Source organism: Micromonospora palomenae (assembly GCF_007829925.1).
In the GTDB taxonomy this organism is placed as follows: domain Bacteria; phylum Actinomycetota; class Actinomycetes; order Mycobacteriales; family Micromonosporaceae; genus Micromonospora; species Micromonospora purpureochromogenes.
Map to the genome: position 1 here is coordinate 57,672 of NZ_VIXA01000005.1, position 111,949 is coordinate 169,620.

The following is a 111,949-nucleotide window of genomic DNA, read 5'->3' on the forward strand; positions in this document are numbered from 1 at the left end:
CAGTAGCTGCTCCGGCCGGGCGCCGGTGGGCCGCCTCGGCCCGTCCGGAAACGGGGCGTGCGGGCCGCAGACCGGGTGCCCACTTTCGCCGGCTGGTACGTACGATCGCACGGTGCGAGAGTTGACTTCCAAGATCGCGGGGTCGGGGCGCGGGCTGCTTGTTCTCAGCGTCGGCCTTGCCGTCCTGGCGGCCTGGTTCCTGGTGACGGGCAGGTGGGAGTGGGCGCTCGCGGTCGGCGTCGGTGCCCTGCTCGGCTGGGCGATGACGGAACCCACCCGGATCGTGTGGGCCATCTTCGTCGTCGCCTTCGCCGTCCCGGTGACCATCGACTTCGGCTACCCGACCAACCCCTCGTACACGCTGCTGCTGGTCCTGTTCATCCTCGTCTGCTGGGGACGGGTGCGTCGCGCCGAACGCGACGGGTGGCAGCGGCCGATGGTCGTCGGGGCGCTCCTCCTCCCGGCGTGCGCGGTGCTCGCCGGGATCGTCCACTGGCACGGAGCCAAGCCGGTGGTCGTCGGTGTCGCGCCCCTGCTGTGCTTCGGCGTCCTGGGCTGGCACCTCATCGAGGAGGCGCGCCGTGACCCGTGGACGATCAGTCGGGTGGCCGAGGCGCTCACCTGGTTCAGCGTCGCCGTTGCCGTCTTCGCGAAGTACCAGACCCTCTCCCGCACCTGGCCGATCTTCGACCAGTTGGCGTACGACTGGACGTACACCTCCGCCTTCGACAACACCCGGGCGGTGGGCCTGTCGGGGCATCCCATCATCTACGGGACCTTCGCCATGGCGATGGCGCTCGTCGCGCTGACCCTCCGGGGCAGGTTCTGGTACGTCCCCTTCACCGCCAACCTGGTGGGTCTGGTGCTGTCGGGTACGCGCAGCGCATGGGTCGGCATGATTCTTGCTCTCGCGACCTGGCTGTTCCTCCAGTGGCGGAAGGTCTCCTGGCGCGGTGTGGGCAGCGCGGTCGCCGTCGCCGCGATCGCCTACGCGGTCGTGGCGGTCAGCCCGTCCTTCCTCCCACCTGCCACTCCCATGCCGGCGTCGAGCGAGGCCGCGCTCGCGCCGACGCCAGCCGCTGCCGACCCTGCCTCCGCGGCTCCCGCCCCGAGTTCCGGGGCCGCCACCCCCGCCTCCGGGGCCGCTGCACCGAGTCCCGCGGCTGCCGCCCCGAGTTCTGCGGCTCCTGAGCCGAGTTCCGCCGCTCCGGCCACCAGATCCGCCGCTCCCGCGCCCACGTCCGCCGCTCCCGCCCCCGGCACCGTCGATGCCGTCGACGTGGCGGGATCACGGTTCTCCGATCCGGCCAGCGCGGACGCGCGCTTTACCCGGATCAGTGTCGTCTGGGACGGCATCACCCGGGACTGGTCCACGGTCGTCTTCGGTAACGGGCCGGAAGCCAACGTGCGGTACCTGGAGCACGTCGGCATCGGCGACGGTCAGGCGCAGGTTTTCGACAACACCTACCTGACCTTCTGGTACAACTACGGCCTGATCGGACTGGCCTGCCTGCTGTCGCTCCTGGTGGTGCTCTTCCGGTACCTCCGGTCGGTGGCCGCCCGTGTCCTGCTGGTGGGATTCGCCGCGCAGGTCTTCTTCTTCGACGTGTGGCTGTGGCTGGGAGCGGTGGCCGTGCTGCTCCTGGCGGTGGCGTTGGGCGCCGCGGACCACCCGTCGCTGTCGGCCCGGCCGCTGGGGGCACTCGTCCCGGGGCCGTGGCGCCCTCGTACGTCGGAGCGCACCCCCGAGGAGAACGGAGTCCCCTCGGGCGTGCGCTGAGGTGTGTCCCGGAGCTCGTCAGGCGCCGGTCGCCGGGCCGGGAACCGGCACAGGCCCGTCCGCGCCGTTGGCCGCCGGGCGCGGCACCGGCGATCCGATCAGGCGCGCGGCCTGCCGGTGCCGTCGGGCGGCCGGCGGCAACCCGACCAGGAACTCGGGGAACAGGCCGAAGAAGGTCCGGGCGCTCCGCAATTCCAGGGTGTGCGCCTTGGACCAGCGGAACGAGTTCGTCGCGCGGCCCCAGTGGTGGATCCACCGCACGTCACCGAGCAGCGTGACGGGAAGGCCGTGCCGCCAGGCGCGCAGCCCGAGCTCGTGATCCTCGTAGTAGAGGAAGAACCGCTCGTTCCAGCCACCCAGCTCGCTGACGTCCGCGGTGCGGCCCGCGACGGCCGCACCCATGACCCAGGCGACGTAGCGCGCCTCGCCCGGTTCCGCCACCATCCGGTACGAGGCGTGCAGCCGGGACAGCGGCCAGACCTTCCGGTTGCCAAGCTTCGCGGTCGCGTACGGGAAGCCACGCCCGTTGGCCTGCGGAACCCCGTCCGACGAGAGCAGTTGGGGCGCTACTAGGCCGCCGTGTGCGTCGAGATGCCGCCGCAGCACGTCGAGGCCGTCCGGACGGATCTCGAGGTCCGGGTTCGCGAACAGGATGTACTCGCCCGCCACCTCGCGGAGAGCGACATTGTTGGCCCTGGCGAAGCCGACGTTCTCCGGCAGCCGGATGACCCGCGCGCCCAGTTCCTCCGCCACCGTCGCCGAGTCGTCGGCGGAACAGTTGTCCACGATGATCCACTCGTACGGCTTGGTCTCACCGTGCCAGCACCGGCGCAGCGTGTCCGCCGAGTTGTAGGTGACCGTCACGACACTCCACCGGTGTCCTGTCATCACGCTCTCCGAACCGTCAGGTAGCTGAGCAGGGATGCGAAGCCGAACCGCCTGCCGTTCCACTGCCGGCGGGCGGCCGGCCCCTCCACCAGGCCACGTCCCACCCCCCGCAGGAACGGTCGCAGCAGGCCCTGACGCATCCGTCGGGCGGCCAGCGCGACGTGCGCCAACGCGAGGACCGGCACCGCGACGAGCATCAGCGGCCAGGTGAGGGTCCGAGCCGCGACCAGAAGCCGGTTGCGGGCCAGCAGGAAGGCACGGAATCCCTGAAGCTTCTGGTCGCCGTCGACGCTGTGGCCGCCGGCATGCGGCAGCACGAGGTCCAGCCCGTGCGTACGCAGACCCGAGGCATAGAGCCGGAAGGCGAGGTCGGCGTCCTCACCCCAGGCGAACAGGTGCTCGTAGAACCCACCGAACCGGCGGAACAGTTCGGTGGGGAAGACCGCTGCGCCGCCCGACGGACCCAGTGGGGCCCGCGACACCGCCGCCGACCGGTCGATGAAGAGCGAGATCGGGTTCAGGTCGATGCCGACGTACTCGCCGCCGTGCATGGCCAGGCCGACCGCCACAGGGGCGTCGGGGTGCTCCGCGACGGCGGCGCAGATGCGGGCCAGCGCGTCGTCGGGCAGCCAGACGTCCGGATTCAGCAGCAGCACGTGGCTCGTGGTGGCGGCCGCGACCGCCCGGTTGCAGCCGGCCGCGAAGCCCGGGTTCGACGAGTCGGCAAGGTACTCGTACCGGTCATCCTCCAGGCAGCCGACGATGACCTTCTCGCACCCGTCGTCGGGCCAGTTGTCGGCGAAGATGAACCGCACCGGGAGCCCCGCGGCGCTGCGTGCCCAGGTCGGGAGCGTTTCGGCGAGCATGTCCCCGGACCGGTAGAGCACCGTGACGATGGTCAGCTCTGTCGCCACTCGGGCACCACTCTCATCCGATCACTGATCAGGTAGATGCTGCTCACAGCAGCGACCGGTACAGGCTCTGCCAGCGCGTCACGCACCGGTCGAAGGCGTATTCCTCGGCGTACCACTCCGCCACCCGTTGTCGATCGTCCGAGGACCCGGCGCGGCCGAGCGCCTCGCGGACGGCCCCGGCCAGCGCGGTGGGTGTGAGGTCCGCCCGGATCGCCAGGGTGTCGGTGGCGTGCCGGGTGACCTCGGCCAGGCCGCCGGCCCCGGTGTGCACCACGGGAACGCCCAGGGACAACGCTTCGAGCGCGCTGAGCCCGAACGACTCGACCCGGGACGGCACCAGCAGGCAGTCGATCTGCCGCAGGAACTCCGCCGCGGTGACCCGCCCGACGAGTTCGAGGTTCGGCCGGGCCGCGATCGGCAGCGAGCCGGCGCCGGCCACCTTGAAGTCCGCGTCCGGCAGGCACGAGGCGACCTCGGGGAGCAGGTCAGCCCCTTTTTCCTTCTCCAACCGGCCGAGATAGCCGACGACCGGCCGCCGGTCGGGTCTCAGCGTGCCGGCCGGTTTCGGACCGGGCCAGGTGGCCGGCAGTGGGTTCGGGATCAGGTGGACGTCCCTGACCCGGCCACGGTCGCGCAGCTCGGCGGCCTCGAACTCGGACACCGCGACGGTCGCATGCGGCCGTAGGCGGCGCATGGCCAGATCCAGTGTGATGTTGGACTGGACGGCGGCCTTCCGCTGAAGTGATTCGGCGGTGTCCCGGTACTGCCAGAGGCTGTTGTGCAGGGTGACCACGAGGGGTGTTCGCGGACGCTCCGTGCTCAGCGCGGCCCGCGAGTGCATAGCCGCCGACAGCAGGTGGGCGCAGACCACATCCGGCCGTACCTCGCGGACGAGACGACGGATCTCCCGGGCATAGGCCAGGTCCATCCGGCTGGCCGCGCTGAGTCCGATCCAGGGCACTTCCGCCTCGCGCAACGCCCGGCCCACCTCGTCGTCCGACGTGGCGGCGACCACCTCGACGCCCGTCCTGGCGTGGGCGGGGATGATTTCCGTCAGGATCCGTTCGGCGCCACCGAGTTGCCGACGTCCGGAGCCACCGGTGGTGCAGACGAACAGCACCTTCACGAGGCACGCAGCCCCTCGACGGCGCCGCGCGCGATGGCGCGGCGAACCGGGTTGCCGCCCACGGCCGCCCGCAGCACCGTCCCGCAGACGTACGCCGTCGCGGCGACGTGGCCGCGCCTGCCCCCCATGTCCCGGCTCGCCCGGATGAACTCCCGGGTACGCCGTTGGGAGATTTCCTCCTCGGACCAGCGGCGCTTGGCCGTCGCGTCGTCCTCGTGCGTGATCACGGCGTCCCGCACGTACGCCAGCCGCATGCCCTGCTGGCGCACGGCCCAGCACAGCCGCATGTCCTCCGAATAGAAGAAGGACGTCTCGTCGACCCCGCCGATGGTGTCGAAGGTGCTCCGGCGCAGGGCGACGAAGGGCCCGGTCAGCCAGTCCGCCTCTTCCGGCGGCGCGACGATCCGCAGGCGCGGCGCCACGAGGCTCAGCCCGGTGGCGTGGGCGAGCCCGACCCGCATGGTTAGGAACCGCCCGCCCTCCGTCTGCGGCACGCCTTCCGGTGTCACCACCGCGGGGAAGGCCGCGCCCACCGTGGGATCGGCGAGGGTGGCCACCAGACGGGCCACGGCATCAGCGTGCACGATGATGTCGTTGTTGGAGAGGATGACGTTCGCCCTGCTCGTGTGGCGCACGCCGAGGTTCATTCCCCTGGCGTACCCCAGATTCGAGCCGGATTGGACGTACCTGACGCCCTGCTGGGCGCAGAACCCGCTCAGCGCCTGCCGGATCTCCGCGGAGCTGCCGTTGTCCACAACGACGATCTCCGCCTCACTCGGCAGCGACCGGACGCACGCTCGGGTGCGCTCGAAGTCCTCCCAGGCGAGGACCACAATCGAGACATCCATCTCACACCGTCCCATGGTTCGGCGGCTGCGCCCGGCGCAGGCTCGCTCTCGACGCGAAAGCGTGTACGGCGTAGGCGAGCGAGGAGGCGATCGCGGCACCGACCACTCCGGCCCAGGGAATGATCCCGAAATACGCGGGAATCGCCACCGCGACCGTGACCAGGGCGACGACGGTGGTCGCCTTCTCGCCCCGTCTCTTCAACAGCAGGGCACTCCAGCTCTTGCCGGCCGCCGTGGCCAGTGAACCGGGCAGGAGAAGGAGACCGAGAATCCACGCGTGCCGGTACTCCGGCTGCAGGAAGCCCAGCACGGCGAGTCCGACGACGGCGGCCAGGGCCACCGGTAGGGCGGCCTTGACCACGGCTTTGGTCGGGTCCGGCCCGTCCGCGCCGTTCCGGTCGGCGAGAATCCGCTGCGCGCGCACCACGGCACCGGCCTGTGCGAACTCCAACGCCGCGACGGCCAGGGCGTAGACGCCGAGCGCACCGGCGCCGACGAACCTGGCCACCAGGATCTGGTTGAACCGCAGCGTCATCATCTGCGCGAAGATTCCGACATGCAGGTTTCCCACCGCGAGCGCGTCGGCCCGGTAGTCCGATCCCGTGGCCGTGGCTGCCGGGGCTGACCCGAACCGCCGGACCATTCCCAGCACCAGGCCGCACACGACCAGCGCGCTGAGCCACTGAACGCCGAGCCAGGCCAGGCTCCACAGGCCGCCGTCGAGCCGACCGGCGGCATAGAGGGCGGCGTAACCGCCGACCAGGACCGCCCCGCTCGCGGCCCGGATCGCGTAGACGAGTCGGAAGCTCTTCTGCCGCAGCGCGATCGACGACACCGTGTTGAAGACGGTCAGGCCTGCGGCGGATCCCACGCCGACGAGGTAACTGCCGACTCCGGCCACCGTCGTGAGCAGTGCGGCGGCGACCCCGGAGAGCAGCACCGAGATCCCGAGGATCGCGAGGACCCACGTCCGACCCCGGGAGAAGACCCACCCGGCCGGGCGGGACAACAGGAACGTGTCCAGCGACAGTCCGCCGATGGCGGCGCCCAGCGTCGCGCTCACCATGTTCGCGGCGAGCTCGCCGCGCTCCGCTGCGGGCAGTGTCACCGACGTGACCGCGGCCAGGCCGGTCAGGCCGAGGGCGGCGAGGTAGAGGTGTTCGGGTGCGGCGAGCCGCCGGAGCAGCTGTGGCACCCGGGGCCGGCGGGGAGGGTCCGGGTCGAGGTCCGGCGACGACTGAGCGGCGTCGACCAGCGGAACGCCTGTCACTCGTCTCCCCCAAACGGTGCCGCACGGGGACGGGTACGACCAGTTCCATGGTGCTGGCACTTTTTACCCGAACGATGCTTCACCCGCAATCGCCCTCGGCAGCCGAGGCCGGTCAACGCCCACCACCGCGGAGCACCTGCGCAACGGTGCGCAGCACGATCTTGATGTCGAGCCAGAGCGACCAGTGCTCGACGTAGTAGTTGTCGAACCTCGCCCGGTCGGAGATCGGCGTGTCGCCTCGGAGGCCACTGACCTGCGCGAGTCCGGTGAGTCCGACGGGGACCCGGTGGCGCATCGCGTAGTTCGGATACTCGACCGAGAACTTCTCGACGAAATACGGCCGTTCCGGCCGCGGCCCCACCACGCTCATCTCGCCGCGCAGAATGTTCCAGAGCTGAGGCAGCTCGTCCAGCGACGTACGGCGCATGAACCGCCCGATCGGCCCGACCCGCTGGTCGTGCCCGATGGACCAGTTCGTCTGCGACTCGTGCTCGTCGACCGGGCGCATCGAGCGGAACTTGATGACCTTGAACGGCTTGCCGTACCGGCCGATCCGTTCCTGACGGAAGAAGATGCCGCGGCCACCGTCGAGGAACGTCGCGATCGCGCAGAGCAGGAGCACCGGACTCAGTGTGATCATCGCCACCGTCGCGAAGACCACGTCGGAGGCACGCTTCGCGGTCCACCGTGGACCGGCGAGCGTGGTGTCACCGATCTTGACGATGGGGATGGCTCCGACGTGGTCGGGGTATCCGCCTTGTGACCGGGAACCCCAGAGGCGCTGCGCGACCCAGAGGTCGCAGCGCGAGCTGGCGGGCCGGAGCAGGATCTCCATCAGGGTGGACTCCGGGCAGTCCGGGTCGGCGACGACCAGGACCTCGCAGTCCAGCAGCCTGGTGAGTTGTTCGAGTTCGTCGAGGGTGCCGATCAGTGGAAGCGATCCGACGCCCTCCCGCGACGAGGCGTCGACACAGCCGACGAACCGCAGTCCGTACTGCGGGTAGCGCCGGAGCAGCCGGGCGAGTTCGACGCCGATCGGACCGCTGCCGATGACGATGGCGTTGTGCTCCACCCACCGACGCTTGCGCGCGAGGATCAGGAAGTTCCGGCTGAACGCACGGCCGACGATCACCAGACCGGCGGAGAGCGCCATGCCATGCATGAAACCGCTCACGTACGGCACCGAGTCGTGACGCTCGGCCGCGATGATGGCCACTACGGCGCCGGATGCCAGCAGCCGGCCACCGAGGCTGGGCAGTTCGTCCAGGAAGCTGACGTGCCGGCGGGGCCGATAGAGCCCGCCGGCCGCGAACAAGGCCACCGTGAGGCCGGCGTTGACCAGGGTCGCGCGCCAGTAGTTCTGGGTCACCAGCAGCGGGGTGAGCAGCGCGACGACGTCGATGGGGACCGTCATCATCCAGGCCCGGAGCCGGCGGGTGCGCTTCGAGGCCCGGGAGCCGGCGTACGGCAGCACCTTGGTCGTGTCGAGGCCGGCGCGCGTCTGCGTCGTGGCGGGCGGTTCGCCCGCCACTCGGACGGAAGGGACTTCCGCAGGAGTTTCCTCGCCGCGGGCCGAGTCACCTCGCGGTGCCGACTGCTGCTGCGGTCCACCGAGGTGCGTTGCGGTCGCAGCATCGTGGCCTGTCCCCGGTGGGCGTGCCATGGTCGTTCCTCCCCGTGAACCCCCGGCAAGATGTGAAAGCGCCAAGGGCGATCGAAGGATACGAGCGAGCCCGTTGCGCCACCAGACCCGGCGAGGTGATTCGACGTCCTACGATCCGGCAGCCACGATCTCGGACACCGAGTCGCGGCGGACCGCGTCGAAAAGGGTCTTGGCCTTCGCCGTGTCCGCGAAAACGACGCTTTCGGTGCCGACCCGGCCCGTACCCTTGCTCGGGCAGGTGAAGAACTTGAGGTTGCCGCTTCGCAGGTGACGAAGCTTCATCGCCAGGTCCACCAGGGACAGCGACTCGTCCACCGCCACCGCGTCCGCAGTGGCCTTGACGAACGAGTTCAGCTTGCCGGGGCTGGCCAGCACACCGCCGGAGGCCGCCTTGTCCAGGATCGCCTTGATTACCTGTTGCTGGTGTCGGATCCGAGCGAAGTCGCCGTCGGCGAAGGCGTGCCGCTCGCGCGCGTAGTCCAGCGCGGCCGCCCCGTCCAAGGTCTGCCGACCCCCGACGAAGGTCCGGCTACCGCTCGGATCGAGCGAGTACTTCGTGGTGAAGCTCTTCTCCACATCGACCTCGACGCCACCCAGCGCGTCGACGATCTCCTTGAAGCCGGCGAAGTCGACCATTGTCACGTGGTCGATCCGGACCTTCGTGAACTCTTCCACCGTCTGAACCATCAGCGGGACGCCACCCCACGCGTAGGCTGCATTGATCTTGGCGTCCCTGCCACCGCGTCCGCTCTTCGACCTCGGTACGTGCACCCAGGTGTCCCGAGGAATCGAGATGAGCTGGGCGCTCGACCGGTCCTTGGTCAGGTGGGCCAGGATGATGGTGTCACTCCGAGAACCCGAACTGTTCTCGTGGTCGCGGGAGTCGCTGCCCAGAATCATGATGTTCATGGCGCCCTCAGCCTCTGCCACGGGCTGGGGCCGGGACGCCTGGGGCACGTCCTGGAACGCGTCGACCCGCTCGATGGAAGAGTTGATCGAGCGGTAGTACAACCCACCCGCGAGGAGACCGCCGCCGGCCAGCAGCGCCAGCACCAGCAGCACAATCAGGGCGATACGCCGGCCGCGACGGCGACGCGGAGTCGGAGCGGACGGCTGGCCCGTAGCGTCGACATCCTCTTCGGACGCGAAAAAGCGCGGTTCGGAGTCGGCGAGCTGCTGGCGATCTGACATGGCCGCGATGCTACTGACTCACGTTTGCCTCCGGGGACCCTCGTCCGGACGGTCAGCCCCCGTCAGCCGGTCGGTGAATCCAAAACTTTCTTCGCCACTCTTCACCTTCACCTGGTACAACCTCGACGTGGACGCAACGACGCTTCGCCGGGCCATCGCCCGCACCCGCCTCGCGCCGGTCGCCGCCTTCCCGAAGCGGCTCGGCCGCGTCGCCCGGCACGACGCCAGGGTCATCCGTACCTCCGCCCGCTGGTTGTTCACCTCCCGTGAACACCACAACTACACCTACGAGCTGACCAAGCTGAGCCGCCAGCACCTGACCTGGTTCGTCAGCGTCGTCTGCGACACCCCCGTCAAGCAGGTCCGCGCGTACGTCGAGGAGATCGAGTCCGACGACACGCTGCGCGGCCACATCGAGCGGGCCACCGCCGGCGCCGCCCGCCGCGGCCTGGCCGACAAGCAGGTCCGGTACGCCCGGCGCGTCGGCTGGTACGCCATCGTCCGCGCCACCCGGCCCAGCCACGTCGTCGAAACCGGTGTCGACAAGGGGCTGGGCAGCTGCGTGCTCGCCGCCGCGCTGCTGCGCAACGCCGCCGACGGGCACCCCGGGCGGCTCACCTCGCTGGACATCAACCCGGAGGCCGGCTACCTCGCCCGTACCGCACCCTGGTCCGATGTGGTCGACCTGGTCATCGGGGACTCCATCGCCTCCATCGCCGCGCTGGACCGGCCCGTCGACCTGTTCCTGCACGACAGCGACCACAGCCGGGCCCACGAGAAGCGCGAATTCGAGGCGGTCGAGCCGAAGCTCGCCCCCGGCGCGTTGCTGCTCACCGACAACGTCACCCACACCGACGTGCTCGCCGCCCACGCCGAACGCACCGGCCGGCGCTTCCTCGCCTACCGGGAGACCCCGCGCGACCACTGGTACCCCGGCGACGGCATCGGCGCGGCTTGGTGAGGACGCTCCGGGCGTTGAGGCCGCCGGCTTAGCTTTCGCTTAGCCGGCTTGTCGCCCGCGTACCGGTCCGGCAACATCGACCGGCGTGACCGACGGCAGCGCTCCCGGCGACCCCGCCCCCCGTCCCACGGCGGGCCGCCGCCGGGCCCTCCGCTCCGCCCGTACCCGCTGGCTGGTCGCCGGCGGCGTCGCGGCGCTCGCCACCGTGCTGGGGCTCAGCCTCGCCCTGCGCTCCGGCGCCGCACCCGCCTGCGCCGCGCCCCGGGCGCTCGCCGCGCCGCCCGCCGGCACCACCGTCCACAAGGGAAAGGCCACCTTCTACGACTCGAAGGGCGCGGGCGGCAACTGCTCCTACCCGTCCGCGCCGGCCAACCGCCGCTACGTCGCCCTCGGCCCGTCCGAGTACGCGGCCGGCGCCGCCTGCGGCGGCTTCCTCGACGTCACCGGGCCGCGCGGGACCGTCCGGGTGCTGGTCATGGACCAGTGCCCGGAGTGCGAACCCGGTCACCTCGACCTGTCCCGGGAGGCGTTCGCCGAGATCGCCGACCCGGTGCAGGGCGTCGTCGGGATCAGCTACCGCGCGGTGGTCGACCCGCCGCTACCCGGCCCGCTGACCTTCCGGATCAAGGAGGGCGCCTCGCAGTGGTGGTTCGCCGTGCTCGTCGGCCAGCACGGCAACCCGCTGCGCTCGGTCGGGGTGCGGCAGGGCAGCTCCGGCGCCTGGCGCGGTGCCGCGCGGCAGGACTACAACTACTGGCTGATCGAATCCGGCGCGGGCCCCGGGCCGTACGCCATCCGGGTGACCGACGTGTACGGCCACCGCGCCAGCGCCACCGGCATCCGGATGGCGCCGGGCCAGGTGCAGCGCAGCACGGTCAGGATGTACGGCGGTGCCGCCCCCGCCAGGGCCACCACGCCGGTACGGACGCCGTCGGCGCGCCCCAGCCGGTCGACCTCAGCGTCGGTGTCGGCGTCGCCCGGCCTCGCGGCGGCCGCCTCCCCGCGGGCCGTGCTCGACGCGGCGGTGACGCCGGCGGAGCCCAACCGGGCGGCCGGTTGCGGTGGCTGACCGTCAGCCCGCCGGCTCGTCCAGGTCCCGCCACATGAGGATCTCGTCGCGGTCGTCGCCGGGCGCCACCCGCAGCGCGCCCGGCAGCCGCCCGATCTCCCGGTAGCCGAGCCGGGCGTAGAACCTCTCCAGGCCGAGCCCGCCCCGCACCGTCACGTGCAGCGCCCGCCAGCCCAGCTCCGGGGCGCGGCGCGCCGCCTCCCGCATCAGGTCGAGGCCGTAGCCCCGGCCCTGGGTGTCCGGGTGGACCATCACCCGCTTGAGGATGCCCCAGTGCGTCTTCAGGCGGAACCGGTTGTCCGCGAAGATCAGCACGGCGACGAGGCAGTCGCCCTCGTACCCGACGAGCAGCCGGTCCGGCCCGTCAGTGATGTCGGCGAGGGTCCGCTCGGCGACCGGACGGACCTCGGCGGCGCCGACCGGGGCGACGAAGCCGACCGCGCCGCCGGCGTTGGTGACGTCGACCCAGAGGTCGACGATCCCCTCGCGCAGGTCAGGGGTGAGATCGGGGTCGAGGACGAAGCGCAGACTCACGCCGGCAATCCTGACGAACAGGCGCGGCGTGAGCCCGCGATGGTGACGCGCCTGACAGTGCCGCCTGGTGCGGGAGAGGGGATTCGAACCCCCACGTCCTCTCGGACACGGGCTCCTAAGGCCCGCGCGGCTGCCGTTACGCCACTCCCGCCGACCCGCTGAGTCTAGAGCGTCGCGCCGAAACGGTGTGCAGTCCCGCTCGCCGGAGGATGTTCGACACCGTGCCGTGGCTGACCACGCATTCGCCGCCGGACGACTCCCGGATGAGATCGGCCAGCTTTCGCGGGCCGAGTGCGGGGTTCGCCAGGGCGTACCGCACGACCGTCTCGTGGTGAGTGGGCCGTGGTGCTGGTCCGGAAGGCCGTCGGGGTGCGGGAGTAACCGTGCCGGTGGTGGCGAGTCGTCGGCGAAGACGCGGGAGGTGGTTGCGGTGACAGCCGATGCTTCTCGCCGCGTCGACCGGGCGGAGGACGCCGGCTTCCACCTGTCTGATCAGCTCCGCCACGGCGTCCGGCGCGAGTGGTGCCGGCAGCCGGGGTGGCGTCCACGGAACTTCAGTGGGCGGCGTTGCGGGACCTCGATTGCGGCCGGCGTAGGTGGCTGTCTGACTGTGGCAGTTCGGGCAGAGCAGCCGCAGGTTCGGCGGGCGGTTGTCGAGGAAGTCACCGTCGATGTGATCGACGTGCAGGATCAGCGGGCGACCCCGCCACGTCGGCCCGATGGCGCACTCCTCGCACTCCTCGGGGACGCCGATGTCCCGTAGTGCCCACTTCAACCGGCTGCCCGGTGTGCGGCGGGCACCCTGCGGCAAGCGCACCAGCAGTTGCGAGGAAGTGGTCCGCCGTTCGCCCCGGCGGCCCTTGTTGGGTGCGTTGCCGGTGAAGTGCGACGTGTCGATGCCGAACCGCTTCAACTGCCGGCTGATGTGCGCGTGAGACCCACCGCTGATGCGGACGCCGAGCAGCCGCATCACCCCGGCGATGGAATGTGCGGCGGCGGCCGCCTCGGCGAGCGCCTCGGGCGTGTACCGGTATCGGACCACGTACGGACCGTACCGGCCGGGTGTGACAGCCTCAGTCGAGGCCGAGGTCCCGCCGCAGCTTCGCCACGTGCCCGGTGGCCTTGACGTTGTAGAGGGCCCGCTCGATCTTCCCGTCCGGGTCGATGACGAACGTGGAGCGGATCACCCCGGTCACCGTCCGGCCGTACATCTGCTTCTCGCCGTACGCGCCGTACGCGGTGAGCACCGCCTTGTCGGCGTCGGCGACCAGCGGGAAGGTGATGGCGTCGCGCTCGCGGAACTTCGCCAGCTTCTCCGGCTTGTCGGGGGAGATGCCGACGACCTCGTAGCCGGCGGCCTGGAGCGAGGCGAGCGAGTCGCGGAAGTCGCAGGCCTGCTTGGTGCAGCCGGGGGTCATCGCGGCCGGGTAGGCGTACAGGATGACCCGGCGGCCGCACAGGTCGGCCAGGGAGAGCGTCTCGCCGGTGTCGGTCGGCAGGGTGAAGTCGGGGGCGGGGTCGCCGGGGTTGAGGCGGTCGGGCGCGGTCATGGCAGCGACCTTACCGCCGTCCGGGACGGCGTCGGGCGACGCGCGCCGGGCCGGGTGGTGATCAAGACCATGGCTTGTTGCCAAGTCTTGGCAACAACATGGTCTGCCAAATAGGCTGCGCGGTGTGGACACCCTGGCGATGCACATCTCGAACGGGATCATCAACGGTCCCGTGGCGGGGATCTTCGCGGCCGTCGCGCTCGCCGCACTGACCTTCTGCGTGCTGCGCGGCCGGCGCGACCTGGACGATCGGCTGGCCCCGATGGCCGGCCTGGTCGCCGCCTTCATCTTCGCCGTGCAGATGCTCAACTTCCCGATCTTCACCGCCGGGGTGAGCGGCCACCTGCTCGGTGGCGCGCTCGCCGCGCTGCTGGTCGGCCCCTGGGTGGGCGCGCTCTGCGTGGCGGTGGTGCTGGTCGTGCAGGCACTGGTCTTCGGTGACGGCGGCGTCGCGATGCTCGGCCTGAACATCACCAACATGGCGATCCTCGGCACCGCCGCGGCGTACCTGCTGATCGCCGGGCTGCTGCGGGTGCTGCCCCGCACGCCGGCCGGGCTGGGCGTGACCGCGTTCGTCTCCGCGCTGCTCAGCGTGGTGGTGGCGGCCCAGGGCTTCGTCTTCCAGTACTGGCTGGGTGGCACCACCGACCTGGGCGGCAACATCACCGGCCTGGCCGGCACGATGGCCGGGGTCCACCTGCTGATCGGCATCGGCGAGGGCCTGATCACCGCGACCACCGTGGTCACCGTCGCCAAGGTCCGGCCCGATCTGGTGTACGCGCTGCGCGCCCTGAAGCCGGCGACGCCGGCGCCCGTCCCGGCCGTCGGAGGTGTCCGGTGAGGAAGCGTTCCTGGGGTTTCGTGGCCGTCGGCCTGCTGGTGGCGCTGCTGCTCGCCGGTGTGGTCAGCAACTACGCCTCGTCGCACCCGGACGGGCTGGACTCGTCCCTGCTCAAGGGCTGCACGGTCGACGCCGACGGCGAGATCACCGGTGGCTCCTGCCCGGCCCAGCAGGCGAAGGACCACGAGCTGGCCGACAGCCCGCTGGCCGACTACGGCATCCGGGGAGTGGACAACGGCTTCCTCTCCACCGGCCTGTCCGGGGTGCTCGGCGTGCTGCTGACCTTCGCCGTCGGCGGTGGCGTCTTCTGGCTGCTGCGCCGGCGCGGCCCGGCCCGCCCCGACGACGCCGGCGACGCCCCGCGCGAGGACCGGCAGCCGGCCGGCACCGCCGGCTGAGCAGGGGTACGCGGATGGGCGCGGGACACGCGCACGTGCTCTACCGGGACGCGACCTCGCCGGTGCACCGGCTGGCCCCCGAGGTCAAGATCGCGGCGATGGTGCTCTTCACGCTCGCCGTGGTGGCCACCCCGCGCGAGGCGTTCTGGGCCTTCGGCGGGTACGCCCTGCTGGTCACCGGGGTCGCCGTGCTGGCCCGGGTCGGGCTGCGCTGGCTGCTGCTGCGCGCCACGATCGAGCTGCCGTTCGTGCTGTTCGCGTTCGCGCTGCCGTTCCTGGGCGCGGGGGAGCGGGTGCAGCTCGTCGGGCTCAGCCTCTCCGTCGACGGCCTCTACGGCGGCTGGAACATCCTCGCCAAGGGCACCCTGGGCGTACTCGCGTCGCTCCTGCTGGCCGGGACCACGACGACCCGTGACCTGATCCTCGGCCTGGACCGGCTGCGCTGCCCGGAGATCCTCACCCAGATCGCCACGTTCATGCTGCGCTACCTGGACGTGCTGGTCGGTGAGGCCCGCCGGATGCGGGTGGCCCGGGTGTCCCGGGGTGACGACCCGCGCTTCCTGTGGCAGCTGCGCGGCTTCGCTGCCGGCGTGGGGGCGCTGTTCCTGCGCGCCTTCGAGCGCGGCGAGCGGGTCTACCTGGCGATGCTGTCGCGGGGATATTCCGGGCGGATGCCGGCGGTCTGGCAGGGCGCGGGCGCGGCGAGCGCCGGGCAGTGGCTGGCGGCGGCGACCGTGCCGCTGGCGGCCGTCTTCATCGCCGCCACCGCCGTCGTCCTGACATGATCGGGTACGTGCAGACCGCTGTCTCCCTCGACGTCCGCGGCGTCCGGTACGCGTACCCGGACGGTCACCTCGCCCTGAACGGGGTGGACCTGACGGTGCCGCGCGGCGAGCGGGTGGCGCTGCTCGGCCCGAACGGCGCCGGCAAGACCACCCTGGTGCTGCACCTCAACGGCATCCTCACCCCGACCGAGGGGACGGTCAGCGTCGGCGGGCTCACGGTCAGCCGGGACCGGGCTGAGCTGGCCGAGGTCCGGCGCCGGGTGGGCATCGTCTTCCAGGACCCGGACGACCAGCTCTTCCTGCCCACGGTGGCCGAGGACGTGGCGTTCGGCCCGGCGAACCTGGGGCTGCGCGGGGCGGAGCTGGCCGAGCGGGTCGACGAGGCGCTGGCCGCGGTGAAGATGAGCGAGCACCGCGACCGGGCCCCGCACCACCTCTCCTTCGGCCAGCGGCGTCGGGTGGCGGTGGCCACCGTGCTCGCCATGCGCCCGGAGATCCTGGTGCTCGACGAGCCCTCGTCCAACCTCGACCCGGCCGCCCGGCGGGAACTGGCGGAGATCCTGCGCGGCCTGCCGGTGACCCTGCTGATGGTGACCCACGACCTGCCGTACGCGGCGGAGCTCTGCGAGCGCGCGGTCATCCTGGACGCCGGCCGCATCGTCGCCGACGCCGCCACCCGGGAGATCCTCGGCGACGCCGACCTCCTGGCCCGGCACCGCCTCGAACTGCCCTACGGCTTCACCCCGCACTCCCTGCCCCGCCCCTGACGCCCCCGCCGTGATTCCGACCGGCGGACCGGACCGGGCGAGGCCGGGGACCGGAAGGACGCGGGCGGTTCAGGCGGACACTTCGGTGTGGGTCGTCGCCGTCGGGGCGGTGCGGGAGGCGGCGTGCAGGCGGAGGATCCCCGCGCCGACCGCGCCGGCCCCGCCGACCAGGACCGCCAGGAGCAGCAGCCGGGCGTACTGCCCCGGCCAGGGGACGGGGGCGACGGCGCGGGAGAGGACGCCGAGGTTGGCGACGCCGGCGAAGAGCGCCAGGCAGGCGCCGGAGAGCGCCAGCGCGAAGTCGGCCGCGGCCGGCCGGCGGGCCAGCGCGTAGCCGCCCGCGGCGATCGCCCCGAGCCCGGTGAGCAGCGGCCAGATCTGCCCGCTGAGCAGCCCCGCCAGCACCCCGCCGACGCCCGCCGCGCCGGCGTCCAGCTCCCGCCCCACCACCAGGACCACCGCCGCCGCGCCGCCGAGCGCCAGCAGCGCCCCGACCGCGCGCAGCGCGCGCTCCCCGGCGACCGAGCCGGCCGGCAGCAGCCCCGCCGCCGCGACGGCCAGGAAGCCGAGCGTGGCGGCCACCCACCAGGGGTACGGGTCCGGCGGCGGCACCCAGTCCAGGGTGCCCCGGATCTCCACCTGCTCCGCGCCGTCGCGCATCGGCACGGCCCAGTCGCGTACCCGGTGGGTCCGGTTCGGGTCGGCGACGGCCTGGGCCGGCGGCCCGGACTCCCGCCACTGGGTCCGCTGGTCGTGCCAGCGCACCCGCGGCTCGTCGGCGATCCGCCGCCACTGTGGCGGCGCGGCCGGGTCCGCCTCGGGCGGCAGCGTGGTGTCGCCGGCCAGCGTCCGGTTCAGGTACGTCGCCGGGGAGCGGCTGTTCTCGTACGCGCCTGCCGGGCCCACCCGCAGGTACGGCTCACCCGAGTAGCCGATCACCTCGACGTCCCGGCCGGTGCGGTTGACCAGCTCCAGCCGGGCGCCCGCCTCGACGGCCCGTACCGTCAGGCCTGGTCGGGCCGGGGTGAGGCCGGTCGCCTCGGTGCGGTAGTCGGTGCCGTCGGGGGCGTCCGCGCCGTGCGCGGCGGCCGGCGTGGCGAGGGCGAGCAGGGTGAGCAGCGCGGCCGTGGCGACCAGGCCGGCCCGCCGGAGCAGGGCGAGGATCACTTGCCGGCCGCCTCCACGGCCGCGGTGATCCCGGCCGGGGTGCGGTCGGCGACCTCCCTGCCGTTGACCTTGATGGTCGGCGTGCCGGTGACGCCGGACCTGCTGGCGTCCTCGGTCACCTTCTCGGTCCACGGCTTGTACGTCCCGTCCTTCACGCAGGAGCCGAACTCGTCCCGGTTCAGGCCGACGCCCGCGCCGATGTCGATCAGCTCGTCGTTGCTGAGCCCGGCGCTGCCCTCCGGTGGCTGCCGCGCGAAGAGCGCGTCGGTGAACTCCTTGAACTTGCCGCCCTGGGCGGCGCAGCCGGCGGCGGCCGACGAGCGCGTGGAGTATTCCGTGGTGGAGAAGCGGTTCAGGTAGGCCACCGGGTGGAAGACCACCCGGGCCTTGCCGTCCTTGACCAGCTGGTCGATGGTGGCGCCGCTGACCTGCTGGAACTGCTTGCAGGCCGGGCAGAGGTAGTCCTCGTAGAGGTCGATGGTGACCGGACCGCCGCCGATCACGATGCCGGTGCCGGCGTCGTTGGCGCCGGGCGGCGCGGTGAACTCGTCGGCGCGCTGGCTGGACCAGACGCTCCAGCCGATCAGGCCGGCGATCACCAGTACGACGACCGCGGCGACGGACGCCCAGAGCGTGCGCCTGCGCCGGCTCTCCCGGGCCAGTTGCTCGCGGACCACCCGGGCGGCGTCCCGCTGCCCCTTGCGACTACTCATCGTCGTCCTCCACGGCGGGTTCGCCCGTCAGCCAGCCGTCCACCGAGACGGGGGTGCGGGGCCAGATCAGCAGGAACCCGGCCAGCGCCAGGAATCCCAGGTCCCGGAGGATCTCCGGGAGGTAGCTCGGGGCCTGCCCGGCGGCGAGCTGACCGCCGCTGCCGAAGCAGCCGCAGTCGATGGCCAGGCCGCGGCTCCAGGCCGAGACGATGCCGGCGACGAAGACCACCAGCAGCGCGGCGGAGACGCCGGCGGCGAGCCGGGTGGCCAGTCCGAGCAGCAGGATCGCGCCGAGGGCCAGCTCCACGAAGGGCAGCGCCGCGCCGACCACCGTGGCAACGTCGTACGGCAGCAGCTGGTAGGCGTTGACCGCACGCCCGGAGGCGGCGAGGTCACCGACCTTGGCGGCGCCGGCGACGAGCCAGACCGTGGCCAGGCCGAGCCGGGCGGCCAGCCCGATCCAGGGGAGGACGGCGGGCCAGCGGGCGGCCCGCATGCGGGGTGCGGTCACGATCATTGGTCGTCGCGTCCGGCCGATTGGTTCCACCGGTCAGCCGGCCAGCGCGTCGCCGACCGCGTCGACCAGGTCGTGCCGGGCGCGGGCCACCCGGGAGCGGATGGTGCCGACGGGCACCCCGGCCACGGCGGCCGCCTCGGCGTACGAGAGGCCGAGCAACTGGGTCAGCACGAACGCCTCGCGGCGCTCCGCCGGCAGCCGGCGGACCAGGTCGGCGGCGCCGAGGTGCCCGGCCGGGTCCGGGTGCGGGCGGCCGGTGTGGGCGTCGGCGGCGAGCCGCTCGTCGAGCCGGCGCCGCCGCACCACGATGCGCAGGTGGTCGGCGCAGGCCCGCCGGGCGATGCCGAGCAGCCAGGTACGCGCGCTGGCGCGCCCCTCGAAGCCGGCCAGCGCCCGGAACGCCCGCAGGTAGGTCTCCTGGGTGAGGTCGTCGGCGGTGTCCGGGTCGACCAGGGCGGCGGAGAACCGCCACACCTCCGCCTGGGTGGCCCGGACGAAGGCGGCCTGGGCGCGGGGATCACCCTCGCGGGCGCGCAACGCCCAGTGCGTCGCCGTGTCGCGCGCAGCGCCGGGTGCCGCGTCGGGGCGGCCGGCGGTGGTGTCGCGCGGGGCGGGGATCACGTCACCCGAGGTTACGCGGCGTACCCGGGGCGAGCAGGGTCGTTCGGCCCTTTCTATGGCCCGGCCCACGTCGGGAACTTTCCCGCTCCGCCACCCGACTACCTGCTCATGAAGTGCGACGACGTACGCGTGGCGCTGTCGGCGCGGCTGGACGGCGAGGACCCGCAGGCACCGGCCGCGGCGCTGGAGGCGCACACCGCGTCCTGCGCCGACTGCCGGTCCTGGCTGGCCCGGGCCGAGCAGGTGACCCGGCTCACCCGGGTCCGTTCCGTGCAGGTGCCGGACCTGACCGCCCGGGTGCTGGCGGCGGTCGCCGCCGACCCGGTGCTGGCCGCGCGTTCGCCGGCGGCCGTCCGGGCGGCCCGTCGTCAGGTGCTGCGGGTCGCGGTGGCGGTGGCGGCGGTGGCCCAGCTCGCCATCGCGCTGCCGATGCTGCTGGCCGGGCTCGGCGTGGCCGCCGACCCGCACACCAGCCGGGAGATGGCCTCGTTCGACGTGGCCCTCGCGGTGGGTTTCGCGCTGGCCGCGTGGCGACCGGAGCGGGCCCGGGCGTTCCTGCCGGTGGCGCTGGTGCTGGCGCTCTGCCTGGCCGGCACCAGCGTGGTCGACATCGCCAACTCCACCACCGCCCTGGTGCACGAGGTCGGCCACCTGGCCGCCGTGGTGCAGGCCGGCCTGCTCTGGGCGCTCGGCCGGGTCAGCGGCGAGACCGACCGGCCCTGGTCGCGCGCGGTCGTGGCGGGGCGCGGGTGAGGCCGACCGTCCCGGGGCCACCCGCCGCCGCCCGGCCGGGGTCGCACCGGTCCGGCGCCGGTACGGGGTCGGGTCGGCGCGGGGGCGTCGCGTCGGCGAGCATGGCCGGCATGAACGTCGTCGATCGTCGTTGGTTCGCGCGGCTGGGTACCGCCGCCGGCCTGCTGGTCACCCTCGTCGCGCTGCTGCTCGCCCCGGCCGCCCCGGCCAGCGCCCACGCCGTGCTGGCCAGCAGCAGCCCGGTCGCCTCGGCCGTGGTGCCGAGCGCCCCGGCCGAGGTGGTGCTGACCTTCAGCGAGTCGGTGCGCAAGGTCACCGGCAAGATCCGGGTGATCGCCCCGGACGGCTCCCGGGCCGACCGGGGCGAGCCCACCTTCGAGGGTGCGCTGGTGACCGTGCCGGTGGACCCGTCCGGGCCGCGCGGCACCTACCTGGTCAGCTACCGGGTGATCTCCGCCGACAGCCACCCGGTCTCCGGCGCCTTCACCTACTCGGTCGGCGCGCCCTCGACGCCCCCGACCGACTCGGGGGTGGAGAGCCGGGCGAACCCGGTGGTGGAGAACGCGGTCAAGGTGGCGAAGTACCTGGGCTACGTGGGCCTGCTGCTGGTGGTGGGTCCGGCGCTGGTGCTCGCCGCCCTCTGGCCGCACCGGCTGTCCCGCCGGGGCCCGGCCCGGCTCGCCTGGGCGGGAGTCGGGCTGCTCGCGCTGGCCACCCTGGCCGAGCTGTGGTTGCAGGTGCCGTACACCGCCGGGGGTGGGCTGACCGACGTCACCGGGGCCGGCTTCAGCGAGATGCTGGGCAGCACGTACGGCACCGCGCACCTGGTCCGCCTGGGTCTGCTCGCGGCGGCGGCGTTCCTGCTGCGCCCGCTGACCCGGGGCCCGGTCGGTCGAGCCGACGCGCTCATCCTGGCCGTGCTGGGCGGGGCGGGGCTGCTCACCTGGCCGCTGGCCGGGCACCCGGCGGCCTCCCCGGCGCCGGCCGTGTCGGTGGCCGTCGACGCGGTGCACCTGGGCAGCATGGCGGTCTGGCTGGGCGGGCTGGTGATGCTCGCGGTCTTCCTGCTGCGCCGCGCCGACGAGCGGGAACTGGGGGCGATCCTGCCGATCTGGTCCCGCTGGGCGGCGCTGGCGGTGGCGGCGCTGCTGCTCGCCGGGATTGTGCAGGGGCTGATCGAGGTGGGCGGCGTGCGGCCGCTCGTCGACACCACGTACGGCCGGCTGCTGCTGGCCAAGGTCGGGCTGTTCGCGCTGGTGATGGCGGTGGCCGCGTACTCCCGGTGGCTGGTGCGGCGGCGGACCGCCGCGCAGCGTCCGGTGCCGGTGCGGCGGGCCATCTGGGCCGAGCTGGCGATCACCGCGGTGGTGCTCGGGGTGACGGCCACCCTGGTGCAGACCACCCCGGCCCGGGTCGCCGCCGATGACGTGGCCGGCGCCCCCGCCGGCTACTTCTCCACCACGCTGACCAGCCCGATCTACTCGCTGCAGGTGGAGCTGGATCCGGCCGAGCGGGGCAACAACTCGCTGCACCTGTACGCGTACACCAGGGACAACCGGCCGCAGCCGGTGGCCGAGTGGAAGGTGACCGCCGCGCTGCCGTCGGCGGGCATCGAGCCGATCGACATCCCGCTGCTGCCGCTGACCGACAACCACGTGACCGGGGAGATCAACTTCCCGAGCGCCGGCGAGTGGCAGCTGCGCGTCACCGCCCGCACGTCCGACATCGACCAGGCCACGGTGACCGCCACCGTGCCGATCAGGTAACGAGAAAGGCTCTCCCACAGATGATCCGTCTCCGGCGCCCCGCAACCGCCGCCGCTCTCGCGCTCGCCGCCGTCACCACGGCGGTGCTCGGCTTCGCCGGGCCCGCCTCGGCGCACGTCACCGTCAACCCGAGGGAGGCCACGCAGGGTTCCTACGGCCGCTTCGCCTTCCGGGTGCCGAACGAGAGCGACACCGCGTCCACCACCAAGGTGGAGGTGGTGCTGCCGGAGAACGCGCCGGTCGGCTCGGTCTCCACCATGCCGGTGCCCGGCTGGACGGTGGCGGTGGAGAAGCGCAAGGTGGACCCGCCGATCGAGGTGCACGGCAGCCAGCTCACCGAGGCGGTGTCGAAGCTGACCTGGACGGCCACCGGCGACGCGGCGGTGAAGCCGGGCCAGTTCCAGGAGTTCCCGGTCTCGATGGGCCCGCTGCCGCAGGTCGACCGGATGGCCTTCAAGACCTTGCAGACGTACTCCGACGGCAACATCGCGCGGTGGATCGAGGAGCCGACGCCGGGCGCCGAGGAGCCGGAGAACCCGGCGCCGGTGCTCACCCTGGCCCCGGCTTCGGCATCGGCCTCGGCCACGCCGGGGGCGGCGCCGGCCGGGCAGGCCGCGGCCGACGACGACGATGACGACGAGGACTCCGATGGGACGGCGACCGGGCTGGCCATCGCCGGCCTGGTGGCCGGGCTGGCCGGTCTGCTCCTCGGTGGACTGGCCTTCGCCCGGACCCGCCGGGAGGCGACGCCGAAGGCCTGACCCGCTCCGCCCGCCGGCCCGTCGGAGTTGCTCCGGCGGGCCGGCGGCTGTCCGTCCCGAGCGATATGCGCAGATCACGGCGGTCTCGTCGGTAAGGTCGGCCGGGTACCCGGTCACCGAAGGAGACGGAACGGATGCGGTTCGTGCGGTCGCTCGTCGGAATGCTGCTGTTGGTCGTGGGGATCCCCGCCCTGCTGGCGGGAGGCGGCCTCAGCCTGGTCGCCCGGCACGCGAGCACCGACGGCACCTTCAGCGCCCGCTTCGAGCCGGTGCGCAGCGCGGGCCGGGCGGTGGTGGTGCAGGACGTCGACGCGCTGCTGCGCGCGGAGGCGCCGTTCACCCGGGTCGGCGAGGCGAGGCTGCGGCTGACGGCCCGTACCGCCGACGGGCCGGCCTTCGTCGGTCTGGCGCCCGCCGACGAGGTCCGCCGCTGGCTCGCCCCGGTCCCGCACGTCACGGTCGAGAGGATCGCGCTGGCCCGCGGGCCGTTGCCGGTCCGGTTGACCGACGCCGGCGCCGCGCCCACCGCCGGGCCCGCCGGCGCGGTCCCGGCCGCCCCGCTCGACGCGCCCTTCTGGGTACGCGAGGGAATCGGCGCGGTCGAGTGGACCCCGGGTGAGCTGGCCGGCCGCCGGTTGAGCCTGGTGGTGATGCGCCCCGACGGCGGCGCGGACCTCGCCCTGGACCTGCGGGCCGAGGTGCGGTCGGACTGGTTCCGCCCGGTGGCCTGGGGTGCGCTGGCCGGCGGGCTCCTGCTGGTCGTGCTGGCGGTGCTGGTGCTGCTGCGTCCGGTACGCCCGCGCGAGGTGGTCTTCGTGGTCGAGCCGGACCAGGTCCCGGTGCTCGCCGGTCGGCTGGGCGTCAGCTCGCTCAGCGGCCTCGGCACGGCGCCCGAGCCGGAGCGGCAGTTGGTGTCGGTCGGGGCGCCCGAGCGGTCCCGGGCCGCCATCGGCGCGGTCCCGGCGCGCCGTCCGGCCACCCTCGCCGACCTGCCGCCGTGGCCGCCGGAGCGTCCCGAGGAGACGGCCGAACCGGTGCCCGGGAGCCCCCGGCCCGCCGGTACGGACTGACCCGCCACGGCGAACGGCCCGCCGCGCTGCCGACGCGGAGGGCCGTCCTCACCGGGGGATCGGTGCTACCCGACAGACGTCTGCGGTAGGTGTCGCCAGATTAGCGGCGAAAGTAGGCCGGTGGAAGATCTGTCCATTTGGCGCAACTTATCCGTGGGTCGGCTCCGCCCGCCGGCGCACCGGGAGCGTCACCAGCAACAGCAGGGCCAGCAGCACGTAGGCGTTGCGCACCAGGAACTCCGCCGGGGTGTCGGTACGCGCCGGGGCCACGCCCCAGTCGAAGAAGGACACCACCCCGTAGATGATCACGAACGCCGTGCCGACCGCAAGCGCGAGCAGGCGACGCCGACGTCGCGCCCCCGCCACGCTGTCCCGGTCCGCGCGCAGCGCCGCGTCCACCAGCACCACCACGGCCGGGATGAACCAGTAGATGTGGTGGGTCCAGGTGATCGGGCTGACCAGGCCGCCGACCAGCCCGGTGAGGGTCAGCCCGGCCAGTTCGTCACCGGCCCGGGCGGCGCGGGCGGCCCGCCACAGGCCGTACCCGGCGACGACCGCGACCAGGGCCAGCCAGAGCAGCTGGTTCGGTTTGGCCGGTGCGTCGATCCGGCTGAGCAACCCGAACAGCGACTGGTTGCCGGTGTAGTCGGTGCGTCCGACCCGGTTGGTGGCCCACAGCTCGTGCGTCCAGAAGCGCCAGGAGTCCCCGGGCGCGAACGCGGCGGCCAGCAGCGTCGCCGCCGCCGCGGTGACACTGGCCACCACCGCCGCCCGCCACCGCCGGCTCACCAGCAGGTAGGCGATGAAGATGCCCGGGAAGAGCTTGAGCGCCGTCGCCAGCCCCACGCCCACCCCGGCCCAGCGCCGCCCCCGGGGTACGGCGAAGAGCAGGTCGGCCAGGATCAGCACCACCAGCAGCATGTTGATCTGCCCGAAGGTGATCGTCTCCCGGGTGCTCTCCACCGCGAACACCAGCAGCACCGCCACGGTGAGGGTGAACGTCCGGGGCAGCCCGTGCCGTTCGATCACCGGGCGGACCAACCAGCGGGTGGTCACGATCACGCCGATCGCGGTCAGGACGGTGAAGACGGCGATCGTCACGCCCAGCGGGAGCATCGCGAACGGCCGCAGCAGCAGCGCGCTGAACGGCGGATAGGTGAAGTACAGCTCGCCCTGGACCCGGTCCGGCTGTACGTAGTCGTAGAGCGGGTGCCCGGAGGACCACCAGTCCATCGCCCGCATGTAGATCTTCAGGTCGAAGAAGTCGTGCACCATGCCGGGCAGGTAGAGGGCCGGCAGCACGGCGGCCAGCGCCAGCACCGTGACGACCCGACGGACCGTCCGGCCCCCCTGGTCGTCGGAGCTGACGGCGGGTGGCGCGACCGGTTCTGCTGGCACGGGGAAACCCTAGCGGTCCGGTCCGCCGCCGGTGCCGAGGCGCGACACCTGGGCTGCGGCTAGTCTGTCCCGGTGGCTGACCTTCTCGTCTGGATCGACTGTGAGATGACCGGGCTGGATCTCGCCGGTGACGCGCTGATCGAGGTCGCCGCGCTCGTCACCGATCCCGACCTCAACGTGCTGGGCGAGGGGGTCGACGTGGTCATCCACGCCGACGAGGCGGCCCTGGCGGCGATGCCGGAGATCGTGGCCACGATGCACGGCAAGTCGGGGCTGACCGAGGAAGTGCGGCGCTCGACCGTCACCCTGGCCGAGGCCGAGGACATGGTGCTGGAGTACGTCACCAGTCACGTCAAGGACCCGCGTAGCGCCCCGCTGTGCGGCAACTCGATCGCCACCGACCGGGGTTTCATCGCCCGGGACATGCCCCGCCTCGACGCCCACCTGCACTACCGCATGATCGACGTGTCCTCGATCAAGGAGCTGACCCGGCGCTGGTACCCCCGGGTGTACTTCGGCCAGCCGCAGAAGGGCCTCGCCCACCGGGCGCTGGCCGACATTCGGGAGAGCATCCGCGAGCTGGAGTACTACCGGCGGACGATCTTCGTACCCCTGCCCGGACCGGACGTGGAGACGGCCAAGGGGATCGCCGCCCAGCTGTAGACCGCGGCGCCGGCCCCGCGCGGGCGGGCGGTGCGCAACCCGCTGGACGGGGGCGGCCGGGGTGTGGCTATTATTAGTCCGCACCGCCCGGGCGACCGGCGCGGAAGGCATGGTGGCTGTAGCTCAGTTGGCAGAGCACCGGGTTGTGGTCCCGGTTGTCGTGGGTTCAATTCCCATCAGTCACCCCAGACACGAAGGCCCCCTCCTCGCGGAGGGGGCCTTCGTCGTGTCCGGGCCGGTCAGGGGGTGGGTTCCACGCTGGGAGCCTCGTCGCCGGGGGTGGCCTCCGGGCTCGGGGTGGCCTCCGGCTCCTCGTACGGCAGGGCGCTGCCCTTGACGTAGTCGTCCCAGCTCATGTTCCAGTCGGTCCAGCCGTTGCCGTTCTGGAGCTTGCGCTCGGTGCCCTTGACCGTGATCGGGTCACCGATGCGGGTGTTGGCGAAGAGCCACGCGCCGTTGGCCATCGACACGTTGACGCAGCCGTGCGAGACGTTGACGCTGCCCTGCTTCCCCTCCGACCAGGGCGCGGCGTGGATGAACTCGCCGCCCCAGGTGAGCCGCTGGGCGTAGTCGATCTTCGTCCGGTACCCCTCCTCGGGGCCCAGCTCCTCCATGGTGTCGAAGACGGTCTTGCGCAGCTTCTCGATCACCACCATGGTCCCGCTGGACGAGGGGGTGCTCTTCTTGCCGAGGCTGACCGGGATCGTCTTGACGACCTTGCCGTCCCTGGTGACGGTCATCCGCTTGGTCTTGTTGTCCACCTGCATCACCAGTGACGGGCCGATCTTGACGTCGACGGTCAGGTCGGAGCGGCCGTACCAGCCGTCGCCCATCGGCAGCCCGCCGGCCTGCACCCGGTACGACACGGTGGTGCCCGACTGCCAGAACTCCTTCGGGCGGTAGCGGACCTCGGTGGGGCTGGACCAGTGCCAGATCCCCTCCTGCGCCGGCGTGGACGTGACGGTCATCCGACGCTGGACGTCGTCGCGGTAGTCCTCGGGGATGGCCCGGCCGAACCGGACGATCAGCGGCATGCCCACCCCGACCACCTGGTTGTCGCCGAGGAAGCTGGTGATCCGTACCTGCTTGTCGGGCTTGGCCATCACGGTGAAGGCGCTGGTCGCGGTGGCCGGCTTGCCGTCGTCACCGGTCGCCGTGACGGTGGCGGTGTACTTCTCGCCGTACTCCAGGGCGCCCGCGGGGAGCCAGCTCTTGCCGTCCGCGGCGAGCTCGCCCTCGACGGCCTTGCCGCTGGCGTCCGTGAGCTCGACGCTGGTCTCCTTGGCGTCCTTCGTGGTGAAGGTGATGCCGGTGGAGGCCGGGACGTCGGTCGCGTCGGCCTTGGGCTCGGTGATGGTGGCCGCGGCCTTCGGGGCGCTCTCGCCGCTGCCCTGCCAGCTCGACGGCTTGTCGTCGCCGGAGCCCGTGCAGGCGGAGGTGAGCGCCAGCGTCGCGGCGAGGAGCCCCGCCGCGAGTGCGCGGCGCCGCCCGGCGTGCCGGGTCAGCCGGTGGTGGGTAGCTCGCATGATTCCCTCACAGTCGTGGTCCCCGATGCCCCATCCTCTACCACTGACGCGAGAGAGCGCCGGTCGGTTGCCGGCCGTGAACAGAAACACGCCGATGGGGGAGTGCGAATACCGGTAAAATGTGGGGCTTTCGTGAGGGCTGCTCGGTTCCTCTGGCCCCCACGCACCAGTGACCGGCGCGGGCCGGGCCCGCTCCGGTCGGGCCGGCGTGACCGCCGACCCGACCGGGTGGGTGTTACAGCAGCGGGCCGGAGCCGCCGTCCGGCACGGGCAGGGCGCTGCCCTTGACGAACTCCGACCAGCTCAGGCTCCAGGCCGTCCAGCCGTTGCCGGGGGCGACGCGGCGCTCGGTGCCCTTGATGGTGATCGGGTCGCCGATCTTCGTCTGCTCGAAGAGCCAGCGGCCCATCGCCATCGAGACGTTGACGCAGCCGTGCGAGACGTTCTGCCGACCCTGCACCCCCTCGGACCAGGGCGCCGCGTGGATGTACTCGCCACCCCAGGTCAACCGCTGGGCGAAGTCGATGTCGGTGCGGTACCGGTTGTCCGGGTCGGGGTCGTCCATGGTGTCGAAGACCGTCTTCTCCTTCTTCTCCATCACCACCAGGGTGCCGCTGGAGGAGGGAGTGCTCTTCTTGCCCAGGCTGACCGGCAGGGTGCGGACCAGCTCGCCGTCCTGGTACACGGTCATCTTCTTGGTGTTGTTGTCGACCTTCATCACGAAGGACCGGCCGATCTTGGCGGTCGCCGTACGGTCGACATTGCCGTAACGACCGTTGCTCAACGGCATGCCGGCCAGCGCGATCCGGACGTCGAGGGTGGTGCCCGGCTTCCAGTACTCCGGTGCCCGGTAGTAGGCCTGGGTGCCGTTGTAGACCCAGTGCCAGGCGCCCGGCTGCGGCGGGTCGGTCTTGACGAACATCCGCTTCTGCACCGCCGCCCGGTCCTTCTTCGGGATGCCCGGGTGGAACTCGACGACCACCGGCATGCCCACGCCGTACGTCTTGTCGTCGAAGAGGTAGAGGCCGGAGCTGATCATCGACTTCGGCTTGGCCATGGTGGTGAAGGTGCTGGTGCCCTGCCGGGGCTCGCCGCCGGCGCCGGTGCCGGTCACCGTGGCGGTGTACTCGGTGCCGTACTTCAGCGGGGCCGACGGCACCCAGGAGGAACCGTCCAGCCGCATCCTGCCCGCGATCTGCTTGCCGTCGGCCGAGGCGAGGGTGACCGAGGACACCGTGCCGCCACCCGGCAGCTTCGCGCTGATCTCGGTGCTCACCGGCTTGTTCTTCGCCCCGTCGGCCGGGCTCACCGTCAGGCTCTCAGCCGGCGCGGAGGTCTCGGCCCCCTGCGCGGCCGCGGGTGCGCCCGTACCCGGAGCCGCGCCGCCGCCGACGAACTCGGCGGCCTTCTTCTGGTCGTCTCCGCACCCGGTCAGTGCCAACGACGTCACCAGGGCCAGGGCACCCAGCATCGCCCCGGCCCGCGTGAACCTGCCCATTCCCACCTCAGTTCTCGCGTGCCTGGCGACATGGTGCCGTATCGACGCCGCCGTCCTGGTCCCGCGAGCGCTCGGCGCAGCGATTTGGGGGCCTTTGCCCGTTAAGCTCGCCCGAACAGGTGAGCTGGGTATCGGATTGGAACCGGGCTCAGGGACCTGCTAATGTTCTCTCCGTTGCCAACGAGCGCCGCTAGCTCAACTGGCAGAGCAGCGGACTCTTAATCCGCGGGTTCGGGGTTCGAGTCCCTGGCGGCGCACCAGCAATTATCTGGGCATCCACCCCTTCCGGGTGGGTGCCCAGATGTCGTTTCGGGGGTCCTGACAGCAACGGCCTCAGTCGTGAGCGTCATCACCCAACTCCGGTTCCGGCTCAGTGAGGGCCGCATCCATGTGGCCGGCCGCCTCCTGCTGCATCGCCGGCATGACGTGCCCGTAGATGTTCATGGTTCACGTCGAACCACGCAACCTGAACACCGCCTTCGGCCGGTTGATCGCGCGAGCCGGTGTGCGGCCGATCCGGTTTCATGACCTGCGGCACACCTGCGCCACTCTTCTCCTGGCCGCTGGCGTGTCGCCCCGGGTGGTCATCGACATCCTCGGTCACTCGCAGATCGCGGTGGCGACCGGTGGCGGTCGTAAAGACAAGTCCTGTCTCCTGCCGTTGCCCGTCGGCGAGTTTGCGCTCCTGCCCCTGGGCGTTGCGATGGCGTTTCAGCGCTTGCACCACGACGGCCGGCATTGTCAGCACCCGTCGGGAGCGGCGCGACTTGGGCGGGCCAAACACCACCCCGTCGCCGCGAACCCGCTGCAATGTCTGCCATACCCGCTGCTGGCCGGTGTTCAGGTCACGAGATCCGACCATCGCAGCGCGAGAAGTTCACCACGGCGCAGACCCGGGGCCAACGCGACCATTCGATCGGGTAAGCCGGCCGAGGCGTCGTTGGCGTCGGCGGCGGTGGTAGGTGCGTTCGATCCAGGTCACGATCGCCAGGCGTAGGTCGTGGCGGGTGTGCCAGCGTTGCCGGGGGTCCATAGCCCGCGCATCGGTTTCCGCCCGGTTAAATCAACCGGACAGGGGTAAGTAGGCGCAAGCGCAATTCAGGGCGTCTCGGGTCGAACCACTCAGGATCCGCCCCGTCAGCTAACACGGCTATCACCCAACATGGCAAGGATGATCGCTAGGTGGCTCAGCTACTGGGAACCGACCAGTCCGGGGTTGCACGCCGTGTGCGCCGGTCGGATTGAAGACTACGGCTACCTCGCCGACGGCCGATCCGGAGCGCTGGTCGGCCGCGACGGTTCCGTGGACTGGTGGTGCCCGTCTCGGTTCGACGCGCCGTCGATATTCGCCCGCCTGCTCGACGACGACGGCGGACATTGGTGGATCCGGCCCGCCGGAGACTTCCGGGTCGAGCGGAGCTACCTGAGAAACACGCTGGTGCTGCGGACGGTATTCACCACCCGGGACGGATCCGTGGCGGTCACCGACGCCCTGGCCATGGACTCGAATGTCCGCGGACACGAGATCGGCCGGAATCCGCCCGGCCTCCTCCTGCGGCTGGTGGAAGGGCTCTCCGGACACGTTCCAATGGTGATGTCCTACGCGCCCCGCTTCGAGTACGGCCGCGTGCGGGCCCATCTCGATCTGCGCGGCGAGACTCTCGTCGCGAGAGCCACGGGCACCACGCTCGGGATGACCGCGACGGTGCCGGTACACCGCCAGCGGACCGAAGCGTCAGCGTCGTTCACGGTCTACCCGGGACAGCGGGAATCCTTCTCCCTGTCCTACTCGTCGACCTATCACGAACGCGAGCCAATGCCGGTCGACGTACCAGGGACCCTCGCCGAGACAGCCGAGGGGTGGCGCTCCTGGATATCGGAGCACAACTACCCAGGGCAATATCCGGAGTTGGTGCGCCAGAATGTGATGATCCTGGGGGGGTTGACCTATCAGGCAAGTGGTGCGTACGTCGCCGCGGCGACCACCTCGCTGCCGGTGCGGCCGGAGGGCCACGACAACTACGACTATCGCTACGTGTGGTTGCGCGACTTCAGCCTCGCCATGCGGGCCCTGTACAAGGCGGCCTGCTCGTTAGAGGCGGAACGGCTCTTCCGCTGGTTGGCCGAGGCGATCGGCGATGTGGGCCGGCAACCCGTACCGATCATGCTCGGCGTCGAGGGCGAGCACGACCTGACCGAACGTGAGCTCGACGTGCTAACCGGGCACCTTGTCAGGGGTCCAGTGCTGATCGGCAATGACGCCTGGCGCCAGCGGCAACAGGACGCACTCGGCCAGGTGATCGACGCCGCGTGGGTGCTGCGTGACAGCCTCGAACCCATGCCCGACGACGTACGGCGGTTGCTGCGTTCCCTGGCCGAGCAGGCGGCCGAAACCTGGCGGCTGCCAGATTCGGGAATGTGGGAGGCACGGGGCGAGGAGCGGCATTTTGTCACGTCCAAGGTGGGATGTTGGATGGCGTTGGACCGAGCCGTACGGTTCGGCACCGTCCTCGGCAGTGCGGCGGACCTGGAGCGTTGGGCGGCGGCCCGCGACGAGATCCGTGCCGCGATCCTGCAACAGGGCTGGAATCCCAGCGTTGGCGCCTTTACCAGAGCCTTTGGATCCGACGTGCTCGACGCATCGATACTCGTCCTGCCCATCATCGGGTTCATTCCCGCAGCCGACCCGCGGATGCGCGCGACTATCGAACGGATTGAACAGGAGCTGACCACCGATGGGCTGGTCCGCCGCTGGCCCGACGAGTCGGCGGGCTTCGTCATCTGCTCTTTCTGGCTGGTCGAGTGCCTTGCGCTGGCCGGCGAGCGGGATCGGGCCGCCGCGCTGTTCGAGCGCCTCGCCGGGCGGGCCAACGACCTCGGCCTCTTCGCCGAGCAGATCGACCTGCGTACGGGTCAACAGTTGGGGAACTTCCCGCAGGCGTTCTCACACATCGGCCTGCTCTCCGCCGCCTTGCGCCTGACAGAGGCCAGCACGCCAGCGCCATGAGGCCTTCACAGCGGCCCAGACGGCGTGGCGAGATTGATAACACTTCTGGCTGGTTCGTTGACGAAACGCATGGTCGATGGCCCGCCGGGTCCGATCCTCGCTCGACGGCATCAGATGCGTGCAGGTGCGCAGAGTGAACCCCGGATCGGCGTGGCCCAGGTAATCGGACAGGGCCTTGACGCTCTCTCCGGCATTGAGCAGGACGGAGGCGTAGAAGGGTCGCAACGCTGCACTTCGGTAGCGCGCTCAGGACGGGGCGGCGTTGGCCAGGCGGCGACGGCGCCGCGCGAGCAGCCCGGCCTGGATGACGAAGTAGATGCCGCCGCTGGCCGTGTAGAGCGTGATCATGCTCAGCGTCCAATGACCGACGGCCGCCGCGATGAGGTAGGCGATACCGCCGATGACCGACAGTCCGTTGGCGAGCAGCAGCGGCCACTGGTTGCCGAGCTGCGCCCGGCGGCGGAGGGCGACGACGAGCTGCACCGCACCGCTGACGACGGCCCAGACGCCGAAGGCCGCGAAGACGCTCGCGACGCTTCCGGTCGCGGCCACGCCGAGGGCGACGGCGGCGATGGTGCTGGTCCCGGTGTTGACCAGCAGCAGCTGCCGAGCGGATCCGCGCTGGCTCCGCGCGTCGATCAGCGAGGCGACCGCGTCGATCAGCGGATAGAGGACGAGCAGGATGCCGGCGCCGACCGTGACGTCGGTCGTCAGCGAGTGCGATACCGCCACGAAGACGGCGGCCCATGCGATGGCGATGACGCCACGGGTGAGGAAGACGTACAAGGTCCTCGTGTCGGGTTGCGGTGAAGTGTTCATGCCGACCTCCGAAGTTGCGTTGGGTGACACAACGGTTGCGCTTTCGGCCGTGCGTGGCCCCGGGTAGTTCCCGTCGTGCCCGGGTAAATCGCTGGTGGGTTCCCGGATCTGCCCCCGTGCCCCACTGCGGCCTCGACGGCGCCATACGCGAAAGAGACATGTCGTGAAGATTGAGAACTCTGTCGTGCTCGTCACCGGCGGCAACCGCGGCCTGGGTAAGGCGCTGGTCGACGAGGCGCTGGCCCGAAACGCCCGCAAGGTGTACGCGGCGGCGCGGGACCCGAAGACCGTGACGAACCCGGACGCGATCCCGCTGCGCCTGGACGTCACCGATCCGGAGTCGATCGCCGCGGCGGCCCGGGAGGCGGGCGACGTCGCCGTGCTGATCAACAACGCGGGGGTGACCGCCAACGCAAACCTCCTGACCGGGGACATCGGTGAGATCCGCAGCGAGTTCGAGATAAACTTCTACGGCCCGCTGTACGTCACCCGCGCGTTCGCGCCGATCATCGTCGGCAACGGCGGCCACCTGCTGAACGTGCTCTCCGTGATGTCCTGGCTCGCGACTGGCAGGTCGTACAGCGCCACCAAGGCGGCATTCTGGTCGATGACCAACGGACTCCGCCTCGACCTAGCGCCGCAGGGTGTCGGGGTGACGGGCCTGCACGTTGGTTACATCGACACCGACCTGGCCGCGCACATCGACGCCCCGAAGATCAGCCCGGAAGACGTCGCCCGGCAGGCGATCGACGGCATCGAGAACGGCGCGTTCGAGGTGCTCGCCGACGAGGTCACCCGCAAGGTCAAGCGGGGCCTCTCGGCCGACCCGTCCGCGCTGTACCCACAGCTAGCCACCGAATAAGGGCCGCGCGCTGTGGAAAACAAGGGCGTCCGTCAGGACTGACGGACGCCCTTCGCCGCTTCCGAAGTGAGAAGGAGCCAAATCGGCCAGCTCGGTCAGCGCCAGGTGGGCGGTGAGGCAGCCCGCTCCGGTGGTCAGCGCGGCGGCGGCCTCGTCGTCCACTGCGTCCGGGACCGGAACGAGGTGCGCCGGGTCGGCGCCGATGTACTCGGCCCAGCTGCCGTCGGCGCTGACGCCGTAGCGGGCCGCCGCTGATCACGACGTGGGTGCCGGGTGAGCCCGGACGAGCCGGGCTGCTCGACGACCCCGGTCCCGGCGCCGCCGGGCCGTTTGAGCACGTCACAGCTACCGAGACTGTGGTACTCGATCACGCGCATGGCGTGGCTGCCTGTCTGATTCGTTAGACCGAGGCCGGGTGCTGTACCGCTAGTCGACGTTGTCGTCGTACCGCGCGACGTGGTGGCCGAGGTTGCGCTCCACCTCGCTGTCCTGCTGCATCCCGTTCTCGAGCAGCGTCGCCATGCGCGTACGTCCAGCACCCGGCCGCGCCGTGGAGACGAGGTACGCCTGCGTCGCGGCCAGCCACTCCTCGTCCGGCGGGAGGCTGGCGCGATTGACCAGCCCCTTGATCTCCACGATCACCTCCTTGTCGTAGCCGACGATCCGACGGGCGAAGGAGTCGACGAACGTGTCGAGTTCCGCGTCGGGCAGGGCGCGGTTGATCCATCCGTACCGTTCGGCCAGCTCGGCCGGGAAGTCGCCGCCGCCGAGCAGCGCCTCGAGCGCCCGTCCCCGGCCCATCAGGCGGGGCAGGTGGGCGGTGGAACCACCGCCCGGTACGGCGCCGACACCGATCTCGAACTGCCCGAAGACCGCCCGCTCCCGGCTGGCGAATCGGATGTCACAGGCGAGGGCGAACTCGCTGCCGGCACCGCGTACCCGCCCACGGATCGCGGCGATCGTGACCACCGGCAGACGGCCCAGCCTGGTCTGTACGTCGACGTACGGGTGCATGCCGCGTTGGGTGGCGCCCTCCGTCTTCATCCCGACGACCACGTCCCTGGGTGTCGTCACGTCCCAGTGGGCGATGAAGAAGTCGGGGTTGGCGCTGTCGAAGACGATCACGCGGACGTCCGGGTCGGTCTCCAGGCTGGTCAGGAGTTCGTCGAGTTCGTAGACGGTGGCTGGATTCATGAGGTTCACCGGCTCGTTGTCGAAGGTTGCCGTCCAGTACCTGGCAGTGTGCTTCCGCACCCTGATCTGGGACATGGCTCATCCCTTTCTGATTCGTTGGACCGGGGTGCGCTTCGGCGCGACCCTGGCTTGCGATATCCAAGCTAGCACCAGACTTGGAAAATCCAAGACAGGGGGTATGCTGGGGTTGTGAGAAAGCACACCGGCCTCGACCCCGCATACCCCACCTGCTCCATCGCCCGGAGCCTGGAGATCCTCGGCGAGCGGTGGACCTTCCTCGTCCTACGCGAGGCGCTAGGTGGGGCTACTCGGTTCACCGATTTCAGCACCCGTCTCGGGGTGTCCACCGACATCCTCACGGATCGTCTGGCCACCCTGGTCCGGGCCGGGGTGCTGGAGAAACGGCCCTACCAGGAACCCGGCGGGCGCGCGAGGTTCAGTTACCACCTCACCCCGGCGGGTGAGGAACTGAGTGTCGTGCTCGGCGCGCTGCAGCAGTGGGGCGACCGCAACTGCCCGCCGGCTGGGGGTCCGACCGTTCAGCGGCGCAGTCGGGTCAGTGGGCAGCGGCTGAGTGTGGCCTACATCGACGAGTCCGGCCGCGCGGTCCCGCTGGAGGATGTAACCTTCGTGCCCAACCCGCAGCACATCGCCCTTGATGGCACATGAAGTGCGAAAACATCTCTCGTGTCCGGGCGGGACTAGCGCGCCGATTCCGACAGCAACAGTGACAGCAACCGAGCCGCACGCCATCGCTCGCAGGCAAGGGACAACGGCCATCGCGGCCGAGGCTGAATGGCTAGAACCAGGACCGAGGCCGGGCCTCTTAATCCGCGGGTTCGGGGTTCGAGTCCCTGGCGGCGCACAGGTGATCAAGGCTCTGGCCTGGTGGTTCTCCACCAGGCCGGAGCCTTTTTCGTGTCCGTGGCGATGGCTGGGTGCTCGGTGGGTGATCGGGAGCGGTGGGACCGTTCCGGCCGGCGGTGGACGCGGTGCGGTGGTCATGGACGCGTGCTCTGATGTGGCCGCAGTCCGCTGTGTGGTTCTCGCCGGGCGAGCTACCGTAGCGCGTCGATAGCGCGGGACTGCTGGTGTCACCCTCGGTGACGACCGTGATGGTGGCTCCGATGCGGCGGTGAGCCTCCACCGGGCCGGCGAGGCCGCTGTATGGCGGGTGGTGCGAGGCGGGCAGTCTGGCCTTAAAGATCAACTAGCCGTGGTCCGGTTTGCCTCCATCGTTGTTTTTGCCCTCAGCTCTTCGGCCGGTTCTCCTGAACAGTGATCTCCAAAATCGGCCCCAAAACCCCGGTTTGGAGACGAGGGGTGCTTGCAGAGCCCGCCAGTGCTTCGTCCGATGCCCCGGAAGAGGCTCGTCCTCGGCCTCGGTGATCTCGGTTGCGCTGCCCCGAGGCGGTTCCTCTGACCACCCTCCGTTACCGGTCGGCGAAACCGGCTGTCCGGCTGTCGGTGTCTGGGGGGATCATCACAGGATGGGTGACGACGCGGCCGTGCTGCGGTTGTCGCCGCGGCGGTGGCGGATCTTGTCGTTCCTGGCGCAGCACGCTCTGGCGTCGACGATGGATGCGGCCCTGGTCTGTGACGTGTCGCGGCTGACGGCTCACCGGGACCTGGTCTGGTTGCACGAGGCGGGGCTGGTGAGCCGGCAGCGCTCGGAGGAGGACCGTACCCACACCTGGTGGTACAAGGCGACCGCCGAGGGGACCGAGCGGCTCTGCCGTGATTTGGCGGCCTCGGGGCGGCCGGTGCCTCTGCAACTGGGCCGGCGGCATCCGAGCGCGTCGGACGATCTGCTGTTCCTGCCGCTGGTCGAGGTGTCGCGGCGGAATCCGGGGCGGTGTGAGCTGTTCCAGTGGCTGGCGACGATGGACACCTCGGCGTGGCTGCGCCAGCACGACCTGGCGTACCTGCGCGCCGACGGCTATGGCGTCTGGCTTGAGGACGGACGGTGCCTACGGTTCCTGGTGCACGTCGATCGTGGCCCGGTAGGCGAGGTAGTCGCCGAACACGAGAAGCGGACGTACGGGCTGGGCGGGCTGCTGGCCGGCTACCGGCGTACCGATCCGGTGGTGCCGGTCGGGGCCGTGTTGGTCGTCGCCGAGGACGCCGAACGAGAGGAGCAGTTGCTGGCCGGCCTGGTCCGCGAGCCGCTGCGGGCGCTCATCGCCACGACCAACAGGAACATGTTGTATCGGCACTGGCCGAATGAGCAGCTTTGGCGGGTACCGGGCGAGGACGAGCACCGCAGCCGACTGATCGAGATCGCCGGCTGAAATAGAAGGACGTTCCGACGTCGACCAGCATGAGTCGATCCGAGGAGACTCGGAGCGGAGTCAGGTGGCGGCGACTCGTCGGACGCGCTCATCTGGCTCCCCTCTGTGTCAAGACACCGCCGGGAGGAGAGTTCTATCCTGGGTCTCGGCGGGTCCGGGAAGTGACTTCTCCGAAGAGCTGGCATGGGGATGTGAGCTGGTCACGCTGGAGTCAGTAGTCGTCTCCCGTTGTCCTCCCGGGCCCGTCGCCGTGGCCGTCGTGGCGTCGTCGATCATCCGTCGATAGACGACGTCGGACAGGCGCCGTTTAAGTGCTCGCATCGCTTCCATCGACGTCTTCCCGGACGTCTTCTTGCGGTCGAAGTAGGCGCGGCCTTCGGTGGGGTTGCGTAGCTGGACCGTGGCCATGATGTGCAGTACCCGGTTGATCTGCCGGTTCCCGGCACGGGAGAGCCGGTGGCGTACCTGCTCGCCGGAGGACGCGTCGATGGGGGACACCGCCCTGCACACCGTCGCGCTCGTCCAAGCCCGCGACGCAGGCCCTGGCCGCGTCTACTACCAGCGCAAACTCAGCGAAGGAAAAACGCCCGCCGAAGCCCGACGCGCGCTCAAACGACGCCTCACCAACGTCCTTTACCGGCACCTCACCAAAGATCAACTCAAACTCGCCACCGGCGGGTTGACACACAGAGGCGCTCTTGAGCCTCTCCCCGCCCTAGGGCGGCACCCGGGACTGGGCAGGCCAAATGAGAGCCACACGACCAGCGTGGGCAGCCGAATTGAGAGCGACAGCCCGGGCGCCTCGACCGAAGCCTGGCCGGGCCACGGTCGCAGGTCAATGAAACAAGTAGCCGAGTTGAGTGCGCCGCGCAGCGTTGAATCCGCAGCATTTCTCGCTCAAGATGCTCGAGGACCCGGGCAGCCAGGCTTGTCGGTTCGCTCGCCTCAGTGGGTGATCACGCCGACCCTGACGACGGGGACAAACGCGACGACGGCGTACAAGAGTGCCGATGTCCAGTGGACGCACCGTGGTCCAGTGAGTGCCGACCCCTTGGCTTGGGGCGGTTGCGCGCTGACGACCGCCGCACCGACCGCCCAGAGCATTGTGTGGAGTGGCCTCATGCGGATGCCGGGAGGAAGTACAGGCCGGCGAGCCGGGCCGTCCCGGTCCCACGCGGTACGGCAGGTCAGCTCGCCTGCCTCGAATTCCAGCCTCGACTCCACGACAACGTTGGTGTCCACGACGAGGGCGGAGGACTCGATTACCGTCTCCAGCGCGCCGATCGAACGCGAGATGTCCGACCAGACCTGCGCTAGCGGTTGGCGGTCAGTGCGGTAATAATTCGGGAGCCGGAGGGGGCTGATCATGACCGACATGGACGAGCGCACATTCGAGGCTGAACTCGTCGAGGAGGACGCCGCGCGGGACATTGCGAAGGCGGTCAGCGCTCGGCATTCGATCGCTCGCAAGTACGTCATGCGAGTCCGCCGCCGGAATCCGGATGCAACCCCCGCCGAAGTGATCCGACTGCTCGAGCGGCAGTACGTCACCGCCATCAGCACCGCGGGTGCCGTCATCGCCGTCGGTGCGATAGTGGCCGATGTCGGGATCGCTCTGATTCCCGTCGCCGGAGCCGCTGCGGCCGGCGCCAAGAGCGCGGGACAGCAGGCAGCGAAGAAGGCGGGTAAGGAGGCTGCGAAGGTCGTCGCTAAGGAAGCCGCGAAGGCGGCTGCCAAGAACGTAGCGCTCGGCGCCGCGACGACGGGAGCTCGGCGAGTCGCGGCGCTTCTCCCTGCGGGCGACGAGCAGCTCCAGTTCGAGATCACGGCGATCTTCGGGCTTGCCATCGCTGACATCCACAACATGGACCTCGACAAAGAGCAAGCTCACGCCCTGGTCTACGGACTGTCGAACGAGCGCGTCAGCCAGCAGCAGATCGCGACGATGGCAACTGACCTCGCAAGTATGTCGACGGGGGGTGCCGTTGGCGTCGGACACGCGATTGCTGCCGGTCGGAGCGATTGGTCGCACTGGGCGAACACACTTGCGGACACGCTCCCTGGTGGCGCGGCGCAGAGCCTCGTTCGCACCATCCAGACGGGCCAGCTGGACACCGTGCGCCTGAACTTGAACGGGAAGCAGCAGGCGGCGATCGAATACGGAGTCGGAGCCCTGGCAGGAGGGGTCACGCGCTTCCTGTTCGGTCGGGAGGTGGTCGACGCTGCCCGGGTCGCGTTCGCTGATGCTCCGGAGGAGTTCCCGGCACATTTGGCCATTCCATTGAAGGCGAAGCCCGAGGACGATGACGTCGAGGCTGAACCGAACCGAGCGCTCGCGGCCCTGGAAGACGCAGCGAAGGCGACGGGAAACTGGATCTCCGACGCCGCCAATGTAGCGGGTGCCGGCGTGGCGGCCGCGGCGGGCGCTGTGGCGCGTCCGTTCAAAAGCGTCGACCTGGACGGCGACGGCATCCCGGATGCGCCGCAGGCGCTGACGGCGGTGAAGGGTGTGGGCGGAGCGATCGCCGGTGCAGCCGGCGCGGTCGGGGGTGCAGCCGCTTCGCTGTTCAAGACCAAGAAGCTGGGACGCCATGCTCCTGGTGCCGACCAATGTCAGATCGACGACACGTCGGCCGGTGCCGAGGAGTAGGCGGCGTGGGTGCTGTGCCGTCCTGCATGTTGAAAAGCCATTCCCGTGTGCGCTCATGCCGCTGACCGGGGCGCTACGGACCGTGACCGGCTATCCGGTGTCGCAACGCCCGCTCGTGCCGAGAACAGTGCGCCTGACCTTAGCCAGTATTTTTGCTCCGCAGTGTCGGATGGTGGTCCTCGGTGACGCCGCCAGGGACGGAGCACCGCGTAGGAGATGCAACGTAGCGAGGTGCTCTACTTCCGATACGTCTACCGGAGCGGTCGCCTTGAAGCCGGTGAGGCTAGCTCAGCAGTTGAACTCGTGAGCCAGGTCGGCGTACTGGCCGCCGGTCTGGAATTCGGGCAGCGGGAAAATGCGTGGGATATCGAGCGCATGCATTGTGCTCAGGCCGCGTAGCTCGCTCGCCAACTCCGCCAGAGTCTCTCGGGACGCTAGATCGACGGCAGTCCTGCCGCTGGACAGGCCAGCGATGACCTCGATCGAGGGATCGAACTTGGCTGCCTGAAATCGGAGTTCTTCATAAAGGCGGCGGCTTCGTTGGGCAGGTGCCAGAGCCGCCACAGTGGTGCCGACGCGGACCCGTCCGGCCGCTGCGGCTGTTCGTAGGGACAGCGCCGCGTTCTGTGCAGCGTTGGTGGCGCTCCGTTCTATGAGGATGATGCCCGGAGGCAGCCCAGCGGCGATGGCGATAGAGGCAAGAAAGTCGGCTTCGGCGATCCCTAGGGCGGCTAGCGGGCCGGAGTCCTTGCCCACTCCGCCGGTGAATACGACGTAACTGACACTACCCAAATCGCGCAGTTGAACGGCGTCGTAAGCCAACTGGGGATCGGCGGCACCGAAAACGACGAGAATATCGGTCGGCCGGGTCGGGGTTGGCGGCGTACCGTGCGGCCCGGCCATGATGTCAAGCAACTGCATCCGAGTCGACATCGGCACATCGGCAGCAGCGGTCATCAAATACTCCTGGGTCAAAGCTAGTGCGGCGGGTGGACGGTTCGGGCCCAGTCGGCTGCGATGGCTGCTTCATCACCGGCCCCGTTGTCCTGGAACAACCGTATGGCGCGGGCAAACACACGTGCCGCCGCATCTTCATGACCTGGGAGCAACCCGAGGGCGCGGCCCTGGTAGGCCAACGATCGGGCGCAACCCAGCGGATCGGAGACCTCCTCTTCGAAAGCGGTTGCCGACGTAGCGTAGCTGCCAGCGGCGTCTTCGTGATTTCCCTGGGCTTGTTGAAGATCGCCATGGCGACGCCATCCAAACGCCTTCAGCCGGGAGCTTCGCGAGCGCCCATCCTCGAGCGTTTCTGCGTATGCGATGCTCCGATCAATGAGGCGCCCTGCGTCTGCCAGCGCGGCTGGTTCATCGGCTCCGAGGAGCAAGTACGCTACGCCGAATGCAAGCTCGAACGAGGCGATCCAGTTCTCTTGCGACTCGGTGGAGATGTTGACGGTGTAGTCGCCGAAGGCAGCGCGTGCGGCCTTGTACGCGGCGACGGCTTCGGCCGGACCCTTCGGGTCCGTGCCAAACTCTGCCTCGAGTCTACGAAGATCTGCGAGTTCACGCATCGTTGTGGCAACCCCGGCGACCGCTCGGCGCTGCCTATCGGGCTGGACTGCACTGGTCGACTCCTGCCTGTACAGGCGGAGACTGTGCTCAAGGTATCTCCGTGCTTTGGCCGCCGCCTCCGTCGGCATTGTCCGACCGCCGTCGGACGGTTGCAAACGCTCGCTGTGCTCAAGCAGGGTCACGAGATGCCTCCTGCCACGATTGCGCAGCCAGCGCGCAAGGTCGAGTCGATCACCGTCCCGCGCTTGCGCATGGGGTGATGCGGCCATTTCGACACGGTCCCATTCGTCGAAGGATCGTGCGGCTTCCAGGAAGTAGAACGCTGAGCAGGCCAGACGGGTGGTGATCGGTAGAGGAGGCGTCAGCGCAGCAGCCTGGATCACAAGAGCAACGAAGTTCGTGCGTTCCCGCTCAAACCATTGGAATGGCCCGGCTGTCGAGCGGGTCACTTGGACACCGATCGGGTCGGCGGTTCGCCAGGCATCCCGCATGTCGAGGTCCACCATCAGATTGTCGCGATTCTGCCAGTCGAATACCTCATTGACCTCGTTGTGATACAGCTCGGATACCCGCGTCAGCGCATCACGGATCTCCTCGGCGAACATAGAGCCGGCGGCGAGCTCGGCCGCAAAGCTGTGCAAGAGGTCGTGCCGGCCAATCCGCAGCGCAAGTGCCGAGGTCTGGTCAACTTTGTCCCGGACGCCGGCGACGAGATGCCGTTCTACGGATGGATCGTACGCCCATTCCAGCAAGTGATACGACCTTACAACGTCCAACACGTCGCGTGTGCTTGCGACGTCAAGGCCGAGGAGCGCTGCCATCGCGTGCAGGCTCGCGGTCGAACCCTTCGCCGGAAATACGCCGAGGAGACGGAATGCCTGCCGCGCCGCATCGGACGGCAGTGCTTCGTACGACCAGGACAGTACAACACGGATGTCCGAAAGTTCGTCGCCTAGTCGGCTCATCGCGGTGAGGGCACCGGCCTTGTTGGTCAGTTCGGCGAGGACTTCGTCGAGTCGCCGGTCCCGGGCGGTCTCGGCGACGACTCGCAACGCCAATGGCAGCCCGGCACAGTATGCGCTGAGCTTCTGCGCTATCTCGGGATTACCGGCGAGGCGCCCGCCCATGACGGCGTCCAACAGACGCGTGGCATCCTCGCCGAGCCGGCCAACATGCAGGGTCCTGGCACCTTCGACAGCACGCAGACCACGCAGCTCGCGTCTGCTGCTGATGACGACGCTGCACGTTTTCGGGATTGCCGGCAGGACGGCTCGAAGTTCGGTGTAGTCGTTCACATTGTCAAAGATGAGCAGGCAGCGCCGATCGCGGAGCATATTCATCAGACTGACGCGGCGAGCTGTCGGATCTTGCGGGATTGGTTTGCCAGGTCGCAGATAGGCCAGCCACTCTCCGAACGCGTCGGAGACGTTCTTGCGGCTACCAGGCTGCCCGAATCCGCCGAGGTTGAAGCCGAGCACGTTCACGGCCAGTCCCCGGTGCAATCGGTCCGACCAGTAAGCCAGAAGACCGGACTTACCTACCCCCGCCTCGCCCAGCACGAGCAGCGGTGGCGCCGCATCACCCTCCGCAAACCATCCCTCCAGCTGATCTAGTTCATGCTGGCGGCCGACGAAGTGTGTCGGCGGAAGTTCCGTGCCGCACAGAACAGGCTCTGCGGACGTGGATTCGGAACTGTTGGACACTGGCTCGGCAACGTGCTTGACGGGAATACGTCTGAAGAGCCAGACGATCACCGTCCCGGCTAGCGTCAGAGCCGCAGCAGCTGCGCCAACGACGCTCGAATACTGGTCAGCGTCGTCGAGTCGCTGCCGGTACAGAAACACGGCAAGCGCTGCGAGCCCGACGACGCCAAACGTCGTACCCGTGACGGCGAGAGTCAACCAAAGTGCGCGTCGCTGGGCCGCCATGCAGCCAATCTTCTGCTGTGGATACCGCCCTGCCATCGGCCGGTTGCACAGACTTCATGGCGTTCAGGTCGAAGCCGCCGCTCACAGCGTTCACTGAAGGCTTCGAAGGCGTTGCGGCATCGGCCGAGATCGACGGTGCCATGCCACGCCCGCCGTTACAAGAACCCACCGTCCGGCACCACACCCGCGGCAGCCTGATCAGGTGCACACATCTGCCGCCGACCGTGCGTCACGCAGCGTCACAGCGGACTGATCAAGTCAACGTCCGGTCGTGTCGATGAGCGGATGCCGTGGCTGCCCGGCGCCGTCGGCAGTCGCTACTTGTCCCCCTGCTTTTCGAGGTGGATCAGTACCATGTCTGACTTCAACTGCACCCGACGAATCGGGGTGTAGCCGCGCCGCTCGTACAGACGGATGTTGGCGTGGCTCAGATGGCCGGTGAACAGCATGTAGCGGTCCACTTCGCCGGCTGCCTCGCGCTCAACAGCGGTCAGCAGCCGGGTGCCGATGCCGCGGCCCTGGAGATCCGGCGCAACCATGAGGCGGCCGATATGCAGGACCGATCCCTTGAGGCGAGCGCGGACCGAGCCCACAATGCGTTGCCCCATCGTCGCCTTAGAGCGTCCGGCAATAGGCGATGACTCGGTCAGGGGCAGCGAAGCGGGCACGAAACCGGCGATCATGGAGTTCCTGACGCTCTGTGATCGCTGGAGGCTTCGTGCCCGCGCTGCCATCATCCCTGTTGGAACCCGTCTGGGTCGAGTTCGCCGCGCTGCTTCCCGATCCGGGTGAGTTCCATCCGGGTCATCCGTTGGGTTGTCATCGGCGGCGTGTGCCGGACCGGGTGGTGTTCGAGCACGTGGTTGACGCGCTGGTGCACGGGTCGGGCTACGAACGCGTCGCGTCGCGGCGGTGTTCGGATCGCACGATCCGCCGCCGGCTCAGGCAGTGGTCCGCGGCGGGCGTCGCCGAGCAGGTCCACGCGGTGGCGCTGCGGGCCTATGACCTGCTCATCGGGTTGCGGCTGGAGAACATCGCGGTCGACGGATGTATCACCAAGGCACCCTGCGGTGGAGACAAGGCGGGACCGTCTCCGGTGGACCGGCGTAAGGGCGGGTTGAAGCGGTCGGTGGCGACCGACGCTGGCGGCGTGCCCATCGGCGTCGTGTCGGCCGGGGCGAACCGTCACGATTCACCCCTGCTGCGTCCCACCCTCGAAGCGGCGGGCACAGGTCGGCGACGCTTGGCCTGAGCAGGTCACCGTCCGCCTGGACGCCGGCTACGACTCGGGCGTCACCCGCGCCCTACTCGACGGCCTGGGCCTGCACGGCGAGATCGCCCGCAAGGGCGTACCCGCCCCCGTGCAGGTCGGCGGGCGATGGGTCGTGGAGCGCACCCACTCCTGGATGAACGGCTACGGCAAGCTACGCCGTTGCACCGACCGCGACGGGAAGATCGTCGACTTCTACCTCTTCCTGGCCGCCGCCTTCGTCACCGTGCGTCACCTCATCTTCAAGGCCCGCAAGCGATATCGGTGGGCCAACCGGCCCACTACCCGTCGCCTCAAGTAATGCCTAATGCCGGTCCCTCTTAAGCGCCAGATCGGACCCGAGCTCGGCGGCCAGCTCTTCGTACGTCTGAGTCAGAGCGGGCAGCGAGGCATCGCTGTAGAGCTGGGCCTCGGTGACGTGCGCGGCACGCTGGAGGGTGAGGATCTCTCCTGGTTGGGGCATCCGCATGTTCTCGCGCAACTGGCATCCGACCCGGACTGGACCATTCGCGCCGTCCGCCGTACCGGGGTGTACGCCGACCAAGTGCTGTACCCGGATGACGAACTACTGTTCGATGCTCAGTGCGGCGGATTATCGGACGTCAAGTACACCGGCTCAGCGCGGACCGATCACCCAGCACGGTGGCAACGCCTCCTCGATCGTCTCAGCCGGGCGTTGGCCGGAAACTCTGACTGGGCGCGGATCGTGCACGCCTGGTGTCGGGAACTCGCCACTGTCGAGGACTCGGTCGAACTGACTTGCCACATGTACAACCCGTGTGACATGCCGGCGGCGGTGGCGTTCGGCTGGCCTTCGCGGTGGCTTGAGTTCGTTCCGGTGGGGCTATGTGTGGCCCAGTCGGCTGGCAAGCCCGCCAGGATCCTGCGGTGCGTACTCGCTTGGAACGGCTTGGGCATCGATGTGCCGAGCGCATTCGAGTGCGCCTACCGCGACCCCATGGGGTGGATCATCGCCCGTAATGGGGGTGTTGCCTGGGAGACCGATCTCGAATTCCTCCGGCTTCTCGGGCTGCGGTACGTCGTGTTGGAAACCATCGAGGGCGAACGCTTGCCGCGCCTAGTGGACTGGGACGATGGCGACCGGCTGGTGCGTCGTGAGCCCGAGCGTGTCGACGGCGCAAACGTCGCATGGAGCGGGGTCCTGCCGCTCGCCAAGTGGGTGCACGACAACCGGCGTGGTCTGGACCTCCTGGCCACCTGGTTGCACTCCGAGGCCGGGGTCGCCATGCCCGCAGGCACGCCCGAACAGTGACCGCGACGGTAGCGACAGGCGCAGCTCCGGGTGACACCCCGTCGCGGGGGCAGGAGCCGCCTGTGCCGGGGTGCTCCTAGGATGCTCGGAAGCCGTGGATGACCGTGTCGGCTGGGCCTGGTGGACAACGCGGGCCGGAAAGCCGGGCGAGAACCGGCGTGGACCGGACCGTTTGGCCGCCGTGTACTGCCGTGAGGCCGTGGTGAATCATCCCCATCCTGGAAGCTGGTCGCTCGACCGTCTTCCCATGGCAGACCAAGACGGAGGTAGTGGCGTGATCTACGACTACGAGCCCGAGCCCAGCATGGATCCCGAAGCTCGTCGGGCCTTGGTCCAGCAGCTGCTCGGCCCCGATGCGCCCCAGGCGTGGTGCGAGCTGATCGAGGGCCTGGCGATCCTCGCCCATGCCCACAACAACGACATCAGCCCGCTGCACTGCGCGCCCGGCGAGCTGACCGTCTGCGCCCAGCCGGCCTGGATCGCCGTGCCCGAGCTGGAGCGGCTGGAGGAGATCGGCTTCCACGTCGCCTCTGATGAGGAGGACTTCCGCTCGACCCGGTTCGGCATCTCCTGATCGTGAAGCGCCAGGAGCTGCTGAACAAGCTCAGCATCCCGATGGAGCGGGGCGAGGTGGTCGCCCTGACCCTTCGCCCCGTCCGAAAGCTTGAAGATCTGAGGTTCAGAAAGATCGGCACTGCGGTGCTGCCCGTCTCGGTCACCGTGGTGAGGACCACCTGATCCAGAACGACTGCTGTCTCCGCGCCGTCCTCCCAGCTGGCGTACGGTCGTCCAGGACGCAGAATTCGGGTGCTCGCTGGGTGCTCGCGCGCCCTGGATAGACGGGCATCCGGTGGCACGCGGCGGCCAACCAGCGGCGGACTGGGAGGGGTATGTGGGACTGCAAGCGCCGTACGGGACCGATGAGCACCGCATCGACGGGACTCTTAATCTGCGGGACTACCTGGACGGCTTCGGACGCCATGGGATTGAGGGAGACGCACCCTTCGATTCTGTGCACCCCTCCACGCGCAGCGTCCAGGTCGAACCTGCTCGGCAAGGCAGGCCTCCCAGGTCGCAGGAGCAAAATCCGCTGGTGAAGACCATTTAGCGGTACCAGACGGGAACACTCCGTCCAGGAACCCACTCGACGTCCATCGGCGTCATCTCGAAGAGGGCTGTTTGGTCGGCGGTCATGGCGGCCGGATTTGCCTTCGGCCGTCAGACCGCGGTCGCCTGACCAAAGTCCTTCGGGCAGACTGATCGCAGCGGGCAGCCGCCGCAGTCCGGTATGCCTGGCCCGCACCAGCGCCGTCCGATCAGCCAGGCAGGGAAGTCCAGCTCTCCGGGCCGCTCGGGGTGTAGCCATCGCGCCACCTCCACCATGTGGTCGAGGTCGTCGCGCTCGGCGAGCCGCGTCCGGAGGAATACCCGCCGTACGTGCACGTCGTAGGCGATGTCCGTCCCGGATAGCTCCTGTATCGGCACCGTCAGGTCGCGGGCCAGGATCTCTACTGCCATCGCCGACTTCTTCTGGGCGATGCCGGGGAACCCCCGCAGTCGGGTGGCCAGGTCGGCCGCGCGGGGTTCGCCCGCCCAGATCCGGCCGGCGTCGCCACCGTATTCGTTCACGACGATGAGTGCGGCGGCGACCAGCCATCTGGGCATGTTGTTGACGAACCGATGCAGTGCCGTCGGCTGGGCGACGGCGTCACGTACCTGTTCTGGTTCGGCCGCCATCCGCGCGGGGTCGAGGTGTCCGAGGCGCTGGCGCAGGTCATACGGTGCCCGCCAAGCCCGCTCAGCTGATATGCCCTGGTCGAAGATGACCGCCAGCAGGAACGCGAACGGGTCGGTCAGGATCAGCGTGTTGGCTTCCAAGTGGGGCGTGAATCGGGGTGGGGTGCCTGCGCGTTCGGCCTGATGTTCCCGCCCGTACATCAGCAGGGCCGCCACGATGGCACGCGCATCTGGCCGAACGGGATCGGGCGCGCCGGTGGGCGCGAGCGGCCGGACGGTCTCCCGGGGCTGCGTGGCGAGGGCCACGGGTTGTTCTGGTGCAGGTTGGGATTGCCGGCCGTACCACGCAAGCTGCTCACCGAACGGTAGCCCGGCCAGCGGTCGGCGTACCGCCGCTCCGGCCTCAGTGAGCAGTGGGGCGATTGCCTGGGCGTACTCGTCGCCGGCGTGGATTTCGATGACGCGGTCGCGCACCTGGCCCTCTGCGCGCATCAGCTTGGCCGCTACCCATTGGCCCCAGGCCCGCCGGTAGTCCTTGCTCTGCTCGGCGAGGGCGGTGTCGTACGGTGCGAGCACCGTTTCAGGCAGCACCAGGCCATGCTCGGCGCTCAGGATGTAGTAGCGGCGGGCCTGCCGTTCCACGTAGGCGCGGCGACGGATGAACAGCGGCGAGACGTACAGGTCACGGGCTGGCGCAGGGTGGTCGAGTTTTGTCTTGACGCAGCCGATCAGCGCGATGTCGGCCTGAATCTCGCCAGGCTCGGCCGGCTTTGAGTGCCCGCTTGGGCGCTGGGTCGGGATCGTTGGCTGAGCCGTGGGGGAGGGGGACAGGCGGCTGCTGTCGACGAGCGTGTACCGGCCGCGCCCGACCCGGATGAGTGGCGTCCCGCACGGGCTGGGCGGGCCGCTGGTGGTATCCCGGGTCATTCCTTGGATGACCGGGCCGAGCGACTGTGGGTGCCGCGTCGGGTCGAGCCGTTGGACCTCGTCGATCAGCTCCGCTCGGCTGAAGTCGAGCTTGTGTTTCGCGAGCTGGCGCGCTGCGGTGAGGATGAGCTGCCAGGCCGGCTGGTCCGTCACTGTCGCTTCCATTCAGGGGCCGGTCGCAGATCCAGGATGTCGGGTACGCCCGCCGCGCCGGTCTCCCGTCGTCGGAGCAGGTTCAGCAGGTCCTCCTGCCTGGGCTGGCCGAACGCCAGCCGGTACATCACCAGGTCCGACTTGAGCCGGTCGAGCTTCGCCTGATCGCGGCTGAGCGGGTACGGCAGGACGTGCCGCTCGATCTTCGCCGGCCCGGGGAACACCCAGTACGGCGCGAAGTCGCCAAGCTCTCCAGAGACCGCTCGTGCCGCGTCGTACAGGGCCTTCCACACGTCCGGCTCGGGGGAGCGCAGGGCCTCCGCACGGTGTGCGGCGGCGACGTTACGGCGGACCGCGTGCCCACCGAACCGGTGCACCCGGCCCTCACGCTGCTCGAAGTCGACCGGGTTGGCGGGGGTGTTCCAGTGCACGACAGCCGAGCACCACTGGTGGAAGTCGATGCCCTCCTGGCCGGCGCTGGTGGTGGCGACGACGAACGGCCAGAAGGGGCTATTGAAGGCCCGACGTACGGTCTCCTTGCGGTTGACCTGGGACTGTTCCTCGCCGCGGCCGCCGTAGCGCAGCGCAAACCGGCCGGGCAGCTTGATCCGCTCGTCAGGGTGACGCGGGTCGAAGGCTTCGTACGTCGACGGTCGGCTGGCGATCGCTTGCCGCGCCTCTTCGGCGAGTCCGTAAAGCTCGTCGTCGTCTAACCGGGTGTCGGAGGCCCCGCTGCGGAGCGTGTGCAGGTGCTCGTCGAGGACGGCCTGCAGACCCCCGGCCGCGCAGTAACGCAGTACCGCCTGCCAGTAGACCTGGCCCATCGACAGGCTCTCAAGCAGCTGCGCGGATTCCGGCCGGTTGAACAGGGAGCGTAGCCCGTTGGCGAGGAGCGCCGCGGCGCGCCAGTGTCCCGCCGGTGTCACAGTGCTGTCGGGGTGGATCAGCCGGGACAGTGCCCGCCAGGCGATGTTGCCGGGTCCGTGCAGACCGATCGCCGCGACACTGTCGAGCAGACGGTCGAGGTGTCCTGTTGTCGGGTAGCGGGCCTGGCTCGCCAGCTCGCGGGCTCGTGCCACGTGCCGGTCCAGGCCGGTGGCCGCTCCTTCCTCATCGGCGGAGGTACCCAGGGCCGCCGCGGCGTCTTCGACGCCGGGATCGGCGCCGGGCCACTGGAAGACCAGCTCCCACGGTTCGGCGGGGCTGGGTTCGGCGGGCGCCGCATCGCCAGACGTGCGAGCGCGCAGCCGTTCGCGGACCTCCCGCTCGAATTCGTCGAGCGGTGCGGTTTCGTCCGGCCGCTGGCGGGCCAGGGCCAGCGGGTCGCACAGCGCGGCCAGGGCGGGATGCGGCCAGAAGAGCGCGAGGGCGTTCATCGCCGCCGGGCGGCCGTGTTCCATGCGGTAGTCGAGGTGCCGGTGGCCCTCCCCGGCACGACCCAGCCGGCGTTCGGCCTCGTAGCTGAGCAGCCCTGCGACGGCGGTGGGGGTGGCGTTCCAGGACGAGAACAGCAGCCGCTTGGTGATGCCCTCACGCGCCGCGGCGGCGAACGGCTCGCCGAGCGCGTGGTACGGCAGGGACGGGGGCAACCACAGCAACCGCCACCAGCCCAGACCAACAGTGTCCGCAGCGAGCTGCCGCAACCGGCCGTTGCCGAGATCGACCGGTTCTCGTCGGCTGATCGCCTCGCCGTCGAGCAGCTGCGCGGAGGCCAGCAGCGCGGGCACGTCGGTGTGCGGCTGGCCATCGAGCGCCGCGCGGACCTTGTCACCGAGCTGGTAGCCGTCGAGGAAATTGAGGAAGTACGGCGCGGACTTCCAGTACTCGACTGTCATCGGGGCGCCGACGGTCTTGGCGATTCTGCGCATCGCCACGTAGCTGCATACGTCGGCGGCGTCGAGGTCGTCGGCGAGGCTGAGGTGCTCGCGCAGCATCCCGTCCTGGCCCAGCACAGGCCGTTCGGTCCGGCACATGACCCTCAACAGCAGGCCCCGCAGCCAGTCACGCAGGTCACCGCAGGGCTCGCCGCGCACCAGCGCGTCCCGATACGCCTCGAACGCCTTCGTCACGTCGGCGTGCCAGGACTCGTCGTCGCTGAGGAAACGCAGCACCTGCCGGAAGTCGCTGTAGTGGTCCTCGCCAGCGGCGACCTCCTCGGCGAAGGTGAACGGCTTGTACGGGGTGGCCGACAGCAGCAGCACCCGGGCGGCCCGGTAGTCGAACAGGTGCCGGGCGAGTTCGGCGCCCTCGCCGCCGTTCGGGTCGAGCAGCTCCCGGAACCGCTGGAACTCGTCGAGGATGATCAGGTCGGGTTCGAGGACATCGACCCCAGCGGTGGCCAGCGCCGCACGGAGGTCGCCGGTGAGCTTGCGGGCCTTCTCCCGCAGCGCCTCGGGCAGGGCGGGGCGCCGGCCGATGCCGTCGAGCAGCGCGTCGAACTCGTCGAGCAGGCCCCGCTGACGGGCACGGCGCAAAAACTCGCCGGTGATCGTCGGGTCGAGTTTCCCCTCGAGCTGCCCCCACAGCCGGTTGCACTGCTCCTCGAACCGTTGGGGCGTTGCGACGCCCGCCTTCAGCGCCCGCAGCGCGGCCCGGGTCCGCCAACCGTCCCACGAGTTCGCCTGTTCCAGGAGCAGGAACAACAGTGCACGCTCCTCGGCCATACCGGTTCGCCAGCCCTGGTCAAAGGAGGTGCCCGGGGTGAACGCGACCAGGTTGATCGGCTTGCCGGAGGTGGCGGTCAGAGCGTTGAGCTGGTGCGCGTGCTTGGCAAGCAGGGTGAGCCGGCTGGACAGGGTGACCGTTTCGTCGGGGGTGACCCGTAGCCGGCCAATGTTCTGCCGGGCGACGTCCTGGTTGGAGCACACGTAGATGACGTCTACCCGTTCTACGCTGGCGTCGTCCTGCAACCGCTGCAGGGTCTGGGCGATGACGCCTCGAGCGACGACGCTCTTGCCGAGCCCGGTCTCGTCGGCGACCAGGAACCGGCGGGTCGGATCGGTGCCGAAGTACCGGTCGATGATGTGCGCGACGGTGGCGCGCTGGAAGTCCTTCAAGCCGGCCATGACCGGGCCGGCGTCGTACCGCTTCACGCGCGCACCGCCTTTGCCATCGTCTCGCGTGCCGCTGTGATGACCCGCCACAGCTCGGGGAAGCCGGGCGGCAGCAGCCGCTTACTGTCGCCGCTGGCCTCGATGCGGGTGACCAACCGAGCCAGGTCGTCAAGCTGGTCCGGCCGGTCGACGAGAGCGTTGAGCAGTAGCTCGAGGATTCCTGTCTCGCCGGTGCGCCAGACGCCCTGTCCGCCGGCGTCGCCGCTTGCGGCGGCGGCAGCCTCGGTGCCGAGGCCGAGCATCAACAGCAGGAACTGCAGGAACTTCTCCGGCGTGTCGATCTGCTGGGCGAGGACGTGGTCGAGCCGATGCGCCGGGTCGCCGATCAGGGTGGCGAGGACGACGGTCTGCTCCCGGCCAGTGCCGTCCTCGGCGATGACGAGGACGAACGGGGTGATGTCGGCCAGCGCAAGCCCGGTGAACGCCGCAGCCACCGGCTGCCCCGGAACCAGCAGCAGCGCCTCGCCGCGACGCGTGTGCAACTGCGCGGTGATCCGTACGCCCGGCAGGTCGGGCAGGGCGTCCTCCGAGGTGAGCCGGATGCCGTAGCCGTCGACCTCGGGTGTGACGGTGGCCGACAGTGGGATGGCAGCGATGTCGCGGACCAGATCGCGCAGGATGCCCGTTTCCGGCTCCGGCTCGGTGGCGTCCTGGCGTTCGTATGGCTCGAGGATCCCGCGAAAACCCGCCTCTGGACCGAGGAGGGCGTTGATGCCCCACTGGGTGCGGCTACCGACCAGCTCCACCAACAGTTCGACGTTACCGCCGAAGGCGGCATCGGTGGCATTCGCGGAGCCGAGCAGGACCCGCGCCTGGTGGCCCTTCTCCACCACATACACCTTCGCGTGCAGCCCGTGAAGCACCTCCTGGCCGGATGACGCCCCCTCGGCGGGGAGGCCGGCTAGCGCGCTGACCACGAACGTCTCCGATTCCGCCAGGCTCTCCTCAGGCAGGCATTCGAGCGCCTCCTGCCGGCTTACCAGCGCCAGCTGGCCGCTTGGTGCACACCGGTTCAGGCCACCCGGCGTACAGAACGGCGAAATGATGAGGTGACGCGTGCCCTCGAAGTGCGGCAGACGAGCGCCGGGCACGCCCAGCGCGTGAAAGGACATCTCCCGCGCGTCTTCGGGGCGTTCCCACTCGGCTCGACGCAGGTCCTCGCCCAGCGCCTCGATCGCCGCTTGCCGGTCCGGCGGTAGCGGCGCCACCGCCAGCCGCACCGCATGCCGCAGGAGACCGGACAGAGGTTTGTTGTCCGCCTTCGGGCGTGTGCCGACCATGCCGTCCAAGCGCAGGCACACGTCCCAGCTGCGATCCTTGGTCAGATTGCGGCTGAGCACCAGCAGTCGCAGTGACATCTCCCCGGTCGTCTCGTCGTGGAAGCGCAGCGCCCACAACTTCGGATGGAACAGGTGGCCGGGCTTGGGCCGGCGTACCTGGTGCACCATGGGCTCGACGAACGCCATCAGCGCCGACTGTGTCGGTGGCACGGCGATCTGCCCCGCTTGGCAGAACACGTCGATGCGGTCGGCGCAGTTCCGTACGCCTTCCATCACTGCGATCGGGTCCGTCGACTCGCGAAGGCCATGCGCGGCGAACGCCAGCGGGGCGACCAGCAGACTCTCCAGGTCCAGGGTGAACGTCAAGGCCACGGCCCGGGACATCTTCGCGCCCGGTGGTGGGCGCAGAGCGTCGAGCAGCAGCGCGCGGGAGTCAGGCGCGAGCATCGGCAGCCTCCGGCAGGTCGGCGGCGCAGCCGTCGTGAATGTCGGCGAGGATCCGGCGAACCTGCGGCCAGCGGAATACCAGGCGGCGAGTGCCCGACGCGCCGCTCCACGTTCGCAGCAGCTTGTCGTTGACCAGTCGCGACTGGCCCTTCTTCACCGACCGTTCCCGCTCGGCCACAAGCTTCCGCAGACTCTGGTCGGTGGCGGCGTCGCCCGCGGCTCCGCTGGTGACCGCGTCGATCCATCGGTCGACGAATCGACGTGCGGCGGCGTTCGTGGCGATCCGTGGATTCTTGTCGATAAGTCGGGTCCACATGCCCGGTCGGTCCCAGCCCTTGAGGTTGTGCTCCGCCGACACCCGATCGTTCCACTTCAGCAGCTTGTTTCGGTACCGGGCCACCGGCTCCTCGCGCTCAGTGAGGCCCCCCTGCTCGTATCGCTCGGCGATGAGCAAGTTGTACAGCAGCGCTGCGCCGTAGATGGCCAGCGAGAATCGCTGTGCGTCCCGAACCAGCGGGCCGATCGGCTCAGGCGCGGCGAGCGTCGCCAGCTCATTCCACGGTGCCTCACTGTCCCAGCCGGGACGGTGCTCGGGCTCGAGCAGGTATGCCAACAGGGTGTTCGGCTCTGCGGCGAGGATCCGCTCGCGCAGCCAGCGGGCCTCGTCCGGGCGCAGCCTCAGCCCACCCTCGACCTCACTTGGAAAGTTCGCCGTCGCCCCTGGGAGCGTCGGGTGCCAGGTTCCGCTCGACCGTTCGGTCAGCTCGTCGGCCTCCAAGCCGGATGCCAGACGACGGTCCGGGGCGTCGTCGTCGCCGATGCGGATGCCGTACCGCAGCAGCGCCGCCGCGTAGATGCTCGACGGCAGCGTCCGCACGCCGACGCCGGCCCGCCGGCCGATCACGCCCTCGGTGTCGTCGCCGCGCAGCAGGGCGTCGATCACTTTCCGTTCGTTGCGGTCGACCTGCGCGGCGAGGCGGTCACCGCGCAGCCCGCGACGCTGCGCCTCCTGGTAGCACCAGGGCACGATCAGCAGGTACCGCGCCCGGGTCTGAAGGACCGAAGTGCCAGGGAACAGCAGGTCGCTGAACGCGTCCCGGACCTGGCCGATGCCCAACTCGTCCCGGCTCTCCGTGTCGCTGAAGAGCTTGAGCAGCTCACGTATGCGTTGCTGGTCGTCGCGAGAACTGTCCAGCCAGCTCAGTCCTGAGGCCATGAATGCCTTCCGCTTGTGCTACTGCAAGATCGATAAGGCCGCTGAGCGCTCCGGTGCGCAGAGCGATCCAGCCCCCGATACGTGCGATCATTCGCTGCTCGTCGTCTGGCTGCGTCGCCACGCCGATCGCCGCAGCACGCGCATTCAATGCCGCGATTACCGAATCTAACGTGTCGTGGCTGCGCCGACATAGCGCCTCGAAAGCACCCAGCTCCAGCCAGGGCGCGGCCCCACGAAGTGCGGTCACAAGGTCGGCGTGCTGCACCTGCTGACCTCTTCCCTTGTAGCCGCAGTACGTCAACCCCCAGCGGCACAGGGCCGCGGCCGGGTACACCTCGACGATCCTGCCGCCGCCGCACCGGTCGACATCCTGTCCGGCGGGGGCGAGCATCGCCAGCAACCCGGCGCACCGGAGGGCGGCATGAGCGATACGGTCCGCAGCCACACTGAGCGGGTTGATGCAGGTCTCCTCGCGGACCACCTCGTCCGTCAGCCGGTAGGCCAAGCGACGCCGCCACTGAGCGCCGTCGCCGTCGGCAACGATGACGTGGTCCGACTGGTGCGTCGTGACGAGCGCGACGAAAGGTTTCGGCCAGCCGACGGGCAGTCCAGCCCGATCTTTTCCACATGTCGGCTGGCCTCCACGATACGGGCGTCGCTAACGTCGAGGACCAGGTCCCGCACCACCGCACGGTCCGACAGCCACTCGACCGTGGCCATCGCCGTACGCTTGTCGCGCGCTGCAAGGTCAACGCCGAGGGTCAACACCGCACCACCGTAAGTGTCGTCTGCTTGGTTGGACATGATCCGACGGCAGTTGTCTTCGGCGCTAGTTCTGCTCGTCGTAGATTCCCATCAACAGGGGCCGGGTCCGGTGAAGTAAAACGCGCAGGACGCCCTCTACGTCGATGTCGCCATGGGTTCCGGCAGGACATGGCACGATACTCGACCGGCGTCGCGGCATCACCATGTGGCGTAGTGCGGTCAGGTCGGGCGAGTCGACGGGTACCGCCACGATATCGGGTCGTGCGGCGAAGCCGGTTTGCAGCTCGCTGTCGTAGGCGGTCAGCTCTTCGTAGGCGGCAGACCAGTCGTCCCCGGCCCAGCCGTCGGTGAACAGGCACACGCATGGACGGCGGACAGCGAATCCGTCGGCCTGCAGCTGTTGGACGTCCTGCCCAATTTGCCGACGGAGGTGCGTGAACAGTACGTCGAAGCGTGGGCTGAGGTGGCTGGGAGGCCGGTCCGCGTGTCGAAGACCGATCGGATCGAACTGGGTTGCGTCGAGCTCGGCCAATTGGTGCAACGTGTGTACCTGCGCGGAGAAGCTGAGGGCGGACACCCGGAGTTGCGGGAGTAAGGCGGAATGTTGGATCTGACGTACCAGTTCAGCGATGCGCCGCTGGGCCAGCGGCCGGGCACGTTCGGTCAGGAGCGCATCGTCTATACAGAGGTAGATCGGGCGGATGTCGTCGCCAGAATTTTCGCCTGTCATCCCCTCGGTGCCTTTTCTGCCTGCTGACGTGACTGTCCGGCTTTTGGCTGCCTCGCGGCGGGCGGCTGCGTGATCCGCTGCAATAGCGGGAGTGGATGGATCGCTGCGCCTCGCATGTCGTTAGGGTCGCGCTCACGGGGCCAGCCCATCTCTTTGATCATCCGGTCTGCTAGCCGTTTCGGGTCCAGTGTTTCGCTCAGGCTGAGTAGGAACTGCCAGCGCAGGTACTGGTCCCGGAGGTCGCGCTGCATCCGCCGGTGCTCTGCGGCGTGGCGGCCGCAGAAGGTTGCCAGCCCACCGGTCGCCGCCAAGACTCCGAGATGAGCGGCTGTGAGGGCCGGGTCCGCCGGAGGGCGTACGAAGGTGAGCCAGAGGTACAGGGCCACGCCGCCGAACGCGATCAATAGACTGATAAGCCGCCACAGGTCGGCGTGGAGCTTCTCCTCCCGGGCGCCTCTGTTGAACTTTTCGACGGCGTCGTTGTTCATCTGCGCCAGCTTCTTCTCGACCGCCCTGGTCGAGTCTCCAGCGAACGTGCTGATCGCCTCCCGTAGTTCCTCCTTCGCCTGGCGTGCCGAGTCGGTCTGGGCCTTTAGATCTCTGACCTTCTCGTCCAGCTCGACAGACATGCGGAGGACCGCGCTGTCGACGGCTCGGTCAGCCGACGCTGTCCTTGCTGTGCCGCCGCGGTTGGCCACTGGGGCGGCGTCTAGTGAGCCGATGATGCCCAAGTCGTCGATCTGCCTGCGGAGTCGCTGGATCCGGCGTTCCCGCTCAGTCGATGTCGAGTCGGTCACGTCCCGTATCTGCAGCCGCAGCGCGTCGAGGTCGCTGCGATGCTTTCGCCAGGCTAGGGCACGCTCGTCTGGGGTGCCGGTACGGACCTGATCCACTGCGAAGGCGAGTGCCCCGATTTCCCGCGCGTACACCACGCGCTCCTGGTACGAGAGAAGATCGATCAGGTCCTGAAGCGCCTCAGAAAGCTCGTCGAAGCCATCATCCATCTGAGCCACCTAATGGGAACCGCCTCCGCGGTCCGCTCGTGTCGAGGTGATGATCTATTTTGGCGCCCGAACTCGATCTCGAATGGGCTGAATCTGAACAGTAACATTTCTCATAGCGGCGGGCAGGTGGACGTTTGTCCAATGTGGCCAGGCGCGCCGTACCTGATCGAGATGTATTTACCGGCAGAGGTGTCGACCGAAAGTCGGATGGCTAGCTGGCCGCGCCGGTCGCGATGGTGGGACGCGATGGAGAAGATCCTGCGGATGTTGATGGCCGTCACCCGGGCCGTGATGCGGGTGTCATGGGGGCTGGGTAGGGCGGCTTCCCGGTCGGCGGCCAACGCCGCCCTGACCCGACAGGCCACCAGAGCGCTCCAGCCGGGCCAGCACGACTACCGCGGCGTGGTGCAGGACCGCCGCCGCCCGCGCGAGCTGATCGGTGAGTTCCCGGTGGGTCACTACCTGAGCCCGGTGTCCGGGCTGCAGGCGCCGGCGGGTATCCCGGAGCCCGCGGTACGCCACAACGTGTGCGTAGTCGGCCCGCCAGGCGCCGGTAAGACGCGGTACGTAATCGTTCCGTGGATCATCGCCGCCATCCGCGCCGGGTACGGCGTTGTCTGCCTCGACGTGAAGGGCGACATGCTGGATCTGGTCCGTGCCCAGGTGCGCGGTCAGCCTCCGCTGAACATCCGGGCGCGCGCTCTCGACTACACCCGGCCGAAGCAGTCTCTGCGCTGGAACTGGCTGGCCGGCCTCGACTCGGACCGTGCCATCGACAGTGCCGTGGTGTCAATCGTAGGCAAACGCCCCCCGCCCAACACCGATCCCTACTTCTTCCACATGGACTCACAGATCCTGCGTGGACTGCTCGAACTCGTCAGCGGCTCACCCAACCAGAACCGCCTCACCACCTCGGCATTGCTCCGGATCCTCAAGGACCAAGCCGCGCTGGACCGAACGCTGTGCCGCTACCCGAACGGCCCGGCGTACGCCCGGCTCGCCGACCTGGTCAACCTGGCACCGGACGACTATTCGAAGCGAATCTCGGGTGTGGCGGTACGGCTGGACGCCCTGGCCCGGCCCACCGTCGAACAGGTCACCCGCAACTCGGATTTCCAGATGTCCGACGTCCTACAGCAGCGCGGCCTCGTCAGCGTCGTCGCACCACTGCAGGATGGCCAGCTGGCACAGACGATTTCAGGGCTATTCGTCAACGACCTGCTCTTCCGGGCCTTCAACCGGTTCACCTCGCCAGATGGAAACCGGCTGCTGCTGGTGCTTGATGAGGCGGCGCAGTTGGCCGACCGAATCGACTTCAAGAACGTGCTGAGCGTGGCGCGCTCGGCGGGTGTGGCAATCATGGTCGCGGTGCAGGACGTCACCCAGTTCGCCGACGTCAACGAGCGGTCGACCGTATTCGGCAACTGCGGTACCTACATCTCCTTCTCAGGGGTGTCACCAGAGTCGGCGAAGCTGCTTGCTGACCGGCTGGGGGCCCATTCCGTGCTGACCACGACGGTCGGCCGGACGCCGGGCGGCCTGGGCTACCAGACCACGGTCAACAGCACGACGCAGGTCGTGCCGGTCCTCGGCCAGCGCGAGATCATGAACATTCCGTACGGTTCTCGCCCGGCCGTGGTGCACGCACGGGATGTCCTGGCCGCCCCCTTCCTTGTCGACCTGGCCTGAGTGAGATAAGCGTGCGCGATCGGAACCAGGACCGGCCCGTCTTCCGGGAGCGCAGCTGGGAGGCTGACCGGGCGCGCTACGAGTCCCGGGCCCGGAGCATGCGGGCCGACGAACTGCGCAACGGTGGCCACACCTTCCGGGAGCACGTCGACGTGGGCCCCGCCGACACCGAGCGCCGGGTCCGGACGGGGATCAACGCTCGCGGCGTCGCAAGCTTGCGCATCCCGGAGCACGCGACGCGGTGGACCAGCGACCGTGCGGTGGCTCGCGCCGCCGAACAGGTCTGGCGATCGCCGGAGGCGCAGCGCGCGGTAGCCGAACAGAACCGGGCCCGGCCGCACGGCGGGTCCCCGACAACCATGGGTTTCACCGCACGCATCTCGCTGCCAGAGGCGCTCGGCCCCAACTGGCGCAGCATGGTCGCCGGTCACTCCCGCAGCCCGGATGGCATCCGGACGGCACGCTTCACCGACCGCAGCGAAGCCGTCGCCGTCTGGAGGATGAACGACGAAGGCAAGTGGTACCTGCGCACTTGTTACCCGTATCCGTGACAGCGACGTGAGGCGACATGGCGAGCAGAAGGCTCCAGGACTTTCTCAGCACGTACTGCAACCTGGACGAGGACCCGACCGAAACCCTGCGGGTGATGCATGGACAGCTGGGTGCCCAGACGCGACCATGGTTGCTACCCGAACTGGACGCGGCGATCGCCGCGCACTCGATCAGTCCGGCACTGGCCACGCGCCTCACCTCGCTGCACTTCGACTCGTCCGCAGACGTGGCGGACTGGTTGCGCGACCTGCGCACATCGTGGTTCGGCGATGACTGATCCTGATTGGCGTCGCCGGCGTTGCGGACCCTGCCTACTGGCCGAAGCCGAGCGCCGCCGGATCGCGGAAGCCCGAAATCCGGTCTATGGAACTGGCTTCCGCGCAGCGCGAGCGGCGGCGGAGCGGGTCGGGGTACGCCGCACCCTCCAGCACGTCCGTCGTTACGGAAGCTTTCCCTGACCGCCCGGCTGGCTGATCGGCGCCGAGCGCGGATGAATGTCGGCCACCGATGACCGGAACCGGCGACACGCGGTGGAGTTCGTCCATATCCTGTGGACATAGCTGGTACCCGCGGCGGGTTGCCGATACGCTGGCCGGCATTCGGCTCGCGCCGATATGCCCCCGACTCTTGAAGCGGCCCAAGCCGCATACCTCTCAACGACCCCTTCCCCGGAAGCCCGTTTCCGGGAGTCCCTGTCTTCCGTGAGCCGAGTGCAGGAGGAAACATGGCCGATTCCCGCGGCAGCGACGACAAGGTCCTTGCCTTGGCCTTCTATCTGCTGGTCGACGTCTCGTTTTCGATGCAGGGAGCCCCGCTCGATGCGGTCAACCGGATCCTGCCGGAGGTCATCGACGCAATCGAGGAAAGCCCCACCCTGGGCGACGTCGTGCGGTTCGGCGCGCTCGATTTCGCGGACGACGCCCGCACCGTCCTTCCGCTCGGCGACCTCCGCGACGTGAAGAACATTCCGCAATTTATCGCGCGCGGCGGAACCTCCTATACCGCCGCGTTCCGGCAGCTCAGGAAAGACATCGAGCGCGATCTGACGCAGATGAAGATGGACGGCTACAAGGTCTACCGGCCGGCGGTCTTCTTCATCACCGACGGCGAGCCCATCGACGACAGGAACAGCCTTCAGGCCGCCTTCGCGGAGCTCACCGATCCGAGCTTCCGCGGTCGGCCCAACATCATCCCGTTCGGCGTGACCCCGTCGATGCAGAAGGCGGTGCTCGAACCGTGGGTCTTCCCAAAGCCGGGGGCCAGCGGGAAGCCAATGCGCAGCTACGTCTACAACGGCGCTGGCGACGCGGCCACTGCCATCAAGCAGATCGCCGAGGTGCTGATCAGCAGCATCGTCGCGTCGGCCAACTCGGTCAACGATGCCGGTGCTGCCGGCGGGTTCGTACCACCGGACGACGACGACCTCGGCGACTGGATCTAGACGGTACCGGAGCGGAGGGCTGGCATGTGGGGCTCTAAGCGCAACAAGGAGCAAGAGGCGGCCGAGGAGGAAAAGATCGGAGGCCAGCCGTCCGTGCCCGCTGCCCCCGCCCGTGAACGAAACGGTGTCGACGCCAGGCACGATGCTGGATCCCGACAGCCGGTGCAGATGGGGTCACCCTGGAATTCACCGCTGGCACCAAGGCCCGGCCAGGCACTTGTCCCCTACGGCGGCGGTCGACCGGGAGCGGAGGACCGCAACGCTTACCCGGAGGTGCCCGCCGAGCGCGAGGCGATGGACGCCCCGGTCTCCGCTGACCGCGACAGCCCCGCCCCGCCGGTGGCGAGCCGGGATCCCGCCGATTCCGCAGGGCCTACCGAAGGCCACCCTTCGACTGCGCAGACCTTCGGGTCTGCCCCGAACGTCCTGGATAAGGGCGTCCGGGCGTGCAGGCGCCCGGACGCCCCGGCCGCGGCGGAGCCGTCCGAGTTGGAGCACCCGCCGTCTCCGGAGAGCCGCGCCGAACAGGCGCTGCCGCGGCCACCCGCGGCGGATCAGGCGGACCACTACCTGGGCGCGCACCGAAGCGACGACGCGCCGGTTCGGAACGCCTCCCCTGAGCAGCCGCCTGCGGAGACCGACCGGCAGCGGCCCTGGTCAAGGCACCCCAACGAGCGGTGGATCGTCGGGGACGAGGGACGGCAACCCACCGTACGGGCTCGCGTACCGCACAGCTTTCGGTCCCCACCGCCCGACACGGTGATCGACGGAGCAGACATCGGGTCCATCACGTACCGGGCGGCGTCCGTTCGCGGGCTGAGCCATCAGGAACGGGGCGAGCCGCGACAGGACGCATACGTCGTCCGGTTCACTCGGGACCTGCACTGGCTGGTCGGCTGCATCGCGGATGGCGTCTCCTCCGCCAAACGCTCGCACGAGGCCGCAGCGGCGATCTGCGACCGCATCACCGACATTCTCGTGGACCATCTGATCGAGAACCCGCCGTCAGACCCGAGCGAGTGGGCTCAGGAGGCCCGGGCCATACCGTGGGATTGGGCGGTCGGGGCGGCGAACGGTGCAGTTGCCGACCTGGCCCGCCCCTATCTGGCAAAGGCTTCCAAGCGCCGCGGCGAACCGGACGACCTTGTGACACAGAAGGCGCCGGTGCCCCACGCACACGCCCGGACGATCATGTCCGCCACCGCCCTGGCTTTCGCGGTCGCGACCGAGCCCTCGTCGGACGGCACGTACCGGGCCATGCTGGCGAACGTCGCCGGCGACTCCGCCGCCTTTCTGCTGGAACGGGATCTCTGGATGCCGCTCACTCAGATCAAGAACGAGGGCGAGCATATTTTCTCCAGCACCGTGAAGTCCCTGCCCGATGACGCGCAGGTCGTACCCAAACCGCTCCATCTCCGGCCCGGCCAATCGTTGATCATGATGACCGATGGCCTAGGCGACCCCCTCGGCGGGGCCACTGGTTCGGTGAGCAGGTTCCTCGGCGTGAATTGGCGTACGCCGCCCGACCTGCTGGCGTTCGCGCAGCACCTAGCCTTCTACCGGAAGACCTTCACCGACGACCGAACCGCCGTCGCGATCTGGCCCGGACCTGCCCGGAGGACCCGATGACCGCACCCCTGGAGATGCACGTCGGGCAACTCGGCCAGACCCAGCAACTGGCGCGTGGGGGCACCGCCACCATTTACCTGGTACCAGACTTGCGACTGTCCGGATTCAACGGCGTGCGGTTCGTGTACAAGAAGTACAAGGAGGCCACGAAGCTAGGCGCCGGCCCGTCCCTGACCACCGGCCTGTCCAACTTCGTCCGTTTCCGGGACCGGCTACCCAGCACCCAGCGGGATGCCTGGGACGCCCGCATCATCTGGCCGGTCTCCGTCGTGCTGGACGAGAACGGCGCGGCCGACGGTGTCATCATGCGACTCATCCCCGACCAGTACTTCCACGACTTCACGAAGCGCGCCGGCGGGGTGAACCGGAAGCCACGCGAGATCGAGACACTCTTCGGCGACGACGAGACGGCGCTGCGGAAGGGGCTCACCAAGGTTGACCTGACCACCCGATTCCGGCTGATCAGGGCGATCGCCGCGGCGTACGGGATGATGCACAAGGAGAACGTCGTGGTCGGCGACATCTCCGGCCGAAACATCATCTACGACCCCGACCCGGCCCGCCCAACCATCATGGTGGTGGATGTCGACAGTGCCCGGATCAGGGGCAACCGGGCCGTGTTCGGGATGCAGCCCCACACACCGAACTGGCAGCCGCCGGAGGCGCTCGCGGCGAGCGCTGCGTTGATGCGGGCCACCAAAAGCAATCCACCGATGCCGGACGACGACCGGGACCGGCTACGCAACCGTTGGTCGATTCAGAGCACACAGACGGACGTCTACAAGTTCGCCCTGATGGTCGTCAGGATCCTGGACAACGGGCGCGGCGGCGCCGTCAACCGTGACCCGCACAAGGCGCGCCGGATCTTGAAGGCACAGGCAGGCGATGAGGCCGCGGACCTGCTGGACGCTAGCCTGGCCGAGAACGAGAAGCAGCGACCAACGATGCGGCAATGGTATGACCTACTCCAACAGCGCAGGGCCGGGCGGCACGGCAGACCCGCACCGCCGCGGCCCCGGCCGCAGGCGGCCGGACCGGCCACCGCCCAGCCGGACAACCAGTACCTGGCCAACGGACACCGCGTCGGCAAGTGGCAGTGGGTCGAGGGGCAGGGCTGGGTCCGCCAGTCACTCGGAGCGCGCCACAATCCGTAGCGCGGCACGGGCCTGAGAGAGTCTTCTCCGGGCCCGCTCCCCAAGTCGACGCGCGCCACTGCCGGGCGCAACCGCAGCGGGTCCCGACGTCCGGCCCTCGTCGGAACCTGTCCACGCCTTCTCCGGCTGCTGCGCCGTCGTCGTCTGCGGGTCCTGACGCCCACCCGGCGCTGCCCCGTTCCGATGCTGGTCAGCCCCGTTTCTGATCGGCTGACCACCGATGCCGGTCGACCGTGTGGCCCGCACGGGATCCTCTGGAGGCCAGGCCGACGTTCCGCGGGCGGAGTGGTAGATGGCGGATTGGCCGACGCTGGTGTCCGGCGGCTCCAGCGAGTGCGACGGATCTGGCGTCGTCTCCTCCAGCTCGGGCGGTGACTGCCGGGCGTCCGCCTGCTGAGACGCGGACGGAAGCGACGGGACATCGGACGACGGCGCCTGCTGCAGCCACCTCCGCAGGTCGTTGTCGGCCTGCTCGACCGCGAATTGCTGCCACGCCGCGAGCACCTTGGTCATCACCATGGTCTGCGCGTCCACCACGACCTGGTTGCTGGCGATCGCCGCGTCTGCTGTTCGCTGCAGCCGGTCCTGCTCGGCCTTCAGCTCCATAGCCCGCCGCTCCCGGTCCAGTTGCAGCAGGTGGTCGCTGTGCTCCCTGGTCACCTTGTCGTAGTCCGTCTCTGGCCCGACGAGCTGGAGCACCTTCATCAGCACGGGCAGCAGTTCCAGCGCCAGGAACAGCAGGAACAGCGTGATGTGGGCGGTGCGCAGGGTAGGCCGGTCAGCGGAGAGCTCGTCGAGGGCCTCCAGGCGCGCCAGCAGGCCGGTGTCCTTCTTCGAATCCGCCTCGTGTGCCTTCTTGTCCGCGTCGAGCTGGGCCTTCAGCGCGGCCAGGCGCTTCTGGTTCTGCTCCAGCCTGCCGCGAGCCGCAGCCGCCGCTTCCGACTGCGCCGTCTGCTGGGCCGCCTGCGCAGTGGCCCGGGCCGTGTCCAGCCGGCGGAGGACCTCGTCGCGGGTGCGCCTGGCCTCGGCCTGGATTCGCAGCTTTTCGTCGTAGGCGATGCCAGCGCCCGGGTTGCCGGAGCCGCACGTGCCCTCCTTCTCGCAGACCACATTCTTCTGCGCCTGCTCGAACCGGGCCTGCGCCGCGTCGTACTGCTTGCGCACCTCGACCACCGCCGGATCCATCTCGACGTTGAGGGCGACGCCACCGGCAACGATCTTCTCGTCGTCCGCGACGCTTTTCTCCAAGGCCGGTATTGACGCGTAGTCCGGGTTGTTCGCGGTGTTGCGGTTGTACTCGGCGATCCGTTCTGCGTGCAGGACGCCCAGCTCCGTCTTGATTTCGGGCCCGAAGATCTGCAGCACCACCGGCGTCGAGATGACCGCGCCCAGCACGAGCGCCAGCATCACCCGAGGCACCGCCATGACAGCGGTCATCCACTTGTTCTTCTGCCGCATCATCTGCACGACGAGGAGCCGGTCCAGGTTGAAGATGATGAAGCCCCAGACCACGCCGACCATCACGGCCAGCGCGATCGGCATCCGCAACGCCATGTGTACGGCCATGGCGGCGGACGCGGCCGCCACCAGGGCGGTCGACACGATCACGCCACCCATGGCGGCGTACCGCAGTTCGTCCGCCGGTGTCGTCTGCAGGAGGCTCCGCTGGCCGCCGGCGACGGCCGCGAGTGCTCGTTTCAGGCCCATGGCTTCCTCAACCATCTCGGCCGTCGATGCTCCGGCCGCTCAAGGCGCGCGGTGATCCAGCGTGTCAAATCGATCGGAAAGGTGGCGTGGTGTATCACTGTCTGGAACGAGCGCTGACGACGAAACAATGCCGTGGCCACCCGCCGCTCGGCGGTCTGCGGCGCGGCCGGGTCGAACGGCACGACCGGCGGAAACGCCCGGCCCGGATCGACGCGCAACCGGCTCTGGACTCGGTCCAGCAGGTCCCGTAGCTCGTCGGCGCGCCACACCGCCGGGTCCAACGGCGGGGACGGCACCGGCAGCTGGGCGAGCCGCGGCAGTTCGGCGACGTGTACCCAGCTCGTCGAGGCCGTGTCCTCGCCAACCTGATTCGCCGCCCTGACTCCGAAGCAGCCGGGGCGGGTGGCCACCAGCTGGGCGACGCCGTCGTCCAGCTCACCGGACTTGGCCGTAAAGCTGGTTCCGTCCGGTCCGATGACCATCAACTCGTCGGCGTATCGGCTACGCCACCGCACGGTGACCGGCGATCCAACTGGTACGGCGGAAGGGCTGGCCTGGACCTGCTCGAGCACCGGCGGCCCCTGCAACTTCGCGGCGCGAGCGGCCAGGAAGTCCCGCCACTCGTCGGCGCGCGGCAGTTGGTCGGGGACGTTGGAACGAGCCCGCTGCAACAGGGCCCGCCCCGTAGCGTCGAGGACTGGTGGGGAGTCCTGTTCGGACCCGACCGCAGGGCGGGTGACGCAGCGGTCGACAAAGCGCCCGAGCCAGATCAGGTCGGGCACCTGCCAGTGCGGGTCCGCAGACTCGCGCAGGCGGACCGCGTCACAGTCGGCGAGCAACACAGCGGGCGCGGGCCGCAAGGTGTAGAGCGCCGATTCCAACGCTCGCTCGCCGAGGACAATCCCGTACGAATGGGCGAGGTCGACCGCGTCCGCCAGGGCAGCGCAGAGCCGTGCCCGGCGGACGCCGTCGGCGGCGGGTACGTCGACCGGCTGCGCGGGCGACGCCGTCCCGTCCAGGTACAGCGCGGTCATCGCCCGGGGCACCCGCTCGTGGTCCTCGTCGTCGACGAACAGCGGCCGAACGTCGGGAGCCACGAACCCGACGGGAGTTACCGGGTCGTCGCCCACGACGAGCCGCAGCGGCCAGAGCATCCGGTCCGCGAGGTGGTCGACGCGGCCGGGCAGTACCGGGCTGTTCCGCAGCGACACCAAACTCAGCAGCGGCGCGAACGGGTGGTCGTCAGCATCCTCGGTGTTGCGGAACCTGCGGTAAACGAGCGGCTCCAGCGACTGCAGGGCGGCCGTCGTGACGATTTCGACGAGCTCGCTTTCCGCAGTCGTTCCGTAGTGCTTACCCAGGGTGAGGTCGCGTTCTGCGACCACCCACTGGGCGTACCGCAACCGGGAGACGCCATGCGCCACCGACTGCCGGGCCATCGCCGCCACTGTGCGGGCCACCGCCGCGACGTCCTCGGGGGACCGCAGCGTCGCGACTTCCACATCGTCGTGCCCGCCGGCCAGCTCGTTCAGGATGCCGTCGTCGGGTGGCTGGAGGCCGATGATCAGTACGGTCGGCGACCAGTCCTGCTCCTCGTCAGTACGCAGGCTTCTCGTGAGCAGCGCATCGAGCGCCGCCGCTCGATCCAAGGGCGTGTCGCGAGAAGCGCCGGAGGTGAGTACGGCGACGATCGGCGAGCGCACCTCAGCGACGTCAGCCTCCAGCAGCGCCATGTCGCCGCCGATGCGCCGACGTAGCGCGCGGAACGCGGCGGCGATCTCGGGCTCCTCGAGGGTGGTGCTGAGCTGCGGCACACGAGTGGCCTGGTGCATCTGCTGCAGCTGCATCAGGGTCATGGTCTGCTCAGTGTTGTCGTACAGTTCGATGCCCCAGCGCACGGAGTAGGCCAGGAGGATGTCCTGGGTGATTTCGTCGGCGAGGTGCCCGAACAGCAGGTCCGCCAACATCCGGCGGTGGTCTTGCACCCGTACGGAGGCGTCGCATAGCAGGTACAGCGGTTGCAGTGTTTCCTGTGCGAATGCTTGAGTCACCAACACCCCAGGTATCCGAGCCTCTGACCCCCGTCGGCGGTCTCGGGTGAAGCTCGATCTTTCCCGCCCGCGCGGCAGCGTCTACCCAGCGAGAGTAAGCGCCGGTTAGCAGGTGTCACAGTGGCCGGGCGGCCAGGACAAGATTGTCTAGTTCGGACTTTGGGCACCTTCCGTACCGTGACGACTCGGGCGATCGGCCATCACGAGGTATGACAAATCGGCCGCCGCTCCGCTCAAGTCGGTGGCATCGTTTGGGGTAGGTGAGCCCAATCGGGGGGAGCCCACTCAGCCAGCCCGGCCACGACATCGGTTGGTGCTGCTGCCACCCATGCCCTAGTCGTGTGTGGCCGGTTCGCGGACGACCTATCGATCAGCGCGTGCGACTGGAGCGCCACGTCCACGGGCGCTTGGGCGTCCATGCCAGGCGGGTGCTCGGTGGGTGCTCCGGCGCGATGGACGGGTCAGCATGTGGTGGACTGGGCGGGATGCTGTCCGGGTGAGGTCTGGGCTTGACCGCGAACAGATGGACCCAGGGGACGTGGCTGGACATGGAGACTTGACCACAGATCAACTCTTAATCCGCGGGTTCGGGGTTCGAGTCCCTGGCGGCGCACCAGCAATTATCTGGGCATCCACCCCTCACGGGTGGGTGCCCAGATGTCGTTTCCGGGTGAGTGACCCGCTCGACGGGCAGGGCGCAGGTGTCGAGCGGGGCGCCGATGGCGACGGGGCGCTGCCGAGTTTCATGGCTGTGGCGTTCGCCTCGATGATGTGGGTGTTGGCGGAGGCGCGGTCGTCGTCGCAGGCGGCGGCGAGCGCGCAGACGAGGTGCAGGGCTGTCGTTCCAGATCTCGGCAATGGACGGACTGCGCTCAGTCCACGATGAGGCGGTAGCCCCGGCCGATCTCGGTGGCCACGAGCCAGCCGTAATCTCCAAGTTCCGCCCGCAGGCGCCATACGGCCTGGTCGACGCCGAAGCGTCCGGCGCGGTGGGACATGGGTACGAACCGTTCGATGGTGCTGCGGGACAGCGTGTAACCCGGGTAGCCGGCGAGGGTGCGCATGAGCATCGCCGGCCGCGGTCCGAGCCGGATGGTCGTACCGTTGACCAGCACGGCGTCGCCCTGCACCGTGAACCGATGACCGCGAGCCTGGAACTGCCGGCGGCGCGCCACCAGTACCTCCACGAGGCGGCGGGCGAGTTCGTCGGGGCTGCCGTCGGCCGCCCAGGAGACCGGTATGTCCCGGGAGCGGAAGAACGAGGCCGACTCCGCGTGGGTGGTCGCGACCGCGACGTCCGTCGCCAGCGCACGCAGCAGCAGGTACCCGCGACCGGCCCGGCTCGTGAAGTCGACCAGCGCGCTCGCTCCGGCGGCGGTGGCGAACGTGACCGCGTGCACCTCGCGCTGGATGACCATCTGCGCGAGCCGGTTCAGCGGTGCCAGGCCGACTGGTCGAGCCGAGCCACGGGTCGGCACGACCATCACCTCGATGCCGTGCGTGCGGAGTCTGTCTATTGATCGCGCCGGCAGCGCTTCGTCGGTCGTCACCGCGACCCGGCGGCTCAGCGGGTCGCGGCCGAGCAGCCAGGTCACCGCCTCGCCGAGGTCGCCGGTCGACGACACCCAGTCGTGGGTGAAGCCGGTCTCCACCAGTGAGGCGCTGACCGACTCGTTCATCGACAGGATGCTCGCGGAGCTGAGCCCGGACCGGAGCGGATCCGCCAGTCCCCATGCTGCCGCCGCGGACAGCCACCGTGTCCATCCCGCTGCGGTGGTGGCGAGGACATGATCGACCGGAGCCTGGATGAGCCGCCGGGTGGCGATGCGCAATCTCGCGTCCCGGTAGCCGGGCACGGTACGCAACACCGGTAGGTCAACGATCACCGCCCCGTGTTGACGTAGCAGCGCCGCGACATGTTGCAGGCCGCTGTCGGTAACGACCACCGTATATCCTGTCAACGTCGGGCCAGCTCCGGTCGACGTCATGCGGGGAGTCTGGGGGCGGTGCGTTTCTGGTACGTTGCCGGCCGTACAGCAAATGGTGAGCCGTTTCTCCCATCGAAGCTCTTCGTGGCATGATGTCTCTGACACATCCGCTCGTCGGATTCATTAACCGCGGCGCAACAAATGCCTTGTGCACCTTGCCTCACGCGGAGTTGATGGCTCGGCAATGCCCATGATTTCCGGCGACCCTACGGTCTCGGGCCATGACCACCTCCCTGAACCGCCGCGGCTTTCTTCGCCTCACCGGATCTGCTGCCGCCGTGGCGGCTGCCGGTAGCATCCTGACCGCGTGCGCTGTCGATGAAAACCCCGGCCAGTCCGCTGGCGCCGCCGGGAAGAACCTGCGCAAGGTCAAACTCGGATTCATCGCGCTCACCGACTGCGCGCCATTGATCGCGGCCAAGCAGCTCGGCTACTTCGCCGAGCGTGGCCTGGACGTCGAACTGATCAAGCAGGCGTCGTGGCCGGCGACCCGGGACAACCTCCTGAGCGGCGAGATCGACGGCGGGCACGTCCTGTTCAGCATGCCGCTGTCGGTCGCGATGGGCATCGGCGGAAAGGCCGGCACGACCGACCTCAAGATCGCCATGGTGCTGAACAACAACGGCCAGGCCATCACGCTGAAGAAGGCGTACGCCGGGGCCGGTTACGGTGACCTCGGTGCGGCGAAGGAGCTCCTCGAGAAGGAGAAGCCCAAGCTGGCCATGACCTTCCCGGGCGGCACCCACGACACATGGCTGCGCTACTGGCTCAAGGCCACCAAGGCCGACACCTCCAACATCCAGGTCTCGGCCGTTCCGCCACCGCAGATGGTGTCCAACATGGCCGCCAACAACCAGGACGGGTACTGCGTGGGCGAGCCGTGGGGTGCGGTGGCGGTCCAGAAGGACATCGGGTTCACCCACATCACCACTCAGGACATCTGGCAGCACCACCCGGAGAAGGCGCTGGTGGTGGGAGCCAAGCTCACCAATGACCAGGACACGTTGGCCGACATCATGAAGGCCACGCTCAAGGCCGCCAGGTGGCTGGACGACCTCGCCAACCGCGACAAGCTGGCCGACATGCTGGCGCCGGTGGGCTACGTCAACGCGCCGGCCGCCAACATCAAGGGCCGACTGCTCGGCCAGTACGACCTCGGCGCCGGCCTCGGCACCAGGACCTATGCCGGCGATCAGATGATGTTCTTCCGGGACGGCGAGACGTCGCTCCCACGACGCTCCCATGTGTACTGGTTCCTTGCCCAGTACCAGCGCTTCGGCCTCGTCAAGGAAACTCCGGACTACGCCAAGCTCGCCGACGAACTCATCCTGCACGACCTTTATGCGAAGGTCGCCGCCGCCGAGGGCATCAAGATTCCGGACGACGACATGGCACCCTTCCACATCAAATTGGACAACGTCATGTTTGACCCGAAGAACGTCGCGGACGAGGCCAGGCGGCCATGACCTCGGGCGACGCAGCACCGAGCGCCGTCGCGCCGGCCGCGAACCACTCGAGTGGTCCCACGCTGACGTCAGTCGCCCAGGCCGACGGGGCAGGCGAGGGAATCGGCGCGCCGGCGACGCCAGCCGCCGGAAACGGATCGCGGTCGGCGGCCCCGACCGCAGACATCGACGTTGCCGGCCACCGTGGCCCGGCGACACCCTCCTGGCTGACTGCGTTGGGCAGTCGACTGGCCAGCTTCGTGGTGGCCGCCCTCTGGGCCGTGGTCGGTCTCGCGGTGTTCGTGGCGCTGTGGCAGTTCGCGACCCTTGGCTCAACCGCGGTGCCGGGTCCGCTCGACAGCGCCCGGACCCTCGGCGACCTGCTCAGCCGGCCGTTCTTCAACACCACCAATGACAAGGGCATCGGCCTGCACCTGTACGTCTCGCTTAGGCGGGTGTTCCTGGGATTCGGCCTGGCCGCGCTGGTCGGCATCACGCTCGGGCTGATCATGGGCGCGGTCCGACCCGTCTGGTCCGCGCTCAACCCGCTCGTGCAGGTGCTCCGTCCGGTGTCGCCACTGGCCTGGTTCCCGATCTGGCTCTACATCATCGAGGAACCGGCACAGTCGGCGGTCATCGTCATCTTCATCACCGCGCTGTGGCCTACTCTGATCAACACTGCGGCGGGTGCCGGGGCCATCCCCCGCGACCAGCGCAACGTGGCACTGGTCTTCAAGTTCCGACCGCTGGCGTACCTGTGGCACGTGCTGATACCCAACGCGCTGCCATCCATCATCACCGGCCTGCGGCTGTCCATGGGCATCGGCTGGATGGTCATCGTCGCGGTCGAGATGCTCCAGGGCAACTCGGGCATCGGTTACTTCGTCTGGAACTCGTACAACGCCCTGGAACTCGACAAGGTGGTCGCGGCCATCGTGCTCATCGGTGTGGTCGGGCTCGTCCTCGACGCGATCCTGCTCATGCTCTCCCGGTGGGTCACTCCTGAGGAGGTACACGGATGACCATCGCCATCAACGGCGTCCGCAAGTCGTTCCGGCGCCGGGGGCACGCGCCGCAGGAGGTGCTGCGCGGCGTCGACCTGACCATCGACAGCGGCGAGTTCGTCTCCTTCATCGGGCACTCCGGCTGCGGAAAGTCGACCCTGCTCAACATCGTCGGCGGGCTGGTCAAGGCGGACAGCGGCACGGTGCAGATCGAAGGGCAGCCGGTCACCGGGCCGGGGCCCGACCGCGCGATGGTGTTCCAGAACTACTCGCTGCTGCCGTGGCTGAGCCTGCGGCAGAACGTCCGGGTTGCGGTGCAGGAGTCCCGCCCGGACTGGAAGCGGGCCCGGGTCGACGAGATGGTCGAGCGGTACCTGACCGCGGTATCGCTGTGGGAGCACCGCAACAAGCGGCCGGGGCAGGTCTCCGGCGGCATGGCCCAGCGGGCGGCGGTGGCCCGGGCGTTCGCGGTTGCGCCTCGAACACTGTTGCTCGACGAGCCGTTCGGTGCCCTGGACGCGCTGACCCGCTCCCGGTTGCAGCAGCAACTCGTCGACCTCTGGGACAGCGAGTCGGAGACCGAGACCGTGTTGATGGTGACGCACGGTCTGGACGAGGCGATCCTGCTCGCCGACCGGATCGTGGTAATGGCCAACCTGCCCTACCCGTCGGTGCGCACCACCATCGACGTACCGATCCCCCGGCCACGCAACCGTACGACGATCGTGCACCACCCCGTCTACGACGGCATCCAGAAGCAACTCGTGGATCTCCTCATCGCGGACAACGACGTGGAGCTTGCCGAGGCTGCGGTGGCCTGAGCGCAACCGACGACACCTCCCGCCGGATCTTGGAGGCTTGCGGGAACACTCCGTGAGAATCCAAGGTCCGGCGAGGTGCGGCCGGGTTGTATACCGCCACGAGGCAGGCCCGCCGCGCGGTGCCTCCGCTACGGCGTTTCCAGCCCACGGCGTCAGGCCACTTCAACGGCGTTCCAGAAGAGCTGTCGGGGTACTCCCCGGGTGCTCGCCCGCCATGGACGAATGTGCGGCTGACGGGGGTAGCTGGACACGATCGTCGCACGACCTGGGACTGATTCTCAGCGCGTGAACTGATCAAACCTGAAGGGGCAGCCCGGGACGGTCGAACGGTAACTCTTAATCCGCGGGTTCGGGGTTCGAGTCCCTGGCGGCGCACCAGCAGTAGAAGGCTCTGGCCTGGTGGTTCTCCACCTGGCCGAAGCCTTTTTCGTGGTCGTGGCGACGGCTGGGTCGTCGATGATGAAGGCATGCGAGCCGCCTACATCGAGCGCCCGGGGCCGGCCACGGACATCCGGTACGGCGAGCTGCCGGCACCTCGTCCCGGCCCGACCGACATCCTGGTCGACGTCATCGCCACCACCGTCAACCCCGTCGACACCTTCGTACGCTCGGGGGCGTTCCCCACCCTGCTGCCGCTGCCCTTCGTGGTCGGCCGTGATCTCACCGGCCGGGTCGCGGAGGTGGGCCCGGGCGCCGCCGGCTTCCGCGTCGGAGAGGTGGTCTGGTGCAACAGCCTCGGGTACGGCGGCCGGCAGGGCAGCGCCGCCGAGCAGGCCGTGGTGCCGGTCGACCGGCTCTACCGGTTGCCCGGCGTGGTCGACCCGGCGATCGCCGTGGCCATGCTCCACCCGGTCGCCACGGCGTACCTGGCATTGTTCGTCCACGGCCGGCTCCGGCCCGGCGAGACCGTGGTGGTGGCGGGCGGCGCCGGCAACGTCGGCGCCGCGCTCGTGGCGCTCGCCGCCACCGCCGGTGCCCGGGTCGTGGCCACCGCGTCGCCGGGCGATGCCGACTTCTGTCAGCGGAACGGCGCCGCCGACGTGCTCGACTACCGCGCCCCCGACCTGGTCGAGCGGCTGAGGTCGGCCTGCCCAGAGGGTGTCGACCTGTATCTCGACACCGCGGGCCGGAACGAGTTGGCGTGGACGATCGACCTGCTCGCCGTGCGCGGGCGGGTCGTGGTGCTCGCCGGCGGCGACACCCGGCCGGTGCTGCCGGTCGGCGCGCTCTACCGCAACGACCGGGCCGTCATCGGCTTCGTGATCTCCCACGCCACCACCGCCGAGCTGGCCGCGGCCGCGGCCCTGGTGAACCGGATGCTGGCCACCGGGCGGGTGGCCCCACGGGAGGTCGTGCCGCTGCCGTTGTCGGCGGTCGGCGAGGCGCACGGCCTGCTGGAGCGGGGCGAGCTCCGGGGACGGCGGGTGGTTATCCGCCCGTAGCGGGTGCTCGCGGCGGGCCCGGTCGGGGGTGCTAACGTTTCTCCCCGTTGTCAGCGAGCGCCGCTAGCTCAACTGGCAGAGCAGCGGACTCTTAATCCGCGGGTTCGGGGTTCGAGTCCCTGGCGGCGCACCGTGCAACACAGGCTCTGGCCTGGTGGTCATCCACCAGGCCAGAGCCTTTTCGTGTCTTCCCAAAGCCGATCTTGGCTCTGGTCATCTCCCGGGGCAGGGCAATCTGTGGATCATGCGGGAAGATCCGTGCCGTGGATGTCCCCGAGCTTCTTCGTCGAGCTGCCGGTCGCGTGCCCGTGGGTGCGACGGGTGAGGCTGGCACGACAGTGGCCGATGCGACCGAGTACCTCGACCATGACGAGTGGGAGGTCGCGCTGGACATCCTCGTGGAGCTCGGCGACGCGTACGCGTCCGAGAGCGCCTACTGGGATCTCCTCGCGGAGGCTGCCCGGCTGCTGTGGCTTTCCAGGACCGAGCGGTGGTGTCACTGGCGTCGGGCCGAAGTCGCTCGCGGGTTGATTCGGGTGGACCTTCAGCTCGTGGAGCCGGGCGTCCTCGGCGCCAGACGTACTCCGATCCCCGGTGAGGGACACTCGCGGCCCTTGTGGGACATCGGCGATGTGACGGCGGCGGGCCACCCGGACCTCTATGTCGCCCGGATCTGGGTCGAGTCGCAGCCGGATCTTCTGCCCGGCGGGAGAGGGGTGGTACGTCTGGCTCCGCTGAGCCCTCAGCGGTGGCAGCGTCTGTCGGCCGGCTACGTGATCACGATGCACGAGCAGAAGCCGGTGGCTGGGATCGCCACCGTCATCGAGACGGTGTTCCCGGTGATCAAGGGTCATGACGGAGGGTGATGGGGATGGCTGACGCTTGTGTATGGCTTCAGAAATCAACCAGGGGCTGTCCGTCATGTGCGTGCCCACCCCGCGTCCGCACAGGTTGAGGAAACATGCGCACCACGACAGTCGGCGACGTGAGGATCCTGCTGCCGGACCTCGACCCGGACGACCTCGACAGGGTGACCGAACTGGCCGATGGCCTCACCGAGGCTTCCGTCGACGGCGCATCGTGGCGCGGTGTGCAGCTGGAGGACTACCGCATCCGGGGCAGCCGGATCACCGGTGGCGACCTCAGCGAGAGCACCTGGGAAGCCGGCGGCCTCTACGGCTGCGAGATCACCCGCACCGACTTCTCCGGGGCGACCCTGGTCGGGATGACGATCGAACGGTGCGCGATCACCGGTTCACGGTTCACCGGTACCAGGCTCACCGACGTGCGACTCAAGGACGCCCTGTTCGACGACTGCCGCTTCGACTACGCGACCTTCCAGCGCGTCACCGCCGCCGGCTCGGTCGCCTTCACCGACTGCACCCTCACCCACGGCACCTGGTCCACCTGCCGCCTTCCGGGCATCGCGCTGCGGTCCTGCGACCTCGCCGACTTGGAGCTGAACTCCTGCCAACTCGCCGGCAGTGACCTGCGAGGCAGCCGCCTCCACGGGCTCAGGACGCCACTCGACAACCTCTCCGGCGTCACCCTCGCCGAGGGCCAGCTTCCTGACCTCACCCGGTTGGCCGTGGACGCCCTGGGCCTGACCGTGCGCACCGACTGACGTCAGGCAGCACCGTGGCCGCTGACGCCGTCCCGACCGGCAGCCCGAACCGGAGCTGCCTCGTCTGCGTGCGAGGCAGCTCCGGTTCGGGCAAGAGGCATGTGGCATCACACCTGCTCGACGAGCCAGTCCCGGATGGCGGTGAAGTCGCGTTCGGTGAGGCCCTGCCGGGGGTCGACCCGATGGAGCAGCGCCGGGCCGGGATGATGGGCAGCCACCCAGACCAGATCGACAGGGGAGATCTCGTCGTCGACCCACACGAAGGGACGCCCCTGCGCCCACTGGACCAGGCCGCGAGTCTTCCAGTGCAGGGCGTCGTCCTCGTCCGAGTCGGCCCAGTCCACCACCGGCAGCGCCGGCAGTCCGAGCCGCGGCGCGAGTACGTCGTTCGCGTCGCTCATCCACGTCGTCGCCCACACGAGCTCACACGGCAGGGCGGACAGCAGGCGGCCGTGTTCCGGCTTGACCCTGTGCAGCAACGGATGGGCGTCGTCCGCCTGGATCTGTACGTCAGTGTGGTCGCGCGGCATCTCCGGCGGTGCCGCCGGTGGCGTTCCGAACGGGATGAGGGTGCCGTCCACGTCAAGGAACAGCAGCGGACGGGAGGCGGACATGGGCCAGAGGTTAGCCGTCATCCCGTTACCGAGAACGTCCGCGCGCTGCGTGTTCTGGGCTCTGCCAACGCCGGCTGCGGACGCTGTATCGGTGTGGTTGGGGGCGGGGTTCCGGCCGCAGCGCGCCGACGGCGGGCGTCATGTTGGCCCGTCCCCTTTTGCCGCGCGAGGACGCGCCAGCAAGGCATGCAAAAGGGCTTATTAGCCCTAGAAATGGAGCGTGTCAGCGCGGCGTGGCCGGCGGGCGTAGTCCGTCGAGGGCGACGCCCAGCACCCGTTCGCGCTGCTCCGGCTCGGGAAACTGGGCCATGGTGAGCCCGCTGAGCAGCCGGACCACGTCGTCGAAGCTGATGTCGGCGCGGACCGCCCCGGAGGCCTGGGCGCGGCGCATCAGCGGCTCGCCCGCGGTGTAGATCTCCGTCCGGCAACTCCGGAAGACCTCGGAGTCGCGCAGCAGCTCCTCGGCCAGGGCCCGCTTGGTGGCGACGTAGCCGACGAACCGGTGCAGCCAGGCGACGAGCGCTTCCCACGGGGGCAGGTCGGCCAGGTCGGTCGCGGAGCGACTCAGTGCCCGGACCTCCTCGACGTAGACGGCTTCGAACAGGGCCTGCCGGGTGGGGAAGTTCCGGTAGAGGGTGCCGATGCCCACCCCGGCGCGCCGGGCCACCTCTTCGAGCGAGGCGGACGCTCCGTTCTCGGCGAAGGCCTCGCGGGCGGCCGTGATCAGCGACTCGTAGTTGCGCCGGGCGTCGGCCCGCTTCGGTCGCCGTGCGAAGACGTCGGGCGTCTGTCCCGCGCTGGCCATGACGTGCGTCACCTCACCTCGGTTGCAACCGGAGGCAACCCTCCGCTAGCTTAGTGGAGGCATCCCTCCGGAACTGTCCGGAGCCATGCCTCCGCTTAGCTTACCTCCCCGGGCACCCCGCGCCGATCCCGCCGAACAGGCGACCGGCGCCGCCCCGAAGCCAGACGAGCCCACCTGCCCGTCGTCCCCTCCGTACGCGGAATTGGAGTTTCCCCGCATGACAGAGACCGTCCGTCGCGGCTCCCGCCGGCTCACCTTCCTCGTCCTGGCGGCCGGCACCGGGTTCTTCGCGATGCTCCAGTCGCTGATCACCCCGGTGCTGCCGACCATCCAGCACGACCTGCACACGTCACAGAACACCGTCACCTGGGTGCTGACGGCCTACCTGCTCTCCGCGTCCATCTTCACGCCGATCCTGGGCCGGGTCGGCGACATGGTGGGCAAGGAACGGATGCTCGTCGTCTCCCTCGGCGCGCTCGCCCTCGGCTGCCTGCTGGCCGCCGTCGCGCCGAGCATCGGCGTGCTCATCGTCGCCCGGATCGTCCAGGGCGTCGGCGGCGCCGTCTTCCCGCTGTCGTTCGGGATCATCCGCGACGAGTTCCCCGCCGCGCGGGTCTCCTCCGCAGTGGCCGCCATCTCGGCGATCGTCGCGGCCGGCGGCGGCCTGGGGGTCGTGCTCGCCGGTCCGATCGTCGGTGCCCTCGACTACCGGTGGCTGTTCTGGATCCCGATGGTCGTCGTCGGGCTGACCGCCGTCGCCGCGTACTTCGTCGTGCCGCAGTCGCCGGTGCGTACCCCCGGCCGCATCGACTGGCGGGCCACCCTGCTGCTGTCCGGCTGGCTGGTCGCCCTGCTGCTGCCGATCAGCAAGGGCGCCGCCTGGGGCTGGACCTCGGCTCGGGTGGTCGGCCTGCTGGCGCTCGCCGCGGTGCTGCTGTCCGGTTGGCTGGTCGCCGAGATCCGCTCCAGCAATCCGCTGATCGACATGCGGATGATGCGTCTGCCCGGAGTCTGGACGACCAACCTGGTCGCCCTGCTCTACGGCGCGTCGATGTTCTCCGTCTACGCGTTCCTGCCGCAGTTCGTGCAGACCCCGACGGTGGCCGGCTACGGCTTCGGCGCGAGCGTCACCCAGGCCGGCCTGCTGATGCTGCCCATGCTGGTCGGCATGTTCGTCGCCGGCCTCCTCGCCGGCCGGCTGGAGTCGCGCTTCAGCGCCAAGGCGCAGCTTGCCACCGGCGCGGCCTTCAACGTGCTCGCCTCCGCGATGCTGACGGTCGCCCACGACACCCGCTGGGAGATCGGGGTGGCCGGCGCCCTCGTCGGTCTCGGCATCGGGCTGGCCTTCGCCTCGATGGCGAACCTCATCGTCGGCAACGTCCCGGCCGGGCAGACCGGGGTGGCGACCGGCATGAACGCCAACATCCGCACCATCGGCGGCGCCGTCGGCGCGGCCGTGGTCAGCGGTGTGATCACCGCCCACCCGCAGGCGAACGGGCTGCCCCGGGAGGCCGGCTTCACCCTGGGCTTCCTGGTCCTCACCGGGCTGGCCCTGGCGGCCGCGGTGGCGGCGCTGGCCGTCCCGTCCGGGCGGCGCGCGTCGGCCGACCGCCGGCCGGCCCCCGTGCCGGAGCTGGCGACGGTCCCCGCGGGCCGGTGATCCGCCCGGCGCACGCTCGGCCGCGCGCCCCCGTCCGGAACGGGGGCGCGCGGCCTTCCCGTTCCGGTGGACGGGCGGTAGATCGTCAACTTGTCGTTGACGACGAGGCTCCGTCAACCTATGGTTGACGCATGACGGATCCCATCCAGATGAGCAACCCGGTACGCCTCGACGACCTCATCCAGGCCATCAAGAAGGCCCATCCCGACGCGCTCGACCAGCTCAGCGACGCGGTCATCGCGGCCGACCACCTGGGCGAGCTGGCCGACCACCTGATCGGCCACTTCGTGGACCAGGCCCGGCGCTCCGGCGCCTCGTGGACCGAAATCGGCAAGAGCATGGGGGTCAGCAAGCAGGCCGCCCAGAAGCGCTCCGCCGCGAAGGTCGACGCGGCCGCCGCCCTCGACCCGAGCGCCGGCTTCGGCCGCTTCACCCCGCGGGCCCGCAACGTCGTGATGGCCTCGCAGAACGAGGCCCGGGCCACCGGGCACGCGGAGATCCGCGCCGAGCACCTGGTGCTGGGGCTGCTGGCCGAGCCGGAAGCGCTGGCCGCCAAGGCGATCGTCGGGAAGGGCGTATCGCTGGACGCCGTGCGGCAGGCGGCGACGGCGGCGCTCCCGCCCCCCGCCGACCAGGTGCCCGACCTGATCCCGTACGACGCGCAGGGCAAGAAGGCCCTGGAACTGACCTTCCGGGAGGCGCTGCGCCTCGGGCACAACTACATCGGCACCGAGCACATCCTGCTCGCCCTGCTGGAGTTGGAGGACGGCTCTGGCGTGCTCTCCGGGCTGGGACTGGGCAAGGCCGGTGTCGAGGAACGGATCATGGCCGCCCTGGCGCTGTACCGGTGACCCTCGCGGGGGACGCGATGTCCCCCGCATCGGGGAGTTCCCGCCCTCCGGATGTCGGCAGAGTCCCAGGTGGACCGTCCCGCCGTCGCGCCCGGCCGGCGCGTGGGGCGGTGACGGTCCGTCGGTGGCCGGGGCGCGGCACGGGGGGACGCCCCGGCCATCGACGGGTACGGGGTCAGGCGACGGCGACGGGGAAGCCGTAGCGGGCGGCGTGCTCCGGGTCGGTCGGGTCGACCTGCCGGATGCCGGCGTCGGCGAGGCGCTTGTTCACCTCGTCCAGTTGCTCGCGGACCAGTCGGGCCTCCTCCTCGGTGACCCGGCCGCGGTGCGGTCGGCCGGCGTGCTCGATGGTGCCGTAGTCGATCTTTTCCGCGCTCTTGCGCGCCTTGGGCGGGCGTACCCGCTCGGCGGTGCGCAGCAGTTGGGCCATCGGTACGTCGGTGGCCATCGCATCGAACTCGCTGGCGGTCAGCACCACCCGGCGCGGCTCGCCGCCGCCGTGCCGGTCGTGGATCTCCACCACCGCCACGTCCAGCGCCGCGTCGTCGATGCTCTCCACCTCGATCGGGGTGGCGTCCAGCTGCACGGGCCCGGCCACCAGGTCAGGGTGCTCCAGCACGACGACCTTGACCACCTCGTCGTCGGCCCGCAGTACCGTGCCACTGAAGTCGGAGACGTGGATCGTCTTCTTGCCCATGCGCGGAGCTTCTCCTGTCGTAGGCCGAGTTTCGGACCACAAGACGCTACCCGACAGGTGTGCGAAAGCCCCGGCTGGACGCCCCGGGTGTGTCGCCGCTTTCTCCGGCGCGGTCAGCGGGCGGTGAGGCCCCGGCGGGAGGAGACGCCCGCGGGAAGGCTGTTGAGGTCGCCCCAGGAGAGCGCGGCGTTCACCCCGCGCCCGGTCCGCGCCTCCCGGTACGGCGGTTGGGCCGGAAATCGCCCGGCGGCCTCGGCCGCCCGCCAGATCCTCGCGGTGTCCTGCTGGTACCGGTCATTCGGCTGATTCGGCATGACCATTACCGTCCCAAAAGAAGTTGTACATGTATGGAAATGAATATGACGCTCGATCGATGTCTCAGGTTCCCGGGCATCGGCCTCGCTCGGTACGTCTACCCGGGCGGCCGGGCCGTCAACCGGCCCGCGTCGAGCGCAACGGGAGGTCGGCCCGGTCTGCGCGGCGTACGGTGATCACGACGAGGTGGTCGTACCCGAGCGGGCGAGGGAGGTGTCCGGTGCTCGACCGCCGGCTCTACCTGCACCTGGTCACCTGGCTGGGCCAGTGGCCGGCCGGCCCCGGCCTGCACGTCGTCGGCTCCCGCCGGCGCGGGCGACCGTCCTGGGACGGGCGGCTGCGACCGGCGATCGCCGTCCAGGCCGCCGGCAGCACCGTGCTCTCGGTGCCGCCGGAGCGGGTGCTGGCGATCCGCGCGCTGGCCCGCGGGCCGGAGGCCGAGCTGCTCGCGGCGCTGCCCGCCGCCGTCGGCCAACCGGACTGGATGCTGGCCGACGACGTCTTCCGGTGGTGCCTGGACCCGGCCCCGCTACCCGAGGTGGGGCACTGGGTCCCGCCGACCGACCCGGCGTTCCCTCCCTGGCTGCGGCTGTTCGACCGGGAGGTGCTGGTGGTCCGGGACACCGACGGCGGCTACCTCGCCGGTGTCGGGATCAAGCGACACGACCTGCACGGACACGAGCTGGCGGTGGGGACGACGCCGGCCGCGCGCGGCCGCGGCCTGGCCCGCCGGCTGGTCGCCCAGGCCGCCCGGCGGGTGCTCGACGAGGGTGCGGTCCCGACGTACCGGCACGACCCGGCCAACGTCGCCTCGGCCCGGGTGGCGGACGCGGCCGGCTTCCCGGACCGGGGCTGGCGATCGTACGGCGTCTATCCCCGGTGACCGCGCTGACCGCGCCGCGCGGCGTCGTGGTGGCAGGGCGCGGACCGTGGATTCCGGGCCGAATCCACGGTCCGCAGCCTTTCCCCCAGGCCCTCCGTGTGCCGGCGTACCCGCCGACCGGTCCCGTTGATGGTGACGCTACGTACGGATCGGCTCGTGAGCAAGAGGTAACCGACCGTTTCGGCGTGTCCGGTAGTGGACTTGAGCTGCGGCAAGAGCCGTCGACCCGGTGGGCGGCGACGGTGACGGAGCGTGCGGGAGGTGCGGGCGGCGGACCGCGACCCGGGCTGTGGCGCCGCCCGGCGGGTATCGTCGTGCCGCGACGGCGGCAGCTCGGCGAGGAGCGGGACATGCGGGTGGACAGGCGGCACGAGGACGGCGGGCGGATCGTCCTGCGGCCCGTCGGCGACCTGGACATCGCCACCGCCGCCGTGGTGCAGGACGCCCTGGACGCCGCCCTCGACCTGCCGGACACGGTGGAGCTGGTCGTGGACCTCACCGAGGTGCCCTTCCTGGACTCGACCGGGGTCGCCGCCCTGCTGCGCGGGGCCGCCGAGGCCGTCGGTCGGGGCGCCAGCCTCCGGGTCGTCGACCCGCAGCCGGTGGTGGCCCGGGTGCTGCGGATCACCGGCGTCGACAGCCTGGTCGGGCTCGCGCCCCGGCACCGGAGGCCGTCCGCCGTCGACCCCGACGCCCCCGCCGCCTAGAACCCCCGTTGACCGGCCGCAGCGCCGCGAACGGGCCTCAGCCGATCAGCCCCAGCGCCTCCGCCGCCGCCCGGCCGTTGGCGTGGCTCGCCCCGTAGGTGGTGACGAAGGCGCGTACGCCGGTCGGCCGCCAGCGCCCCGGCCAGCCCATCTCGACCACCGTCACCGGGTACACGGCGGCCAGCGCGTCGACCAGCGCGGCGCCGCCGGGCAGCCGGTGCAGGTGCCGCCCGACCAGCACGATCGGCCGGCCGTCGGCGAGCCGCCCCAGCGCGGCGGCATCCGCTTCGTGGGCGACGACGCGTACCTCCTCCAGGCCGTCCAGGTGCGGGCCCAGACCCCACGGCACCCGCCCCTCGGCCATGGTGGCGGTGGCGTGCAGCTGCACCACCAGCGGCCGGGCCAACCCGTCGACCTCGCCCTCGACGCGGACCGCGCGGCGCGCGGCGGCGTACCCGAGGTCGGTGGGGGTGGCCGGCGGGATGCCGGCGGCCCGGGTCCAGGCGGCGAGCGCGGCGGTGCGGCCGGCCGCCTCCTCGACCCGGGCGCGGTCCAGCCGGCCGTCGCCGATCGCCGCGACGATCTCGCCGGCCACGTGCTCGACCAGCGCGGCGTCGACCTTCGCGCCGATGCAGAGCAGGTCCGCGCCGGCGGCCAGCGCACGCACGGCGGCCGGCCCGACGCCGCCGGCGGCCAGCGCGGCGCCCTGCATCTCCAGCGCGTCGGTGATCACCGTGCCGGTGAAGCCGTACTCGCCGCGGAGCAGGTCGACCAGGACGGCCCGGCTGAACGTGGCCGGCCCGTCCCCGGTGAGCGCCGGCACCCGGATGTGGGCGGTCATCACGGCCCGGGCGCCCGCCTCGACGACCGCCGCGAACGGCGGCAGGTCCCGCTCGCGCAGCAGGGCCGGGGACACGTCCACGGTGGGCAGCTCGTGATGCGAGTCGGCCACGGTGGCGCCGTGCCCGGGGAAGTGCTTGGCGCAGGCGGCGACCCCGACCGACTGGAGACCCTCGACGGCGGCGGCGGAGTGGGCGGCGACCCGGGCCGGGTCGGCGCCGAACGACCGGGTGCCGATCACCGGGTTCTCGTCGGCGGTGTTGACGTCGACGGTCGGGGCCAGGTTGACGGTGATGCCGAGGGCGGCCAGCTCGGCGCCGATGGCCGCGTAGACCCGGCCGGTGAGCGCGGTGTCGTCGACCGCGCCGAGCGCCGCGTTGCCCGGGTACGGGCTGCCGGTGGCGTGCGCCAGCCGGGTGACGTCGCCGCCCTCCTCGTCGATGGCGATCAGCACGTCCGGCCGGCCGGCGCGCAGCGCGAGGGTGCTCGCGGCCACCTGCGCGGGATCGTGGACGTTGGTGCCGAACAGGGTGTGCCCGGCCAGCCCCTCGGCGACCAGGTCGACGGCCCACTCCGGCGGCACCGGCCCCGGGTACGCGGCGAGCAGCGTGCCGAGCGCGAGCCGGCGCAGGCCTGGATCCAGCCCCACGTGTCTTTCCCCCTTCGGTGCCGGACGGCACGAGTGTCGCACCGGGAGCGGTCGGTCGTCCGAGTTCCCGGGTGCGGGGTGGCCGATACGCTACGGGCACCCGCCCGCAGGTCGATTCGGTTGGCGAAGTTTACGGAAACTAGAGGACGTGGCATGAGTGCGACCCGGCTGCCCGGCACACCCCGCCTGTTGCGGGCGCTCAACGACCGAGCGGCACTGGAACTGCTGCTCGAACGGGGCCCGCTGACCCGGGCCCGGCTCGGCGAGCTGACCGGCCTGTCCAAGGTCACCGCCTCGCAGCTGGTCGAGCGGCTGGAGGAGCGCGGGCTGGTCACCCGGGTCGGTGAGCAGGCCGGCGGGCGGGGCCCGAACGCCCAGCTCTACGCGGTACGCCCGGGCAGCGCGCACGTGGTCGGCGTGGACGTCGGCGCGGAGCGGGTGGTGGCGGCCTGCGCCGACATCACCGGAGCCGTCATCGGCCGGGTGGAGCAGTCCACCCGGGACACCGACGACCCGGTCGGCGTGGTGCACAACGCGGTGGTGCGGGCGGCGAGCAGCGCCGGCGCGGAGCTGTCCAGCGTGCGACGGGTGGTGCTGGGCACCCCCGGCCTGGTGGACCCGGGCACCGGCGACATCACCTTCGCCTTCAACCTGCCGCGCTGGCACCGGGGCCTGCTCGCCGCGCTCCGCGAGGACCTGCACACCCCGGTGGTCTTCGAGAACGACGTCAACCTGGCCGCCGTCGCCGAGGCGCAGTCCGGCGCGGCCCAGGGCCTGGCGGACTTCGTGCTGGTCTGGGTGGGCGCCGGCGTCGGTCTGGCGATCATGCTGGGCGGGCGGCTGCACCACGGCAGCAGCGGCGCGGCCGGTGAGATCGGCTACCTGCCGGTGCCCGGGGTGCCGATCCCGCGCGACGTCTCCCGCCGGGCCAAGCCGGCGTTCCAGCAGCTCGCCGGGGCGGACGCGGTCCGCGCGGTGGCCCGTGAGCACGGCTTCGACGGCGGCTGCGCGGCCGACGTGGTGCGCGACGCCGTCGCCGCCGGTACGGCCGGCGCCCCGATGCTCGACGAGCTGGCCCGGCGGCTGGCCCTCGGCGTGGCCAGCACCTGCGTGGTGCTGGACCCGCCGCTGGTGGTGCTCGCCGGCGAGGTCGGGCAGGCCGGCGGGGCGGCGCTGGCCGAGCGGGTGCAGCAGGAGGTCGCCGCGATCACGCTGGTGCGGCCCCGGGTGGTGCCGACCGGGCTGACCGAGGAGCCGATCCTGCGCGGCGCGCTGCGTACGGCGCTCGACGCCGTCCGGGACGAGGTCTTCGGGTCGACGGTCGGCTGACGCCCGTCGCCGTACGCCACCCGTCATGTGAAGGAATTCTTCACCACCGGCCTGCCTGCAGCAAGATCCCGCCGGGGCGGGCCGGTGGGCCGGGCCGTGCCGGGGCGGTCGCCCGCCCCGGCACGACGGCCGGTCAGATCAGGTCGCGCCGGCGGAACACCGCGAACGCGGCGGCCGTCACCGCGCCGGCGAGGGCCAGCAGCACCAGCAGCGCCGGGGCCCAGGTGATCGTGTACGTGCCGTCGCAGAAGCCGAAGCCCGACGCGTTCCGGCAGACGTGGTCGTCATAGAACTCCACCTGGCCGGCGAGCCAGGCCGCGATGTAGGAGGAGAGCATCAGCTGGTCCGGGCGGGCCACGTCGAGGATCTCGAACACCAGCCGCGCGCCCAGCTCCCAGACCACCGCGTAGGCGGCCACCGCGCCGAGCGCCGCCGAGGTGTGCCGGCCCAGCGTGGCGATGCCGAAGCCCAGCGCGGTGGCGAGCAGCACCAGCACCAGGCCGCGCCCGTAGCGGCCGCCCAGGTCCTGCCAGAACGCCCCGTCCAGCCGGCCCGGCAGCCCGGCCGTCTGGGCGATCGTCCAGAACGTGCCGAGGTAGACCACCGTCGCCACCACCGACAGCAGCGCCACCACCCCGAGCAGCGTGCCCAGCTTCGCGCCGAGCACGGTGAGCCGGCGCGGCCGCCACAGCAGCAGGTTCACCACCCCGCCGGAGTTCAGGTCGGCGCCGATGTACGAGGCCCCGACCAGGAAACCGAACAGCACCAGGAAGGCGATCAGGAAGTACAGCAGCGGACCCGCCTGCTGGCCGAAGACGAAGACGCCGCTGAGGAAGTCGGCGACCACCGGCACCTCGTCCCGCAGCACCGGGTCCACCTCGCTGCAGTCTGCCGGCAGGTACCTGTCCTCGTCGACCGGCAGCTCGCCCGCCTTGACCTTCAGGCAGTACTCGTGGTCGGCCTCCATGCCGCGGATCACCTGGGCGAGCTGCGCCTCCGCCGCGGCGACCTCGCTCGCCGACGGCTGGTGCGACCCGACCAGGGTGGTGGCCGCGGTGATGGCGAAGGCCAAAGCCAGCAGCACCAGCATCAGCTGGACGAAACGGCGGGCGGCGAGCCGCTCCACCTCGGCGCGGACGAGGTTCATGCCGACACCTCCCGGTCGGCGGTCACGTCGAGGTCGATCATGGGTGCGTCGGGTCCCTCCCCGGGCAGGGCGGCCTCGCCCACCTGCCGCGGCAGTGTCGGATGTGGTGCGGTGCCGGTCAGTTCCAGGAAGACGCTCTCCAGGTCGGGGCGGATCGGGGTCAGCTCGCGTACCCAGACCCCCTGCTCGCCCAGCGTGCGGGAGATCAGCTCGGGCTCCTCCGCGCCGGCGACCACCAGCAGCCCGTCGTGGTCGGTGACCGACAGGCCGGCCGCCGCCAGCAGCTCGGCCGCTCGGGCCGGTTCGGCCACCCGGACCTGCCACTCGTGCTGGTCGTAGCCGGCCAGCACCTCCTCGACCCGGCCCGCCGCCACCCGGCGTCCCCGCGAGATGATCGTGACGTGGTCGCAGATCAGCTGGATCTCGGCCAGGATGTGGCTGGAGACCAGCACCGTCACCCCCGCGTCGGCCAGCGACCGCATCAGGTCCCGCATCTCGCGGATGCCCCCCGGGTCCAGCCCGTTCGCCGGCTCGTCGAGGATCAGCAGCTCGGGATCCTTGAGCAGGGCGGAGGCCACGGCCAGCCGCTGCCGCATGCCCAGCGAGTAGCCCTTCACCCGGTCGTGGCCCCGGTCGCGCAGCCCGACCTGCTCCAGCACCTCGTCGACCCGGCCGGTCGGCACCCCGCCGGCCAGTGCCAGCAGCCGCAGCGTGCGGTGACCGGTGAAGTTGCCGAAGAACTGCGGGCTCTCCACGATCGCGCCGACCCGGCCGGCCACCCGGGCCAGCTTCTCCGGCGCGGGGGAGCCGAGCACGCTCATCCGGCCGCCGTCGGCGCTCACCAGGCCCAGCAGAGCACGCAGGGTGGTGGTCTTGCCGGAGCCGTTCGGGCCGAGGAAGCCGTGCACCTGCCCGGCCTCCACCAGCATGTCGAAGCCGTCGACCGCGACCCGCCGCCCCTGCCGCAGGGTGTGGAACGTCTTGCGCAGCCCCTCGATCTCGATGACGGCGCTCATCGGCGCTGCTCCTGACCTCGATCGGGCATGGCACGTCCTCCGGCTGTGGTGACCAACGACACGGCGCCTCACCCTATGGCCGGAGCCTCGCCCGTGGGGGGCACCCCGCGGGCTGCGTGGTTGGATGGAGCGGTGACTGGTGACCTGATCCCCGGCGCCGCCGGCGCCCCCGCCGCCCCCGCCCCCGTGGACGCGGATCTGGTGGTCAGCCTCGACGGTGTCGGCGTCAAGCGCTCCGGCACCGCGCTGCTGCACGACGTGGACTGGCGGGTCGAGCTCGACGAGCGGTGGGTCGTCCTCGGCCCCAACGGCGCGGGCAAGACCACCCTGCTCAACCTGGCCGCCGGCCGCCTGCACCCGACCAGCGGCACCGCGCACGTGCTCGGCGAGCGGATCGGCCGCACCGACGTCAACGAGCTGCGGATGCGCATCGGCCTCTCCACCGCCGCGCTGGCCGAGCGGGTACCCGCCGAGGAGCGGGTCAGCGACGTGGTCGTCACCGCCGCCTGGTCGGTGGTCGGCCGGTGGCGGGAGAGCTACGACCGCACCGACGAGTCCCGGGCCCGCGCGCTGCTCGGGCAGCTGGGCGTCGGGCATCTCGCCGAGCGGGCGTACGGGACGCTGTCCGAGGGCGAGCGCAAGCGGGTGCAGATCGCCCGCGCCCTGATGACCGACCCCGAGCTGCTGCTCCTCGACGAGCCGGCCGCCGGGCTCGACCTGGGCGGGCGCGAGGACCTGGTGGCCCGGCTGGCCGAGCTGGCGTACGACCCGGACGCCCCCGCCCTGGTCCTGGTCACCCACCACGTCGAGGAGATCCCGCCGGGCTTCACCCACGCGCTGCTGCTGCGCGAGGGCGGGGTGGTCGCCCAGGGGCTGCTCGCCGAGACGCTCAGCGGCGACAACCTGTCCAAGACCTTCGGCCTGCCGCTGGTGGTCGAGCGGCGCGGCGAGCGGTACACCGCCCGAGCCGCCTGAGCCGGCCGGCTCTCGGCCGACGGCTGGTCCTAGACTCGCCGCAACGTGCAGGTCGGCAGGAGGTCGTGGTGCGGCAGACCCGGGTCGTCGTGGTGGGCAGCGCGAACATGGACCTCGTCGGCACCGGCCCGACGCTGCCCCGGCCGGGGGAGACCGTGCTCGGCAGCGACTTCGTGACGGTGCCCGGCGGCAAGGGCGCCAACCAGGCGATCGCCGCGGTCCGGGCCGGCGCGTCCTGCGCCTTCCTCGGCGCGATCGGCTCCGACGCCTTCGGCGTCACCCTGCGCGCCCGGATCACCGCCGCCGGGGTGGACACCGGCCAGCTACGGGTGGTCTACGGCGCGTCCGGGGTGGCGCTGGTCATGGTCAACGCCGTCGGCGAGAACGCCATCCTGGTGACCCCCGGCGCCAACACCGCCTTCACCGGTCTCACCGGTGGCGAGCTGGACGCCGTACGCGAGGCGGACGTGCTGGTCGCGCAGCTGGAGATCCCGGTCGAGACGGTGACCGCGGCGGCGCTGGCGGCCCGGGAGGCCGGCACCCGGGTCATCCTCAACGCCGCGCCGGCCCGGCAGGTGCCGGCCGAGCTGCTGGCCGCGGTGGATCTGCTCGTGGTCAACGAGCCGGAGGCGCACGCGCTCACCGGCCGGGGTTGGGACGAGCCGCGTGCGCTGCTGGAACTGGTGCCCCGCGCGGTGCTGACCCTGGGCGGTGCGGGCGCCTGGTACGGCGACCGGGACGGCGCGGACGTGCACGTGCCGGCGGTCGAGGTGGACGTCGTCGACACCACCGCCGCGGGCGACGCGTTCACCGCCGCGCTGGCGGTGGCCTGGGGCGAGGGCCGGGAGGTGCTGGACGCGGTGCGCTGGGCCGCGGCGGCCGGCGCGGCCTGCGTACGCCGGCTCGGCGCCTCGGTGGCGCTGCCCCGGCGGGACGAGATCGACGCGCTCTACACCCCGCCGGCCGGCTGACGCCACCCAGCCCGCGTCCCCGCAGCGCCAGGTCAGGCGGGCTCGCGGGGGAAGGCCCGGCGGTACGCCGACGGCGAGGTGCGCATCGCCCGGCCGAAGTGGTGCCGGTAGGTGACCGCGCTGTCGAACCCGACCGACCGGGCCACCTCGGCGACCGGCAGCCCGGTCGACTCCAGCAGCACCAGGCTGGCCCGCACCCGCTGGTCGATCAGCCAGCGGATCGGGCTGGTCCCGGCGGCCCGGGCGAACTGCCGCAGGTAGGTGCGGGAGGACATGTGCGCCTGCCGGGCCAGCCGCTGCACGGTCAGCGGCTCCGCGAGGTGGGCCAGCGCCCAGTCCATGCTGCGGGCGATCCGGTCGTCGCCCGGGTCGGCCGGCACCGGCGCCTCGATGAACTGCGCCTGCCCGCCGTCGCGGTGCGGCGGAATCACCAGCCGCCGGGCCACCGCGTTGGCGATCGCCGCGCCGAAGTCCCGGCGGACGACGTGCACGCAGAGGTCCAGCCCGGCGGCGCTGCCCGCGCTGGTCAGCACGTCGCCGTCGTCCAGATAGAGCACGTCCGGGTCGACCTCGACGCGCGGGTACCGCCGGGCCAGCAGGTCGGCGTACCGCCAGTGGGTGGTGGCACGCCGGCCGTCGAGCAGGCCGGCACCGGCGAGTGCGAACGCGCCGGAGCAGATCGACATGATCCGCGCGCCGGCGCGGTGCGCCCGGCGCAGCGCGGTGACCAGCTCCGGTGACGGGTCGGCGGTCACGTCGGGCACGCCCGGGACGATCACCGTCCCGGCCCGGGCCAGCACGTCGAGGCCGTACGGGGTGTGCAGGGCGGCGCCGCCGACCACCGGTACCGGGCCGGGGCGTTCCGCGCAGACGGTCAGCGCGTACCAGTCGACGTCGAACTCGGGGCGGGGCAGCCCGAACACCTCCGTGACGATGCCGGTCTCGAAGACCGACATCCCCGGGTACGCCAGCACGGCCACCGTACGGGTCATGGCGGGATGTTAGCGGAGGACGTCGTTCCCGCCACTCCCGTCGGTGGCGGTGGCCGGCCGAGGATCTACAGGCATGTCGTACACGCTCTCGGTGCCGCCGGCCGACCCGGCCGTCGCCGCCGCCCACTTCCTCGACCGGCTGACCTTCTCCACCGACGTCAGCGACGTGCACGCCGACCTGACCGCCCGGGTGCCCGGCCTGGTGGTGGTCGACTCGCGGGGGCCGGACGCCTGGCGGCAGGGGCACCTGCCCGGCGCGGTGCACCTGCCGACGGCCGAGATCGCCACTCGTGCCGCCGAGCTGGTGCCGGCCGGCACGGCGGTGGTCACCTACTGCTGGGGGCCGGGGTGCAACGGCGCCACCCGGGCGGCGCTGGAGTTCGCCCGGCTCGGCTACCGGGTCAAGGAGATGCTGGGCGGCTACGAGTACTGGGTCCGGGAGGGGCTGCCGGTGCGTACCCCGAGCGGGGAGACCCGCCGGCCGGTCGACGACCTGACCGCCCCGCGCGCCACCGCCCGCTGCGACTGCTGACCGCTCCGGCCCTGGCCGGTCATTCGGTCGGGTCGTCGGTGAGGCGCTCGCCGCGACGGCGCAGCATGCCGAGGCCGGGGATGCCGGCGACGGCGAGCTTGAGGTCGCGGGTAACGTCGAGCAGGTCGTGCAGGTCCGGGCCGACCCGGTCCAGGGTGGCCAGGATCGGCAGGATGTCGGCGGTCAGGTGCTCCTTGAGCTTGGGCAGCTCGTCCACCAGCCGGATCGCCGCGGTGACCTCCTCGTGGCTGAGCTGCTCCATGAAGCGGGCCGCCATCGGCGCGCCCCGGCGCAGCGCCGGCTCGTACGCCGCCATCAGCTCGCCCGCCGTCACGGTGGCCTGCTCGGCAGCGGCGATGGTGCCGGCGGCCCGGCCGGCGACGGCGTCCGCCTCGGCGACCACCGTGCCGGCCGCCCGGGCCACCCGCTCGGCCTCCCCGACCACCACGGCCGCCGCGCCGGACACCTGCTCGGCCTCGCCGACCACCACGGCGGCCGCCGCGGCCACCTCGGTGGCGGTCTCGATCGCGGTGGTCGCCGCCGCGCTGATCACGGCGACCTCGCGGACCGCCGCCTCGGCGTCGGTGAGCACCCGGTCGGTCCGGTCCAGGGTGCCCTCGATCCGGTCCACCACCCCGTTGATCCGGGCCAGCAGCGCCTCCACGCCGTCGAGCACCGCGAACGCGCGGGCCGGCACGGCGGCGAACGAGGCGGCCGAGCCGAACGCCTGGTCGAGGGCGGAGCGGGTGAGGCCGACGACCGCGGTCGGCCGGGGGAGGGGGATAGCCATGTGACCAGTGTGCGTCGGCCCGGCCACCCGCGCCCGACGGCGCGGTCCCGGTCACTGCCCGGCCGGGCGTCGCGCGGGCGCTCGGGCGATAGGGTGCCGGGCATGTCGGTCCGCCCCCTCGGCGTCACGCCGGCCGCCCGCCGGGTCGCGGTCCTCGCGGTCCTCGCCGCGCTCGCCCTGGCGTTCGGCGGGTACGGGCTGGCCCGGGCCGACGCGGGGCTGAGCACCCGACGGGCGACCGTCGACGGGGTGCCGCTGACCGAGGTGCGGGCCACCGGCGTGCCGGGCCGCCGACCGGGCGTGGTGATCGCCCACGGGTTCGCCGGCTCGGCCCGGCTGATGCGCCCGATCGCCGACACGGTGGCCCGGCAGGGCGCGGTCGCGCTGCTGGTCGACGGCGCCGGGCACGGCGCCAACCCGGCCCGGCTGCCCGGCGCCGGGCGGGACGCCGCCGACTCCCGCGCCACCCTGGAGCACGACCTGTCCGTCGCCGTCGCGTACCTGCGTACCCGGCCGGACGTCGACCCGGCGCGGATCGTCCTGGTCGGACACTCGATGGGCGCCGGCGCGGTCACCCGCTACGCCGCCGGCCACCCGGACGTCGCCCGTACCGTCGCCATCTCGCTGCCCGACTCCGACGACCTGCCCGACGGCCGGCCGGACGGGCTGCTGCTCATCGTCGGCGGCGCGGAGTTCCCCGCCTTCCGCGACACCGCCGAGGCGACGTCCCGCCGGGGCGTCGGGCGGCGGCTGGTGGTCGTACCCGGGGTCGAGCACATCTCGGTGCTCTTCGCCGGTCGTACCCATGACGAGGTCGCGGCGTGGGTGGGTGGCGGCGGAGGTCCGCCGCGACCTCTCGCGCGGCTGGCGCCGGCCGGGTTGCTGCTGCTCGGGTTCGGGCTCGGCTTCGTCCCGCTGGCGACCCTGCTGCTCGGCCGCCGGCCCCGGCCATCGTGGCCAGCCGCCCCGACCGCCGCGGTGCTGGCGGTGGCGGCGTCCGCCGCCGGCCTGGGTGCGCTGGTCGGCGCGTTGGCGCCGACCACCCGGCTTCCGCTCGCGGTGGGCGGTCACGTCACCGGTTTCCTGCTGGTGACCGGCGTGCTGCTGGCCGCCGCCGCGCGGTGGTGGCCGCTGCCCGCCGCCACCTCGACCCCGGTCCCGGCGACCGCGCCGGTCGCCCACCGCGCGCCGGTGTGGTCCGCGGTCGCCGCCGTCCTGCTCACCGGGTACGCGGTGACCGCCGTCGCCGTGCCGATCCACCTCGGGTTCACCGCGGCGCTGCCGGTGGGCGACCGGTGGTGGCTGCTGCCCGTCGTGGCCGCCGCCTGCCTGGTCTTCCTCACCGGCGCGGAGCTGGCGACGGCCGGTCGGAGCTGGCGGTACGCGGCCGTCGGCGGGATCGCCGTGCTGGCCCTGACCGCCTCCGCCGTGGTGGGGCTGGCACCCGGGTTCGTGCTGCTGGTGGTGCCGCTCTTCGCGGTGCTGGTCGGCTGGCAGGCGGCCTGGGCGGCGGTGCTGCGCCGGGCCGGCGCGCCCCGGTGGCTGCCGGCCCTGGTCGGTGCGGCGCTGCTGGCCTGGCCGATGGCCACCACCCTGCCGTTGAGTTGAGCCGCCGCCGGCTCGCCGGGGGCGGGCGCCGGCACGGGACGTGCACCGTCCCGTGCCGGCGCCGGTTCAGCGCACGCCCTCGAAGCCGACCTGCGGGTCGTTCTGCGCCGGGGCGCCCCAGACCGCGTCGTCGTAGCCGGCGTCGCCGGTGAGGTAGAGCAGGAACCACTCGGTGAGCAGCCGCTTGCTGATCGGCAGTTGGGCCGCCCGGCTGATCCCGCCGCTGTCGCAGAAGAGCGACCCGCTGTCCATGAAGCCGCAGTGGAAGCCGCCCTTGATGATCCGCAGCTGCTTGGTCGGCGGCTTCGCCGCGTAGATCGGCCGCTGGTGGTCGGCGACCCCGGCGATGGTGTCCCGGTCACCGGCGATCAGCCGTACCGGGATGGTCAGCGTCGCGGCGGCGGCCTTCGCCGACGGGTTGGTCTCCGCCGCCGCCAGGTTCGCCACCGCGCCGACCTTCGGGTTGCGCGCCGCGGCGAGGATGCTGGCGCCGCCGCCCATGGAGTGCCCGGAGAGCCCCAGCTTGTCGGTGCGGACGTGCCCCGCGAAGCGTGAGCCGGCCGTGGTCTCCTGGGCGACCACCCAGGTCAGCGCCGCGTTCAGGTCGTCGGCGAAGGCGCTGTGGTTGGGCGACAGGCCGCCCTGCGAGGTGGGGGCGAGCACGATGAAGCCCCACGAGGCGAGATGACCCAGGGTCGAGTAGTACTTCGACACGCTCTGGAAGAAGCCGTGGCCGAAGGCGACGGCCGGGAACCGGCCCGCCGCCACCGGCTGGCCGCTGCCCGCGGCGGTCGCCGGGTAGTAGATCCGGGCCGAGAACGACCGGCCGGCCGCGCTGACGGTGGTGTCGACGTAGCCGGCGGCGTACCCGCCGGGGTTGCTCGGGTCGGCGACGGACGTCGTGGTCGGGGCGGCCACGGCGGCGGTCGGGACGGGCGCGGGCAGGACGAGCGTGACGGCGGTCGCGACCGCGACGGCCACTCTCCTCAACATGACAGCCTCCCCAGGTTGGACGACACTGTCCACTGAGGAGAGCATTCGGTGGGCTCCGCTGCCCACCACCCGGTTCGTCAATAACAGCCGGGTTATGGCCGGGTACGCGCCACCCGCAGCGCCCACCAGATCAGCGGCGCCTGCAGCGGCAGCCGGCCGTAGGCGACCGCCCTTCGGGTCGGCCCCCTGTCCCGCCAGTCCGCCGCCATCTGCACGTTCGCCGGGAGCACCGCGGCGAAGAGCGCGGCGGCGGCCAGGCCACCGCGCCGCCGGGTCGCCGGGTGGGCGACCGCCGCCGCCACCGCCAGCTCGGCGGCCCCGCTGGCGTACGTCCAGAAGCGGGCCGGTCCGGGCAGCGCGCGCGGCACGATCGGGTCGTAGAACCGGGGCTTGAGGAAGTGGGTGACGCCGGCGGTGGCCAGCAGGCCGGCCAGGGCGGCAGCCTCGCCACGACGGGTGGTCATCGGTGCTCTCCCTGGTGCTCGACGGCGCGCTGCACGGCCCGGTAGATCTGCCCGAACCGTAACGCGTCCGGGGTGCGCACCAGCATCACCTCCTGCCCGTGGTGCTGCACCCACAGCTCGTGCACCCGGTTGCCGCGCTCGTAGGAGCGGTCCAGCCAGCTCAGCGGCAGCTCCAGGAAGGGGGTCAGGGCCAGCGCGCCGACCGCGCAACCGGCGAGGATGACCAGCGCCAGCTTCCAGTTGCCCCGGTCCTGCGCCGACCAGGCCAGCGAGACCACGCAGACCAGCGCCACCAGTGGTGGCAGCGAGAGCAGCAGCACGAGGACGCCCCGGCCCAGCACCCGCCCCCGGACGGCCAGCGTCGTCGCCCCGCGCGCGTGCCAGACGTACGTCACGTCGGCGATCCGGACCGCCTGCCCACCGGCCCGGATCGACTCCGAGGTCACCTGGACGGTGTCGTCCCGGTAATAGAGGGTCATCACTAGACCCTAACCATCCGTGGACAGGACCCGCCCCCGTCGCCGCGGCACGCAATCGGCCCTCCGGGCCGCGCGGCCGTCCGGGGTCCGGGGGGCGCTGCTGGACGCTGTCGAGCTGATGTCGTTAACGACTCACCCGCCCGGCCGGGCGTGCGGTGTCGAGCCGTGCCTGCGCGGTGGCGAGTCCCGGCCTTCGTGCGACGCACGACGGGTGGCCCGACGGCGACGAGTGGAACGGCATGGGTGTCACAAGGCGTCGGTGACAACCATGTGGTTCCACCGGTGCCCCGGGCCGGTGGGCACAGGGGGGAGTTGGGGGCGAGGCTCGGGGACGGTTGGTTGTCCGGAGTGGAGGGGCGCCGCTGCGGCTGAGTCGTTGACGACATCAGCTCCACAGCGTCCGGGGGTTACCCGCCACCCCGGGACCGGCACCGGCCCATGCCAAGGGGGCGCGGACCGGGGGACCGGCGGCGGGACGGCGCGGCACGGTCGGGCGGCGTACCGTGCGGGCGCATGGCCGACAGCGAGGGCAACGTCGAGGTGGTCCGCCGGTACCTGCGGACGTTCGTCACCCGGGATCTGGCCGAGCTGCGGGCGGTGGTCGCCGAGGACGTGGAGATCTACGGGTCCGGCCGGGCCGTCCGGGGCCGGCACTTCGTCGAGGGGGCCGTCGCCGCGCCGGGGCTGACCGTGCTCGACCAGGAGATCCGGGAGCTCTTCGCGGCGGGCGACCGGGTGGTCGTCTCGATGGCGCAGACCTACCGGCGGGACGCCACCGGTGCCACGGCCGTGCAGAGCGCCTGCAAGATGTACCGGCTGGCCGGCGGCCGGATCGTGCAGTTCTGGGGCGAGCAGGACCTCTACGGCCTGCTGCGGGGTCTGGAGATGGTGCCCGACGGGCCGATCGAGTTCTGAGCGCCGGGCACCGGGCGGCGGCTCTCCATCGCCCGCTGCACCGCCCGGTAGACCTGGCCGAAGCGCAGCGCGTCACCGGTGCGCAGCAGCAGTACCGGCCGGCCCCGCCAGCGGGCCCACATCTCCAGTTGCCGGCTGCCCCGGGCGTACGAGCGGTCGAGGTGTTCGAAGAGGAAGTCGGCGAGCGGGCCGACGGCGAGCCCGACCAGCACCGAGGCGCCCACGATGGCGACGGTGACGGTGAGCGAGCGGTGCAGCCAGACGGCGAGCGCCACGCCCAGCACGGCGGCGACCAGGGGGCCGGCCAGGGCCGCGCCCAGGGCGCCGCGCCCGACGAGCACCCGCCACGAACGGCTGCCCCGCTGGTGCCAGACCATGCCGATCTCGGCGAGCGGGAAGGTCCGCCCGTCCACGTGGATCGCGGTGGAGGTGACCTGCACCGACCTGTCGTCGTAGTACGTGATCATGGCGGTACTCCCGGTGGCGGGGCTGACACCAGCCTACGTACCCCAACGACCGGGCCGTAAGGTTGGCACGCGACTTCGACGAGGAAGTGAGGGCAGCGTGAGCGAGTTCGTGCGGCTGGAGACCAAGGACGGCATCGGCACCATCCGGCTGGAGCGGCCGCCGATGAACGCGCTCAACACCCAGGTGCAGGAGGAGTTGCGCGCCGCGGCCGCGGCGGCCACCGCCGACCCCGGCGTCCGCGCCGTCATCGTGTACGGCGGGGAGAAGGTCTTCGCCGCCGGCGCGGACATCAAGGAGATGGCCGACATGTCCTACGTGGACATGGCGGAGCGGGCCGCGGACCTGTCCAGCGCCCTCGGCGCGATCGCCCGGATCCCCAAGCCGGTGGTCGCCGCGATCACCGGGTACGCCCTCGGCGGCGGCTGCGAGCTGGCCCTGGCCTGCGACTGGCGGGTGGTCGCCGAGGACGCCAAGCTCGGCCAGCCGGAGATCAAGCTCGGCATCATCCCCGGCGCCGGCGGCACCCAGCGGCTGGCCCGCCTGGTCGGCCCGGCCCGCGCCAAGGACCTGATCATGTCCGGCCGGATGGTGGACGCCCAGGAGGCGCTGCGGATCGGCCTGGCCGACCGGGTCGCCCCGGCCGCGCAGGTCTACGACACGGCCGTCGAGCTGGTGACGCCGTACCTGACCGGCCCGGTGCAGGCGCTGCGCGCGGCGAAGCTCGCCGTCGACGGCGGCCTGGACATGGACCTCAACTCCGGTCTGGCCTGGGAGAGCCAGCTCTTCGCGGCGCTCTTCGCCACCGACGACCGGCGCGAGGGCATGGCCGCCTTCGTGGCGAAGCGCAAGCCGGACTTCACCGGCCGCTGACCGTCGGCCCGGGCCGGCGACCCCGCGTGCGGTCGCCGGCCCCCGGGTGAACCGAGAAGTGTTCACATCCTCCGTACCGGCCAGTAGCGTGTGACACCGGTCATGTGACGAGGGGAGCGGCGATGACGGAACGGGTCGAGGGCCACGGCGGGGAGCTCGCGCTGGCGGCGCTGCGCGCCAACGGCGTACGGGAGATGTTCACCCTCTCCGGCGGGCACGTCTTCCCGCTCTACGACGCCGCCCACAAGCACGGGTTCCCGATCTACGACGTGCGGCACGAGCAGTCGGCGGTCTTCGCCGCCGAGGCGGTGGCCAAGCTCAACCGCCGCCCCGGTCTGGCCGTACTCACCGCCGGCCCCGGCGTCACCAACGGCGTCTCCGGGCTGACCAGCGCGTTCTTCAACGCCTCGCCGGTGCTGGTGCTGGGCGGGCGGGCGCCGCAGTTCCGCTGGGGCTCGGGCAGCCTCCAGGAGATGGACCACCTGCCGCTGGTCGCCCCGGTCACCAAGCACGCCGAGACGGTGTTCAGCACCGACGACATCCCGCGCGCCGTCACCGCCGCCCTGACCAGCGCGCTCACCCCGCACCGGGGCCCGGCCTTCCTGGACTTCCCGCTGGAGGCGGTCTTCAGCGTCGGCGACGCCGAGCTGCCCGCGCCGGTCGCCGTCGCGCCGGTCGAGCCGGACCCGGACGAGGTGGCCCGCGCCGGCCGGCTGATCGCGGGCGCGCAGCGCCCGGTGTTCATCGCCGGCTCCGACGTGTACGCCGGTGACGCGGTCGCCGCCCTCCGCGAGGCCGCCGAGGCGCTCGGGGTGCCGGTCTTCACCAACGGCATGGGGCGCGGGGCGCTGCCGCCGGAGCACCCGCTCGCCTTCGCCAAGGCCCGCCGGGTCGCCCTGAAGGGCGCCGACGTGGTCGTCGTCATCGGCACCCCGCTGGACTTCCGGCTCAGCTTCGGCGATTTCGGCGACGCGGCGGTGGTGCACATCGTCGACGCCCCCAGCCAGCGGGCCGAGCACGTCCAGCCCGCCGCCAGCCCCGCCGGCGACCTGCGGCTGATCCTCTCCGCGCTGGCCGGGCAGAGCGGCGACCGGGTCGACCACACCGACTGGATCGCCCAGCTGCGCACCGCCGAGGACGCCGCGAAGGCCCGCGACGCCGAGGAGATGGCCGCCGACACCGATCCGATCCGGCCGGCCCGGGTCTACGGCGAGCTGCGCCGGGTGCTCGCCCCCGACGCGATCACCATCGGCGACGGCGGCGACTTCGTCTCGTACGCCGGCCGGTACCTGGAGCCGGCCCAGCCGGGCACCTGGCTCGACCCCGGCCCGTACGGCTGCCTGGGCACCGGCATGGGCTACGCGATGGGCGCCCGGGTCAGCCACCCGGACCGGCAGATCTGCGTGCTGATGGGCGACGGCGCCGCCGGCTTCTCGCTGATGGACGTGGAGTCCCTGGTCCGGCAGCGGCTGCCGGTGGTCATCGTGGTCGGCAACAACGGCATCTGGGGGCTGGAGAAGCACCCGATGCGGGCCATGTACGGCTACGACGTCGCCGCCGACCTCCAGCCGGAGCTGCGCTACGACAAGGTGGTCGAGGCGCTCGGCGGGGCCGGCGAGACGGTGGCCAAGGCCGCCGACCTCGGGCCGGCCCTGGCCCGCGCCTTCGACGCCGGGGTGCCGTACCTGGTCAACGTGCTCACCGACCCGACGGATGCGTACCCGCGCTCGTCGAACCTGGCCTGACCACGACGCCGCGACCGCCGCAGCCGGGTGACCGGCGGCGGCGGTCGCGTTCTGTCAGCAGCTAAATCAGCGGAATGTCAGCGGCCGTCGCCGTAACGTCAGACCCCTCGCGCATCGTTGGGCGACCAGCGATAACGATCGGAGTTCTGATGACATACGCGATCCGCGCCGAGGGGCTGGTGCGCCGCTTCGGCGCCACCACCGCCCTCGCCGGGGTCGACCTGGAGGTTCCCACGGGGACGGTATTCGGGTTGCTCGGCCCCAACGGCGCCGGAAAGACCACCGCGGTACGGGTGCTCGCCACCCTGCTCGCCCCGGACGAGGGGCACGCCACCGTCGGCGGGTACGACGTCGGCCGCGACGCCCACCGGGTGCGCCAGCTGATCGGTCTGACCGGCCAGTACGCCTCCGTCGACGAGACCCTGACCGGAACCGAGAACCTGCTGCTCATCGGCCGGCTGCTCGGGCTCGGCCGGGCCCAGGCGCGGGCCCGCGCCGCGGAGCTGCTCGCCGACTTCCAGCTCACCGACGCCGCCGGCCGGGCGGCCAAGACCTACTCCGGTGGCATGCGCCGCCGGCTGGACCTGGCGGCCAGCCTGGTGGGGCGGCCGCAGGTGCTCTTCCTCGACGAGCCGACCACCGGGCTGGACCCGCGCAGCCGCAACGAGCTGTGGGACATCGTGCGCACCCTGGTCGCCGACGGGGTGACCGTGCTGCTCACCACGCAGTACCTGGAGGAGGCCGACCAGCTCGCCGGCCAGATCGCGGTGGTCGACCACGGGCGGGTGATCGCCCAGGGCACCCCCGAGGAGCTGAAGGCGAAGACCGGCGGGCAGGTGCTCACCGTGCGCCCGGTCGACCCGACCGACCTGCCGACCGTGCGGGCCATCGCCGGCGAGGTGGCCCGGGCGACGCCGGAGGTGGCCCAGACCACCGTCACCGTGCCGGTGAACGACCCGGACGTGCTGCCCGCGGTGGTCCGCCGGCTCGACGCCGCCGAGATCCAGGTGGCGGAGCTGGCCCTGCGCGGTTCCAGCCTGGACGAGGTCTTCCTCTCCCTCACCGGCCACCGGGCCGAGCAGGACGCCTCCGCCGACGTACTCGAAGGGACCTCGGCATGACCGCCGTCACCGCGCCCGCGACCTCGCTCGCCCCGGCCCGCCGGCTCGGCGTCGGCGCCGGCCTGCGGCACACCCTCACCCTGGCCTGGCGCAGCCTGGTGCAGATCAAGCACAACCCGATGGAGCTGCTCGACCTGAGCATCCAGCCGGTGATGTTCGTGCTGCTCTTCACCTACGTCTTCGGCACCGCCATCGCCGGCTCGTCCGGCGAGTACCTGACCTTCATGCTGCCCGGCATCATGGTGCAGAACGCGCTCTTCGCCACCATGACCACCGGGTTCGGGTTGAACAACGACCTGACCAAGGGGGTCTTCGACCGGCTCCGGGCGCTGCCGATCGCCCGCTGGGCGCCGCTGGCCGGCCGGATCCTCGCCGACACGGTCAAGCAGGCCTGGTCGATCGCGCTGCTGCTCGGCGTCGGGATGATCCTCGGCTTCCGGGTCGGTAACGGTGCGCTCGGCGTGCTGGCCGCGTTCGCCCTGCTGCTGGCGTTCACCCTGGCCGCGTCGTGGATCTCGGTGCTGGTCGGGGTGCTGGTCAGCGAGCCGGAGAAGGTGCAGATCTTCGGCTTCACGGTGATCTTCCCGCTCACCTTCACCAGCAACATCTTCGTGCCCACCGACCGGATGCCCGGCTGGTTGCAGAACTGGGTCGAGGTCAACCCGGTCACCATCGTCGCCGACGCGCTGCGGGGGCTGCTGGTCAGCGGCCCGGTGGCCGGCCCGGTGCTGCAGACCCTGCTCTGGGGCGCCGGCATCGCGGTGCTCTTCGCGCCGCTGTCGCTGCGCGCCCTCAAGCGTCGGGTGTGACCCGGACGGCCTCCCCGGCCGTCTCCATCCGGGCGTCCCGGCCGCCGCGGGTGCCCGTCACCGCGGATGCGCGAGCAGGATCCGCCTAGACCTCCGGGCGGTCCTCCTCGCGCGGCGGGTCGCCCTCGCGGTGGCGCAGGTCGTCCTCGCGCCGGCGCAGGTCCTCCTCCCAGCGGCGGAACAGCTCCTCGTCGTTGCGACGGGAGCGTTCGGCGATGGAATCGAGGAACTCCGGGTCGTCGTCGGGCGCGACCGGTCGGCGCCGGTCCCGTCCGGTGGGGGCGGGGCCGGCCGGGCCGGGCCGGGCGGGGGTGGCCTTGCGGCCGGCGAGGAACCAGGCGATCGAGCCGACCAGCGGGAAGAACAGGATGATCAGCACCCACGCGATGCGGGGCAGCGCGCGGATGTTCCCCTCGTCGGCGGAGAGGCAGCTGATCAGGGCGCAGACGGCCAGGACGATCTGGACCGCGAAGAGCAGGAGAGACAACCGGGCCATGCCCCCATGATGGCGCACCGCGGCCCGTCACCACATCCCGCGTAGGACCAGCGCCACGGCGAGCAGCGCCAGCACGGCGGTGGCCAGGGCGACCGAGGGCAGGGCCGGCGAGCCGACCGGGAGCGGCCCGCTGCCCGCGACCCGGCGCCAGCAGGCCACCAGCGCCCCGGCCCAGACCAGCACCACGGCTGCGGCGAGCAGCGCGCCGGGCACGTCCCCGGTGAGGGCGACCCGGACCGCCAGCACGGCCACCACGGTGAGGGCCAGGGCGGTGCGCCGCCAGGCCAGCCGGGTGCGCTCCGGTTGCCGCCCCGGGTCGCCGGTCACCGGCCGCCGACCCCCCTCGCCAGCACCGCGAAGACCAGCAGCAGCGCGCCCAGCCCGACGATCAGGGCGAGCACGGCGGGGAATCGGGAGGCCGGCAGCTCCTCGCCGAGCCGGATGGCCCGTTCGGTACGCGCCCAGTGGTCCACCGCCCGCACCGCCACGGCGCCGCCGAGCAGCAGCAGCGCGACCGCGATGGCCTCGCGCAGATGGTGCACCGGCGTCGGTGGCAGGAACTGGGCGGCGGCCAGCCCGCCGGCGATCAGCGCCAGCCCGGTGCGCAGCCAGGCCAGGAAGGTGCGTTCGTTGGCCAGCGAGAAGCGGTAGTCGGGCGCGGTGCCGACCGACCTGAGCTCCGACGGGTCGAACCACCGCCTGATCGCCTGCCACACGGGCCGATTATCCGCTTTGTACCGGGCATAGCCTGGACGGATGACCGATCTTGAGCCTGGCGCGCTGCGCGCCGCGTACGACAGCCAGATCCGCCCGGAGATCCCGGACCCGGTGCCGGCCGGGGTGACCGTCGAACGGGACGGCCCGCTGGTCCGGATCCTCGGCCTCGACCACGGCGGCTTCCTCACCTACCGGACGCTCGACGGGTTGGCCGGCGCGGAGCTGGACGCGCTGATCGCCCGACAGGTCGAGCTGTTCCGGCAGCGGGGCGAGTCGGTGGAGTGGAAGCTGAACGCCCACGACGAGCCCGCCGACCTGGCCGACCGGCTGCGCGCCGCCGGGTTCGTGCCGGAGGACCGGGAGACCGTCCTGATCGGGCCGGTCGCGCCGCTGGCCGGCGCCGTCCCGGTGCTGCCCGAGGGGGTACGCCTGCGCGAGGTCACCTCCCGGGCGGACCTGGAGCGGATCGCCGCGATGGAGCAGGAGGTGTGGCAGGCCGACCGCAGCCACCTGGTGACCGGGCTGGAGAAGGAGATCGCCGCCGACCCGCAGTCGATCACCGTGGTGGTGGCCGAGGCGGGGGAGCGGGTGGTCAGCGCCGGCTGGGTCCGCTACCTAACGAACACCGGCTTCGCCAGCCTGTGGGGCGGCTCGACGTTGGAGCAGTGGCGGCACCGGGGCATCTACCGGGCGCTGGTGGCGTACCGGGCGCGCCTGGCGGACCAGCGGGGCAAGGCGTTGCTCCAGGTGGACGCCTCGGAGGACAGCCGGCCGATCCTTGAGCGGCTCGGCTTCGTACCGGTCACCACGACCACCCCGTACGTCTACACTCCGTGATGATGGAGCAGCGGCTGACGGACGACGAGCGGCTCACCCTCAAGACCGGCGCGTTCGGCGCGGTCTTCCTGGTGTCGAACGCCGATGCGGGCATGTTCGCCATGATCCGGGAGAGCATCGCCGCGTCCGGGGCGCTCGACGGCGCCAGCGGGGTGGTGAAGGAGGCGCTCACCACCGGACCGCTGCCCAGGTTGCCCCGGGACTCCGCGCTGGAGGTCGAGTCGGTGGTGCTGCCGGCGCTCGGCCGGGCGGTCGACATCCTGCGGGAGAAATCGCCGCAGGACCTGGCCGCGTACCGGGACGTGGTGCTGGCGGCGGCCGACCGGGTAGCCCGGGCACACCGGGGGGTCGCACCGGCCGAGGCGGCCGTGATCGAACGGATCAGGGGAGCCCTCGCCGAGCCGGCGTGACCGCTAGCCGTTCGCCGGGGGCGGCCCGACCGCCGGGTCGCCGCCGGGCGCGGTCCAGACGGTGTGCACGGTGTCGCGGACGCAGAGGTCACGGACCCGGCCGCACGCGCACCGGTACGCCTCCGGCGCCGCCGGGCGGCCGCAGCGCTCCGGCGCGCGGTCGCCGCCGGTCGTCGTCGCGCCGACCGGACGCCCCGCATCCTGTCCCGACATGTCGTGACACCTCCCGGTTTGTGAGTCTAGCCGGGCCCGCGACTCCGGTGAGCTGTGTCACTCTGAGTGCCCAGGAAGCCGAAGCTACTGGCAGGTAACATTGCGCCGTGGGCAACTGCACAAGCGCCCGCGGTTGACCGGGCGTCAACGGACGCGCGAGGCTGCGCCCGTGACCGGGCGAGCGATCGCCACACCAACAGGAGGGTCGTCGAAACGCGATGAACATCGTCGTACTCGTCAAGCAGGTGCCCGATTCGGGCGCGGACCGCAACCTGCGTCCTGACGACAACACCGTCGACCGCGGTTCGGCGAACAACGTCATCAACGAGATGGACGAGTACGCCATCGAAGAGGCGTTGAAGATCAAGGAGGCGCACGGCGGCGAGGTCACCATCCTGACCATGGGTCCGGACCGGGCGACCGAGTCGATCCGCAAGGCGCTCTCCATGGGCCCGGACAAGGCCGTGCACGTGGTGGACGACGCCCTGCACGGGTCCTGCGCCGTGGCCACCTCGAAGGTGCTCGCCGCCGCCCTCGGTCAGCTCAACGCCGACCTGGTCATCTGCGGTGCCGAGTCCACCGACGGCCGGGTCCAGGTCATGCCGCACATGATCGCCGAGCGGCTGGGCGTCGCGGCGCTGACCGGCGCCCGCAAGCTCACCGTCGACGGCGCCACGCTGACCGTCGAGCGGCAGACCGAGGAGGGCTACGAGGTGGTCACCGCCTCGACCCCGGCCGTGGTCTCCGTCTGGGACACCATCAACGAGCCGCGCTACCCGTCCTTCAAGGGCATCATGGCCGCCAAGAAGAAGCCGGTGCAGACGCTCTCCCTGGGTGACCTCGGCGTCGCCCCGACCGAGGTGGGCTTCGATGGCGCGACCAGCGCCGTGCTGGAGCACACCAAGCGCCCGCCGCGTTCCGGCGGCGCCAAGATCACCGACGAGGGCGAGGGCGGCGTCAAGCTGGTCGAGTTCCTCGCCACCGAGAAGTTCGTGTGAGAGGTCTGGACATGTCTGAGGTTCTCGTCGTCGTCGAAGCCACCCGGGAATTCGGCGTCAAGAAGGTCACCCTGGAGATGCTCACCCTCGCCCGCGAGCTGGGCACCCCGAGCGCGGTGGTGCTCGGTGGCGCCGGCGCCGCCGAGGCGCTGAGCGCCAAGCTGGGCGAGTACGGCGCGGAGAAGATCTACGCCGCCGAGAGCGAGGAGATCGACGGCTACCTGGTGGCCCCGAAGGCCACCGTGCTGGCCGAGCTGGTCAAGCGGGTGCAGCCGGCCGCCGTGCTGCTCGCCTCCGCGCAGGAGGGCAAGGAGATCGCCGCCCGCCTCGCCGTCAAGCTCGACAACGGCATCCTGACCGACGTGGTCGGCCTGGCCGCCGACGGCACCGCGACCCAGGTCGCCTTCGCCGGCTCCACCATCGTCAAGTCCAAGGTCACCAAGGGCCTGCCGCTGGTCACCGTCCGGCCGAACTCGGTCAACCCGACCCCGGCGGCGGCCACCCCGGCCGTCGAGCAGCTCACGGTGGCGGTCACCGACACCGACAAGCTGGCCAAGGTCGTCGACCGGGTCGCCGAGCAGAAGGGCTCCCGCCCCGAGCTGACCGAGGCCGGCATCGTGGTCTCCGGTGGTCGTGGTGTCGGCAACGCCGACAACTTCAAGCTGGTCGAGGAGCTGGCCGACCTGCTGGGCGGCGCCGTCGGCGCGTCCCGCGCGGCGGTCGACTCCGGCTTCTACCCGCACCAGTTCCAGGTGGGCCAGACCGGCAAGACCGTCTCCCCGCAGCTCTACGTCGCGCTGGGCATCTCCGGCGCGATCCAGCACCGGGCCGGCATGCAGACCTCGAAGACGATCGTCGCCGTGAACAAGGACGGCGAGGCCCCGATCTTCGAGCTGGCCGACTTCGGCGTGGTGGGCGACCTGTTCAAGGTCGTGCCGCAGGCCGCCGAGGAGATCCGCAAGCGCAAGTGACGCCACTCCGGGGCGCCGCACGACCGGCGCCCCGGCCGGTCGCCGCTACGAAAAGAGTGGCCATCCTCGCGGATGGCCACTCTTTTCCGTCTGCGCTGCCGTTCCCGTCGCGGTGGGAAAGGGAGCTGATCGGCGGGCCGGGGAGCTGAGCCGGCCCGCCGATCAGCCCGTCAGGGTGCCCCTCAGCAAACTGTCGCCGGAGTGGGCGGGCTTGTTGTCGTACTGCTCGGCGGAGACGTCGACAACCGAGTATGCCTGAAGATCGACATTTGGTGGTAACGAGAGCAGCGCATCCCCCGACGGGTCGCGCAGCACACCGATCGAGAACATCTCCATGTTGGTCGGGTTGATCAGCCAGACCTCGTAATACCCCGGAACGTCCGGGAGATTCGCGACGTGCAGGTGCAGTCGGCCGTCGGTGAAGATCCGGGCGTCGCCGTTGGCGTCCTTCGGCGTCCTCCCGTACGCGGACAGCGGCGCGCTCGCCAGGACGGCCTGCTGCGGCGCCCGATCCGGCCTCCGGTCGGTGGCGTCCAGCACGGCGAGGGTGCCGACCACGCCGAGCACGGCGGCGGCGGTGGCCGTCACGACGGTCGTCGCCCAGCGCGGCCAGCCCCGACGCCGGCCGGCGCGGCCCCGGTCCGACACCGCGGGCGCGCCCGGGGGCGGCTGCTGCCGGCGAGCCTCGGTCAGCGAGGGCAGCGCCCGGGCGGCGCCGATCTCGGCGACGATGCCCTGCCAGACGTGCTCGGGCGGGTCGGGCAGGTCGCGCAGTCCCTCGGTGTCGGCGCCGAGGCCGGCGACGTGCCGAAGATCCTCCAGCTCGCCCCGGCAGGTGGCGCAGGTGCCGAGGTGGTCGGTCTCGCCGTTGTCCGCCTCGCTCTCACCGAGCGCCAGGAAGACCAGCCGGTCGTGGGCCAGGTGCTGCACCGTCCACCTCCCATCTGCGTTTCAAGCTCGCCATGCCCCGTCGGATGTGACTCTTGACCGTGCCCAGCGGCACCCCGGTCACCGTCGCTATCTGCTGGTGTGTCAGGTCGTCGTAGAACGCCAACTCCAGCATGCGTCGCTGGTCGTCCGGCAGGCGGGCCAGCTCGTCGGCGACCACCAGCCGGTCGACCACCGTATCCAGGTCGGGGCCGGTGGCGGCCGGTTCGGGCAGTTGCCGCACCGTCTCCACCACCCGGGTCTCCCGCGCGGAGGCGCGCAGCCGGTCGATCACCTTGCGCCGCCCGATCCCGAGCAGCCAGCCGATCAACGAGCCCTTCGTCGGGTCGAAGGTCTCCCGTCCGAGCCACGCCGCCACGAAGGTGGCCTGGGTGACGTCCTCCGCGTCGCTGCGGTTGGCCAGCGTGCTGGTGGCCAGGTGGAGCACCGCCCGGCCGTACCGGTCGTACGCCTCCCGCAGGGCGGTCTCGTCGCCCGCGCGGAAGCGGTCCGCCAGGTCGTCCTGCGCTGGGGGGTCCGGCTCCGGTCGTACCGCCGTCACCGAACGGTTCGCCTTCCGTGGGGCATGCCCGACTGTAACTCCCACAGCCCTCGCCCCACTTTCCCGCTGCCTGTGTGCCGAGTCATCTCACCTGCTCTTCGTTCCCGGGGCGGGTTCCGGATGCGGGGCGGGCCGAGAAAAAGAAATCGAATCCGGCTGCATCCGGCGGTCCGGACGGCGGCGTAACCCGTTCTGCACGCCAGTCCTGACGATTCAGCACCAAGCACCAGGAGGCAGACAATGCAGCTCTCGATCTTCCGTCGGGTCGCCGCGGGTGGCGCGGTCGCCGCGCTGACGTTCGCCGGCGTCGGCGCCGTCACCATGAGCCCCGCCCACGCCGCCTCGTCCAAGGTCTCCGTCGTGCACGGGATCCCGGACACCCCGGTCGACGTGTACGTCAACGGCAAGAAGACGCTGGACAACTTCAAGCCCGGCGACGTGGCCGGCCCGCTGAGCCTGGCGGAGGGCGCGTACGACATCGCCCTGACCAAGCCGGGCGAGGCGATCGACAAGGCGATCCTCAGCGTCGACGACGCCGAGGTCCCGGGCGGGGCGAACATCAGCCTCGCCGCACACCTCGACGCGGCCGGCAAGCCGAAGATCACCCCGTTCGTCAACGACACGTCGAAGGTGGACGCCGGCAAGGCCCGGCTGATCGTCCGGCACACCGCGGCCGCCCCGGCCGTCGACGTGCGGGCCGGTGGCACCCCGGTCTTCGAGGACCTGACCAACCCGAACGAGGCCAAGGGCGACGTCGACGCCGGCACGGTGCAGGCGGACGTGGTGCTCGCCGGCACCGACACCGTGGCCATCGGCCCGGCGGACCTGACCCTCAAGGAGGGCACCGCCACGATCGTCTACGCGATCGGCTCGGCCGAGGCCAAGAACCTCGACCTGGTCGCCCAGACCATCACCGGGCTGCACTCGGTGCCGGGCGGCGTGCCCAGCGGCACCGGCGGCCAGGCCGGCACCGGCGTGGACACCTGGTGGTACGTGCTGGCCGGCGCCGGCGCGCTGCTGCTGGTCGGCGGCGGGGCGCGGGTGGCCACCGCCCGGACCGGTCGCAAGTGACGGTGCGCCACCGCGGGGCGCTGGCGGCCATGGCCGCCGGCGTCGCCGCGCTCACCGTCGCCGCCCTGGTGGCGTGCGGCTCGCAGCCGGCCGAGGACGTCGGCGCCGACGAGGCGGCGGCCCTGGCCACCGCCACCCCCGCCCCGCCGGCCACCGCCGCCGACGCCTCGGTGCCGGTCACCTCGGGTGAGCTGCCCGCCGGCGGGGAAACCGTCCCGCCGGCGAAGCTGAGCATCCCGGGGATCGGCGTGACCGCCACCGTCGACCCGGTCGGCATCAACAAGCGCACCGACGAGTTCGAGGTGCCGCCGAGCGTCGACCGGGTCGGCTGGTACCGCTACGGCCCCGGCCTGGAGGCCGAGGCGGGGTCGGTGGTGATCGCCGGGCACGTGGACAGCGCCGAGCAGGGTAAGGGGGCGTTCTTCCGGCTGCGCGAGCTGGACCGCGACGACGCCCTCACCGTCACCGGCGCCGACGGGAAGCAGCGGGCGTACCGGGTGGTCGCCCGCGAGGAGTACGCCAAGACGAAGATCCCGCTGGAGCGGTACTTCGCCCGGGACGGCAGACCGCGGCTGACGCTGATCACCTGCGGCGGCCCGTTCGACCCGAAGACCCGGCACTACCGGGACAACATCGTCGTCACCGCCGTACCGGCCTGAGTCGTGACACAGCTGGACCCGTCACCCGCCGGTCCGGCCGCCCGGGTGGGGCCCTCGTGCGGCGTCCGGTCCGGCGCGGACCCCGCCGGGCCGGCCCACCGGGGTGGGGGAGGGCGCTCTCCCCGCCCCGGCGCCGGGCCCGGCCCCCGGTGGTCCGGCGTCCGGCGGGACGGCTGCAGGCCGTTAGGCTGAGCGGTGATGGCATACCTGGATCACGCGGCGACGACCCCGATGCTCGACGAGGCGTTGGAGGCGTACGTCGCCACCGCGCGCGAGGTCGGCAACGCGTCGTCGCTGCACGCGGCGGGCCGGCGCGCCCGGCGACGGGTGGAGGAGTCGCGGGAACGGGTCGCCGCCGCGCTGGGCGCCCGCCCCTCCGAGGTCGTCTTCACCGGCGGCGGCACGGAGAGCGACAACCTCGCCGTCAAGGGCGTCTTCTGGGCCCGCCGCGCCGCCGACCCGGGCCGGGTCCGGGTGGTCTCCAGCGCGGTCGAGCACCACGCGGTGCTCGACGCGGTGGACTGGCTGGCCGACCACGAGGGCGCCGAGGTGGGCTGGTTGCCGGTGGATGCGGCCGGCCGGCTGGACCCGGACCGGCTCCGCGCCGAGCTGGCCGCGCACGCCGACCGGGTCTCCGTGGTGACCGCGATGTGGGCCAACAACGAGGTCGGCACCGTGCAGCCGGTGGCCGAGCTGGCCGCGGTGGCCGCCGCGCACGGGGTGCCGTTCCACACCGACGCGATCCAGGCGGTCGGTCAGGTGCCGGTGGACTTCGCCGCCAGCGGCGTCTCGGCGCTCACCGTCACCGGGCACAAGCTCGGCGGCCCGACCGGGGTCGGTGCCCTGCTGCTGGCCCGCGACGTGCCGGCCACCCCGCTGCTGCACGGCGGGGGCCAGGAGCGCGACGTCCGCTCCGGCACGCTCGACACCGCCGGCATCGTGGCCTTCGCGGTCGCCGTCGAGACCGCGGTGAAGGGCCAGCAGGAGTACGCCGTACGGGTGGCCGCGCTCCGCGACGACCTGGTCCGGCGGGTCCGTGAGGCGGTGCCCGAGGTGATCTTCAACGGCGACCCGACCGACCGGCTGCCCGGCAACGCGCACTTCTCCTTCCCCGGCTGCGAGGGGGACGCGCTGCTGCTCCTGCTCGACGCCCAGGGCATCGCCTGCTCCACCGGCTCGGCCTGCTCCGCCGGGGTGGCCCAGCCCTCGCACGTGCTGCTCGCGATGGGCGCCGACGACGACCGGGCCCGCTCCTCGCTGCGCTTCACCCTCGGCCACACCAGCACCCCTGCCGACGTGGACGCCCTGATCGCCGCCCTCCCGGCGGCCGTCGACCGGGCCCGCCGCGCGGCCGCCCTGCGTACCCTCCGCTGACCCGCCGCTGACCCGCGCCTCCCGCCCGGGCTCGGCGCGGTCCGCCGGCGCTACCGGCGTCTGCCGCCGGCCCCGACGGTCGGCGGGGTGATGCTTCGCCCGGTTCGTCCCGGCCGTCGGTGCCCGAACGCGCGGCTGGCGGTGACCGGCGGCGCAGCCGGGGTGGCGGGGTTGGGGACGGCGGCGCGGGGGCGGATAGGGTCGTGGGGTGAGGGAGGTGTCACGGTGAGGGTTCTGGCGGCGATGTCGGGCGGGGTGGACTCCGCCGTCGCGGCGGCGCGCGCCGTGGAGGCGGGGCACGACGTGACCGGGGTGCACCTGGCGCTGGCCCGCAACCCGCAGACCTACCGCACCGGGGCGCGCGGCTGCTGCACCCTGGAGGACTCTCGGGACGCGCGGCGGGCCGCCGACGTGATCGGCATCCCGTTCTACGTCTGGGACATGGCCGAGCGGTTCCACGCCGACGTGGTGGACGACTTCGTCGCCGAGTACGCGGCCGGCCGTACCCCGAATCCCTGCCTGCGCTGCAACGAGAAGATCAAGTTCGCGGCGGTGCTGGACCGGGCGGTGGCCCTGGGCTTCGACGCGGTGGTCACCGGCCACCACGCCCGGCTCGGCGCGGACGGCCTGCTGCGCCGCAGCGTCGACCTCGCCAAGGACCAGTCGTACGTGCTCGCCGTGCTGACCCGGGAGCAGCTCGACCGGTCCCTCTTCCCGCTCGGCGACTCCACCAAGGCACAGGTCCGCGAGGAGGCGGCGCGGCGCGGGCTGGCGGTGGCCGACAAGCCGGACTCGCACGACATCTGCTTCATCGCCGACGGCGACACCCGCGGCTTCCTCGCCGGCCGGCTCGGCGAGGCGCCCGGCGACGTGGTCGACGCGCTCACCGGCACGGTGGTGGGCAGCCACACCGGCGCGTACGCGTACACCGTCGGGCAGCGGCGCGGCCTGCACCTGGACCGGCCCGCCCCGGACGGCCGCCCCCGCTACGTGCTCTCCATCACCCCGAAGACCAACACGGTGACCGTCGGCCCGGCCGAGGCGTTGGACGTCTCCCGGGTGCGGGCCACCCGTCCCGTCTGGACCGGCGGCGAGCGACCGACCGCACCGGTCGAGTGCGAGGTGCAGCTGCGCGCCCACGGTGACGTGGTCCCCGCCACCGTGGAGCTGGCCGACGACGGGCTCCGCGCCGAGCTGCGCCGCCCGGTGCGCGGGGTGGCCGCCGGGCAGGCGATCGTCGCGTACCGGCCGGACCCGGCCGGCGACGTGGTGCTCGGCTCGGCCACCATCACCGACTGACCGCTGCCGTCCGCCTCCGGCCGGCCACGCCGAGCGGCTACCCTTCGGCCGTGACTGATCAGCCTTGGCCCTGGCCCGCGGGGGCAGCAACCGGCATCGGTTCGCTGCCCGGCACCGACATCGCCGAAGCGCAGCGGGTCGTCCTCGGCGAGCTGCCCGCCCTACCCCACCTGCCCGAACTGCCCGCCCGTGGACCGGGCGCCGACCTCATCGGCCGCACCGGCGGGTTGCTGGTGGAGCTGCCGGTCGAGCTCTACGCGGCCCGCTGGCGGATCGCGTTGCGTCCCGGCCGGGACCTGCGCCGGGCCCGGGACCTGATGGAACGCGACCTCGACCAGCTCGCCGAG

General features: G+C 71.1%; 108 protein-coding genes, 4 tRNA genes and 4 pseudogenes (1 of these 116 running past the window's edge). 61 read left to right on the top strand and 55 right to left on the bottom strand.

The window, feature by feature from the left end; translation table 11 throughout:
• Positions 1–112: 112 nt before the first annotated feature.
• The gene (locus tag FHX75_RS27200; RefSeq protein ID WP_154943217.1) at positions 113–1,780 is read left to right on the top strand and encodes an O-antigen ligase family protein; all 1,668 of its coding nucleotides are present in this window, start codon (positions 113–115) and stop codon (positions 1,778–1,780) included.
• A gap of 18 nt (positions 1,781–1,798) precedes the next feature.
• On the opposite strand, the gene FHX75_RS27205 is transcribed toward FHX75_RS27200, so the two are convergent.
• The 7 genes from FHX75_RS27205 to FHX75_RS27235 form a co-directional block, all read right to left on the bottom strand.
• Positions 1,799–2,644, bottom strand: coding sequence for a glycosyltransferase (locus FHX75_RS27205; protein ID WP_246158720.1), 846 nt, complete (start codon positions 2,642–2,644; stop codon positions 1,799–1,801).
• A gap of 23 nt (positions 2,645–2,667) precedes the next feature.
• The gene (locus FHX75_RS27210) at positions 2,668–3,582 is read right to left on the bottom strand and encodes a glycosyltransferase family 2 protein (RefSeq protein ID WP_246158725.1); all 915 of its coding nucleotides are present in this window, start codon (positions 3,580–3,582) and stop codon (positions 2,668–2,670) included.
• A 43-nt stretch (positions 3,583–3,625) separates the two neighbouring features.
• Entirely contained in the window at positions 3,626–4,708 is a 1,083-nt protein-coding gene (locus FHX75_RS27215) for a glycosyltransferase family 4 protein (protein ID WP_154943219.1), read from the bottom strand.
• Positions 4,705–5,556, bottom strand: a complete 852-nt coding sequence (locus FHX75_RS27220; protein WP_154943220.1) for a glycosyltransferase — start codon at positions 5,554–5,556, stop codon at positions 4,705–4,707. Before FHX75_RS27220 ends, FHX75_RS27215 begins: the two co-directional genes overlap by 4 nt.
• 1 nt (position 5,557) lies before the next feature.
• Positions 5,558–6,826: a hypothetical protein gene (locus FHX75_RS27225; protein ID WP_246158727.1), complete on the bottom strand. Its 1,269-nt coding sequence runs from the start codon at positions 6,824–6,826 to the stop codon at positions 5,558–5,560.
• Positions 6,827–6,938: 112 nt separating this feature from the next.
• Complete coding sequence (locus tag FHX75_RS27230; RefSeq protein WP_211364629.1) at positions 6,939–8,243, bottom strand: sugar transferase; 1,305 nt, start codon at positions 8,241–8,243, stop codon at positions 6,939–6,941.
• 354 nt (positions 8,244–8,597) lie between these two features.
• Positions 8,598–9,680: an LCP family protein gene (locus tag FHX75_RS27235; protein WP_154943222.1), complete on the bottom strand. Its 1,083-nt coding sequence runs from the start codon at positions 9,678–9,680 to the stop codon at positions 8,598–8,600.
• 127 nt (positions 9,681–9,807) lie between these two features.
• On the opposite strand from FHX75_RS27235, the gene FHX75_RS27240 reads away from it, so the two are divergent.
• The gene (locus FHX75_RS27240) at positions 9,808–10,641 is read left to right on the top strand and encodes a class I SAM-dependent methyltransferase (RefSeq protein WP_154943223.1); all 834 of its coding nucleotides are present in this window, start codon (positions 9,808–9,810) and stop codon (positions 10,639–10,641) included.
• Between the two features lie 85 nt (positions 10,642–10,726).
• On the top strand, positions 10,727–11,710 hold the full coding sequence (locus tag FHX75_RS27245) for an expansin EXLX1 family cellulose-binding protein (protein ID WP_154943224.1): 984 nt from the start codon (positions 10,727–10,729) through the stop codon (positions 11,708–11,710).
• 3 nt (positions 11,711–11,713) lie between these two features.
• On the opposite strand, the gene FHX75_RS27250 is transcribed toward FHX75_RS27245, so the two are convergent.
• The 4 genes from FHX75_RS27250 to bcp all read right to left on the bottom strand — a co-directional run bounded on the left by FHX75_RS27250 (position 11,714) and on the right by bcp (position 13,794).
• Entirely contained in the window at positions 11,714–12,244 is a 531-nt protein-coding gene (locus tag FHX75_RS27250; RefSeq protein ID WP_154943225.1) for a GNAT family N-acetyltransferase, read from the bottom strand.
• Between the two features lie 65 nt (positions 12,245–12,309).
• Positions 12,310–12,395, bottom strand: a tRNA-Leu gene (locus FHX75_RS27255).
• Complete coding sequence (locus tag FHX75_RS27260) at positions 12,381–13,286, bottom strand: HNH endonuclease signature motif containing protein (protein WP_211364614.1); 906 nt, start codon at positions 13,284–13,286, stop codon at positions 12,381–12,383. Before FHX75_RS27260 ends, FHX75_RS27255 begins: the two co-directional genes overlap by 15 nt.
• Positions 13,287–13,317: 31 nt before the next feature.
• Positions 13,318–13,794, bottom strand: coding sequence for a thioredoxin-dependent thiol peroxidase (gene bcp, locus FHX75_RS27265; RefSeq protein WP_154943226.1), 477 nt, complete (start codon positions 13,792–13,794; stop codon positions 13,318–13,320).
• Between the two features lie 124 nt (positions 13,795–13,918).
• Between bcp and FHX75_RS27270 the strand changes: the two genes are divergently transcribed.
• Genes FHX75_RS27270 through FHX75_RS27285 form a run of 4 tightly spaced genes read left to right on the top strand, consistent with a single transcriptional unit; the run spans position 13,919 to position 16,585 of the window.
• Entirely contained in the window at positions 13,919–14,635 is a 717-nt protein-coding gene (locus tag FHX75_RS27270; RefSeq protein ID WP_154943227.1) for an energy-coupling factor ABC transporter permease, read from the top strand.
• Positions 14,632–15,033: a PDGLE domain-containing protein gene (locus FHX75_RS27275; RefSeq protein ID WP_154943228.1), complete on the top strand. Its 402-nt coding sequence runs from the start codon at positions 14,632–14,634 to the stop codon at positions 15,031–15,033. The genes FHX75_RS27270 and FHX75_RS27275 overlap by 4 nt, the downstream gene beginning before the upstream one ends.
• A gap of 14 nt (positions 15,034–15,047) precedes the next feature.
• Positions 15,048–15,818 (top strand): cobalt ECF transporter T component CbiQ, encoded by a 771-nt coding sequence (gene cbiQ, locus FHX75_RS27280; protein ID WP_154943229.1) that lies wholly within the window; start codon positions 15,048–15,050, stop codon positions 15,816–15,818.
• Entirely contained in the window at positions 15,815–16,585 is a 771-nt protein-coding gene (locus FHX75_RS27285) for an energy-coupling factor ABC transporter ATP-binding protein (RefSeq protein ID WP_154943230.1), read from the top strand. The genes cbiQ and FHX75_RS27285 overlap by 4 nt, the downstream gene beginning before the upstream one ends.
• Positions 16,586–16,654: 69 nt before the next feature.
• Here the strand turns inward: FHX75_RS27285 and FHX75_RS27290 are convergent, their stop codons facing one another.
• From FHX75_RS27290 to FHX75_RS27305, 4 genes are read right to left on the bottom strand one after another with little or no spacing between them, the layout of a single operon-like run.
• On the bottom strand, positions 16,655–17,752 hold the full coding sequence (locus tag FHX75_RS27290) for a hypothetical protein (RefSeq protein ID WP_246158732.1): 1,098 nt from the start codon (positions 17,750–17,752) through the stop codon (positions 16,655–16,657).
• Positions 17,749–18,465, bottom strand: a complete 717-nt coding sequence (locus tag FHX75_RS27295) for a DsbA family protein (RefSeq protein ID WP_154943231.1) — start codon at positions 18,463–18,465, stop codon at positions 17,749–17,751. The genes FHX75_RS27290 and FHX75_RS27295 overlap by 4 nt, the downstream gene beginning before the upstream one ends.
• Positions 18,458–18,982: a MauE/DoxX family redox-associated membrane protein gene (locus FHX75_RS27300; RefSeq protein ID WP_154943232.1), complete on the bottom strand. Its 525-nt coding sequence runs from the start codon at positions 18,980–18,982 to the stop codon at positions 18,458–18,460. Before FHX75_RS27300 ends, FHX75_RS27295 begins: the two co-directional genes overlap by 8 nt.
• 33 nt (positions 18,983–19,015) lie before the next feature.
• Entirely contained in the window at positions 19,016–19,603 is a 588-nt protein-coding gene (locus FHX75_RS27305) for a sigma-70 family RNA polymerase sigma factor (protein ID WP_154943233.1), read from the bottom strand.
• Between the two features lie 108 nt (positions 19,604–19,711).
• Between FHX75_RS27305 and FHX75_RS32055 the strand changes: the two genes are divergently transcribed.
• The 4 genes and pseudogenes from FHX75_RS32055 to FHX75_RS31800 form a co-directional block, all read left to right on the top strand.
• A complete protein-coding gene (locus FHX75_RS32055) occupies positions 19,712–20,356 on the top strand; it encodes a zf-HC2 domain-containing protein (protein ID WP_154943234.1) in 645 nt (214 codons plus the stop codon).
• Positions 20,357–20,457: 101 nt separating this feature from the next.
• Complete coding sequence (locus tag FHX75_RS27315; protein ID WP_154943235.1) at positions 20,458–22,122, top strand: copper resistance CopC/CopD family protein; 1,665 nt, start codon at positions 20,458–20,460, stop codon at positions 22,120–22,122.
• A 20-nt stretch (positions 22,123–22,142) separates the two neighbouring features.
• A complete protein-coding gene (locus FHX75_RS27320) occupies positions 22,143–22,883 on the top strand; it encodes a YcnI family copper-binding membrane protein (protein WP_154943236.1) in 741 nt (246 codons plus the stop codon).
• A 665-nt stretch (positions 22,884–23,548) separates the two neighbouring features.
• A pseudogene (locus FHX75_RS31800) lies at positions 23,549–23,953 on the top strand (hypothetical protein); the annotation flags it as partial.
• Between the two features lie 147 nt (positions 23,954–24,100).
• Here FHX75_RS31800 and FHX75_RS27330 read toward each other — a convergent pair.
• Positions 24,101–25,351: a glycosyltransferase family 87 protein gene (locus tag FHX75_RS27330; RefSeq protein WP_154943238.1), complete on the bottom strand. Its 1,251-nt coding sequence runs from the start codon at positions 25,349–25,351 to the stop codon at positions 24,101–24,103.
• A 72-nt stretch (positions 25,352–25,423) separates the two neighbouring features.
• Between FHX75_RS27330 and orn the strand changes: the two genes are divergently transcribed.
• Positions 25,424–26,014 carry an oligoribonuclease gene (gene orn / locus FHX75_RS27335; RefSeq protein ID WP_154943239.1) on the top strand — a complete coding sequence of 197 codons (591 nt, stop codon included), beginning with the start codon at positions 25,424–25,426 and terminating at the stop codon, positions 26,012–26,014.
• A 112-nt stretch (positions 26,015–26,126) separates the two neighbouring features.
• A tRNA-His gene (locus tag FHX75_RS27340) sits at positions 26,127–26,202 on the top strand.
• Positions 26,203–26,253: 51 nt separating this feature from the next.
• On the opposite strand, the gene FHX75_RS27345 is transcribed toward FHX75_RS27340, so the two are convergent.
• Complete coding sequence (locus tag FHX75_RS27345) at positions 26,254–27,540, bottom strand: L,D-transpeptidase (protein ID WP_154943240.1); 1,287 nt, start codon at positions 27,538–27,540, stop codon at positions 26,254–26,256.
• 235 nt (positions 27,541–27,775) lie between these two features.
• Complete coding sequence (locus tag FHX75_RS27350; RefSeq protein ID WP_154943241.1) at positions 27,776–29,038, bottom strand: L,D-transpeptidase; 1,263 nt, start codon at positions 29,036–29,038, stop codon at positions 27,776–27,778.
• Positions 29,039–29,222: 184 nt separating this feature from the next.
• Here FHX75_RS27350 and FHX75_RS27355 point away from each other — a divergent pair.
• The 3 genes and pseudogenes from FHX75_RS27355 (at position 29,223) to FHX75_RS27365 (ending at position 32,045) form a co-directional block, all read left to right on the top strand.
• Positions 29,223–29,298 (top strand) — tRNA-Lys (locus FHX75_RS27355).
• A 182-nt stretch (positions 29,299–29,480) separates the two neighbouring features.
• Positions 29,481–29,642 (top strand): annotated as a pseudogene (locus FHX75_RS31805) (tyrosine-type recombinase/integrase); the annotation flags it as partial.
• Between the two features lie 567 nt (positions 29,643–30,209).
• Entirely contained in the window at positions 30,210–32,045 is a 1,836-nt protein-coding gene (locus tag FHX75_RS27365) for a glycoside hydrolase family 15 protein (RefSeq protein ID WP_154943243.1), read from the top strand.
• A gap of 63 nt (positions 32,046–32,108) precedes the next feature.
• Here the strand turns inward: FHX75_RS27365 and FHX75_RS32330 are convergent.
• Positions 32,109–32,273: pseudogene (locus FHX75_RS32330) on the bottom strand (site-specific integrase); the annotation flags it as partial.
• A gap of 18 nt (positions 32,274–32,291) precedes the next feature.
• Entirely contained in the window at positions 32,292–32,864 is a 573-nt protein-coding gene (locus FHX75_RS27375) for a DUF308 domain-containing protein (protein ID WP_154943244.1), read from the bottom strand.
• Positions 32,865–33,027: 163 nt separating this feature from the next.
• Here FHX75_RS27375 and FHX75_RS27380 point away from each other — a divergent pair, with 163 nt between their 5' ends.
• On the top strand, positions 33,028–33,726 hold the full coding sequence (locus FHX75_RS27380; RefSeq protein ID WP_211364615.1) for an SDR family oxidoreductase: 699 nt from the start codon (positions 33,028–33,030) through the stop codon (positions 33,724–33,726).
• A gap of 426 nt (positions 33,727–34,152) precedes the next feature.
• Here the strand turns inward: FHX75_RS27380 and FHX75_RS27385 are convergent, their stop codons facing one another.
• Positions 34,153–34,995 (bottom strand): enoyl-CoA hydratase/isomerase family protein, encoded by an 843-nt coding sequence (locus FHX75_RS27385; protein WP_154943245.1) that lies wholly within the window; start codon positions 34,993–34,995, stop codon positions 34,153–34,155.
• A gap of 114 nt (positions 34,996–35,109) precedes the next feature.
• Here FHX75_RS27385 and FHX75_RS27390 point away from each other — a divergent pair, with 114 nt between their 5' ends.
• Positions 35,110–35,589, top strand: a complete 480-nt coding sequence (locus FHX75_RS27390; RefSeq protein WP_154943246.1) for a winged helix-turn-helix transcriptional regulator — start codon at positions 35,110–35,112, stop codon at positions 35,587–35,589.
• A gap of 821 nt (positions 35,590–36,410) precedes the next feature.
• Positions 36,411–37,211 (top strand): MarR family transcriptional regulator, encoded by an 801-nt coding sequence (locus FHX75_RS31320; protein ID WP_246158735.1) that lies wholly within the window; start codon positions 36,411–36,413, stop codon positions 37,209–37,211.
• 108 nt (positions 37,212–37,319) lie between these two features.
• On the opposite strand, the gene FHX75_RS27405 is transcribed toward FHX75_RS31320, so the two are convergent.
• A complete protein-coding gene (locus FHX75_RS27405) occupies positions 37,320–37,709 on the bottom strand; it encodes a transposase (protein WP_211364616.1) in 390 nt (129 codons plus the stop codon).
• An 868-nt stretch (positions 37,710–38,577) separates the two neighbouring features.
• Between FHX75_RS27405 and FHX75_RS27410 the strand changes: the two genes are divergently transcribed.
• Positions 38,578–39,861 (top strand): hypothetical protein, encoded by a 1,284-nt coding sequence (locus tag FHX75_RS27410; RefSeq protein ID WP_211364617.1) that lies wholly within the window; start codon positions 38,578–38,580, stop codon positions 39,859–39,861.
• A 288-nt stretch (positions 39,862–40,149) separates the two neighbouring features.
• On the opposite strand, the gene FHX75_RS27415 is transcribed toward FHX75_RS27410, so the two are convergent.
• The 3 genes from FHX75_RS27415 to FHX75_RS27425 form a co-directional block, all read right to left on the bottom strand.
• The gene (locus FHX75_RS27415) at positions 40,150–40,818 is read right to left on the bottom strand and encodes an ElyC/SanA/YdcF family protein (RefSeq protein WP_154943248.1); all 669 of its coding nucleotides are present in this window, start codon (positions 40,816–40,818) and stop codon (positions 40,150–40,152) included.
• A gap of 20 nt (positions 40,819–40,838) precedes the next feature.
• On the bottom strand, positions 40,839–43,361 hold the full coding sequence (locus FHX75_RS27420; RefSeq protein ID WP_170285478.1) for an NB-ARC domain-containing protein: 2,523 nt from the start codon (positions 43,359–43,361) through the stop codon (positions 40,839–40,841).
• 317 nt (positions 43,362–43,678) lie between these two features.
• Positions 43,679–44,044, bottom strand: a complete 366-nt coding sequence (locus FHX75_RS27425) for a GNAT family N-acetyltransferase (RefSeq protein WP_246158737.1) — start codon at positions 44,042–44,044, stop codon at positions 43,679–43,681.
• A gap of 35 nt (positions 44,045–44,079) precedes the next feature.
• On the opposite strand from FHX75_RS27425, the pseudogene FHX75_RS27430 reads away from it, so the two are divergent.
• The 4 genes and pseudogenes from FHX75_RS27430 to FHX75_RS31010 all read left to right on the top strand — a co-directional run bounded on the left by FHX75_RS27430 (position 44,080) and on the right by FHX75_RS31010 (position 46,642).
• Positions 44,080–44,932 (top strand): annotated as a pseudogene (locus FHX75_RS27430) (IS5 family transposase).
• 6 nt (positions 44,933–44,938) lie between these two features.
• Positions 44,939–45,904: a hypothetical protein gene (locus FHX75_RS27435; RefSeq protein WP_170285479.1), complete on the top strand. Its 966-nt coding sequence runs from the start codon at positions 44,939–44,941 to the stop codon at positions 45,902–45,904.
• Between the two features lie 247 nt (positions 45,905–46,151).
• Positions 46,152–46,478, top strand: a complete 327-nt coding sequence (locus tag FHX75_RS27440; protein ID WP_154943252.1) for a hypothetical protein — start codon at positions 46,152–46,154, stop codon at positions 46,476–46,478.
• A 2-nt stretch (positions 46,479–46,480) separates the two neighbouring features.
• Positions 46,481–46,642, top strand: coding sequence for a hypothetical protein (locus FHX75_RS31010; RefSeq protein ID WP_170285480.1), 162 nt, complete (start codon positions 46,481–46,483; stop codon positions 46,640–46,642).
• A gap of 480 nt (positions 46,643–47,122) precedes the next feature.
• Here the strand turns inward: FHX75_RS31010 and FHX75_RS27445 are convergent, their stop codons facing one another.
• From FHX75_RS27445 to FHX75_RS27475, 8 genes are read right to left on the bottom strand one after another with little or no spacing between them, the layout of a single operon-like run.
• Positions 47,123–48,721 (bottom strand): DUF6884 domain-containing protein, encoded by a 1,599-nt coding sequence (locus FHX75_RS27445; RefSeq protein ID WP_170285481.1) that lies wholly within the window; start codon positions 48,719–48,721, stop codon positions 47,123–47,125.
• Positions 48,718–51,813 carry a C-terminal helicase domain-containing protein gene (locus FHX75_RS27450; protein ID WP_154943254.1) on the bottom strand — a complete coding sequence of 1,032 codons (3,096 nt, stop codon included), beginning with the start codon at positions 51,811–51,813 and terminating at the stop codon, positions 48,718–48,720. The genes FHX75_RS27445 and FHX75_RS27450 overlap by 4 nt, the downstream gene beginning before the upstream one ends.
• Complete coding sequence (locus FHX75_RS27455) at positions 51,810–53,561, bottom strand: phospholipase D family protein (RefSeq protein ID WP_154943255.1); 1,752 nt, start codon at positions 53,559–53,561, stop codon at positions 51,810–51,812. Before FHX75_RS27455 ends, FHX75_RS27450 begins: the two co-directional genes overlap by 4 nt.
• Positions 53,548–54,777, bottom strand: coding sequence for a DUF6361 family protein (locus tag FHX75_RS27460; protein ID WP_246158740.1), 1,230 nt, complete (start codon positions 54,775–54,777; stop codon positions 53,548–53,550). The genes FHX75_RS27455 and FHX75_RS27460 overlap by 14 nt, the downstream gene beginning before the upstream one ends.
• The gene (locus tag FHX75_RS27465; protein WP_342799406.1) at positions 54,719–55,384 is read right to left on the bottom strand and encodes a DUF429 domain-containing protein; all 666 of its coding nucleotides are present in this window, start codon (positions 55,382–55,384) and stop codon (positions 54,719–54,721) included. Before FHX75_RS27465 ends, FHX75_RS27460 begins: the two co-directional genes overlap by 59 nt.
• On the bottom strand, positions 55,267–55,581 hold the full coding sequence (locus tag FHX75_RS31810) for a DUF429 domain-containing protein (protein ID WP_246158742.1): 315 nt from the start codon (positions 55,579–55,581) through the stop codon (positions 55,267–55,269). Before FHX75_RS31810 ends, FHX75_RS27465 begins: the two co-directional genes overlap by 118 nt.
• 25 nt (positions 55,582–55,606) lie before the next feature.
• Positions 55,607–56,272 (bottom strand): hypothetical protein, encoded by a 666-nt coding sequence (locus FHX75_RS27470; protein ID WP_154943257.1) that lies wholly within the window; start codon positions 56,270–56,272, stop codon positions 55,607–55,609.
• A complete protein-coding gene (locus FHX75_RS27475; RefSeq protein WP_154943258.1) occupies positions 56,269–57,276 on the bottom strand; it encodes a hypothetical protein in 1,008 nt (335 codons plus the stop codon). The genes FHX75_RS27470 and FHX75_RS27475 overlap by 4 nt, the downstream gene beginning before the upstream one ends.
• Positions 57,277–57,522: 246 nt before the next feature.
• On the opposite strand from FHX75_RS27475, the gene FHX75_RS27480 reads away from it, so the two are divergent.
• From FHX75_RS27480 to FHX75_RS27505, 7 genes are all read left to right on the top strand, one after another.
• Entirely contained in the window at positions 57,523–58,965 is a 1,443-nt protein-coding gene (locus tag FHX75_RS27480) for a type IV secretory system conjugative DNA transfer family protein (protein ID WP_170285482.1), read from the top strand.
• 11 nt (positions 58,966–58,976) lie between these two features.
• Positions 58,977–59,516, top strand: coding sequence for a hypothetical protein (locus FHX75_RS27485; protein ID WP_154943260.1), 540 nt, complete (start codon positions 58,977–58,979; stop codon positions 59,514–59,516).
• Positions 59,517–59,533: 17 nt separating this feature from the next.
• The gene (locus FHX75_RS31015; protein WP_170285483.1) at positions 59,534–59,794 is read left to right on the top strand and encodes a hypothetical protein; all 261 of its coding nucleotides are present in this window, start codon (positions 59,534–59,536) and stop codon (positions 59,792–59,794) included.
• Positions 59,787–59,975: a protein DA1 gene (locus FHX75_RS32310; RefSeq protein ID WP_170285484.1), complete on the top strand. Its 189-nt coding sequence runs from the start codon at positions 59,787–59,789 to the stop codon at positions 59,973–59,975. Before FHX75_RS31015 ends, FHX75_RS32310 begins: the two co-directional genes overlap by 8 nt.
• A gap of 266 nt (positions 59,976–60,241) precedes the next feature.
• On the top strand, positions 60,242–60,958 hold the full coding sequence (locus FHX75_RS27495) for a vWA domain-containing protein (protein WP_154943262.1): 717 nt from the start codon (positions 60,242–60,244) through the stop codon (positions 60,956–60,958).
• A gap of 759 nt (positions 60,959–61,717) precedes the next feature.
• Positions 61,718–62,587 (top strand): protein phosphatase 2C domain-containing protein, encoded by an 870-nt coding sequence (locus FHX75_RS31025; protein WP_170285485.1) that lies wholly within the window; start codon positions 61,718–61,720, stop codon positions 62,585–62,587.
• The gene (locus FHX75_RS27505; protein WP_154943264.1) at positions 62,584–63,741 is read left to right on the top strand and encodes a hypothetical protein; all 1,158 of its coding nucleotides are present in this window, start codon (positions 62,584–62,586) and stop codon (positions 63,739–63,741) included. The genes FHX75_RS31025 and FHX75_RS27505 overlap by 4 nt, the downstream gene beginning before the upstream one ends.
• Here the strand turns inward: FHX75_RS27505 and FHX75_RS27510 are convergent.
• From FHX75_RS27510 to FHX75_RS27525, 3 genes are all read right to left on the bottom strand, one after another.
• The gene (locus tag FHX75_RS27510; RefSeq protein WP_154943265.1) at positions 63,715–65,463 is read right to left on the bottom strand and encodes a DUF4407 domain-containing protein; all 1,749 of its coding nucleotides are present in this window, start codon (positions 65,461–65,463) and stop codon (positions 63,715–63,717) included. The two genes, FHX75_RS27505 and FHX75_RS27510, sit on opposite strands and share 27 nt — an antisense overlap.
• Positions 65,439–67,415 carry a hypothetical protein gene (locus FHX75_RS27515; protein WP_154943266.1) on the bottom strand — a complete coding sequence of 659 codons (1,977 nt, stop codon included), beginning with the start codon at positions 67,413–67,415 and terminating at the stop codon, positions 65,439–65,441. The genes FHX75_RS27510 and FHX75_RS27515 overlap by 25 nt, the downstream gene beginning before the upstream one ends.
• Before the next feature lie 956 nt (positions 67,416–68,371).
• The gene (locus FHX75_RS27525; RefSeq protein ID WP_154943267.1) at positions 68,372–69,487 is read right to left on the bottom strand and encodes a uroporphyrinogen-III synthase; all 1,116 of its coding nucleotides are present in this window, start codon (positions 69,485–69,487) and stop codon (positions 68,372–68,374) included.
• Positions 69,488–69,708: 221 nt separating this feature from the next.
• Between FHX75_RS27525 and FHX75_RS27530 the strand changes: the two genes are divergently transcribed.
• The 7 genes from FHX75_RS27530 (at position 69,709) to FHX75_RS27560 (ending at position 75,823) form a co-directional block, all read left to right on the top strand.
• On the top strand, positions 69,709–70,953 hold the full coding sequence (locus tag FHX75_RS27530; protein WP_154943268.1) for a CmpA/NrtA family ABC transporter substrate-binding protein: 1,245 nt from the start codon (positions 69,709–69,711) through the stop codon (positions 70,951–70,953).
• Complete coding sequence (gene ntrB / locus FHX75_RS27535; RefSeq protein ID WP_246158743.1) at positions 70,950–71,954, top strand: nitrate ABC transporter permease; 1,005 nt, start codon at positions 70,950–70,952, stop codon at positions 71,952–71,954. Before FHX75_RS27530 ends, ntrB begins: the two co-directional genes overlap by 4 nt.
• Entirely contained in the window at positions 71,951–72,757 is an 807-nt protein-coding gene (locus tag FHX75_RS27540) for an ABC transporter ATP-binding protein (RefSeq protein ID WP_154943269.1), read from the top strand. Before ntrB ends, FHX75_RS27540 begins: the two co-directional genes overlap by 4 nt.
• A gap of 467 nt (positions 72,758–73,224) precedes the next feature.
• On the top strand, positions 73,225–74,199 hold the full coding sequence (locus FHX75_RS27545; protein ID WP_154943270.1) for an NADPH:quinone reductase: 975 nt from the start codon (positions 73,225–73,227) through the stop codon (positions 74,197–74,199).
• Between the two features lie 57 nt (positions 74,200–74,256).
• Positions 74,257–74,329: transfer RNA gene (locus FHX75_RS27550), tRNA-Lys, on the top strand.
• Between the two features lie 133 nt (positions 74,330–74,462).
• Positions 74,463–75,065: a hypothetical protein gene (locus tag FHX75_RS27555; RefSeq protein ID WP_154943271.1), complete on the top strand. Its 603-nt coding sequence runs from the start codon at positions 74,463–74,465 to the stop codon at positions 75,063–75,065.
• 95 nt (positions 75,066–75,160) lie between these two features.
• Positions 75,161–75,823 (top strand): pentapeptide repeat-containing protein, encoded by a 663-nt coding sequence (locus tag FHX75_RS27560; protein WP_154943272.1) that lies wholly within the window; start codon positions 75,161–75,163, stop codon positions 75,821–75,823.
• 107 nt (positions 75,824–75,930) lie between these two features.
• Here the strand turns inward: FHX75_RS27560 and FHX75_RS27565 are convergent, their stop codons facing one another.
• Together FHX75_RS27565 and FHX75_RS27570 are read right to left on the bottom strand one after the other, a co-directional pair.
• Positions 75,931–76,437 (bottom strand): HAD domain-containing protein, encoded by a 507-nt coding sequence (locus FHX75_RS27565; RefSeq protein ID WP_154943273.1) that lies wholly within the window; start codon positions 76,435–76,437, stop codon positions 75,931–75,933.
• A 223-nt stretch (positions 76,438–76,660) separates the two neighbouring features.
• On the bottom strand, positions 76,661–77,242 hold the full coding sequence (locus FHX75_RS27570) for a TetR/AcrR family transcriptional regulator (RefSeq protein ID WP_211364618.1): 582 nt from the start codon (positions 77,240–77,242) through the stop codon (positions 76,661–76,663).
• A 217-nt stretch (positions 77,243–77,459) separates the two neighbouring features.
• Between FHX75_RS27570 and FHX75_RS27575 the strand changes: the two genes are divergently transcribed.
• On the top strand, positions 77,460–78,902 hold the full coding sequence (locus tag FHX75_RS27575) for an MFS transporter (RefSeq protein WP_154943275.1): 1,443 nt from the start codon (positions 77,460–77,462) through the stop codon (positions 78,900–78,902).
• Positions 78,903–79,033: 131 nt separating this feature from the next.
• A complete protein-coding gene (locus tag FHX75_RS27580) occupies positions 79,034–79,753 on the top strand; it encodes a Clp protease N-terminal domain-containing protein (RefSeq protein ID WP_154943276.1) in 720 nt (239 codons plus the stop codon).
• 175 nt (positions 79,754–79,928) lie between these two features.
• Here the strand turns inward: FHX75_RS27580 and FHX75_RS27585 are convergent, their stop codons facing one another.
• A complete protein-coding gene (locus FHX75_RS27585) occupies positions 79,929–80,450 on the bottom strand; it encodes a hypothetical protein (protein ID WP_088963631.1) in 522 nt (173 codons plus the stop codon).
• A 113-nt stretch (positions 80,451–80,563) separates the two neighbouring features.
• Positions 80,564–80,764, bottom strand: a complete 201-nt coding sequence (locus FHX75_RS27590; RefSeq protein ID WP_154943277.1) for a DNA repair protein — start codon at positions 80,762–80,764, stop codon at positions 80,564–80,566.
• 221 nt (positions 80,765–80,985) lie between these two features.
• On the opposite strand from FHX75_RS27590, the gene FHX75_RS27595 reads away from it, so the two are divergent.
• Together FHX75_RS27595 and FHX75_RS27600 are read left to right on the top strand one after the other, a co-directional pair.
• A complete protein-coding gene (locus FHX75_RS27595) occupies positions 80,986–81,648 on the top strand; it encodes a GNAT family N-acetyltransferase (protein WP_211364619.1) in 663 nt (220 codons plus the stop codon).
• 350 nt (positions 81,649–81,998) lie between these two features.
• Positions 81,999–82,355, top strand: a complete 357-nt coding sequence (locus tag FHX75_RS27600) for an STAS domain-containing protein (protein ID WP_154943279.1) — start codon at positions 81,999–82,001, stop codon at positions 82,353–82,355.
• A gap of 37 nt (positions 82,356–82,392) precedes the next feature.
• On the opposite strand, the gene FHX75_RS27605 is transcribed toward FHX75_RS27600, so the two are convergent.
• Complete coding sequence (locus FHX75_RS27605) at positions 82,393–83,844, bottom strand: glycoside hydrolase family 3 protein (RefSeq protein ID WP_154943280.1); 1,452 nt, start codon at positions 83,842–83,844, stop codon at positions 82,393–82,395.
• Between the two features lie 153 nt (positions 83,845–83,997).
• On the opposite strand from FHX75_RS27605, the gene FHX75_RS27610 reads away from it, so the two are divergent.
• Positions 83,998–85,173 carry an ROK family transcriptional regulator gene (locus tag FHX75_RS27610; RefSeq protein ID WP_154943281.1) on the top strand — a complete coding sequence of 392 codons (1,176 nt, stop codon included), beginning with the start codon at positions 83,998–84,000 and terminating at the stop codon, positions 85,171–85,173.
• A gap of 133 nt (positions 85,174–85,306) precedes the next feature.
• Here FHX75_RS27610 and FHX75_RS27615 read toward each other — a convergent pair whose 3' ends face one another.
• Both FHX75_RS27615 and FHX75_RS27620 read right to left on the bottom strand, forming a co-directional pair.
• Positions 85,307–86,320, bottom strand: a complete 1,014-nt coding sequence (locus tag FHX75_RS27615; RefSeq protein ID WP_154943282.1) for an ABC transporter permease subunit — start codon at positions 86,318–86,320, stop codon at positions 85,307–85,309.
• Positions 86,317–87,336, bottom strand: a complete 1,020-nt coding sequence (locus tag FHX75_RS27620) for an ABC transporter ATP-binding protein (protein WP_154943283.1) — start codon at positions 87,334–87,336, stop codon at positions 86,317–86,319. The genes FHX75_RS27615 and FHX75_RS27620 overlap by 4 nt, the downstream gene beginning before the upstream one ends.
• Positions 87,337–87,411: 75 nt before the next feature.
• Here FHX75_RS27620 and FHX75_RS27625 point away from each other — a divergent pair, with 75 nt between their 5' ends.
• Entirely contained in the window at positions 87,412–88,311 is a 900-nt protein-coding gene (locus FHX75_RS27625) for an ABC transporter ATP-binding protein (RefSeq protein ID WP_170285488.1), read from the top strand.
• 68 nt (positions 88,312–88,379) lie between these two features.
• Complete coding sequence (locus FHX75_RS27630; RefSeq protein ID WP_154943285.1) at positions 88,380–89,282, top strand: ribokinase; 903 nt, start codon at positions 88,380–88,382, stop codon at positions 89,280–89,282.
• Positions 89,283–89,314: 32 nt separating this feature from the next.
• Here the strand turns inward: FHX75_RS27630 and ftrA are convergent, their stop codons facing one another.
• A complete protein-coding gene (gene ftrA, locus FHX75_RS27635) occupies positions 89,315–90,274 on the bottom strand; it encodes a transcriptional regulator FtrA (RefSeq protein ID WP_154943286.1) in 960 nt (319 codons plus the stop codon).
• Positions 90,275–90,347: 73 nt separating this feature from the next.
• Between ftrA and FHX75_RS27640 the strand changes: the two genes are divergently transcribed.
• Entirely contained in the window at positions 90,348–90,806 is a 459-nt protein-coding gene (locus FHX75_RS27640) for a rhodanese-like domain-containing protein (RefSeq protein WP_154943287.1), read from the top strand.
• 19 nt (positions 90,807–90,825) lie between these two features.
• Here FHX75_RS27640 and FHX75_RS27645 read toward each other — a convergent pair whose 3' ends face one another.
• Positions 90,826–91,596, bottom strand: coding sequence for a hypothetical protein (locus FHX75_RS27645; protein ID WP_154943288.1), 771 nt, complete (start codon positions 91,594–91,596; stop codon positions 90,826–90,828).
• Positions 91,597–91,698: 102 nt separating this feature from the next.
• Between FHX75_RS27645 and FHX75_RS27650 the strand changes: the two genes are divergently transcribed.
• On the top strand, positions 91,699–93,204 hold the full coding sequence (locus tag FHX75_RS27650; protein WP_154943289.1) for an alpha/beta fold hydrolase: 1,506 nt from the start codon (positions 91,699–91,701) through the stop codon (positions 93,202–93,204).
• 66 nt (positions 93,205–93,270) lie between these two features.
• Here FHX75_RS27650 and FHX75_RS27655 read toward each other — a convergent pair whose 3' ends face one another.
• From FHX75_RS27655 to FHX75_RS27665, 3 genes are all read right to left on the bottom strand, one after another.
• Positions 93,271–94,197 carry an alpha/beta hydrolase family protein gene (locus tag FHX75_RS27655; RefSeq protein WP_154943290.1) on the bottom strand — a complete coding sequence of 309 codons (927 nt, stop codon included), beginning with the start codon at positions 94,195–94,197 and terminating at the stop codon, positions 93,271–93,273.
• Positions 94,198–94,289: 92 nt separating this feature from the next.
• A complete protein-coding gene (locus FHX75_RS27660; RefSeq protein ID WP_154943291.1) occupies positions 94,290–94,661 on the bottom strand; it encodes a DoxX family protein in 372 nt (123 codons plus the stop codon).
• The gene (locus FHX75_RS27665; RefSeq protein WP_154943292.1) at positions 94,658–95,140 is read right to left on the bottom strand and encodes a DUF6232 family protein; all 483 of its coding nucleotides are present in this window, start codon (positions 95,138–95,140) and stop codon (positions 94,658–94,660) included. Before FHX75_RS27665 ends, FHX75_RS27660 begins: the two co-directional genes overlap by 4 nt.
• A gap of 513 nt (positions 95,141–95,653) precedes the next feature.
• Between FHX75_RS27665 and FHX75_RS27670 the strand changes: the two genes are divergently transcribed.
• Positions 95,654–96,055: a nuclear transport factor 2 family protein gene (locus FHX75_RS27670; protein WP_154943293.1), complete on the top strand. Its 402-nt coding sequence runs from the start codon at positions 95,654–95,656 to the stop codon at positions 96,053–96,055.
• On the opposite strand, the gene FHX75_RS27675 is transcribed toward FHX75_RS27670, so the two are convergent.
• Positions 96,001–96,522 (bottom strand): DUF6232 family protein, encoded by a 522-nt coding sequence (locus FHX75_RS27675; RefSeq protein ID WP_154943294.1) that lies wholly within the window; start codon positions 96,520–96,522, stop codon positions 96,001–96,003. The two genes, FHX75_RS27670 and FHX75_RS27675, sit on opposite strands and share 55 nt — an antisense overlap.
• Positions 96,523–96,619: 97 nt before the next feature.
• Between FHX75_RS27675 and FHX75_RS27680 the strand changes: the two genes are divergently transcribed.
• The 4 genes from FHX75_RS27680 to FHX75_RS27695 all read left to right on the top strand — a co-directional run bounded on the left by FHX75_RS27680 (position 96,620) and on the right by FHX75_RS27695 (position 101,068).
• Positions 96,620–97,393, top strand: a complete 774-nt coding sequence (locus FHX75_RS27680) for an enoyl-CoA hydratase-related protein (RefSeq protein ID WP_154943295.1) — start codon at positions 96,620–96,622, stop codon at positions 97,391–97,393.
• 122 nt (positions 97,394–97,515) lie between these two features.
• Positions 97,516–99,138: an acetolactate synthase gene (locus FHX75_RS27685; protein ID WP_154943296.1), complete on the top strand. Its 1,623-nt coding sequence runs from the start codon at positions 97,516–97,518 to the stop codon at positions 99,136–99,138.
• A 149-nt stretch (positions 99,139–99,287) separates the two neighbouring features.
• Positions 99,288–100,259 carry an ATP-binding cassette domain-containing protein gene (locus tag FHX75_RS27690; RefSeq protein WP_154943297.1) on the top strand — a complete coding sequence of 324 codons (972 nt, stop codon included), beginning with the start codon at positions 99,288–99,290 and terminating at the stop codon, positions 100,257–100,259.
• Positions 100,256–101,068, top strand: a complete 813-nt coding sequence (locus tag FHX75_RS27695; RefSeq protein ID WP_154943298.1) for an ABC transporter permease — start codon at positions 100,256–100,258, stop codon at positions 101,066–101,068. The genes FHX75_RS27690 and FHX75_RS27695 overlap by 4 nt, the downstream gene beginning before the upstream one ends.
• Positions 101,069–101,153: 85 nt before the next feature.
• On the opposite strand, the gene FHX75_RS27700 is transcribed toward FHX75_RS27695, so the two are convergent.
• Genes FHX75_RS27700 through FHX75_RS27710 form a run of 3 tightly spaced genes read right to left on the bottom strand, consistent with a single transcriptional unit; the run spans position 101,154 to position 102,280 of the window.
• A complete protein-coding gene (locus FHX75_RS27700; protein ID WP_154943299.1) occupies positions 101,154–101,564 on the bottom strand; it encodes a PLD nuclease N-terminal domain-containing protein in 411 nt (136 codons plus the stop codon).
• A 27-nt stretch (positions 101,565–101,591) separates the two neighbouring features.
• Positions 101,592–101,891, bottom strand: a complete 300-nt coding sequence (locus FHX75_RS27705; protein WP_154943300.1) for a DUF202 domain-containing protein — start codon at positions 101,889–101,891, stop codon at positions 101,592–101,594.
• Positions 101,888–102,280, bottom strand: a complete 393-nt coding sequence (locus tag FHX75_RS27710; protein WP_154943301.1) for a YidH family protein — start codon at positions 102,278–102,280, stop codon at positions 101,888–101,890. Before FHX75_RS27710 ends, FHX75_RS27705 begins: the two co-directional genes overlap by 4 nt.
• Positions 102,281–102,320: 40 nt before the next feature.
• On the opposite strand from FHX75_RS27710, the gene FHX75_RS27715 reads away from it, so the two are divergent.
• Positions 102,321–103,118, top strand: coding sequence for a GNAT family N-acetyltransferase (locus FHX75_RS27715; protein ID WP_154943302.1), 798 nt, complete (start codon positions 102,321–102,323; stop codon positions 103,116–103,118).
• A gap of 2 nt (positions 103,119–103,120) precedes the next feature.
• A complete protein-coding gene (locus FHX75_RS27720) occupies positions 103,121–103,528 on the top strand; it encodes a hypothetical protein (protein WP_154943303.1) in 408 nt (135 codons plus the stop codon).
• Between the two features lie 3 nt (positions 103,529–103,531).
• Here FHX75_RS27720 and FHX75_RS27725 read toward each other — a convergent pair whose 3' ends face one another.
• Positions 103,532–103,741, bottom strand: coding sequence for a hypothetical protein (locus tag FHX75_RS27725; protein WP_154943304.1), 210 nt, complete (start codon positions 103,739–103,741; stop codon positions 103,532–103,534).
• A 218-nt stretch (positions 103,742–103,959) separates the two neighbouring features.
• On the opposite strand from FHX75_RS27725, the gene FHX75_RS27730 reads away from it, so the two are divergent.
• Positions 103,960–104,739, top strand: coding sequence for an electron transfer flavoprotein subunit beta/FixA family protein (locus tag FHX75_RS27730; protein WP_154943305.1), 780 nt, complete (start codon positions 103,960–103,962; stop codon positions 104,737–104,739).
• An 11-nt stretch (positions 104,740–104,750) separates the two neighbouring features.
• Positions 104,751–105,710, top strand: a complete 960-nt coding sequence (locus FHX75_RS27735) for an electron transfer flavoprotein subunit alpha/FixB family protein (protein WP_154943306.1) — start codon at positions 104,751–104,753, stop codon at positions 105,708–105,710.
• Between the two features lie 162 nt (positions 105,711–105,872).
• Here the strand turns inward: FHX75_RS27735 and FHX75_RS27740 are convergent, their stop codons facing one another.
• Together FHX75_RS27740 and FHX75_RS27745 are read right to left on the bottom strand one after the other, a co-directional pair.
• Positions 105,873–106,640 (bottom strand): anti-sigma factor, encoded by a 768-nt coding sequence (locus FHX75_RS27740; protein ID WP_154943307.1) that lies wholly within the window; start codon positions 106,638–106,640, stop codon positions 105,873–105,875.
• Positions 106,594–107,199 carry an RNA polymerase sigma factor gene (locus FHX75_RS27745; protein WP_154943308.1) on the bottom strand — a complete coding sequence of 202 codons (606 nt, stop codon included), beginning with the start codon at positions 107,197–107,199 and terminating at the stop codon, positions 106,594–106,596. Before FHX75_RS27745 ends, FHX75_RS27740 begins: the two co-directional genes overlap by 47 nt.
• Positions 107,200–107,439: 240 nt before the next feature.
• Between FHX75_RS27745 and FHX75_RS27750 the strand changes: the two genes are divergently transcribed.
• The 5 genes from FHX75_RS27750 to FHX75_RS27770 all read left to right on the top strand — a co-directional run.
• Positions 107,440–108,270: a DUF4397 domain-containing protein gene (locus tag FHX75_RS27750; RefSeq protein WP_154943309.1), complete on the top strand. Its 831-nt coding sequence runs from the start codon at positions 107,440–107,442 to the stop codon at positions 108,268–108,270.
• A complete protein-coding gene (locus FHX75_RS27755) occupies positions 108,267–108,929 on the top strand; it encodes a class F sortase (RefSeq protein WP_154943310.1) in 663 nt (220 codons plus the stop codon). Before FHX75_RS27750 ends, FHX75_RS27755 begins: the two co-directional genes overlap by 4 nt.
• 198 nt (positions 108,930–109,127) lie before the next feature.
• Positions 109,128–110,303, top strand: coding sequence for a cysteine desulfurase family protein (locus FHX75_RS27760; protein WP_154943311.1), 1,176 nt, complete (start codon positions 109,128–109,130; stop codon positions 110,301–110,303).
• Between the two features lie 225 nt (positions 110,304–110,528).
• Entirely contained in the window at positions 110,529–111,602 is a 1,074-nt protein-coding gene (gene mnmA, locus FHX75_RS27765; RefSeq protein WP_154943312.1) for a tRNA 2-thiouridine(34) synthase MnmA, read from the top strand.
• Between the two features lie 50 nt (positions 111,603–111,652).
• Positions 111,653–111,949, top strand: partial view of a methionine synthase gene (locus FHX75_RS27770; protein ID WP_154943313.1) — the beginning only. The gene runs 708 nt beyond the window's last position; 297 of the gene's 1,005 nt are visible here — the first part of the coding sequence; its start codon is at positions 111,653–111,655; the stop codon falls past the right edge of the window.

Bases quoted from the DNA above. Each gene is read 5' to 3' on its own strand.
- FHX75_RS27220 (WP_154943220.1), bottom strand. From the start codon at position 5,556: ATGGATGTCTCGATTGTGGTCCTCGCCTGGGAGGACTTCGAGCGCACC.
- FHX75_RS27230 (WP_211364629.1), bottom strand. From the start codon at position 8,243: ATGATGACGGTCCCCATCGACGTCGTCGCGCTGCTCACCCCGCTGCTG.
- FHX75_RS27235 (WP_154943222.1), bottom strand. From the start codon at position 9,680: ATGTCAGATCGCCAGCAGCTCGCCGACTCCGAACCGCGCTTTTTCGCG.
- bcp (WP_154943226.1), bottom strand. From the start codon at position 13,794: ATGACCGCGCCCGACCGCCTCAACCCCGGCGACCCCGCCCCCGACTTC.
- cbiQ (WP_154943229.1), top strand. From the start codon at position 15,048: ATGGGCGCGGGACACGCGCACGTGCTCTACCGGGACGCGACCTCGCCG.
- FHX75_RS27285 (WP_154943230.1), top strand. From the start codon at position 15,815: ATGATCGGGTACGTGCAGACCGCTGTCTCCCTCGACGTCCGCGGCGTC.
- FHX75_RS27295 (WP_154943231.1), bottom strand. From the start codon at position 18,465: ATGAGTAGTCGCAAGGGGCAGCGGGACGCCGCCCGGGTGGTCCGCGAG.
- FHX75_RS27300 (WP_154943232.1), bottom strand. From the start codon at position 18,982: ATGATCGTGACCGCACCCCGCATGCGGGCCGCCCGCTGGCCCGCCGTC.
- FHX75_RS32055 (WP_154943234.1), top strand. From the start codon at position 19,712: ATGAAGTGCGACGACGTACGCGTGGCGCTGTCGGCGCGGCTGGACGGC.
- FHX75_RS27315 (WP_154943235.1), top strand. From the start codon at position 20,458: ATGGCCGGCATGAACGTCGTCGATCGTCGTTGGTTCGCGCGGCTGGGT.
- FHX75_RS27320 (WP_154943236.1), top strand. From the start codon at position 22,143: ATGATCCGTCTCCGGCGCCCCGCAACCGCCGCCGCTCTCGCGCTCGCC.
- FHX75_RS27345 (WP_154943240.1), bottom strand. From the start codon at position 27,540: ATGCGAGCTACCCACCACCGGCTGACCCGGCACGCCGGGCGGCGCCGC.
- FHX75_RS27350 (WP_154943241.1), bottom strand. From the start codon at position 29,038: ATGGGCAGGTTCACGCGGGCCGGGGCGATGCTGGGTGCCCTGGCCCTG.
- FHX75_RS27365 (WP_154943243.1), top strand. From the start codon at position 30,210: ATGATCGCTAGGTGGCTCAGCTACTGGGAACCGACCAGTCCGGGGTTG.
- FHX75_RS27375 (WP_154943244.1), bottom strand. From the start codon at position 32,864: ATGAACACTTCACCGCAACCCGACACGAGGACCTTGTACGTCTTCCTC.
- FHX75_RS27385 (WP_154943245.1), bottom strand. From the start codon at position 34,995: ATGTCCCAGATCAGGGTGCGGAAGCACACTGCCAGGTACTGGACGGCA.
- FHX75_RS31320 (WP_246158735.1), top strand. From the start codon at position 36,411: ATGGGTGACGACGCGGCCGTGCTGCGGTTGTCGCCGCGGCGGTGGCGG.
- FHX75_RS27410 (WP_211364617.1), top strand. From the start codon at position 38,578: ATGACCGACATGGACGAGCGCACATTCGAGGCTGAACTCGTCGAGGAG.
- FHX75_RS27415 (WP_154943248.1), bottom strand. From the start codon at position 40,818: ATGACCGCTGCTGCCGATGTGCCGATGTCGACTCGGATGCAGTTGCTT.
- FHX75_RS27420 (WP_170285478.1), bottom strand. From the start codon at position 43,361: ATGGCGGCCCAGCGACGCGCACTTTGGTTGACTCTCGCCGTCACGGGT.
- FHX75_RS27425 (WP_246158737.1), bottom strand. From the start codon at position 44,044: ATGATCGCCGGTTTCGTGCCCGCTTCGCTGCCCCTGACCGAGTCATCG.
- FHX75_RS27435 (WP_170285479.1), top strand. From the start codon at position 44,939: ATGCCGGTCCCTCTTAAGCGCCAGATCGGACCCGAGCTCGGCGGCCAG.
- FHX75_RS27440 (WP_154943252.1), top strand. From the start codon at position 46,152: ATGGCAGACCAAGACGGAGGTAGTGGCGTGATCTACGACTACGAGCCC.
- FHX75_RS27455 (WP_154943255.1), bottom strand. From the start codon at position 53,561: ATGCTCGCGCCTGACTCCCGCGCGCTGCTGCTCGACGCTCTGCGCCCA.
- FHX75_RS27460 (WP_246158740.1), bottom strand. From the start codon at position 54,777: ATGGCCTCAGGACTGAGCTGGCTGGACAGTTCTCGCGACGACCAGCAA.
- FHX75_RS31810 (WP_246158742.1), bottom strand. From the start codon at position 55,581: ATGTCCAACCAAGCAGACGACACTTACGGTGGTGCGGTGTTGACCCTC.
- FHX75_RS27470 (WP_154943257.1), bottom strand. From the start codon at position 56,272: ATGACAGGCGAAAATTCTGGCGACGACATCCGCCCGATCTACCTCTGT.
- FHX75_RS27475 (WP_154943258.1), bottom strand. From the start codon at position 57,276: ATGGATGATGGCTTCGACGAGCTTTCTGAGGCGCTTCAGGACCTGATC.
- FHX75_RS27480 (WP_170285482.1), top strand. From the start codon at position 57,523: ATGGAGAAGATCCTGCGGATGTTGATGGCCGTCACCCGGGCCGTGATG.
- FHX75_RS31015 (WP_170285483.1), top strand. From the start codon at position 59,534: ATGGCGAGCAGAAGGCTCCAGGACTTTCTCAGCACGTACTGCAACCTG.
- FHX75_RS32310 (WP_170285484.1), top strand. From the start codon at position 59,787: ATGACTGATCCTGATTGGCGTCGCCGGCGTTGCGGACCCTGCCTACTG.
- FHX75_RS27495 (WP_154943262.1), top strand. From the start codon at position 60,242: ATGGCCGATTCCCGCGGCAGCGACGACAAGGTCCTTGCCTTGGCCTTC.
- FHX75_RS27505 (WP_154943264.1), top strand. From the start codon at position 62,584: ATGACCGCACCCCTGGAGATGCACGTCGGGCAACTCGGCCAGACCCAG.
- FHX75_RS27510 (WP_154943265.1), bottom strand. From the start codon at position 65,463: ATGGTTGAGGAAGCCATGGGCCTGAAACGAGCACTCGCGGCCGTCGCC.
- FHX75_RS27515 (WP_154943266.1), bottom strand. From the start codon at position 67,415: ATGTTGGCGGACCTGCTGTTCGGGCACCTCGCCGACGAAATCACCCAG.
- FHX75_RS27525 (WP_154943267.1), bottom strand. From the start codon at position 69,487: ATGACGTCGACCGGAGCTGGCCCGACGTTGACAGGATATACGGTGGTC.
- FHX75_RS27530 (WP_154943268.1), top strand. From the start codon at position 69,709: ATGACCACCTCCCTGAACCGCCGCGGCTTTCTTCGCCTCACCGGATCT.
- ntrB (WP_246158743.1), top strand. From the start codon at position 70,950: ATGACCTCGGGCGACGCAGCACCGAGCGCCGTCGCGCCGGCCGCGAAC.
- FHX75_RS27540 (WP_154943269.1), top strand. From the start codon at position 71,951: ATGACCATCGCCATCAACGGCGTCCGCAAGTCGTTCCGGCGCCGGGGG.
- FHX75_RS27545 (WP_154943270.1), top strand. From the start codon at position 73,225: ATGCGAGCCGCCTACATCGAGCGCCCGGGGCCGGCCACGGACATCCGG.
- FHX75_RS27560 (WP_154943272.1), top strand. From the start codon at position 75,161: ATGCGCACCACGACAGTCGGCGACGTGAGGATCCTGCTGCCGGACCTC.
- FHX75_RS27565 (WP_154943273.1), bottom strand. From the start codon at position 76,437: ATGTCCGCCTCCCGTCCGCTGCTGTTCCTTGACGTGGACGGCACCCTC.
- FHX75_RS27570 (WP_211364618.1), bottom strand. From the start codon at position 77,242: ATGGCCAGCGCGGGACAGACGCCCGACGTCTTCGCACGGCGACCGAAG.
- FHX75_RS27575 (WP_154943275.1), top strand. From the start codon at position 77,460: ATGACAGAGACCGTCCGTCGCGGCTCCCGCCGGCTCACCTTCCTCGTC.
- FHX75_RS27580 (WP_154943276.1), top strand. From the start codon at position 79,034: ATGACGGATCCCATCCAGATGAGCAACCCGGTACGCCTCGACGACCTC.
- FHX75_RS27585 (WP_088963631.1), bottom strand. From the start codon at position 80,450: ATGGGCAAGAAGACGATCCACGTCTCCGACTTCAGTGGCACGGTACTG.
- FHX75_RS27590 (WP_154943277.1), bottom strand. From the start codon at position 80,764: ATGCCGAATCAGCCGAATGACCGGTACCAGCAGGACACCGCGAGGATC.
- FHX75_RS27600 (WP_154943279.1), top strand. From the start codon at position 81,999: ATGCGGGTGGACAGGCGGCACGAGGACGGCGGGCGGATCGTCCTGCGG.
- FHX75_RS27610 (WP_154943281.1), top strand. From the start codon at position 83,998: ATGAGTGCGACCCGGCTGCCCGGCACACCCCGCCTGTTGCGGGCGCTC.
- FHX75_RS27615 (WP_154943282.1), bottom strand. From the start codon at position 86,320: ATGAACCTCGTCCGCGCCGAGGTGGAGCGGCTCGCCGCCCGCCGTTTC.
- FHX75_RS27620 (WP_154943283.1), bottom strand. From the start codon at position 87,336: ATGAGCGCCGTCATCGAGATCGAGGGGCTGCGCAAGACGTTCCACACC.
- FHX75_RS27625 (WP_170285488.1), top strand. From the start codon at position 87,412: ATGGCCGGAGCCTCGCCCGTGGGGGGCACCCCGCGGGCTGCGTGGTTG.
- ftrA (WP_154943286.1), bottom strand. From the start codon at position 90,274: ATGACCCGTACGGTGGCCGTGCTGGCGTACCCGGGGATGTCGGTCTTC.
- FHX75_RS27640 (WP_154943287.1), top strand. From the start codon at position 90,348: ATGTCGTACACGCTCTCGGTGCCGCCGGCCGACCCGGCCGTCGCCGCC.
- FHX75_RS27645 (WP_154943288.1), bottom strand. From the start codon at position 91,596: ATGGCTATCCCCCTCCCCCGGCCGACCGCGGTCGTCGGCCTCACCCGC.
- FHX75_RS27650 (WP_154943289.1), top strand. From the start codon at position 91,699: ATGTCGGTCCGCCCCCTCGGCGTCACGCCGGCCGCCCGCCGGGTCGCG.
- FHX75_RS27655 (WP_154943290.1), bottom strand. From the start codon at position 94,197: ATGTTGAGGAGAGTGGCCGTCGCGGTCGCGACCGCCGTCACGCTCGTC.
- FHX75_RS27660 (WP_154943291.1), bottom strand. From the start codon at position 94,661: ATGACCACCCGTCGTGGCGAGGCTGCCGCCCTGGCCGGCCTGCTGGCC.
- FHX75_RS27665 (WP_154943292.1), bottom strand. From the start codon at position 95,140: ATGACCCTCTATTACCGGGACGACACCGTCCAGGTGACCTCGGAGTCG.
- FHX75_RS27670 (WP_154943293.1), top strand. From the start codon at position 95,654: ATGGCCGACAGCGAGGGCAACGTCGAGGTGGTCCGCCGGTACCTGCGG.
- FHX75_RS27675 (WP_154943294.1), bottom strand. From the start codon at position 96,522: ATGATCACGTACTACGACGACAGGTCGGTGCAGGTCACCTCCACCGCG.
- FHX75_RS27685 (WP_154943296.1), top strand. From the start codon at position 97,516: ATGACGGAACGGGTCGAGGGCCACGGCGGGGAGCTCGCGCTGGCGGCG.
- FHX75_RS27690 (WP_154943297.1), top strand. From the start codon at position 99,288: ATGACATACGCGATCCGCGCCGAGGGGCTGGTGCGCCGCTTCGGCGCC.
- FHX75_RS27695 (WP_154943298.1), top strand. From the start codon at position 100,256: ATGACCGCCGTCACCGCGCCCGCGACCTCGCTCGCCCCGGCCCGCCGG.
- FHX75_RS27700 (WP_154943299.1), bottom strand. From the start codon at position 101,564: ATGGCCCGGTTGTCTCTCCTGCTCTTCGCGGTCCAGATCGTCCTGGCC.
- FHX75_RS27715 (WP_154943302.1), top strand. From the start codon at position 102,321: ATGACCGATCTTGAGCCTGGCGCGCTGCGCGCCGCGTACGACAGCCAG.
- FHX75_RS27720 (WP_154943303.1), top strand. From the start codon at position 103,121: ATGGAGCAGCGGCTGACGGACGACGAGCGGCTCACCCTCAAGACCGGC.
- FHX75_RS27725 (WP_154943304.1), bottom strand. From the start codon at position 103,741: ATGTCGGGACAGGATGCGGGGCGTCCGGTCGGCGCGACGACGACCGGC.
- FHX75_RS27730 (WP_154943305.1), top strand. From the start codon at position 103,960: ATGAACATCGTCGTACTCGTCAAGCAGGTGCCCGATTCGGGCGCGGAC.
- FHX75_RS27735 (WP_154943306.1), top strand. From the start codon at position 104,751: ATGTCTGAGGTTCTCGTCGTCGTCGAAGCCACCCGGGAATTCGGCGTC.
- FHX75_RS27750 (WP_154943309.1), top strand. From the start codon at position 107,440: ATGCAGCTCTCGATCTTCCGTCGGGTCGCCGCGGGTGGCGCGGTCGCC.
- FHX75_RS27760 (WP_154943311.1), top strand. From the start codon at position 109,128: ATGGCATACCTGGATCACGCGGCGACGACCCCGATGCTCGACGAGGCG.